108 protein-coding genes, 1 tRNA gene and 4 pseudogenes (2 of these 113 only partly in view) are annotated in these 112,247 nt (G+C 67.3%); 54 read left to right on the forward strand and 59 right to left on the reverse strand.

Going from position 1 to position 112,247, the window contains the following annotated elements; translation table 11 throughout:
- Positions 1-305: the start of a TRAP transporter small permease subunit gene (locus BMX96_RS00835; RefSeq protein WP_091843192.1), read on the reverse strand. It extends 1,057 nt beyond the left edge of the window; the window shows 305 of its 1,362 coding nt (coding positions 1-305); its start codon is at positions 303-305; its stop codon lies off the left edge, out of view.
- Positions 306-387: 82 nt separating this feature from the next.
- Complete coding sequence (gene dctP, locus BMX96_RS00840) at positions 388-1,485, reverse strand: TRAP transporter substrate-binding protein DctP (RefSeq protein WP_091843194.1); 1,098 nt, start codon at positions 1,483-1,485, stop codon at positions 388-390.
- Positions 1,486-1,686: 201 nt separating this feature from the next.
- Between dctP (BMX96_RS00840) and BMX96_RS19820 the strand changes: the two are divergent.
- Positions 1,687-1,914, forward strand: a pseudogene (locus tag BMX96_RS19820) (IS6 family transposase); the annotation flags it as partial.
- 52 nt (positions 1,915-1,966) lie between these two features.
- Here the strand turns inward: BMX96_RS19820 and BMX96_RS00845 are convergent.
- Complete coding sequence (locus BMX96_RS00845; RefSeq protein WP_091843197.1) at positions 1,967-2,623, reverse strand: GntR family transcriptional regulator; 657 nt, start codon at positions 2,621-2,623, stop codon at positions 1,967-1,969.
- Between the two features lie 159 nt (positions 2,624-2,782).
- Between BMX96_RS00845 and dctP (BMX96_RS00850) the strand changes: the two genes are divergently transcribed.
- From dctP (BMX96_RS00850) to BMX96_RS19495, 9 genes and pseudogenes are all read left to right on the forward strand, one after another.
- On the forward strand, positions 2,783-3,763 hold the full coding sequence (gene dctP / locus BMX96_RS00850) for a TRAP transporter substrate-binding protein DctP (protein WP_091843199.1): 981 nt from the start codon (positions 2,783-2,785) through the stop codon (positions 3,761-3,763).
- Between the two features lie 75 nt (positions 3,764-3,838).
- Complete coding sequence (locus tag BMX96_RS00855) at positions 3,839-4,426, forward strand: TRAP transporter small permease subunit (RefSeq protein WP_091843202.1); 588 nt, start codon at positions 3,839-3,841, stop codon at positions 4,424-4,426.
- Positions 4,426-5,742, forward strand: a complete 1,317-nt coding sequence (locus tag BMX96_RS00860; RefSeq protein ID WP_091843205.1) for a TRAP transporter large permease — start codon at positions 4,426-4,428, stop codon at positions 5,740-5,742. The genes BMX96_RS00855 and BMX96_RS00860 overlap by 1 nt, the downstream gene beginning before the upstream one ends.
- Positions 5,739-6,986: a malonyl-CoA decarboxylase gene (locus tag BMX96_RS00865; protein WP_091843207.1), complete on the forward strand. Its 1,248-nt coding sequence runs from the start codon at positions 5,739-5,741 to the stop codon at positions 6,984-6,986. The genes BMX96_RS00860 and BMX96_RS00865 overlap by 4 nt, the downstream gene beginning before the upstream one ends.
- An 11-nt stretch (positions 6,987-6,997) precedes the next feature.
- A complete protein-coding gene (locus BMX96_RS00870; protein ID WP_091843210.1) occupies positions 6,998-8,506 on the forward strand; it encodes a malonate--CoA ligase in 1,509 nt (502 codons plus the stop codon).
- A 42-nt stretch (positions 8,507-8,548) separates the two neighbouring features.
- Positions 8,549-9,252: pseudogene (locus BMX96_RS00875) on the forward strand (IS6 family transposase).
- A 184-nt stretch (positions 9,253-9,436) separates the two neighbouring features.
- On the forward strand, positions 9,437-10,729 hold the full coding sequence (locus BMX96_RS00880) for a calcium-binding protein (RefSeq protein ID WP_091843212.1): 1,293 nt from the start codon (positions 9,437-9,439) through the stop codon (positions 10,727-10,729).
- 124 nt (positions 10,730-10,853) lie between these two features.
- Positions 10,854-10,930 (forward strand) — tRNA-Ile (locus BMX96_RS00885).
- Between the two features lie 13 nt (positions 10,931-10,943).
- Entirely contained in the window at positions 10,944-11,099 is a 156-nt protein-coding gene (locus BMX96_RS19495; protein WP_175481621.1) for a hypothetical protein, read from the forward strand.
- 183 nt (positions 11,100-11,282) lie between these two features.
- Here the strand turns inward: BMX96_RS19495 and BMX96_RS00890 are convergent.
- Together BMX96_RS00890 and BMX96_RS20210 are read right to left on the reverse strand one after the other, a co-directional pair.
- Positions 11,283-11,501, reverse strand: a pseudogene (locus tag BMX96_RS00890) (IS5/IS1182 family transposase); the annotation flags it as partial.
- A 169-nt stretch (positions 11,502-11,670) separates the two neighbouring features.
- Positions 11,671-11,813: pseudogene (locus BMX96_RS20210) on the reverse strand (IS5/IS1182 family transposase); the annotation flags it as partial.
- A 269-nt stretch (positions 11,814-12,082) separates the two neighbouring features.
- On the opposite strand from BMX96_RS20210, the gene BMX96_RS00895 reads away from it, so the two are divergent.
- From BMX96_RS00895 to BMX96_RS00930, 8 genes are all read left to right on the forward strand, one after another.
- The gene (locus BMX96_RS00895) at positions 12,083-13,252 is read left to right on the forward strand and encodes an efflux RND transporter periplasmic adaptor subunit (protein WP_091843215.1); all 1,170 of its coding nucleotides are present in this window, start codon (positions 12,083-12,085) and stop codon (positions 13,250-13,252) included.
- 12 nt (positions 13,253-13,264) lie between these two features.
- On the forward strand, positions 13,265-16,384 hold the full coding sequence (locus BMX96_RS00900; protein WP_091843218.1) for an efflux RND transporter permease subunit: 3,120 nt from the start codon (positions 13,265-13,267) through the stop codon (positions 16,382-16,384).
- 117 nt (positions 16,385-16,501) lie between these two features.
- Positions 16,502-17,854, forward strand: coding sequence for a glutamine synthetase family protein (locus BMX96_RS00905; RefSeq protein WP_091843221.1), 1,353 nt, complete (start codon positions 16,502-16,504; stop codon positions 17,852-17,854).
- Positions 17,854-19,164 (forward strand): NAD(P)/FAD-dependent oxidoreductase, encoded by a 1,311-nt coding sequence (locus BMX96_RS00910; protein ID WP_091843223.1) that lies wholly within the window; start codon positions 17,854-17,856, stop codon positions 19,162-19,164. Before BMX96_RS00905 ends, BMX96_RS00910 begins: the two co-directional genes overlap by 1 nt.
- A gap of 25 nt (positions 19,165-19,189) precedes the next feature.
- A complete protein-coding gene (locus BMX96_RS00915; protein WP_091843226.1) occupies positions 19,190-20,272 on the forward strand; it encodes a polyamine ABC transporter substrate-binding protein in 1,083 nt (360 codons plus the stop codon).
- 50 nt (positions 20,273-20,322) lie between these two features.
- Positions 20,323-21,414, forward strand: coding sequence for an ABC transporter ATP-binding protein (locus tag BMX96_RS00920; protein ID WP_091843228.1), 1,092 nt, complete (start codon positions 20,323-20,325; stop codon positions 21,412-21,414).
- Positions 21,411-22,280: an ABC transporter permease subunit gene (locus BMX96_RS00925; protein WP_214606820.1), complete on the forward strand. Its 870-nt coding sequence runs from the start codon at positions 21,411-21,413 to the stop codon at positions 22,278-22,280. The genes BMX96_RS00920 and BMX96_RS00925 overlap by 4 nt, the downstream gene beginning before the upstream one ends.
- Complete coding sequence (locus BMX96_RS00930; protein WP_091843234.1) at positions 22,277-23,089, forward strand: ABC transporter permease subunit; 813 nt, start codon at positions 22,277-22,279, stop codon at positions 23,087-23,089. Before BMX96_RS00925 ends, BMX96_RS00930 begins: the two co-directional genes overlap by 4 nt.
- 101 nt (positions 23,090-23,190) lie before the next feature.
- Here the strand turns inward: BMX96_RS00930 and BMX96_RS00935 are convergent, their stop codons facing one another.
- The 8 genes from BMX96_RS00935 to BMX96_RS00970 all read right to left on the reverse strand — a co-directional run bounded on the left by BMX96_RS00935 (position 23,191) and on the right by BMX96_RS00970 (position 31,037).
- Complete coding sequence (locus tag BMX96_RS00935; RefSeq protein WP_091843236.1) at positions 23,191-23,892, reverse strand: Crp/Fnr family transcriptional regulator; 702 nt, start codon at positions 23,890-23,892, stop codon at positions 23,191-23,193.
- Positions 23,889-25,730: a CHASE2 domain-containing protein gene (locus tag BMX96_RS00940; RefSeq protein WP_175481622.1), complete on the reverse strand. Its 1,842-nt coding sequence runs from the start codon at positions 25,728-25,730 to the stop codon at positions 23,889-23,891. The genes BMX96_RS00935 and BMX96_RS00940 overlap by 4 nt, the downstream gene beginning before the upstream one ends.
- Positions 25,727-26,344 carry a FecR domain-containing protein gene (locus tag BMX96_RS00945; protein ID WP_091843241.1) on the reverse strand — a complete coding sequence of 206 codons (618 nt, stop codon included), beginning with the start codon at positions 26,342-26,344 and terminating at the stop codon, positions 25,727-25,729. Before BMX96_RS00945 ends, BMX96_RS00940 begins: the two co-directional genes overlap by 4 nt.
- Before the next feature lie 158 nt (positions 26,345-26,502).
- Positions 26,503-26,748 carry a DUF4278 domain-containing protein gene (locus BMX96_RS00950; protein WP_175481623.1) on the reverse strand — a complete coding sequence of 82 codons (246 nt, stop codon included), beginning with the start codon at positions 26,746-26,748 and terminating at the stop codon, positions 26,503-26,505.
- A gap of 265 nt (positions 26,749-27,013) precedes the next feature.
- Positions 27,014-28,216, reverse strand: a complete 1,203-nt coding sequence (locus BMX96_RS00955) for an ROK family protein (RefSeq protein WP_091843248.1) — start codon at positions 28,214-28,216, stop codon at positions 27,014-27,016.
- Between the two features lie 9 nt (positions 28,217-28,225).
- Positions 28,226-29,518: a TRAP transporter large permease gene (locus BMX96_RS00960; protein ID WP_091843250.1), complete on the reverse strand. Its 1,293-nt coding sequence runs from the start codon at positions 29,516-29,518 to the stop codon at positions 28,226-28,228.
- Positions 29,508-30,035, reverse strand: a complete 528-nt coding sequence (locus BMX96_RS00965) for a TRAP transporter small permease (RefSeq protein WP_091843253.1) — start codon at positions 30,033-30,035, stop codon at positions 29,508-29,510. The genes BMX96_RS00960 and BMX96_RS00965 overlap by 11 nt, the downstream gene beginning before the upstream one ends.
- Positions 30,036-30,068: 33 nt before the next feature.
- Positions 30,069-31,037 carry a TRAP transporter substrate-binding protein gene (locus BMX96_RS00970; RefSeq protein ID WP_091843256.1) on the reverse strand — a complete coding sequence of 323 codons (969 nt, stop codon included), beginning with the start codon at positions 31,035-31,037 and terminating at the stop codon, positions 30,069-30,071.
- A gap of 174 nt (positions 31,038-31,211) precedes the next feature.
- On the opposite strand from BMX96_RS00970, the gene BMX96_RS00975 reads away from it, so the two are divergent.
- Genes BMX96_RS00975 through BMX96_RS00985 form a run of 3 tightly spaced genes read left to right on the forward strand, consistent with a single transcriptional unit; the run spans position 31,212 to position 34,055 of the window.
- The gene (locus BMX96_RS00975; RefSeq protein ID WP_091843259.1) at positions 31,212-31,955 is read left to right on the forward strand and encodes a glucosamine-6-phosphate deaminase; all 744 of its coding nucleotides are present in this window, start codon (positions 31,212-31,214) and stop codon (positions 31,953-31,955) included.
- Between the two features lie 10 nt (positions 31,956-31,965).
- Complete coding sequence (locus tag BMX96_RS00980) at positions 31,966-32,979, forward strand: N-acetylglucosamine-6-phosphate deacetylase (RefSeq protein ID WP_091843261.1); 1,014 nt, start codon at positions 31,966-31,968, stop codon at positions 32,977-32,979.
- Complete coding sequence (locus tag BMX96_RS00985; RefSeq protein WP_091843265.1) at positions 32,976-34,055, forward strand: Gfo/Idh/MocA family protein; 1,080 nt, start codon at positions 32,976-32,978, stop codon at positions 34,053-34,055. Before BMX96_RS00980 ends, BMX96_RS00985 begins: the two co-directional genes overlap by 4 nt.
- A 111-nt stretch (positions 34,056-34,166) precedes the next feature.
- Here the strand turns inward: BMX96_RS00985 and BMX96_RS00990 are convergent, their stop codons facing one another.
- From BMX96_RS00990 to BMX96_RS01025, 8 genes are all read right to left on the reverse strand, one after another.
- Positions 34,167-35,186, reverse strand: coding sequence for an ABC transporter permease (locus tag BMX96_RS00990; protein ID WP_091843268.1), 1,020 nt, complete (start codon positions 35,184-35,186; stop codon positions 34,167-34,169).
- On the reverse strand, positions 35,183-36,676 hold the full coding sequence (locus BMX96_RS00995) for a sugar ABC transporter ATP-binding protein (protein WP_091843271.1): 1,494 nt from the start codon (positions 36,674-36,676) through the stop codon (positions 35,183-35,185). The genes BMX96_RS00990 and BMX96_RS00995 overlap by 4 nt, the downstream gene beginning before the upstream one ends.
- 48 nt (positions 36,677-36,724) lie before the next feature.
- A complete protein-coding gene (gene torT / locus BMX96_RS01000; RefSeq protein ID WP_091843273.1) occupies positions 36,725-37,795 on the reverse strand; it encodes a TMAO reductase system periplasmic protein TorT in 1,071 nt (356 codons plus the stop codon).
- A gap of 71 nt (positions 37,796-37,866) precedes the next feature.
- Positions 37,867-38,838 carry a 5-oxoprolinase subunit C family protein gene (locus BMX96_RS01005; protein ID WP_091843276.1) on the reverse strand — a complete coding sequence of 324 codons (972 nt, stop codon included), beginning with the start codon at positions 38,836-38,838 and terminating at the stop codon, positions 37,867-37,869.
- Positions 38,828-39,703 carry a 5-oxoprolinase subunit B family protein gene (locus BMX96_RS01010; protein ID WP_091843279.1) on the reverse strand — a complete coding sequence of 292 codons (876 nt, stop codon included), beginning with the start codon at positions 39,701-39,703 and terminating at the stop codon, positions 38,828-38,830. Before BMX96_RS01010 ends, BMX96_RS01005 begins: the two co-directional genes overlap by 11 nt.
- A gap of 5 nt (positions 39,704-39,708) precedes the next feature.
- Entirely contained in the window at positions 39,709-41,085 is a 1,377-nt protein-coding gene (locus BMX96_RS01015) for an acetyl-CoA carboxylase biotin carboxylase subunit (protein WP_091843282.1), read from the reverse strand.
- A 2-nt stretch (positions 41,086-41,087) separates the two neighbouring features.
- Positions 41,088-41,324, reverse strand: coding sequence for an acetyl-CoA carboxylase (locus BMX96_RS01020; protein ID WP_091843284.1), 237 nt, complete (start codon positions 41,322-41,324; stop codon positions 41,088-41,090).
- 30 nt (positions 41,325-41,354) lie between these two features.
- Positions 41,355-42,137, reverse strand: coding sequence for a 5-oxoprolinase subunit PxpA (locus BMX96_RS01025; protein WP_091843287.1), 783 nt, complete (start codon positions 42,135-42,137; stop codon positions 41,355-41,357).
- 217 nt (positions 42,138-42,354) lie between these two features.
- On the opposite strand from BMX96_RS01025, the gene BMX96_RS01030 reads away from it, so the two are divergent.
- From BMX96_RS01030 to BMX96_RS01045, 4 genes are all read left to right on the forward strand, one after another.
- On the forward strand, positions 42,355-43,257 hold the full coding sequence (locus tag BMX96_RS01030) for a LysR family transcriptional regulator (protein ID WP_091843290.1): 903 nt from the start codon (positions 42,355-42,357) through the stop codon (positions 43,255-43,257).
- Positions 43,258-43,479: 222 nt separating this feature from the next.
- The gene (locus BMX96_RS01035; protein ID WP_091843292.1) at positions 43,480-45,585 is read left to right on the forward strand and encodes a calcium-binding protein; all 2,106 of its coding nucleotides are present in this window, start codon (positions 43,480-43,482) and stop codon (positions 45,583-45,585) included.
- On the forward strand, positions 45,582-45,821 hold the full coding sequence (locus BMX96_RS01040) for a hypothetical protein (protein WP_091843295.1): 240 nt from the start codon (positions 45,582-45,584) through the stop codon (positions 45,819-45,821). The genes BMX96_RS01035 and BMX96_RS01040 overlap by 4 nt, the downstream gene beginning before the upstream one ends.
- Before the next feature lie 92 nt (positions 45,822-45,913).
- A complete protein-coding gene (locus BMX96_RS01045; RefSeq protein WP_091843297.1) occupies positions 45,914-46,213 on the forward strand; it encodes a hypothetical protein in 300 nt (99 codons plus the stop codon).
- Between the two features lie 116 nt (positions 46,214-46,329).
- Here BMX96_RS01045 and BMX96_RS01050 read toward each other — a convergent pair whose 3' ends face one another.
- Together BMX96_RS01050 and BMX96_RS01055 are read right to left on the reverse strand one after the other, a co-directional pair.
- Positions 46,330-46,761, reverse strand: a complete 432-nt coding sequence (locus tag BMX96_RS01050; RefSeq protein ID WP_091843300.1) for a universal stress protein — start codon at positions 46,759-46,761, stop codon at positions 46,330-46,332.
- Positions 46,762-46,840: 79 nt separating this feature from the next.
- Positions 46,841-47,995: a lytic murein transglycosylase gene (locus BMX96_RS01055; protein ID WP_091843303.1), complete on the reverse strand. Its 1,155-nt coding sequence runs from the start codon at positions 47,993-47,995 to the stop codon at positions 46,841-46,843.
- Between the two features lie 135 nt (positions 47,996-48,130).
- On the opposite strand from BMX96_RS01055, the gene BMX96_RS01060 reads away from it, so the two are divergent.
- Together BMX96_RS01060 and parA are read left to right on the forward strand one after the other, a co-directional pair.
- Entirely contained in the window at positions 48,131-48,745 is a 615-nt protein-coding gene (locus tag BMX96_RS01060; RefSeq protein ID WP_236736912.1) for an exopolysaccharide biosynthesis protein, read from the forward strand.
- A 51-nt stretch (positions 48,746-48,796) separates the two neighbouring features.
- The gene (gene parA / locus BMX96_RS01065) at positions 48,797-49,438 is read left to right on the forward strand and encodes a ParA family partition ATPase (RefSeq protein WP_091843305.1); all 642 of its coding nucleotides are present in this window, start codon (positions 48,797-48,799) and stop codon (positions 49,436-49,438) included.
- Positions 49,439-49,496: 58 nt separating this feature from the next.
- Here the strand turns inward: parA and BMX96_RS01070 are convergent, their stop codons facing one another.
- Positions 49,497-49,703 (reverse strand): cold-shock protein, encoded by a 207-nt coding sequence (locus BMX96_RS01070; protein WP_073128641.1) that lies wholly within the window; start codon positions 49,701-49,703, stop codon positions 49,497-49,499.
- Positions 49,704-50,054: 351 nt separating this feature from the next.
- Here BMX96_RS01070 and BMX96_RS20035 point away from each other — a divergent pair, with 351 nt between their 5' ends.
- Positions 50,055-50,180, forward strand: a complete 126-nt coding sequence (locus BMX96_RS20035) for a hypothetical protein (protein WP_269085872.1) — start codon at positions 50,055-50,057, stop codon at positions 50,178-50,180.
- 529 nt (positions 50,181-50,709) lie between these two features.
- Here BMX96_RS20035 and ettA read toward each other — a convergent pair.
- Positions 50,710-52,365, reverse strand: a complete 1,656-nt coding sequence (gene ettA / locus BMX96_RS01075; RefSeq protein ID WP_091843308.1) for an energy-dependent translational throttle protein EttA — start codon at positions 52,363-52,365, stop codon at positions 50,710-50,712.
- Between the two features lie 155 nt (positions 52,366-52,520).
- Here ettA and BMX96_RS01080 point away from each other — a divergent pair, with 155 nt between their 5' ends.
- Entirely contained in the window at positions 52,521-52,976 is a 456-nt protein-coding gene (locus tag BMX96_RS01080) for a BLUF domain-containing protein (RefSeq protein WP_269085875.1), read from the forward strand.
- Here the strand turns inward: BMX96_RS01080 and BMX96_RS01085 are convergent.
- The 6 genes from BMX96_RS01085 to BMX96_RS01110 form a co-directional block, all read right to left on the reverse strand.
- The gene (locus BMX96_RS01085; RefSeq protein WP_073128644.1) at positions 52,924-53,958 is read right to left on the reverse strand and encodes a succinylglutamate desuccinylase/aspartoacylase family protein; all 1,035 of its coding nucleotides are present in this window, start codon (positions 53,956-53,958) and stop codon (positions 52,924-52,926) included. The two genes, BMX96_RS01080 and BMX96_RS01085, sit on opposite strands and share 53 nt — an antisense overlap.
- A 91-nt stretch (positions 53,959-54,049) precedes the next feature.
- Positions 54,050-54,955, reverse strand: coding sequence for a 30S ribosomal protein S6--L-glutamate ligase (gene rimK / locus BMX96_RS01090; protein WP_073128645.1), 906 nt, complete (start codon positions 54,953-54,955; stop codon positions 54,050-54,052).
- 76 nt (positions 54,956-55,031) lie between these two features.
- A complete protein-coding gene (ggt, locus tag BMX96_RS01095) occupies positions 55,032-56,855 on the reverse strand; it encodes a gamma-glutamyltransferase (RefSeq protein WP_091843313.1) in 1,824 nt (607 codons plus the stop codon).
- 285 nt (positions 56,856-57,140) lie between these two features.
- The gene (locus BMX96_RS01100) at positions 57,141-57,692 is read right to left on the reverse strand and encodes an inorganic diphosphatase (protein WP_091843316.1); all 552 of its coding nucleotides are present in this window, start codon (positions 57,690-57,692) and stop codon (positions 57,141-57,143) included.
- Between the two features lie 33 nt (positions 57,693-57,725).
- The gene (locus tag BMX96_RS01105; RefSeq protein ID WP_091843318.1) at positions 57,726-58,562 is read right to left on the reverse strand and encodes an MBL fold metallo-hydrolase; all 837 of its coding nucleotides are present in this window, start codon (positions 58,560-58,562) and stop codon (positions 57,726-57,728) included.
- A 99-nt stretch (positions 58,563-58,661) separates the two neighbouring features.
- The gene (locus BMX96_RS01110) at positions 58,662-59,618 is read right to left on the reverse strand and encodes an MBL fold metallo-hydrolase (protein ID WP_139209907.1); all 957 of its coding nucleotides are present in this window, start codon (positions 59,616-59,618) and stop codon (positions 58,662-58,664) included.
- 81 nt (positions 59,619-59,699) lie between these two features.
- On the opposite strand from BMX96_RS01110, the gene BMX96_RS01115 reads away from it, so the two are divergent.
- Positions 59,700-60,182, forward strand: a complete 483-nt coding sequence (locus BMX96_RS01115; protein ID WP_091843323.1) for an MOSC domain-containing protein — start codon at positions 59,700-59,702, stop codon at positions 60,180-60,182.
- A 15-nt stretch (positions 60,183-60,197) separates the two neighbouring features.
- On the opposite strand, the gene BMX96_RS01120 is transcribed toward BMX96_RS01115, so the two are convergent.
- The 4 genes from BMX96_RS01120 to trpS all read right to left on the reverse strand — a co-directional run bounded on the left by BMX96_RS01120 (position 60,198) and on the right by trpS (position 64,230).
- On the reverse strand, positions 60,198-61,067 hold the full coding sequence (locus tag BMX96_RS01120; protein ID WP_091843326.1) for a branched-chain amino acid aminotransferase: 870 nt from the start codon (positions 61,065-61,067) through the stop codon (positions 60,198-60,200).
- A gap of 72 nt (positions 61,068-61,139) precedes the next feature.
- On the reverse strand, positions 61,140-61,625 hold the full coding sequence (locus tag BMX96_RS01125) for a VOC family protein (protein WP_091843328.1): 486 nt from the start codon (positions 61,623-61,625) through the stop codon (positions 61,140-61,142).
- Positions 61,626-61,860: 235 nt separating this feature from the next.
- The gene (locus tag BMX96_RS01130; protein ID WP_091843331.1) at positions 61,861-62,958 is read right to left on the reverse strand and encodes a PAS domain-containing protein; all 1,098 of its coding nucleotides are present in this window, start codon (positions 62,956-62,958) and stop codon (positions 61,861-61,863) included.
- Positions 62,959-63,210: 252 nt separating this feature from the next.
- Positions 63,211-64,230, reverse strand: coding sequence for a tryptophan--tRNA ligase (gene trpS, locus BMX96_RS01135; RefSeq protein ID WP_073128654.1), 1,020 nt, complete (start codon positions 64,228-64,230; stop codon positions 63,211-63,213).
- Positions 64,231-64,308: 78 nt separating this feature from the next.
- On the opposite strand from trpS, the gene BMX96_RS01140 reads away from it, so the two are divergent.
- Positions 64,309-64,992, forward strand: coding sequence for a rhomboid family intramembrane serine protease (locus tag BMX96_RS01140; RefSeq protein ID WP_091843333.1), 684 nt, complete (start codon positions 64,309-64,311; stop codon positions 64,990-64,992).
- A gap of 126 nt (positions 64,993-65,118) precedes the next feature.
- Here BMX96_RS01140 and murJ read toward each other — a convergent pair whose 3' ends face one another.
- Positions 65,119-66,663, reverse strand: a complete 1,545-nt coding sequence (murJ, locus tag BMX96_RS01145; RefSeq protein WP_091843336.1) for a murein biosynthesis integral membrane protein MurJ — start codon at positions 66,661-66,663, stop codon at positions 65,119-65,121.
- A 253-nt stretch (positions 66,664-66,916) separates the two neighbouring features.
- Between murJ and BMX96_RS01150 the strand changes: the two genes are divergently transcribed.
- From BMX96_RS01150 to BMX96_RS01160, 4 genes are read left to right on the forward strand one after another with little or no spacing between them, the layout of a single operon-like run.
- Positions 66,917-68,188, forward strand: a complete 1,272-nt coding sequence (locus tag BMX96_RS01150) for a hypothetical protein (protein WP_091843340.1) — start codon at positions 66,917-66,919, stop codon at positions 68,186-68,188.
- A 3-nt stretch (positions 68,189-68,191) separates the two neighbouring features.
- Positions 68,192-68,530, forward strand: coding sequence for a hypothetical protein (locus BMX96_RS01155; RefSeq protein WP_091843343.1), 339 nt, complete (start codon positions 68,192-68,194; stop codon positions 68,528-68,530).
- Complete coding sequence (locus BMX96_RS19500) at positions 68,520-68,666, forward strand: hypothetical protein (RefSeq protein ID WP_175481625.1); 147 nt, start codon at positions 68,520-68,522, stop codon at positions 68,664-68,666. Before BMX96_RS01155 ends, BMX96_RS19500 begins: the two co-directional genes overlap by 11 nt.
- 1 nt (position 68,667) lies before the next feature.
- On the forward strand, positions 68,668-69,732 hold the full coding sequence (locus tag BMX96_RS01160; protein WP_091843346.1) for a tetratricopeptide repeat protein: 1,065 nt from the start codon (positions 68,668-68,670) through the stop codon (positions 69,730-69,732).
- Positions 69,733-69,750: 18 nt separating this feature from the next.
- On the opposite strand, the gene BMX96_RS01165 is transcribed toward BMX96_RS01160, so the two are convergent.
- Together BMX96_RS01165 and BMX96_RS01170 are read right to left on the reverse strand one after the other, a co-directional pair.
- Positions 69,751-72,543 carry a [protein-PII] uridylyltransferase gene (locus tag BMX96_RS01165; RefSeq protein WP_236736914.1) on the reverse strand — a complete coding sequence of 931 codons (2,793 nt, stop codon included), beginning with the start codon at positions 72,541-72,543 and terminating at the stop codon, positions 69,751-69,753.
- Positions 72,527-73,714 (reverse strand): penicillin-binding protein activator, encoded by a 1,188-nt coding sequence (locus BMX96_RS01170; protein ID WP_091843351.1) that lies wholly within the window; start codon positions 73,712-73,714, stop codon positions 72,527-72,529. The genes BMX96_RS01165 and BMX96_RS01170 overlap by 17 nt, the downstream gene beginning before the upstream one ends.
- Before the next feature lie 89 nt (positions 73,715-73,803).
- On the opposite strand from BMX96_RS01170, the gene rsmI reads away from it, so the two are divergent.
- The 3 genes from rsmI (at position 73,804) to gshB (ending at position 76,036) form a co-directional block, all read left to right on the forward strand.
- Complete coding sequence (gene rsmI, locus BMX96_RS01175) at positions 73,804-74,664, forward strand: 16S rRNA (cytidine(1402)-2'-O)-methyltransferase (RefSeq protein ID WP_091843354.1); 861 nt, start codon at positions 73,804-73,806, stop codon at positions 74,662-74,664.
- Between the two features lie 5 nt (positions 74,665-74,669).
- Positions 74,670-75,020, forward strand: coding sequence for a YraN family protein (locus BMX96_RS01180; protein WP_091843357.1), 351 nt, complete (start codon positions 74,670-74,672; stop codon positions 75,018-75,020).
- Positions 75,021-75,091: 71 nt separating this feature from the next.
- On the forward strand, positions 75,092-76,036 hold the full coding sequence (gshB, locus tag BMX96_RS01185; protein ID WP_091844368.1) for a glutathione synthase: 945 nt from the start codon (positions 75,092-75,094) through the stop codon (positions 76,034-76,036).
- A 77-nt stretch (positions 76,037-76,113) separates the two neighbouring features.
- On the opposite strand, the gene BMX96_RS01190 is transcribed toward gshB, so the two are convergent.
- Complete coding sequence (locus BMX96_RS01190; RefSeq protein WP_073128663.1) at positions 76,114-76,671, reverse strand: GcrA family cell cycle regulator; 558 nt, start codon at positions 76,669-76,671, stop codon at positions 76,114-76,116.
- Positions 76,672-76,801: 130 nt separating this feature from the next.
- Between BMX96_RS01190 and BMX96_RS01195 the strand changes: the two genes are divergently transcribed.
- The 3 genes from BMX96_RS01195 (at position 76,802) to argF (ending at position 79,979) form a co-directional block, all read left to right on the forward strand.
- On the forward strand, positions 76,802-77,605 hold the full coding sequence (locus BMX96_RS01195; protein ID WP_236736915.1) for an ABC transporter permease: 804 nt from the start codon (positions 76,802-76,804) through the stop codon (positions 77,603-77,605).
- 184 nt (positions 77,606-77,789) lie between these two features.
- Positions 77,790-78,959 carry an aspartate aminotransferase family protein gene (locus tag BMX96_RS01200; protein ID WP_091843360.1) on the forward strand — a complete coding sequence of 390 codons (1,170 nt, stop codon included), beginning with the start codon at positions 77,790-77,792 and terminating at the stop codon, positions 78,957-78,959.
- Between the two features lie 114 nt (positions 78,960-79,073).
- Entirely contained in the window at positions 79,074-79,979 is a 906-nt protein-coding gene (gene argF, locus BMX96_RS01205) for an ornithine carbamoyltransferase (RefSeq protein WP_073128666.1), read from the forward strand.
- A 102-nt stretch (positions 79,980-80,081) separates the two neighbouring features.
- On the opposite strand, the gene BMX96_RS01210 is transcribed toward argF, so the two are convergent.
- From BMX96_RS01210 to hrpB, 3 genes are all read right to left on the reverse strand, one after another.
- The gene (locus BMX96_RS01210; RefSeq protein ID WP_091843363.1) at positions 80,082-81,734 is read right to left on the reverse strand and encodes a BCCT family transporter; all 1,653 of its coding nucleotides are present in this window, start codon (positions 81,732-81,734) and stop codon (positions 80,082-80,084) included.
- A gap of 82 nt (positions 81,735-81,816) precedes the next feature.
- Entirely contained in the window at positions 81,817-82,035 is a 219-nt protein-coding gene (locus BMX96_RS01215) for a hypothetical protein (RefSeq protein ID WP_091843366.1), read from the reverse strand.
- Positions 82,036-82,045: 10 nt separating this feature from the next.
- Positions 82,046-84,430, reverse strand: coding sequence for an ATP-dependent helicase HrpB (gene hrpB, locus BMX96_RS01220; RefSeq protein WP_091843369.1), 2,385 nt, complete (start codon positions 84,428-84,430; stop codon positions 82,046-82,048).
- Between the two features lie 134 nt (positions 84,431-84,564).
- On the opposite strand from hrpB, the gene meaB reads away from it, so the two are divergent.
- Both meaB and rpmB read left to right on the forward strand, forming a co-directional pair.
- Positions 84,565-85,557 (forward strand): methylmalonyl Co-A mutase-associated GTPase MeaB, encoded by a 993-nt coding sequence (gene meaB / locus BMX96_RS01225; RefSeq protein WP_091843372.1) that lies wholly within the window; start codon positions 84,565-84,567, stop codon positions 85,555-85,557.
- 141 nt (positions 85,558-85,698) lie between these two features.
- Positions 85,699-85,986, forward strand: a complete 288-nt coding sequence (rpmB, locus tag BMX96_RS01230; protein WP_073128671.1) for a 50S ribosomal protein L28 — start codon at positions 85,699-85,701, stop codon at positions 85,984-85,986.
- 70 nt (positions 85,987-86,056) lie between these two features.
- On the opposite strand, the gene BMX96_RS01235 is transcribed toward rpmB, so the two are convergent.
- The 3 genes from BMX96_RS01235 to BMX96_RS01245 form a co-directional block, all read right to left on the reverse strand.
- Positions 86,057-86,578 (reverse strand): GNAT family N-acetyltransferase, encoded by a 522-nt coding sequence (locus tag BMX96_RS01235; protein ID WP_175481626.1) that lies wholly within the window; start codon positions 86,576-86,578, stop codon positions 86,057-86,059.
- A gap of 85 nt (positions 86,579-86,663) precedes the next feature.
- Positions 86,664-87,791, reverse strand: a complete 1,128-nt coding sequence (locus BMX96_RS01240) for a DcaP family trimeric outer membrane transporter (protein WP_091843378.1) — start codon at positions 87,789-87,791, stop codon at positions 86,664-86,666.
- 96 nt (positions 87,792-87,887) lie between these two features.
- Positions 87,888-88,577 (reverse strand): NAD-dependent deacylase, encoded by a 690-nt coding sequence (locus BMX96_RS01245; RefSeq protein ID WP_091843384.1) that lies wholly within the window; start codon positions 88,575-88,577, stop codon positions 87,888-87,890.
- 101 nt (positions 88,578-88,678) lie between these two features.
- On the opposite strand from BMX96_RS01245, the gene BMX96_RS01250 reads away from it, so the two are divergent.
- Positions 88,679-89,125: a low molecular weight protein-tyrosine-phosphatase gene (locus BMX96_RS01250; protein WP_091843387.1), complete on the forward strand. Its 447-nt coding sequence runs from the start codon at positions 88,679-88,681 to the stop codon at positions 89,123-89,125.
- Here the strand turns inward: BMX96_RS01250 and BMX96_RS01255 are convergent.
- Both BMX96_RS01255 and BMX96_RS01260 read right to left on the reverse strand, forming a co-directional pair.
- Positions 89,113-89,412 carry a hypothetical protein gene (locus BMX96_RS01255; RefSeq protein WP_091843390.1) on the reverse strand — a complete coding sequence of 100 codons (300 nt, stop codon included), beginning with the start codon at positions 89,410-89,412 and terminating at the stop codon, positions 89,113-89,115. The two genes, BMX96_RS01250 and BMX96_RS01255, sit on opposite strands and share 13 nt — an antisense overlap.
- Before the next feature lie 111 nt (positions 89,413-89,523).
- Entirely contained in the window at positions 89,524-89,823 is a 300-nt protein-coding gene (locus BMX96_RS01260; RefSeq protein WP_236736916.1) for an acylphosphatase, read from the reverse strand.
- Positions 89,824-89,903: 80 nt separating this feature from the next.
- On the opposite strand from BMX96_RS01260, the gene BMX96_RS01265 reads away from it, so the two are divergent.
- Positions 89,904-90,098, forward strand: coding sequence for a hypothetical protein (locus BMX96_RS01265; protein ID WP_073128677.1), 195 nt, complete (start codon positions 89,904-89,906; stop codon positions 90,096-90,098).
- 11 nt (positions 90,099-90,109) lie between these two features.
- Here the strand turns inward: BMX96_RS01265 and BMX96_RS01270 are convergent, their stop codons facing one another.
- From BMX96_RS01270 to BMX96_RS19505, 3 genes are all read right to left on the reverse strand, one after another.
- Positions 90,110-90,763 (reverse strand): Fe2+-dependent dioxygenase, encoded by a 654-nt coding sequence (locus BMX96_RS01270; protein ID WP_214606822.1) that lies wholly within the window; start codon positions 90,761-90,763, stop codon positions 90,110-90,112.
- The gene (locus tag BMX96_RS01275) at positions 90,763-91,536 is read right to left on the reverse strand and encodes a hypothetical protein (protein ID WP_139209909.1); all 774 of its coding nucleotides are present in this window, start codon (positions 91,534-91,536) and stop codon (positions 90,763-90,765) included. Before BMX96_RS01275 ends, BMX96_RS01270 begins: the two co-directional genes overlap by 1 nt.
- A gap of 362 nt (positions 91,537-91,898) precedes the next feature.
- Entirely contained in the window at positions 91,899-93,035 is a 1,137-nt protein-coding gene (locus BMX96_RS19505; RefSeq protein ID WP_091843398.1) for a hypothetical protein, read from the reverse strand.
- An 81-nt stretch (positions 93,036-93,116) separates the two neighbouring features.
- Here BMX96_RS19505 and lepA point away from each other — a divergent pair, with 81 nt between their 5' ends.
- Entirely contained in the window at positions 93,117-94,919 is a 1,803-nt protein-coding gene (gene lepA, locus BMX96_RS01285; protein WP_091843401.1) for a translation elongation factor 4, read from the forward strand.
- 331 nt (positions 94,920-95,250) lie between these two features.
- Positions 95,251-95,859: a hypothetical protein gene (locus BMX96_RS01290; RefSeq protein WP_091843404.1), complete on the forward strand. Its 609-nt coding sequence runs from the start codon at positions 95,251-95,253 to the stop codon at positions 95,857-95,859.
- On the opposite strand, the gene BMX96_RS19095 is transcribed toward BMX96_RS01290, so the two are convergent.
- The 5 genes from BMX96_RS19095 to glyA all read right to left on the reverse strand — a co-directional run bounded on the left by BMX96_RS19095 (position 95,841) and on the right by glyA (position 99,273).
- Positions 95,841-96,143 (reverse strand): hypothetical protein, encoded by a 303-nt coding sequence (locus BMX96_RS19095; protein WP_139209913.1) that lies wholly within the window; start codon positions 96,141-96,143, stop codon positions 95,841-95,843. The two genes, BMX96_RS01290 and BMX96_RS19095, sit on opposite strands and share 19 nt — an antisense overlap.
- 151 nt (positions 96,144-96,294) lie before the next feature.
- Positions 96,295-96,645, reverse strand: coding sequence for a hypothetical protein (locus BMX96_RS01295; protein WP_091843407.1), 351 nt, complete (start codon positions 96,643-96,645; stop codon positions 96,295-96,297).
- Between the two features lie 86 nt (positions 96,646-96,731).
- Entirely contained in the window at positions 96,732-97,004 is a 273-nt protein-coding gene (locus BMX96_RS01300; protein WP_073128685.1) for a BrnA antitoxin family protein, read from the reverse strand.
- Between the two features lie 227 nt (positions 97,005-97,231).
- Entirely contained in the window at positions 97,232-97,981 is a 750-nt protein-coding gene (locus tag BMX96_RS01305) for an alpha/beta fold hydrolase (protein WP_091843410.1), read from the reverse strand.
- Complete coding sequence (gene glyA / locus BMX96_RS01310) at positions 97,978-99,273, reverse strand: serine hydroxymethyltransferase (RefSeq protein WP_091843413.1); 1,296 nt, start codon at positions 99,271-99,273, stop codon at positions 97,978-97,980. The genes BMX96_RS01305 and glyA overlap by 4 nt, the downstream gene beginning before the upstream one ends.
- 169 nt (positions 99,274-99,442) lie before the next feature.
- On the opposite strand from glyA, the gene BMX96_RS01315 reads away from it, so the two are divergent.
- Positions 99,443-100,204 (forward strand): NAD kinase, encoded by a 762-nt coding sequence (locus BMX96_RS01315; RefSeq protein WP_091843415.1) that lies wholly within the window; start codon positions 99,443-99,445, stop codon positions 100,202-100,204.
- Between the two features lie 36 nt (positions 100,205-100,240).
- Here the strand turns inward: BMX96_RS01315 and BMX96_RS01320 are convergent, their stop codons facing one another.
- Positions 100,241-101,233, reverse strand: a complete 993-nt coding sequence (locus BMX96_RS01320) for a DUF2125 domain-containing protein (protein WP_175481627.1) — start codon at positions 101,231-101,233, stop codon at positions 100,241-100,243.
- Between the two features lie 69 nt (positions 101,234-101,302).
- On the opposite strand from BMX96_RS01320, the gene BMX96_RS01325 reads away from it, so the two are divergent.
- From BMX96_RS01325 to BMX96_RS01335, 3 genes are read left to right on the forward strand one after another with little or no spacing between them, the layout of a single operon-like run.
- Complete coding sequence (locus BMX96_RS01325; protein WP_236736917.1) at positions 101,303-101,854, forward strand: gamma-glutamylcyclotransferase; 552 nt, start codon at positions 101,303-101,305, stop codon at positions 101,852-101,854.
- A gap of 59 nt (positions 101,855-101,913) precedes the next feature.
- Positions 101,914-103,113 (forward strand): biopolymer transporter ExbB, encoded by a 1,200-nt coding sequence (locus BMX96_RS01330; RefSeq protein WP_091843423.1) that lies wholly within the window; start codon positions 101,914-101,916, stop codon positions 103,111-103,113.
- Between the two features lie 3 nt (positions 103,114-103,116).
- On the forward strand, positions 103,117-105,240 hold the full coding sequence (locus BMX96_RS01335) for a peptidoglycan -binding protein (RefSeq protein WP_091843426.1): 2,124 nt from the start codon (positions 103,117-103,119) through the stop codon (positions 105,238-105,240).
- A 73-nt stretch (positions 105,241-105,313) separates the two neighbouring features.
- Here BMX96_RS01335 and BMX96_RS01340 read toward each other — a convergent pair whose 3' ends face one another.
- The 3 genes from BMX96_RS01340 to gloB all read right to left on the reverse strand — a co-directional run bounded on the left by BMX96_RS01340 (position 105,314) and on the right by gloB (position 109,539).
- Positions 105,314-106,273, reverse strand: coding sequence for a M23 family metallopeptidase (locus BMX96_RS01340; protein WP_091843428.1), 960 nt, complete (start codon positions 106,271-106,273; stop codon positions 105,314-105,316).
- Between the two features lies 1 nt (position 106,274).
- Positions 106,275-108,599: an ATP-dependent Clp protease ATP-binding subunit ClpA gene (clpA, locus tag BMX96_RS01345; RefSeq protein WP_091843431.1), complete on the reverse strand. Its 2,325-nt coding sequence runs from the start codon at positions 108,597-108,599 to the stop codon at positions 106,275-106,277.
- A 175-nt stretch (positions 108,600-108,774) separates the two neighbouring features.
- A complete protein-coding gene (gene gloB, locus BMX96_RS01350) occupies positions 108,775-109,539 on the reverse strand; it encodes a hydroxyacylglutathione hydrolase (protein ID WP_091843434.1) in 765 nt (254 codons plus the stop codon).
- Between the two features lie 66 nt (positions 109,540-109,605).
- Here gloB and BMX96_RS01355 point away from each other — a divergent pair, with 66 nt between their 5' ends.
- From BMX96_RS01355 to atpA, 3 genes are all read left to right on the forward strand, one after another.
- Positions 109,606-110,370: a class I SAM-dependent methyltransferase gene (locus BMX96_RS01355; RefSeq protein WP_091843437.1), complete on the forward strand. Its 765-nt coding sequence runs from the start codon at positions 109,606-109,608 to the stop codon at positions 110,368-110,370.
- A gap of 250 nt (positions 110,371-110,620) precedes the next feature.
- On the forward strand, positions 110,621-111,181 hold the full coding sequence (locus BMX96_RS01360; RefSeq protein WP_091843440.1) for a F0F1 ATP synthase subunit delta: 561 nt from the start codon (positions 110,621-110,623) through the stop codon (positions 111,179-111,181).
- Positions 111,182-112,247 carry the 5' portion of a F0F1 ATP synthase subunit alpha gene (atpA, locus tag BMX96_RS01365; protein WP_091843442.1) on the forward strand. Its footprint extends 473 nt past the window's final position, so the window shows 1,066 of its 1,539 coding nt (coding positions 1-1,066); the start codon lies at positions 111,182-111,184; its stop codon lies off the right edge, out of view.

A 112,247-nucleotide genomic window follows, 5' to 3' on the forward strand; every position in this document is an offset into this window, starting at 1 on the left:
GTGCGCTCGGCCATGCGAACCTCGTTGGCAAGGTTGGACACGACCGAGCGCGCGTCCTGCCCCTGGCTGTTGGCGATCAGGATCGCAAAGAACACCGGCAGGAAGAGGAGGCCCAACAGATTCTTGAGATAAAAGCGGTGCAGCCCGAGAATCCCGCCGGTGACGAGGATCATGTAGCCCAGAGCAACAGAATAGCGGCGCGGGCCACGTTGAGTGCGGCGGGCCATGACCATGGCGATCAGGGGAAAGACGATCAGGCCGATCCAGTAGAGCCAGTGCGGCAGTGTGAAGCTGAGGCCGGGCATAAGCGGGCACCTTTGGTCACGGGAAAGGACGCCGCCCGAAGCTTTTGCTCCGGGCGGTAGGGCTATTTCAGGTCGTCTGGGATCAAAGGTTCAGCGTCAGACCTTCGGTCAGCGCCGGATCGACGTAGCCGAGCGAACCCGACTGCATGTAGTCGAGCTGGATCTTGAAGACCCGCGCCGCGTTCGGGTCGCGGTTGGCGTAGTCGAACCAGATCGGTACTGCGATCTCTGTCATCAGGTCTACGTCATCCTGGCTCAGCCGCGTGACCTCGGTGCCGTCGGCCTCGAACTTGCCCCAGGCTTCCTGGTCGGCGGCCTGGATCGCGGCGTAATGCATATCGGAATAGACATGCGTCTCCATCTCGACGAACTGCTTCATCTGCGGCGAGAGCGCATCCCAGGCGGCCTGGCCCACGGTGATGTCCATGATGTCGACCGGCTGGTAGAGCGACATGAAGCCCGGAGGGCCCATGACGATGTAGTCCGTGACCTGACTGAAGCCGAGCGCGTAGTTGACCGCGGGCCCGACATAATCGGCGACGTCGATCGTCCCTTTCTCGAGAGCCGGGAAAATCTCAGAGCCCGGAAGGACGGTCGTCTCTGCCCCGATCTCGGTGAAGACCTCGGCCACCATGCCACCGGGCAGGCGCATCTTGCGGCCCGCGAAGTCGTCGATGGACCGGATCGGCACCTTGGAATGGATGATGTTGGCGTCGTGGTGGACGGGGCCGACGAAATACATCCCCTGCGCGGCGTAGAGCTCGCGGGCGATGTCGATGCCGCCGAGGCCGTAGTAGAACGTGTCGAACTCGGACGGCTGACGCAGACCCAGCGGGATCGAGGTCAGGAACGTCGCCGCCGGGATGATGCCCTGCGCGTAGATAGTGAAGGGGTTCACCGCCTCAAGCACGCCATTTTTGACCGCGTCGTAGAGCTGGAAGTCGCCCACGACATCGTTGGCGCCAAAGGGCTGGAACGTCAGCTCGCCGCCCGTCTTTTCCTGTATCGAGCCGCACCAGTCGCGAAAGATCTGCAGACCAGCGCCGCCCGGCCAGGACGTCTGGATACGCCAGGTCGTGCCATTGGCCTGTGCGCCCGCGATATGCGGCGCAGCCAGTGCGCCGACTCCGCCCATGCCGATGGTCTTCAAGGCCGCGCGGCGGCTTTTCAAAACGGTCATAGTTATCCTCCCTATCCGTCTCCGAAATTCGCGCGGACAATTATTGCTAAGAAATGGCCCATGCAGACCGATACTTGCGCCGCGCGCCCGGAGTGCGATGTAGTATGCATGTGGTGCGGGCTCTGAATAGCCCCGATGGAATATTCTTCTTTGGTATTTCTGCGGGACGCCTCCCTCGGGAAAGCGATGGGCAAGCACTTCGCAGCGCGCTGGCTGAACAACAGGGCGGAGAATTTGTACCTGACGTTTCGACGAAGAGAGTGTGCCATGCTCCGGTTCCGGCGGATATGAAGTCGTCAGAAATCCGCCTCCGCCCACGCTTCGGTATCGAACCACTTCGACTACGAACGCAGTCTCTCGCGCCGACAGCAATTCAAACTGACCGGTACCGCCGCGCTCGCCCAGTGGTGTGGTTGCTGCGTGGGATAATGGACAGCACTGCTGTCCTGCCAGAGAGCACTTCGTATTCGTCTGACGATATCTAGACGGCGTCGGATTTGAGGCTGCTGATAAGGTGGTGGAACTTCTCGCCCTGCACGGCGACGTGCGCACGGGTCGCGTTCTCGGCTGCGCGGGCATCGCCTTCGCGCAAGGCCGCAACAATGGTTTCGTGTTCGGACATGGATTGCCGCATGCGTCCGCGCAGCCGCAACTGCAGGCGTCGGAAGGGCGTCAGGCGGCGATGCAGCGCTTGGCACTCCTTTTCCAGAAATGCGTTGCCGGATTGACGGTATAGGATCGCGTGAAAGCGCTCGTTCTCGGTGAAATACCCATCGGGATCTTCGGACCGCACTGCGCTCAGGCATCGCGCGTTCGCCGCTTCGAGCGCCGCAAGGGCGTCGTCGGTGATGCGCGATGCGGCCAGACGTGCGCAGACCGCTTCGAGCTCGGCCATCACTTCGAACATCTCGACCAATTCGGCCAGTCCCGGTTGGCGCACAAAGACGCCGCGTCGCGGGATCTGCCTGACAAGGCCGGACAGGGCGAGGCGCTGGAAGGCTTCCCGCAGCGGCGTCCGTGAAACCGCGAATCGCTCGGCCAGCTGAACCTCGTCCAAGCGCTCTCCATCCGCCAGGGTGCCATCCAGTATCATGCCTTCAAGCGTCTCCGCGATCCGGTCCGCAAGCCTGAGTTCCATGGGATAACACCCCCTTGCTTGACCCGTGGTCAGCGAATTCGTCGACACCTTGCCGACAAGATACAAGTTCTTGTATACAAGATGAATGACCCGAGCGACAAGGTCCGTGAAAAGAGCGGTCGCCAGTCCGGAGGCGGGTCTTCAAAGGGAGGAAGACACATGAAATTCACTGCGACACTTGGCGCCGCAGCTGTGGCCGCCACGACATTCGCTGCGCAGGCGGCAGAGCTGCGCGTCTCGCATCAATGGTCGGAAGGCGATGTGCGCCACAAGGTGGTACAGATGGTCGCCGACGAGGTTGCCGCGGCAGACGTGGATCTGGAACTGACGATCTTTCCCAGCCAGTCCCTGTTCAAGGCGCGCGAGCAATACAAGCCGCTGGCGCGCGGGCAAGTAGACGCGATCGTCCTGCCGCTGTCCTACGCGGGGGGCCTTCGCAACGCCTACAACCTGACCTTGATGCCGGGCCTGGTGAAGAACCATGACCACGCCGCGCGGCTGAACGACTCGGAGTTCATGGAAGAAATCGAGGCCATCCTGGCCGAGGACGACATCATGGTCCTCGTTCACGGCTATCTGGCAGGCGGTTTCGCCGGCAAGGAAGAGTGCGTCGTTGCCCCCGAGGATGTCGAGGGAAAGCAGATGCGCGCGGCCGGCAAGGCGTTCGAGCAGATGCTGGCGGGCGCGGGCGCGTCCATCGCCTCGATGTCGTCGGCCGAGATCTACAACGCGATGCAGACCGGCGTTCTTGACGCCGCGAACACGTCGTCGTCTTCCTTCGTGTCCTACCGCATCTACGAGCAGGTCGCCTGCTTCACACCCGCTGGCGACTACGCGCTGTGGTTCATGTATCAGCCCGTGCTGATGAACAAGTCGGTCTTCGAAGGTCTGACCGAAGAGCAGCAGCAGGCTCTGATGGCCGCCGCCGAAAAGGCGCAGGCGTTCTATCTGGAGCAGGCCAAGGCCGAGGATGGCGAGGCCCGCCAGGTCTTTGCCGATAATGGCGTCGAGATTGCCGAGATGACGGAAGAGCAGTTCAACGCCTGGCGCGAGATCGCGCAGGAGACCGCCTACAAGGCTTTCCTGGAAGGCTCGCCCGACGGCCAGCGCCTTCTGGATCTGGCCCTGTCGGTCGAGTGACCCTTCGAGGGGCCGGGGGCGTCGCGCCCTCGGCTCCTCTTCGTTGAGGCCCTCGTCCAGGTCATCGGAGGCAGTATGTCCGGTTCATCCCCCGCCCAAACCCGCGCAAGCCATGGCGGCAACCCGCTTCTGAAGGCCATCGGGCTGCTCAGCCAGTTGTCCGGCATCATCGCCGCGCTGCTGATCGTCGCGTCCATCGCCATCACCTGCCAGATGATCTTCATCCGGTTCGTCCTGAACGGGTCGACGATCTGGCAGACCGAGGGCGTCACCTACATGATGGTGGGCGCCACCATGCTTGGCTTGCCCTACGTGCAATATCTGCGGGGCCACGTGAACGTGGACCTGCTGCCGCTGATGCTGCCCGAGGCCATGCGCAAGGGGCTCGCGCTGCTGGTGCTGCTCGTGACCATCGCTGTCGTGGCCGTCATGGCATGGCACGGCTACCATTTTTGGCACGAGGCCTGGGATTGGGGCGAGACGTCGAACACGCCGTGGAACCCGAAGCTGTGGGTGCCATATCTGGCGCTGCCGCTGGGCTTCGGGCTTTACCTTATGCAACTGGTCGCGGACCTCATCGCCGTCGTCTTCCGGGTCGAGGATCCGTTCGGTCTGCCGCCCGATGCGAGCCTGAGCGACAGCGTAGCAAAGGCGGCGGAATAATGGATCCCTTGTCGCTGGGCGCCATCGTCGCGCTTGCCACCATCGTCGTGCTGTTCTCGGGCATCTCGGTCGCCGCCGGTCTGCTGGTCGTATCGGGTGGTTTCCTGATCGTCTTCGACGGCATGTCATCGCTGAGCCTCATGCCCGAAGTGTTCTTCGGCAAACTCGACAACTTCGCGCTGCTGTCGATCCCCATGTTCATCATCATGGGTGCGGCCATCGCGTCGACCCGGGCCGGCGCCGATCTCTACGAGGCGCTTGAGCGATGGCTGACCCGCGTGCCGGGCGGCCTTGTCATCTCTAATCTCGGCGCCTGCGCGCTTTTCTCGGCCATGTCCGGATCGTCGCCCGCCACCTGTGCGGCGATCGGCAAGATGGGTATCCCCGAGATGCGCAAGCGCGGCTATCCCGACAGCGTGGCCTCGGGCTCGATCGCGGCGGGCGGTACGTTGGGCATCCTGATCCCGCCGTCGGTGACCATGATCGTCTACGGCATCGCCACCGAGACCTCGATCGGGCGGCTGTTCCTCGCGGGCGTGATTCCCGGCTTCCTGCTGGTCGCCCTCTTCATGGCGTGGTCGCTCTATTCCACGGCGCGGTCGGGCAACATGGATGTGCTGCGGGCCAGCACCTATAGCTGGCGCCAGCGGATCGAGATCCTGCCGCGGGTGCTGCCGTTCCTCGCGATCATCCTCGGCGTGCTCTATGCCATGTATGGCGGCATCGCGACGCCGTCCGAGACCGCCGCGGTGGGCGCGCTCCTGTGCCTGGTGATCGCCATGGTGATCTACAGCCTGTGGAGCCCGCGCGCCATCTGGGGCATCCTTCGCGACAGCACGCGCGAGAGCGTGATGATCCTGTTCATCATCGGTGCGGCTGGGGTCTTCAGCTACATGCTGTCGTCGCTCTTCATCACGCAATCCATCGCCGAGTGGATCGGCGGGCTCGACGTGAACCGCTGGGTGCTGATGGGCATGATCAACCTGTTCCTTCTGGTGGCCGGGTTCTTCCTGCCGCCCGTGGCGGTGATCCTGATGGCGGCGCCCATCCTTCTGCCGATCATCACCACCGCGGGGTTCGACCCGATCTGGTTCGCCGTGGTGCTGACCATCAACATGGAGATCGGGCTGATCTCGCCGCCGGTGGGGCTGAACCTTTACGTCATCAACTCCATCGCGCCCGACATCAAGCTGAAGACGATCCTCCTGGGATCGCTGCCCTACGTTGCCTGCATGGTCGTCGCCATCGTCCTTCTGTGCCTCTTCCCGGGGCTGGCGCTGTGGCTGCCAGACACGGTGATGGGGGACGCGCTGTGACGCTGCTGGCCGACCTTCTGGCCACCGTGTTCGAGCGGCGGCTGACCGCACGCGGCGCGGACCGCAACGATACGCGTCCCGTGCCCGAGCTGCTGGCCGACCTGGTCGGCGCGCGCGGCGAGGTGTCGGGGATGATCGTCGCCCAGACCATCCTCGCGCGGTACGCGGGGTTCGACGACGCCCGGAAGCTTGAGTTCTTCCGGCACATGGCGCACGAGATGACGATCGATCCCAGCAGCGTCCGCGAGGCTCTGGCGCGCTACGAGGCGGGGCAGACCAAGTCCAGCTACCGCGCGGTGATGCAGGCTGCCGAGCCGCCGCGGCAGGAGCTTATCCGACGCCTGAACCAGGTGCCGAACGCCACGGCCCAGCTGGTCGCGATGCGCGCCGATCTGCTGCGGCTGGGCCGGGACGAGGACGCGCTGATGGCGCTGGATCTCGATTTCCGGCACCTCTTTTCCAGCTGGTTCAACCGCGGCTTTCTGGTCCTGCGGCCGATCAACTGGGAAACACCGGCGCGGCTTCTGGAAAAGATCATCGCCTACGAAGCGGTGCACGCCATTCACAGCTGGGACGATCTGCGCCGGCGGGTCGATCCGGGCGACCGTCGCTGCTTCGCGCTGTTCCATCCGGCGATGCCGGACGAGCCGTTGATCTTTGTCGAGGTCGCCCTGTCGCGCGGCATCCCCGGATCGGTACAGGCGCTTCTGGCCGAAAAGCGGACCATCCTGCCCGAGGCGCAGGCCGACACGGCCGTGTTCTACTCGATCTCGAATTGCCAGGCAGGTCTGGCCGGGGTCTCGTTCGGCAATTCGCTCATCAAGCAGGTGGTGACGGATCTCTCGCTCGAACTGCCAGGGCTCAAGACTTTCGTCACCCTGTCGCCCATTCCGGGCCTGTGCGACTGGATGGCGTCCGAAGGCCTGGACCATGGCGGCGACGATCCCGAGCGGCTGCGCGCGCTGGCCGCGCGCTACTTGACCGAGGCGAAGCACAGAAGCGGACGGCCGCTGGATCAGGTCGGGCGGTTCCACCTCGGCAACGGGGCGTCGGTGCACCGGGTCCACGCGGGCGCCGATACGTCTGCCAAGGGGCAGGCCCAGTCGGCGGGCGTGATGGTGAATTACCTCTACGATCCCCATAAGATCGCGCAGAACCACGAACGCTATGCGGCCTTGAGCGAAGTCGCGGCCTCGGCCGAGATCCGCACGCTGGCCGCCGCGGCGGACAAGACAAACGCCTGAAGGAAAACCGCATGTCGAACACGCTTTACGACGCCCTTTTCGCACCCCACGCAGACCGCTCCGATCCCTTCCTGTACCTCGCCGACGGCCGCATCATCAGCCACGCTGACTTCGCCGCGGTCGCGGCCCAGTTTGCCCATGTGCTGACGGGCGCGGGGCTCAATCCCGGTGACCGATTGGCCGTGCAGGTGGAAAAGTCGCCCGAAGCCCTGGCGATCTACGCGGGAGCGGTGCAGGCCGGCGTCATCTTCCTGCCACTCAACACCGCCTACACGACGGACGAGCTCGAGTACTTCATCGAGAACAGCGGCGCGCGGATGCTGATCTGCGATCCGGCGAAAGCCGACGCACTGGGCCCGCTCGCCCGTGCGCAGGGTGCCGATCTGCACACGCTGGGCGCCGACGGAACCGGCAGCCTGACCGACGCGGCCAAGGCGCAGCCCACCGCTTTCGATACCGTCGCGCGCGCCGACGACGACCTTGCCGCCTTCCTCTACACGTCCGGCACCACGGGGCGGTCCAAGGGCGCGATGCTCAGCCACGCGAACCTGCTGTCGAACGCGCAGGCACTGCGGGACCTTTGGCGCTTCACCAAGGACGACGTGCTGCTGCACGCGCTGCCGATCTTCCATACCCACGGTCTGTTCGTGGCGTCGAACGTGACGCTGCTGGCGGGCGGAGCGATGATCTTCCTGCCGAAATTCGATCTGGACCGGATCATCGCCGAGTTGCCGCGCGCCACGTCGATGATGGGCGTACCCACCTTTTATACCCGTTTGCTGGATGACGACCGCTTCGACCGGAATCTCGTCGCCAACATGCGGCTCTTCACTTCGGGATCCGCGCCACTCCTGGCCGAAACGCACCATCGGTTCGAGAACCGCACCGGACATCGCATCCTCGAGCGCTACGGCATGACCGAGACCAACATGAACACCTCGAACCCCTACGATGGCGAACGCCGCGCGGGTACCGTGGGCTTCCCTTTGCCCGGGGTCGAACTGAAGATCACCGATCCCGAAACCGGCAAGACACTGCCGCAGGGCGAGGTGGGGCTGATCGAGGTGCGCGGTCCGAACGTTTTTCAGGGCTACTGGCAGATGCCCGAGAAGACGGCGGCCGAGCTGCGCGAAGACGGCTTCTTCATCACCGGCGATCTGGGCCAGATCGACGCCGGCGGCTATGTCAGCATCGTCGGCCGCGACAAGGACCTCATCATCTCGGGCGGCTACAACATCTATCCCAAGGAGATCGAGGTCGTCCTGGACCAGCAGCCCGGCGTGCTGGAATCCGCCGTCATCGGTGTGCCGCACGACGATTTTGGCGAGACGCCCCTCGCCGTGCTGGTCCCGTCGGGCGGGGCGCCCCCCGACACTGACGCGATTGCCGACACGGTGAAAGAGAAGCTGGCGCGCTATAAACATCCCAGCGGTTACCGCGTCATCGACGAACTGCCGCGCAACACCATGGGCAAGGTGCAGAAAAACATCCTGCGAGACCGCTTCGCCGACCCAGGCTGACCATACGGGACAATGGGGCAGGGCGATGACTAGCCTTCTGGGATGACCAAGCGCCCGCCCTTTCGCTACTTCAAGACCAGCCCGGAGATCATCCGCTTGGCGGTGATGCTTTACGTCCGGTCCCTCTGTCTCTTCGCAACGTCGAGGATCTGCTGCACGAACGCGGCATCGATGTCAGCCATGAGACCGTCCGCTACTGGCGACTCAGGTTCGGGCCGATGTTCGCCGCGGAGATTCGCAAGCGTCGTATCGAGGGCATGAAGTCCAGCCGCTGGCGCTGGCACCTCGACGAGATCTTCGTGAAGATCAACGGCGAGCGGCACTATCTCTGGCGCGCCGTCGATCACGAGGGCGAGGTGCTGGAAAGCTACGTGACGAAGACCCGGGACCGGATGGCGGCTCTGAAATTCCTCAAGAAAGCGATGCGGCAGCACGGTCGCCCCGAGGCGATCGTCACGGACAGGCTACGCTCCTACGGTGCCGCGCCCAAAGAACTCGGGGCTGCAGGACGCCGGGGCACTGGGCGATGGCTCAACAATCGAGCCGAGAATTCGCACCTGCCGTTCCGGAGAAGAGAGCGTGCGATGCTCCGGTTCCGACGGATGCGAAGTCTTCAGAAATTCGCCGCCGTTCACGCTTCGGCATCGAACCACTTCAATCAGGAACGCAGCCTCTCAAGCCGACGCCATTTCAAGCTGAACCGTACCGCCGCTCTCGCCGAGTGGCGCGGTCTCTGTGCGCGATAAAGGACAGCACCTCTTTCCTGGCAGAGACCAGTCCGCATTCGTCTGGCAGCACCCCGCGTGGCGCTGATCCACGCGACCGGTCGCATCGGTCGCGAGTGGCCTCTCAAGGAATCTTCAGCTCTTTCGAAACTCCGCCGGCCCGTCGCCCGTGACTCTTCGCGTACCAAGCAACAAGAGGGCTATCATGGCACATCTGGGAACTTCCTATACATCCTTCGAGACCTTCCTGTCTGGCGCTCAGGCGTTCTACGTTGCGGACCTGTCCGCGCTGAACTCGTCCGGTGTCGCATCCCGCGCAGTGTTGGCCGTCCGCACCGACGCTGACGGCAGTCGCTACATCAATGTCTCGATCGATGCCGAGGGACTGACGCCCGACGTCGCCCACGTCCAGCACGTCCACGGGCTGTTCGACGACGACGGCAACCCGGCCGACAGCAACGCGCCCACTATCGCGAACGACACGGATCGTGACGGCATGGTCGAGGTGCTGGAAGGCGTATCCGCCTACGGCGACGTCATCCTCAGCCTTCCCGGGTCTGACGGTTTCCCCGTCGCTGACAGTGAAGGCCGGATGGCATTCATCCAGAACTATGACCTGGATGTGGACGCGAATTTCGTCAGCCCTGTCACGATGACACAGTACGATGCCGACGACCTGATGCCGCTTGAGATGCGCGAAATCGTCCTTCACGGGGTCGAGATCCCCGACGGAATTGGCGCCGGCACCGATGGCGAGGTGGATGGCGACAACGGGTACATCCCCATTCTTCCCGCCGCCGCGGGCGACATCGAGGTCGCGACGCTGGATGATGCGCTCGCCGTTCTGGCCGAGCAACGGGCTGACGCCAGCCTGAATACCATACTGGATGAGACGGCCGACCTGTTTGACGGTGGCGTCGGAGACGATACCATCCGCGGGAACGACGGCGACGACACCCTGCTTGGTGGGGGAGATCGCGACTTCATCGACGGTGGCACCGGCAATGACATGCTCTCCGGCGGATCCGAGACCGACACGGTCTATGGTGGGGCGGGTGACGACATGATCTCTGGCGGTACGGCCGGCGATTTCCTGGTCGGTCAAGCTGGCAATGATGTATTGGCGGGGAATGCCGGAAGCGACGTCCTGTTCGGCGGTGACGGCGATGATTTCATCAACGGCGGCTTCGGCAATGACCGCATCAATACCGGTGCGGGCAGCGACAAGGTCTATCACAGCGGTGATGCGGGCCATGGAACCGACTGGATCCAAGATTTCGACGGCGACGCCGACACGCTGGTCTTCGGTGGCGCAGCCGATGCCGACGATTTCGTCGTGAGCAATGGTGTCACCGGCTCTGCAGGTTCGGCAGACATCGCCGAAACCTTCATCACCCACCAATCCACGGGTCAGGTGCTCTGGGCGCTGGTGGATGGTGCCGACCTCGACTCGTTGTCCATTCAGACCGACTCTGGGGTTTTCGACCTCCTGGGTTGATCGACAACAGGGGTGGGGGCACAAATCGCCCCCACCACCCGAGGTGAAGATTCTGACTGGAGGGCATTCCGGGTCCTCCATTGGTGTCGAAGCCCATTTTCCCGAGGTATCGCCCGCGACTTTCCGCGGGATGCAGCAGTCCGGTAGCTCGTCAGGCTAATAACCTGAAGGTCGTAGGTTCAAATCCTACTCCTGCAACCACTTTTACCGAACCATGATCGACTCACCCAAGCGCACCTGGCTGCGCTTCCTCTATCATCGCGGCAATCGCCCCCTCAAGCTGCAGAACAGGCTGCCCGGCCTCAGCCGAGTGGATCGTCACGCGGTCGATAAGGCCCAGCAGGATATCCATCGCGCGGCCGCGGATTGAGGAATCCTGCAAGGTCTCGGAGAGTGCCGCGACCTTCTTGCGGTAGAGATCGGACAGGCCGGGATGCAGGCGGACCGGTGTGGACTTCGGTCCATTCAGCTGCGCTTCCAGATGCGTCTTCCGAGCCTCCTGATCTTCCAGCTGCTATAACAGCCCCGGCGTTCTGAACCGTCGGCAATGGCATCATATGCCGAGCGCGGTGTAGCCGTTGCGGACGGCCATGCGGACCTGAAGGTCGGCGACCTGACGGTCGAAGTTCGTGCCACGCGCCGCTGGCCCAGCAGTTTCATGCAATACCTCTTCGTCTCGTCTTGGTTCGGCTCGGCTTCGGCGGTGGTCTCCGCTCCATCATCGCCAGAGCGCTCTGCCGCGGTATTTGGTCGTGTGCAGGACCTTGTTTCGCCGTGAGCTTTGTCTCGCCACTGGTCCGACCGACAGTGACGAACCCGCTTGGGGTCCCCGTCCTTGCCGGTGTGCGGTTCGGCGCTGACATCGATCCCGTGGATCGATATCAGCGCCCCTCACCCTTCATCGAGAGCCAGGTCGAGAAAGTCGCATCGCAGTGGGCTCACTGGCGGCCACCCCTGCCTGTCTCTGCGGCATCGCATGTCACAACGGAATCGAACCAAAGGGTCAGCGAACCCCGGCGTCGCGCGACTGATGGTAGGTTGGCCAGTTCATGGTCCTGTAGGTCGGGGGCGTGGGTCTGCCGATGCGTCGCAGCTACCACGCTGGATTCGCGAGATGAATCACTCTGGAGACATGTGCAACAGACCCATTCCGACGCAACCGGTTGGTCAACGGTCGGCTTTGCCCACCTGTTGGGCGAAGCCGGACCCCGGGCTCAACCGCTGGCGCCTTTGCGTTCACAAACCGGTGTATTCGCCAGTATCCATCCTCTAAGTGCTATTTCGCATTATTGTCGCGAAGTGGCAGGGTGGAGTCTGTGTCACCGAGCAGTTCGTGGCGCTACGGGGACACGCATGACTTTCATCCGGCAAACAATTCTTTCGCTCATCGCAGTGGCAGCGGCCGTGTTCCTTTGGATCACCTACGTTCCGGCGGCTATGCCGTGGCTGGAGCGTGTTGGTCTGGCCGATTTGCTGGGCATCGAGGCGACCGCCGAGCTTCAGGACGGCGGGCAGGGGGGCTTTCGCCGGGGCGGTGCCACCAGCGTCGTTGTCGCCGAGGTCACCGAGGGCCGCATCGGCGACCGGATCGAGGCTATCGGGGATGGCCGTGCGGTTCGTGCCGTGACGTTGCGATCCGAGGTCGCGGGCCAGGTGACAGAGGTCATCCACAGCGAGAATGGCTACGTCGAGTCCGGCGACACCATCCTGCGGCTCGACAGCGCCGCCGAGAGGATCGCGCTCGAACGGGCCGAGATCCTGCTGGAGGACGCGCAGGACGAGGCCGACCGCCTGGCCCAGCTCGGCGATACCGGGGCCGTGACCGAGGTGCGGCTGCGCGAGGCGCAACTCGGGCTCAGAACCGCCGAACTGGCCGTGGAACAGGCGCAATACGACCTGGGTCAACGCGAGATCGCATCGCCCATCGCCGGATGGCTCGGGGTCATCGACGTGGCGGTCGGCGACCGGGTCTCGCCGCAGGAAACCATCGCGACCATCACCGATCGGTCCGAGATCCTGATCGATTTCCAGGTGCCCGAGCGGGTTGTGAGCATGGTGACCGTCGGCAAGCCGATCGAGGCGCGGCCCCTGGGGCTGTCCGGGCTGGCCCTGGAGGGTGAGGTCGCGGCCGTCGACAACGTGGTCGACCGGGGCAGCCGAACCCTGCGGGTCCAGGGCCGCATTCCGAACGATGATGACCGCCTTCGCGCCGGCATGGCCTTCTCCGTCGCGATGGAATTCCCGGGCGAAACCCTGCTGGCCGTCGATCCGCTCTCGGTGCAATGGTCGAGCGACGGCTCGTATGTCTGGGCCGTGCGGGATGACAAGGCCGTCCGCGTCGGCGTCACGATCCGCCAGCGCAACAGTGAAAGCGTTGTCGTCGAATCCGCGGACCTGACGCTGGACGACGCCGTGGTGATCGAAGGCGTCCAGAACCTTCGTCCGGGCGCCGATGTCTCGGTCTCGGCAGGCACCCGGACGGATGGCGCCGAGGCGCAGATGACCAACCGTGCGCGGCTTTGAGGAGACCCCTTGATGGCATCTGAAGACACCGCCGCGGCAACCATGGGCTCGGGGGTCTCGCTGTTCGTGCGGCGTCCCATCCTGGCCTTCGTGCTGAGCGCGCTGATCGTGATCTCGGGGATCGCGGCCCTTTTCGGTGTCGAGATCCGCGAGTTGCCGAATGTCGACAGCCCGGTCATCACGGTGACGACCGAGTTTCCCGGCGCATCACCGGAAAGCGTCGACCAGGACGTCACGGGCCGGATCGAGGGTGCGGTGGGCCGGGTTGCGGGTGTGCGCACGATCTCGTCCAATTCGCGCTTCGGGCGCAGCCGCGTGACGCTGGAATTCAACGAAGGGGCGGACCTTGACGTGGCGGCCACGGATACCCGCGACGCCGTCGCCCGCATCGCCAACCAGTTGCCCGACGGCGCCGAGGAGCCCCGGATCGTCAAGGCCGACGCCAACGCACAGCCGGTCATCCGGATCGCCGTCACATCGCCGGGACGGTCCCCGCAGGACCTGACGCGCATCGTTCAGGAGCGGGTCGAGGATCGCCTGATCTCGGTCGAGGGCGTGGCCGACCTGCAGATCTACGGCGACCGCGAACCGATCTTCCGCGTGGATATCGAGATGGCCGAGCTGGCCAGCCGGGGGCTGACGCTGGCCGATCTGCGGCAGACCCTGGCCGATGTGGCCTACGACGCGCCGGCGGGCGACCTGTCGGGCACGAGCCAGTCGATCAGCGTCCGCACCACCGCCGCGGTCTCCTCGCCGCAGGCCTTCGAGGATCTGGTCATCGCCGACAATGTGCGCGTGGGCGACGTGGCGTCGGTGTCGCTGGGCCCCGCGGGGGACGAGACGATCCTTCGGGCCAACGGCGAGACGGGCCTGGGCATCGGCGTGATCCGGCAGGCCACGTCGAACACGCTGGAGATTTCCGCGGCGGTCCGCGACGTGGTGGCCGAACTCGACCGGACCTTGCCGGGCGACGTGAGCATCTTCGTCACCTCCGACGACGCTGTCTTCATCAACGGGTCGATCAGCGAGGTCGTCAAGACGCTGGCCCTTGCCGTGGCGATCGTGGTCGCCGTGATCTTCCTGTTCCTGCGAAACATCAGGGCAACGGCGATCCCGGCGCTGACCATGCCCGTGGCGCTGATCGGCACCCTGGCGGCGATCTACCTGATCGGGTTCTCGGTCAATATCCTGACCCTGCTCGCGCTGGTGCTGGCGACGGGCATGGTGGTCGACGATGCCATCGTCGTGCTGGAAAACATCGTGCGGCGTCGGGCCGAGGGCATGGGCCCACGTGCCGCCGCCGTGCTGGGCACGCGCCAGGTCTTCTTCGCGGTCGTGACGACGACAGCGACCCTCGCCGCCGTGTTCATCCCGCTGTCGTTCCTGCCCGGACAAGCGGGGGGGCTTTTCCGGGAATTCGGCTTCACGCTGGCGATCGCGGTCATGCTGTCCTCGGTGGTGGCGCTCACGCTGTGTCCGACACTTGCCAGCAGGCTTTTGACCAAGGATCCGGACCCGTCGCCGCGCGGGCCGTTCGTGTGGCTGGGAAACCGACTGGCCGCGCTCTACGAGCGGACGCTGGACTGGTCGCTGTCTTCGCCCTTCGTGGTGGTGGTCGTGGCCGTGCTGTTCGCGCTGACAGCCGTGATGGTCTTCGGCGGGATCCGGCAGGAGCTGACCCCGCGCGAGGATCGCGCCGTCGCGCTTCTGTCGGTTACGGCGCAACAGGGTGTCTCGCTCGACTACACGACCCGCAAGATGGGCGAGATCGAGCAGGCCGTGGAGCCGCTGCGCGAAAGCGGCGAAATCGCCAACGTCTTCTCGATTACCGGCTTCGGGGCAGACAACCGCGGCTTCATGGTCTTCACGCTTGCCCCGTGGGACGCACGGACACGCAGCCAGGATGAGATCGTCGGCGACATCAACGGCCGGCTTCGGGGGATCATCGGCGTGCGCGCCTTCGCGATCCAGCCCAATTCCCTTGGAATTCGCGGGGCAGGGCGCGGCCTGACCTTCGCGGTGACCGGCAACAGCTACGAACAGCTGGCGGACGTGTCCGAAGCGCTGGTCGCGCGGATGCAGGAGAACCCGGCCTTCGGACAGGTGCGGCTGGAATACGAGACGACCCAGCCGCAGCTTTTCGTCGAGGTCGACCGCACGCGGGCCTCGGACCTGGGGATCGAGATCACCGGCCTTGGCGAAGCGCTTCAGGCGGTGCTGGACGGGCGCACCGTCGGGTCTGTTTTCATCGACGACACCAGTTACGACATCCAGATGCTGTCGACCTCGGACCCGGTGGACGACCCGGGCGACCTGCAGAACGTTTTCGTGCAGGCGGGCGACGGGCAGATGGTCCCGATGTCGAGCTTCGTGACGCTGGAGGAACGCGCCATCGCGCCCGAGCTGGAACGCGAGGGGCAGAACCGCTCGGTCGAGATCTCGGCGGGGCTTACGCCGGAGATGTCGCTGGGCGACGCGCTTGCACAGGTCACCGCATTGTCGGACGAGATTCTGGCCGAGGAGAACCGCATCGTGCCCCTGGCCGAGGCCGCGACGCTGGACGAGACCTCGTCGGGTCTTCTGGTGACGTTCGGCTTCGCCATCGTCGTGGTGCTTCTGGTGCTCGCGGCGCAGTTTGAAAGCTTCATCTCGGCCGTGGTGGTGATGGCGACCGTGCCGCTGGGTCTTGCCTGCGCAATCTTCGCGCTGGTCTTCACCGGGCTCAGCCTGAACGTTTACAGCCAGATCGGGCTGGTCATGCTGATCGGTATCATGGCCAAGAACGGCATCCTGATTGTCGAGTTCGCGAACCAGTTGCGCGATGACGGCCAGGATGTCCGCAGCGCGATCCGCGATGCATCGACCATCCGCCTGCGCCCGGTGATGATGACGATGACCTCGACCGTGCTGGGCGGCATTCCCCTGATCCTGTCGAGCGGCGCGGGGGCCGAGGCGCGCGAGGCGCTCGGATGGGTGATCGTCGGTGGGCTGGGCCTTGCGACACTGTCGACGTTGTTTCTCACGCCGGTCGCCTACCTTCTGCTTGCGCGGTTCTCCAAGCCGCGTGCGGAGGAGGAGCGGCGCCTGGCAGAAGAGTTGAAGATGGCGCTTTCGGCTGCGCCGACGCGATGAGCCTGGGGCTGCCGCCCGCCTTTTCGCTCCTTGGTGTCGTCGCCAACGCACGATCCAGATTGACAGGCGATAGGAAGGGATCCAAAGCGTTCCGGAACAACATCTCTGGAATCGGTGATGGAGAAGACCGCGCCTGTCTCGCATCTCGAGGACGACCATCCCGAGCTTGACGCCATTTTCGCGTGCATCTGCGACCTGAACGGCGTGATGCGCGGGAAAAGACTTCCCGCCGACCAGATCCAGAAAGTCCGCGACGGTGGCCTGCGCATGCCCTTGTCGCTTCTGGGGATGGATATCTGGGGCGAAGACGTCGAAGGCTCGGATCTGGTCTTCGATACCGGCGACGCCGACGGCATTTGCGAACATACCGACCGCCCCGCGAGCCTTCTGGGCTGGACCGAAAGACCCACCGCGTTCATCCAGCTCTGGACCCGGACCGAGGACGGAACGCCCTTCGCGGGCGATCCCCGCCGGGCACTGGCCGATGTGGTGGCCCGCCTGGATCGGCGCGGCCTTCGGCCCGTCGTCGCGACCGAGCTCGAATTCTACATCGTCGACCCCACCAAGGCCGCCCCGCAACCGCCGCGCTCGCCCGTCACCGGCAAGCGGCTGGACACCGACGGCGCGCTCAGCCTGGACGAGCTTCAGCATTTCGACGCCCTTCTGAACGAGATCTACGACGGCTGCCGGGCGCAGGGGATCCCCGCCGACAGCGCGATCTCGGAAAACGGCGCGGGCCAGTTCGAGATCAATTTCGTCCATCAGTCCGACCCGCTGAAGGCCGCCGACGATGCCGTCCTGTTCAAGCGACTGGTCCGGGGCCTTGCCCGCAAACACGGCTTCGCGGCGACCTTCATGGCCAAACCCTATGGCGAGCGGGCGGGGTCGGGCATGCATGCCCACGTGTCGCTCGTGGACGCGGAGGGCATGAACCTGTTCGACGATGGCGGACCTGAGGGCACGCCCCTGATGCGCCAGGCCGTCGCCGGCCTGATCGCCACGATGCAGGAAAACGGGCTGGTCTTCGCCCCGCACGAGAATTCGTATCGCCGCCTTCTGCCCGGGGCCCACGCGCCGGCGGCGGTCGCCTGGGGATACGAGAACCGGACGGTGGCCATCCGCATTCCCGGCGGCGACAACCGCGCGCGCCGGATCGAGCATCGCGTGGCCGGCGCCGATGCCAATCCGTACCTCGTGCTGGCCGCCATCCTTGGCGGCATGCTGCTGGGCATCGAAAAGGGCATGGAGCCGCCCCCGCCCGTGACCGGCGACGCGTATTCCATGCGGCTGGACCGGCTGCCGCCGGACTGGGCCTCGGCGATCGACGCCTTCGCCCGCGGCGCGGCCCAGACCGGGATCTTCGCGCCCCGGCTGGTGCGCATGTTCGAACAGATGAAGCGCCAGGAGCTCGGTCGTTTCACCCGGCACGTCACCGACTTCGAATACCATTCCTACCTCGAGGCGGTGTAGTGGACGGCACGTCGCCCCCGGCCGCGCAGGCCGCCCCGTATCCCGACAGCTACTACGCGGCCAGCAGGAACCCCGCACCGCCGCGCCCCCGTCTTGAGGGGCGGCATACCGTCGATGTCTGTGTCGTCGGCGGCGGGTATTCGGGCCTGTCGACCGCCATCACCCTGCTGGAACGGGGCCACTCGGTCACTCTGCTGGAAGGCGCGAAGATCGGCTGGGGCGCCTCGGGCCGCAACGGCGGCCAGATCGTCAACGGCCTGAACGCCGGGCTGGACGTGTTCGAACGCCGCTTCGGCCGCGATGTGGCGGCGCGCGTGGCGAAGCTGGTGCTGGAGGGCGGCGACCTGATCCGCGAGCGGGTCGCGCGTTATGACATCCGGTGCGACCTGAAGGATGGCAACGTGTTCGCCGCCTTCAACGCGCGCCACATGCGCGGTCTGGAGGCCAAGCGCGACCTGTGGGCATCGCACGGGCTGACCAACCTGGAGATGCTGGACCGCGCCGGCATGCGCGCCCATGCCGACACCGATCTTTACTGCGGTGGCATGATCGATACGCGTGGCGGCCACATGCACCCCCTGAACCTGGCCCTGGGAGAAGCCGACGCGGTCGAGCGTCTGGGCGGCACGATCCACGAGGATTCGCCCGTGATCCACGCCGAACCCGAGCGCGCCCGCCCCCTGGTGCGCACGGCCAACGGAGAGATCGAGGCGCGCACCCTCGTGCTGTGTGGCAACGCCTACCTGAAGGGCGTCGTGCCGGGGCTGGAATGGCGGGTGATGCCGGTCTCGACCCAGGTGATGGCGACGGCCCCGCTGGGAACGGACCTCGCCCGCGCCCTGATGCCTTCGGACACCTGCGTGGAAGACGTCCGCTACATCCTGGATTACTATCGCATGTCCGCCGACCACAGGCTGCTGTTCGGGGGCGGAACGGTCTACGGCGGCACCGACCCGCGCGACATCAAGCGCAAGCTGGTCGCCTCGATGCGCAAGGTCTTCCCCGCGCTCGCGGGGACCGCGATCGACCACGCGTGGTCGGGCAATTTCGCCCTGTCCTTCCTGCGGGTGCCGCAGATGGGGCGATTGGGCGCCTCGACCTATTTCGCGCACGGCTACTCGGGGCACGGCGTCACCGGATCGCATCTCTTCGGCCGCATCCTGGGCGAGGCGATCAGCGGCGACCTGGGCCGTTTCGACATGTTCGCCGGTCTTCCCTGGCTTCCTTTCCCCGGCGGGCGGACGTTCCGCGTGCCGTACTCGGTTCTCGGATCGTGGTGGTACGCCACCCGCGATCGCCTTGGCGTCTGACTTAACCCCCTCCATGGAGCATCCCATGACCCGCACGACTCTGACGGCCCTTCTCCTGACCATGCCCCTCGCGGCGCAGGCGCAGGAAACGCTGAACTTCTACAACTGGTCCGACTACATCGCCGAGGACACGATCCCCAACTTCGAGGCCGAGACCGGCATCGACGTGAGCTACGACGTGTTCGACTCCAACGAGGTGGTCGAGGCCCGGATGCTCACCGGCTCGACCGGCTACGACCTGGTCGTGCCCTCGCTGGAATTCATGGCCCGGCAGGCGCAGGCCGGTGTGTTCCAGCCGATCGACACCTCGAAGATCAGCAACTACGGGAACCTCGACCCCGAGATCATGCGCATCATCGCCACCAACGACGCGAACAACACCTACGGCGTGCCGTGGATGATGTATTCGGTCGGGCCGGGCTACAACACCGCCATGGTGACCGAGAGGCTGGGCGCGGAGGCCGATCTCGACACCTGGGACATGGTGTTCGATCCCGCCAATGCCGAGCGGCTTGCAGATTGCGGCATCGCCCTTCTGGACAGCCCGTCCGAAATCGTGGGCGCCGCGCTCAACTATCTCGGGCTCGACCCCAATTCCGAGGACACCGCCGACCTGGAGCAGGCCATCGAGCTGCTGAACGGTATCCGTCCGCACATCCGCTATTTCCACTCGTCGCAATACATCAACGACCTGGCGAACGGTGATATCTGCGTTTCGGTCGGCTATTCCGGCGACATCCTGCAGGCACAGGACCGTGCCGTCGAGGCCGGGAACGGGGTCGAGATCACCTATACGATCCCGCGCGAAGGCGCGCTTCTGGGCTTCGACATGATGGCCATTCCGGCCGACGCGCCCAATCCCGATGCCGCCCACGCCTTCATCGACTACTTCCTGCGCCCCGAGGTGACCGCGGCGGTGTCCGACGCGGTCTTCTACGCCAACGCCAACAAGGCGGCGACACCGCTGGTTTCGGACGAGGTGCGCAACGATCCCGGCATCTACCCGCCCGAGGAAACCGTCGCCAAGATGTACACGCCCACGCCGAAATCGGCGCGGTTCGATCGGGCCCTGACGCGGGCCTGGACCACGTTGAAAACCGGTCGCTGACACGTCGGGACCGCCCCGGACCGGGGCGGTCCTTCTTTCGGGATCGAGCGATGTCCAACCCCTTCATCCGCATCGACGGCGTCACCCGCACCTTCGGTGAGGTCTATGCCGTCGATGACGTTTCCCTCGATATTCAGCAGGGCGAGCTGTTCTGCCTGCTGGGCGGATCGGGTTCGGGCAAGTCCACGCTGCTCAGGATGCTGGCCGGGTTCGAACGGCCCACGGCGGGCCGCATCATCATCGACGGGCGCGACATGACGGATGTGCCGCCTCATGCGCGCGACGTGAACATGATGTTCCAGTCCTACGCGCTGTTTCCGCACATGAGCGTCGAGCGCAACATCGCCTACGGGCTGCACCGCATGGGCATGCCCAAGGCCCAGATCGCCACGCGCGTGACCGATATGCTGTCCCTTGTGCAGATGGAAAAGCTGGCCCGCCGCAAACCTGACCAGTTGTCGGGCGGCCAGCGCCAGCGGGTGGCGCTGGCCCGGGCGCTGGCACGGCGGCCGAAACTTCTTCTGCTTGATGAACCGCTGGGCGCGCTGGATCGCAAGCTGCGCGAGGAGACTCAGCTTGAGCTGAAGAAGATCCAGTCGAGCCTCGGCATCACCTTCATCGTCGTCACGCACGACCAGGAGGAGGCCATGACGCTTGGCGACCGGCTGGGCGTCATGAACGAGGGACGCATCGTCCAGGTGGGCGCGCCACACGAGGTATACGAGTTTCCGCAAAGCCGGTTCGTGGCCGATTTCATCGGCACGGTGAACCTGTTCGAGGGCACCATCGCCGAGGATCGCGACACCGATGCCGTCATCGCGAGCCCGGAGGCCGGCATCGACATCCGCATTCCGCACGCCGTGACCGGAACCGCGGGACAACCTGTCGCCGTGGCCCTGCGACCCGAGAAGATCGTCATCTCGCGCACTTTGCCGGATCCCTACGACAACGTTCTGACAGGGCAGGTCACCGACATCGTCTACAGCGGCAACCTGTCGGTGTTCCACGTCACGCTGGCCTCGGGCAAACGCGTGCGCGTCAGCCGCACCAACCGCCTGCGCGCCGAAAGCGAAGGCATCGGCGCCGGGGATGCCGTGCAGCTCGGCTTCACCGGACAATCCGCCGTGGTGCTGGCCTCGTGAAACGTCTGGTCGCTCTCGTCCCGGTGGCCTGGCTGGGGCTGTTCTTCCTCGTGCCGTTCCTGGTGCTTCTGAAGATCTCGTTCTCCGAGCCGGCCATCGCCCAGCCGCCCTACCTGCCGCTTCTCGACTGGGCCGACGGGATCCTGACCATCGCGCTGAACCTCGGAAACTACATCTTCCTGACCGAGGACCCGCTCTACCTGCTGTCGTACCTGTCTTCGGTGAAGATCGCCGCGATCTCCACCGTCCTGACCCTGCTGCTGGGCTATCCCATGGCCTATGTGATCGCGCGTGCGCCCGAACACCGGCGCGGGCTGCTTCTGATGCTGGTGATCCTGCCCTTCTGGACGTCGTTCCTGCTGCGGGTCTACGCTTGGATCGGACTGCTGAAGGCGAACGGGATCGTCAACAACGCCCTGCTGGCGGTCGGGGTCATCGACCAGCCGCTGGTCATGTTGCAAACTGATTTCGCCGTCTATCTCGGGATCGTCTATACCTACCTGCCATTCATGATCCTGCCGCTCTACGCCACGCTGTCGAAGCTCGATGCCGACCTGCTGGATGCCTCCGCCGATCTGGGCGCACGGCCCGGGACCACCTTCCTGACCGTGACCTTGCCGTTGTCTCTGCCGGGGGTCGTGGCGGGGTCGATGCTGGTCTTCATTCCGGCGGTGGGCGAGTACATCATTCCCGCGCTGCTGGGGGGGCCTGGGACCCTCATGATCGGCTCGGTCCTGTGGAACGAGTTCTTCCTGAACCGCGACTGGCCGGTCGCCGCGGCCGTGGCGATCGTCATGGTTCTGGTCCTGGCGCTGCCCATCGCCCTTCTGCGGCGGGTTCAGGCCCGCGAAGGCGAACGGCCATGAGCCACACCGTCCTGCGCCTTGTCGTGATTGCGGGCTTCGTGTTCCTCTACGCCCCGATCGTGAGCCTGGTGATCTACAGTTTCAACGAGAGCCGCCTCGTCACGGTCTGGAGCGGTTTTTCCACCAAGTGGTACGGCGAGCTTCTACGCGACCCGCAAATCCTGGGCGCGGCCTGGATCAGCCTGAAGGTCGCCTTCCTGGCCGCGTGCCTGGCCACGGTCCTCGGCACGCTGGCGGCGACGGCCCTTGTGCGCCACGGGCGGTTTCGCGGGCAGACCCTTCTGGGCGGGCTGGTGACCGCCCCTCTGGTGATGCCCGAGGTCATTATCGGGCTGTCGCTGCTGCTGCTGTTCGTGGCCCTGGACAATGCCCTCGGCTGGCCAGGCGGTCGCGGTCTGAGCACGATCGTCATCGCCCATGCCACCTTCGGCACGGCCTTTGCTGTGGTAGTCATCCAGGCGCGCATGGTCGCGCTCGACCGTTCGGTCGAAGAGGCCGCGCAGGATCTTGGCGCTCGCCCCCTGCGGGTGTTCTTCGACGTGACGCTGCCGGGGCTCGCGCCCGCGCTGGTGGCGGCGTGGCTGCTGGCTTTCACCCTCAGCCTCGACGACGTGGTCATCGCCAGCTTCGTGGCGAGCCCGGGCTCGACCACCCTGCCGATGGTGATCTTTTCCAAGGTCCGTCTTGGCGTCTCGCCCGAGGTCAATGCCCTGGCGACACTGGTCATCGCAACCGTCTCGATCTTGGCGCTCTTTTCGGCATGGCTTTCGGCGCGCCGTCGTGGCGCGGGCAGCGGTCTTTCAGGGTAAACGCAGCTTTGCCCGGGACAGTGTGCTGGCGCGCCCGCCCCGGTGAGAGGCATTCCAAGACCGAGAAACCGCAACCAAGTGACCCGAAGGGCGGCGCGAACTCAGTCCGAAGAACTGCGCAGGCGCAACGCTGCGAGAGACCGGATCGTGATCTTCCCATCCTCCATCGACAGGATCCCGTCACATGACATCGCGGCCAAACGCTTGTTCACCGCCTCGCGCGTGACGCCGAGCATGTTGGCAAGCTCCGTCTGCGAGAACTTGGCGGTAAAGCGCGCCTCGTCGCCGTCGATTTCGGCGTGTCCCATGGCAAGATCGTGAAGCTTCGCGGCAAGCCGTGCGCCCATGTCCTGAAATGCGAAACCCCGCAGATCCGAAGTATTGCGTCTCAGCCGGTCGCATAAGAGCACGATCAGGTGCCGCGCCAGCCTTGGATCGGTCTCGAGCACCGCGTCGAAGGCGGCCTGCTTTACGAGAAGCATCCGCGCGGTCTCCAGAACGCTCGCGTTGGCCGTGCGCGACGCGCCGTCGAGCATGGCGATCTCGCCGAAGGCTTCACCCGGTTCGATCAGAGCCAGAGTCAGCTCGCGCCCTTGCACATCGTTGATCCAGATGCGGACAGTGCCCGAGATCAGGATGCGCATTCCGTCCGAGGCATCGCCGGCGTAAAAGACATCCATGCGCCGGTCCCGCGTCTCGAGCGTGCTGGTCTCGGCCAATCGCGCGATGGTCTCGGGCTTGGCGCCCTCGAAAAGATAGCATTGCCGGATCAGATCGGCCCGGCCCCCCGTCGCTTCGTTCATCGCAAGCTCCCGACGCGTTTCTCCACGGGCCGCACCCAGACCGAGACGGGGGCCGCCCGACCGCGCAAGTTCAATTCGCCCGCCGGTTCCAATCCGGCTGCCGGACGGTCGTCCAGCGCGGCGACGAAATCGGCGGACGCCGCGAAGCTCGCGCCCATGCGCTTTGCCGCATCCTGAAGCCGGCTTGCGATATTTACCACATCGCCACTGATCGCGACCGTCCGGTGACGCAACCCCCCCAGGATACCCAACTCCACCGGGCCGAAATGGGCGCCGGAGCGCAGGACCAGGCCCTGCCGGTTCGCATCGTCGAGAAGGCGGTCGATGAATCGCAGCGCCCGGGTGGCCTCGTCGCTGGTGGGGGTCGGCACGCCAAAGACGACTAGCACACCATCGCCGGCGAAATCCATGATCGCACCGCCCTGCGGTTCGGCGGCGGCTTCCACGAGTTCATGGAACCGGCGCAGGAATTGCGCGGTCTCGGTCGGCCCGACACGCTCCGCGATAGACGTGAAGCCGGCCACGTCGACGAAGACGACGACAGCCTCACGCGGAAGCGGATTGCCCAGGGAATCCGCTTGCGAGGCAATGGCCTCGACCAGGCGCGGCGACTGGAACCGGGCGAGCGTCGCCGCGCGACGTCGTGTCTCGAGCACGCGCCGGGTGCCGCCGATGGCCAGACCGCAAAGAAGCGCGGACAGGACGGTCGTCGCATCCAGCCACCACCCGCGGGCGAAGGCCACCTGAAGCACCAATAGCGCCAAGACGATGATCGATACACTTGCGATGATGAACAGGGCCGGGCGCCGTCGGCCGCCTGCCCAGTATCCTGCAAGGGCGAGGGAGATGGCGAGCCCCCCGCCAAGGCACCAGGCGACCAGGTCGCGGCGCAGGGTCTCGCCGGCAAGAAGGTTCGCGGCGAGGGTGGCATGCGCTTCGACGCCGGGCAGCACCGGATCAAAGCTGGTGGCGTGCCGGTCGCCGAAGCCGGTCGCGGTGGCGCCGAGGAACACGACCCTGCCGACGAGATCGGCGCCCTCGAGATCCCCTGCGGAATGCGTCGGGATCGCCCCGCCCGGTCCGTAGAAGTTGAGCGGCAGCGCGCCGGTGGTGTCGAGCCAGGCAACCGGCCAGTCGCCGCTGAGCCGCCCCGCGATGTCGTCGCCCGGCAGGACGATCTCAGGCCGGCGTCCCACCGCGGACGCCGCGGCGACCCCCAGGCCCGGAAGTGTCTGGGTCCCGTCGGGCGTGAGCAGCGTCAGCGCCGGGCGCATCCGGCGCAGCGCGCCGTCCGTGTCGTGCTTGACCGTCACATGACCCAGAGCGGCATGACCCTGCAATTCGGCCGTCGGTCCCAACGAAGGAAGTGGCCTGATCGGGTCGGCTCCGATGACAAGGCCGAAACCGGCGGGATCGATCAATCCTGTCATCTCATGTCCCGCCGGAGCTTCGGCAACGCCCAGGACCGTTTCGCCGCGATCCAGTGCTTGGGCGAGGGTGGCGTCGTCGGGCCTCGGATCGACGAGCAGTAGGTCGAGCGCAACGACGGCCGCGCCGCCGTCGAACAGCGCGTGCACGGTTCTGGCGATGTCCGATCGGCTGGGCGGGAAGGTCTCCAGTCCCGCGACCGCCCTGTCGTCGAACACGACGATGGCCGTACTGTCGGGGGACGGTCGGTGCCCGCGCACCTGGAACCGCAGGTCGAGAAGACGTCCCTCCAGGCCCGCACCGATCTCGGTCCGCGCGCCCGGATGCCAAAGAGACAGCGCCAGGGCGGTGAGGAGAGCCAGCAGCCCGCCGACAGCGGGCCCGCGCCACCGCCTCCAGCGACGCCTCACCAAGCGGGTCCCAGGAGTTCCGAAAAGAGGTCGATCCTTGGTTGCCCCCATTGCACGACTGCACCCACGGTTCCATCCGCGGACACGTCGACCCCGTCGCCCGGCCCCAATCGCGCGGTACCGGTTTCGCCGAACACGAAGACGTCACCTTCGCGCGCGAAGATAGCGCTGGCACCGCTTGCGACCTGCATGGCCCACTCGGTCGAGCGTACTGCGGCGACAGCCGAGGGGGTGCGCACCTGCACCTCTTCCCCCGCATCGCCATTGCCGAAGATGAACCCCGCGATACCCTGCATGATCCCGAGCCGGAAGGTCCGGGGCGCCTGCTCCAATATGCGCAGGACCGTGACCTCCGACCCGGGCCCCACCACCACGCGGAGTCCGCCGTTGCATTGCAGCGTCGCGCGGGCGCCATCCGCGGTCCGCAGCGTAGCGTTGCGGCCCACCCCCAGACCCACCTCCGCGGGACGGCCGCCGGCGCCCAGTGCGGAGACGCGAGCGGTTCCGTCTAGGCCAAGGATGACGCAGATGTTCCCGAGCGGCGTCTGCGCCCCTGCCTGGTGCAAAGGCACGCTTGAGAGAGTCGCGATCAGGAACAGTGCCCGCAGCTTCATGTACCGGAACCTCGTGGGTGTCAGGGTCACGCTGGCCGAATACTCTGATCGAGTCAAAGTTTCAGAACAGTCCCTTAACCCCTGGCGGCAGGCCTTCCTTAATGAGAAAGGCCTATCGCCCGGTCGCGCGAAGCCGGTTTGAACACCTCGCGGATCTTTCAGGCCGCGAGCGCACCGAGTGTCCGGGCCTCGCGCGGCTCGGAAAGGGGCGTGATTTGGCCGGCCACGCGAAGGACGTAGCGCACGCCACGGTAGCACATGACGGAGGCTGTCTGGCGCATAGACGTGGTCGCTGCGGACAGCCCGTCATGGGGCACGCCACGATAGATCAGGTTCATCGGTTTGCGGGGGCTGTTCGTCCGCGCCCCATCGTGAGCGATACCGCGATAGATCAAAGTGGTCATTGGAATTTCCTTTCCTGCGCTTTGGCTGTTTGGCCAACCTCGTGTCTGGCCATGACCTGAACATGCCATCCCGCCTTGGGGCGCGCTGTGAACGTGGTCACACCTCGTTCCAGCGCCGTCCTTGGACTTCCCGGCGCGAGCGCGAAGTCGCGTGCCTGTTCCGGCCCGCGCTCTTCATCGAAAGGGTTGGAGTCTCAAGGACGGGCGCGGCGCCAACAGGCCATTCGGGTCGTGCGCTAAGACGCCCGGCCCAAAGGCGACCGAGTCATTTCACGGGGGCCTGAGCCCGTCGGGCAGGGCGGGTCGGCACCGTGTCGCCTTGTTCCAGCAAGGTGCGAAGGGCGACGGCGAAGGGTTCGCGCAGCGCGCCTGCCAGTTCCGGCGCGTGGCTGCAGTCGCTCACCGAGACGCGGACCTTGTCGTGCGAGCGCAGCATTGGCGCCTTTTCGAGGCTCTGCACGAAACGACTGAAGACCTCGGGGTTCTGCACGAAGGGACCGGTCAGGATGACGCGGTCGGGAAACAGCAGACGGCAGAGATTGGCGGTCAGGCGTAGCACCTCGACCAGCGCGTCTTCGACCACGGCCGAATCCCGAAGGTCCATCCGCGCAAGATGCGCGGCGATGGCGCCCTCGCTATAGGGCAGTTCCGGAAACTCGGTCAGCAGGGCGGGCCGGATCGACCAGAGCGCCGCGACGGTTTCGAGACAATCGGTGTTGCCGCAGGTGCAGCGCACGTCGCGGCCATTCCCCAGACGCCAGTGACCGATCTCGCAGAACCGGCCGCGGTCACGGTTCACCACGTCGCCGCCCGCCGCGTAGGCGGCCCCGATGCCGTGGCCCCAGTGCAGCAGCAGCGCGGTTTCACCGGGTCCATGGTTCTCCGAAATGCGGCGGCCGGCGAGCTCGGCGTCGAGATTGCGGACAAGCCAGACCGGGCAGTCGAATTCGTCCAGCGCATCGCCGAGGTCCAGGTCCCGCATCTCGGGCCAGCGGGCCGAGACGCACCAGGTCAGGCGCCCCACGTCGAGAAGGCCCGACAGCGAACAGACCACGGCGCAAAGCTCGACCTGCGGGGCAAAGAGCGCGGCGGTGTCTGCAACCAGCCGCCGCAGCACTTCGGTCATCGCCTCGGTGCTCGTGTCCTGCGGCGGCGCCGCGGTCTGCTGGCCCAGCACGCGGAGGTCCAGGTCGACGGCGCTGGCCACCAGGGTCTGGTCGGTCACGGTCACGAAGACCGCCCCGAGGCGAAGCTGGTTCAGCGAGAGGACGGCGGCGGGCCGTCCCTTGCCGCGGCCACGGGCCGTGTTCTCGTGCAGCACGCCGCACGAGATCAGCTGCCCCACCAGGTCCGACACGGTGGTCGAGCGTAGGCCAAGCTGGCGCGAGATCTCGCCCCTGTTCGTGGCCTGTCCGCTGCGCACCAGGGTCGTGACGGCGATCAGGTCATCGATGCGGCTGTTTTCCATGGCGATCGTTCAACGCATCATTTCTGGCAGGGTCATCGTGAGCGCCGGGACATACGTCACCAGCAGCAGGACCACAATCATCGCCAGGTAGAAGGGCCACATCTGCCGGACGGCTGCGCCCATTCGGATCCGCGCGATTCCGCAGCCGACGATCAGGGATGTACCCACCGGCGGCGTGCACAGCCCGATTCCGAGATTGAGGATCATCATCACCCCGAAATGGATCGGGTCTACGCCGACCTTCGTGACGATGGGCAGCAGGATCGGCGTCAGCAACAGGATCAGCACGCCCATGTCCATGAGCATTCCCAGCACCAGCAGAAGCAGGTTGATCGCCAGCAGCACGAAGAGCTTGTTGTCCGAGATGAAGAAGATCCCCTCGGCCAGCAGGGCAGGTATGCGAAGGTAGGACAGCAGGAAGCCGAAGACCGACGAGGTCATGATGATCGCGGTCACCATTGCAAGGGTTGTCAGCGTGCCCGCGAAGATGCGCGACACCGCCGCACGATCGAGGCTGCGATACCAGAAGGTCGTCACGATCAGCGCGTAGACCACCGCGACGGCGGCGGATTCCGTCGCGGTGAAGATCCCGGTCAGGATGCCGCCGATGATGATGACGATGGTGAAAAGGCCGATTGCCGCGTCGGCCAGCGTCGCCAGACCGCTTCGCCACGTATAGCGGCGGCCGAGCGGGTGACCGTGGCGCTTGGCCATCACCGCGCAGATGGCCATCAGCGACGCGCCCAGCAGGAATCCCGGGACGTAGCCTGCGAGAAACAGGGTCGAAATCGGCAGCCCACCGGCGGCCAGCGCGTAGAAGATCATGTTCTGGCTCGGCGGGATCAGGACGCCCTGCACCGACGAGGTGATCGTCACCGAGACCGAATAGCCGGGCGGATACCCCGCCTTGCCCATGGCGGGGATCAGGAAGGACCCGATCGAGGCGACATCCGCGACGGACGAGCCCGAGATGCCGCCGAACAGGGTGCTCGCCACCACATTGCCGTGGGCGAGGCCGCCGCGCAGCCGCCCCACCAGGACATCGGCGAGCTTGACCAGTTTGTCCGATATCCCGCCTTCGGTCATGATGTTGCCGACGAGGATGAAGAACGGCACGGCCAGGAAGGTGAAGGAGTTCAGGCCGTTGATCATCCGCTGGGCCACCAGCAGAAGCGGCAGTCCCAGATACGTGGCCGTCGCCAGCGACGCGAGGCCGAGGGCGAAGGCGATCGGCACCCGGATCAGCATCAGCCCGAGAAATCCGCCCAGAAGCAACGCGATCCCGGCCCAGTCAGCGGACATTCGACGCCTCCGCGCGCGAGATCTCGCGATTGTCGGGGATCGAGACGTCGCGCAGCACGATGTTGCCGAGCGCGTTCACGATGCCAAGAAGCCCGCCGACGAGGGCGGGGATGTAAAGCAGCGCCTTCGGCAGGCCCGAGGCCGGCAGGACCTGCACCCCGGCGAGATCGACCAGGTCCTGTCCGTAGTACATGACCGTGAACATGAACCCCGCCATGGAAAGCTGCGCCAGGTAGTCGAGCGCAAGGGCCACGCGATGCGGCAGCAGATCGCGCAGGAAGGTGATGGCCACGTGTTCGTGGCGCCGGATGCCCACGGCCACGGCCAAGAGGCCGAACCATATGAGAAACAGCAGTGCGATCTCCTCCGACCAGCTGGTCGGGCTATTCATCACGAAGCGCAGGAAGACCTGTGCCACCGTGACGGTCGTGATCGCCACCAAAAGAAGGTGGCAGGCCAGCGCGGCCAACCGGTTGGTTGCGTCGAGTGCTTGGGCCAGTCGGCCGCGCCGGGTCATCGGTTTCAAAGCGTTCTGTTTCGCCGCGGCCGCTTACTTCGCGGCCTGGATCCGCTCGAGCAGGGGCATGAGGTCCGGGAACTCCTCGTAGATCGGCTGCACCGCCTCCTGGAAGGGGCCGTTATCGATCTCGTTCACGGTGGCGCCGCCCTCGACGACGGTTTCCCGCGCCTCTTCGTTGGCCTCGCGCATGATCTCGCGCTCGTACATCGATGCCTCGACCGCGGCCTGCGTCACCGCCTCCTGGTGCTCGGGCGACAGGCTGTCGAACCGCGCCTTGTTCATCAGCAGCAGGGCCGGGGGGCTGAGGTGGGCGTCGATGACATAGTTCGGCGCGACCTCGTAATGCGCCGAGGTGTGGTACGAGACGAAATCATTCTCGGCACCGTCGATCACGCCGGTCTGGAGCGCCGAGTAGACCTCGCCATAGTTCATCGGGGTCGGCACCGCGCCCAGCAGTTCCATCATGCGGATCGAGATCGGGGCGGGCTGCACCCGGATCTTCAGGCCTTCGAGATCCTCGATGCTGGAGATGGTCACGCCCTCGACGGTGTAGAATGACCGCGCGCCGGCATCCATGTAGGCGAAGCCCTTCAGGCCCACATCCTCGAGATCGGCTAGCACCTCCTGACCGATGTCGCCGTCCAGGACCCTGTACTTGTGGTCCCAGTCCGCGAACACGTAGGGCAGGGTGAAGGCGCCCATGGAGGGGCTCACATTGGCCAGCCCGACCGAGTTCACGCGGGTGAAATCGATGATGCCGGCCTGCGCCTGCTCGATCGTTTCCGGCTCCTGGCCCAGCTGGGCGCCCGAGAAGACCTGAACCTCGATCTCACCGTCGGTGTATTCCGAGACAAGCTCGGCAAAACGGTACATCGCGACGGTGACCGGGTTGCTGTCGGGCTGGTTCTCGGCCAGCCGCAAGACGGTCTGGGCCGAGGCCGCTGTCGGGATGATGGCGGCGCTGGCCAGCAGTCCCAGCAAGGTGTGACGCAGTTTCATCGAATAGACTCCCTGATTGGTTGTTGTCTTTACGCCACCAAACCCATCGCGTGCCGGCGCGTCAATATATTTGAACACATTCGTTCCAAAAAAAGTGATCGATGCTTGTCGGGTTGACAAAATTGCTGAAAGGGCATCCATATATAAAAACATTAACGTTCAAAAGGCGGGCGCATGAAGACCACGGTTCACATAGACAAGGAAACGATGGGCCGTGCCGCGGCCGAGGAGGGGGCCGCGCTGATCCGCGAGGCCATCAACCGCGACGGTCGCGCCGCGATCATCGTGGCGACCGGCGCAAGCCAGTTCGAGATGCTCGAACATCTCGTGCGCGAGGATGTCGACTGGTCCAAAGTCACCGCCTTCCACCTGGATGAATATGTCGGCCTGCCGGACGATCACCCTGCCAGCTTCCGGGGGTACCTGCGCGAACGCTTCGTGCGCCCGGTCGGCAACCTGGGCGAATTCGTCGAGGTCGACGGGAATGCCGCCGACCTGGACGCCGAGATCGCCCGCCTGAACGCGCGCATCGCCGCCGAGACCATCGTGGTCTGCTTCGCGGGCATCGGCGAGAACTGCCACCTGGCCTTCAACGATCCGCCCGCGGATTTCGAGACGGAGGATCCCTATATCGTGGTCGACCTGGATGCGGCCTGTCGCCAGCAGCAATACGGCGAGGGCTGGTTTCCGACGCTCGAGGACGTGCCCGCGCAGGCCGTCTCGATGTCCATCCGTCAGATCCTCAAATCGGACCACATCATCCTGACCGTTCCCGATGTGCGCAAGGCGAAGGCCGTGAAAGCCGCCTTGCAGGGCCCGGTGAGCAACATGGCCCCGGCATCGATCCTGCAAACCCATGACAGCGTCAGCGCGCACATGGACCCCGAGGCATCGCAACTGCTGACCGGCAAGATCTGAGGGGCGGGGCGTGCAGACCGACGGACTGTTCGACCTTCAGGTCAATGGCTACGCGGGGGTCGATTTTAACGACATCTCCGTCACGCCCGCCGCCATGGACCGCGCATTGGAGGCCATGCTGGCCGACGGAGTGACCGGCTGCCTGCCGACGCTGATCACCGCCACAGCGGAGGATCTGCGCGCGCGGTTCGACGCGCTTGACGCAGCGGTGCGCGCCAGCCGTCTGGGTCCGCTTATGGTGCCGGGCTATCACCTTGAAGGCCCGTTCCTGAACGCGGGCGAGGGGTATCACGGCTGCCATCCGGCCGCCGCCATGTGCGATCCGTCGGTCGTACTGGTCTCCGAGCTCGAGGCACGGCTCTCCCGCCCGATCCTGCTGGTGACGCTGGCCCCCGAACGGGCGGGCGCGGCCGAGGCGGTCCGAAAGCTGGCCGCGTCGGGCAAGATCGTGGCCATGGCGCATTCCGCTGCCGGGTTCGCCGACGTGCGCGCGGCCGCCGACGCGGGGCTGTCGGTTTCGACACACCTGGGCAACGGACTGCCACAACTTCTGCCGAAGCTCGACAACACGCTGCTCGCGCAACTGGCCGAGCCGCGCCTTGCCGCGTGCCTGATCGCCGATGGCCATCACATCCCGCCGGATGCCCTGCGCGCCCTCGTCAGCCTCAAGGGTCCGGAAAACTGCGTTCTGGTCAGCGACGCGGTCGTCGCCGCCGCAATGTCCCCGGGCGACTATCGCTTCGCGGGCATGGAGGTGCGGTTGACCGAGGACGGGCGCGTGGTGCAGCCGTCAGGTGTCGGTCTCGCCGGGTCGGCCTTGCGCCTGGATCAGGCCGTCCGGAACCTGGCGGACTGGTCCATCGCCGATCCCGAGGCCGCCGCCGCAATGGCGGGACCCGCTGCACGCAAGATCCTGCGGCGCGCGCTCGTCCATCACCGCATCACCCTGGGCCCCGGCCGACTGGCGTGGGACGACGCGCTCCGGCCCCGGGTGGTCGAAATGCCGACCGTTCAAACGGCATGAGCCCTGTCCCGAGGCTCGGCGTCGCGGGGTGCGGCACCTATGGCACCATGATTCTCAAATGCTTCGCCGCCGAGCAGCGTCGCGGCAGGGTCACGCTTGCCGCAGTGGCTGATCCCGATCCCGACCGGCGGCAATGCGCGGCAACGACGTTTCATCTGCCCGCCTATGCCGATGCCGATGCGATGATCGAAAGCGGCGAGATCGACGTCCTCGCGGTGGCAACGCCCGACCACCTGCACGCGCCCATTCTTTTCAATGCCTTCCGCCACGATCTTCACGTCATGTGTGAAAAGCCTCTGGACATCCAGTCCGCCCGTGCGGCCCGGCTGGCCGAGGCTTTTGCGGAGGCCGGACGGGTGCTCTACGTCGATCAGCACAAGCGTTTCGATCCCGCCCATATCCGGCTGCGCGAAGACATTGCGCGCGGAGTTCTGGGCCGGCCGCTGTACGGCAGCGTTCACATGGAAGACCGGATCGAGGTGCCCGAGCGCTGGTTGCGTGATTGGGTGGCCGAGACCTCGCCCTCGTGGTTTCTGGGGGTGAACTTTTACGATCTCGTGACATGGCTTACGACTCTCGAACCCGAGCGGGTCTGGGCCACGGGCCAGAAGGGTGCGCTGTCGGCTCGTGGGCTCGGCGATGTCTGGGACAGCATTCAGGCCATGGTCTCCTATCGCGGCGGTTTCCAGATGCACTACGATCTGAGCTGGGTCCTGCCCCGGTCCTTCCCCTCGATCGTCAACCAGGGCATCCGTGTCGTGGGCGATGGGGGGCTGGCCGAGGTCGACAGCCAGCAGCGCGGCTATTTCACCGCAAGCGCCGGGGCGCCGGGGGCGGCAGAGGTCAATCCGTTCGGCGCTTTGGAATACGATCATCCGCTGCATGGCCCGGTGACCGAAGGGTACGTCTTCGACGCGATCCGCCAGTTTCTCGACGTGCTGGCCGCGGTCGACGCCGGAACGCCCGCGGCGGATCTGGCCGGGCGCTATCCCGACGGCGCTTCGTCGGTGACGGCGATCAGGCTGGCCGAAGCGGTGGACCGCAGCCTCGCCAGCGGCGGGATCGAGCCGGTCTGAGCGGAACGGCGATGTGGCGGATGCCTCCGGGCGGTCGGCGTCAACAGATTTTCAATGGCAAGCCGCCGCCGGAAGGATTCTCCGAGAACCCTCGGCCGGACACTCGCTTTCCTACCGGGCCTGCATCATCATCCGGTACCGCACCTGGTCGAAGATCACGGCAAGGATCAGCAGCGACCCCAGAAGCACCATCTGCATGTACGAGCTGACCTGCGCCAGGTTCATGCCGTTCTGGACCAGCACGATGAAGAAGGCGCCAAGCACCACGTTTTCCACCCGGCCGATGCCGCCGCGCAGGGATACGCCGGCGATCACGCAGGCTGCGATGGATTCCAGCGCGATCGAGCCGCCAAGATTGGCCTCGCCCGACTCGACCCGCGCGGTCAGCAGAACCCCGGTCAGCGACGCCAGCAGCGCGCAGAGCGCGTAGGCGATCATCAGCGTCCGCCGCGTGTTGATCGCCGACAGCTCGGCGGCGCGGATGTTGCCGCCCACCGCGTAGATCTGCGTGCCCAGCCGCGTGCGGGACATGAAGATCCACATCAGCACGATACACACGATCGCCACCAGGACCGGCACAGGGACACCGAAGAGCCGCCCGAACCCGAAGACGTTGCCGAAGTCGAAAGGCAGGCCCGACACCGGAACGCCGCCGGTCATGAACAGCGCCAGTCCCCCGCCGACCGACGACACGCCCAGCGTCATGATGAAGGGCGAGACCTGGAAGTAGGAGACACCGATGCCGTTGACGATGCCGATCAGCAGGGCGGCACCGAAGCCTGCGAGGATGCCGATGGTGATGGCGAACCAAAGCATCTCGGGGAACACGCCCGATGCCCAGACCATGGTCAGGGCCGACACGACCGAGGTCACGGCGATCGCGGTGCCGACCGAAAGATCGAACCCGCCAGAGATCAGCGCCAGCATCTGCCCCAGCGCGACAAGCACCAGGTAAACTGACTGGCGCGCCACGTTGATCAGGTTCTGGCCGGTCAGGAACTTTGACGACAGCAGGCTGAAGACGACCACCGCCACGATTAGGAACACGGGCAGCACACCCAGCCGGATGAAGGTGCGGCGCGCGAAGTCCTGCAGGCCGCCGCTGGCTTGATTGGTGGTGGTCCTTGTCATGATGCCTGTTCCCGGTCTTCGAAAAATTTGCGCAGGACGCGATCCTCCGAGATCTCGTCCTTCTCCAGTTCGTCGACGATCCGCCCCTGCGCCATGACCAGCAGGCGGTGCGAAAGGTTCAGGACCTCCGGCAGGTCCGACGAGACGACGATGACGGCGTTCCCGTTTTCGGCCAGGTCGCGGATCATCCGGTAAAGGGCCGCTCGGGTGCCCACGTCGACGCCCACGGTCGGCTCGTCGAGGATGAAGATCTCCGAGGGCTGGGCGAAGCACTTGCCGAACAGCACCTTCTGCTGGTTGCCGCCCGACACCTGGCTGACCAGCCGCTTGCGGTAGCCGGGGTCGAGCTCCACCCGGTCAGAAATCGCGTCCGTCTCGGCCCGGACGCTGGACCAGCGCACGAAGCTGCGGCCGCGCCCCTCGATCACATTCGTGGCGAGGTTGTCGTGCGAGGTCCGGGCCAGGTCCAGCCCCTCGGCCTTGCGGTCGGGCGAGAGATAGTAGAATCCGCGCGCGATCATGTCCCGGACCGGCAGGCCGGACACGTCCTCGCCGCGGTGGCGGATGGTCCCGCCCGAGCGCGGCACGACGCCCATCAGCGCGCGTACAAGCCGCGACTTGCCGCACCCGACCAGTCCGGCGATGCCCAGCACCTCGCCCTTCATGATCTCGAAATTGGCGGGTTCGACACCCGGGGTGGACAGGCCGTCGACGCTGACCACCGTCTTGGGGTCCGTGCGCTGGATCCGCGGGTAGATCTCGGTCACCTCGCGGCCGGTCATCATCTCGACCAGCGTGTCGTCGTCGGCATCCGCCATCTCGAGCGTGCCGATCAGCGCGCCGTCGCGCAGTACCGTCACCCGGTCCGCGATGCGGGCGAATTCCTGGATGCGGTGCGAGATGTAGATGACGCCGACACCCTTGGACTTCAACTCGGCGATCTGTTCGAACAGGTGATCAACCTCCCGATCCGTCAGCGACGCCGTCGGCTCATCCAGGATCAGGACCGACAGCTCGCCGTGATGGGCCTTGGCGATCTCGACCATCTGCTGCGCGGCGCGCGACAGCGTCGCCACCATCGCGCCGGGATCGATCGGGAAATCGAGTTGTTGGAAGATCTCGCGCGTCATGCGCTTCATCGCGCGATGATCCACGAAGGGACCGCGCCGCGGTTCGCGTCCAAGGAAGATGTTCTCGGCAACGCTCAGCGTCGGGATCAGCGAGAATTCCTGGAACACCGTGAAGATGCCCGCCTCCTGCGCCGCGCCCACATCGGCGAAGGACACCTCGCGGCCGTTCAGGCGGATGGTGCCCGACGTGGGGCGGTTGGCCCCCGCCAGCATCGAGATCAGCGTCGACTTGCCTGCGCCGTTCTCGCCGAACAGCACGTGGACCTCGCCGGGACGCAGCGCGAAATCGACATCGTCGAGCGCGCGCACGCCGGGATAGAGCTTGGTCAGCCCCGTGGCTTCGAGAACATGTTCTGTCATTGGAATATTGTGTGGCGCCATCCCCAGGGCGGGGATGGCGCGCGTTCCTTACTCGACCGAGAAGACCGGACGGAAGCTGCGCGGCGGCAGGATGTCGTCGCGGTTGACGTCGCCAACGTTGTCCTCGCTCACCACGAAGATCTTCGGACCCACGTGCTGGATGTAGTCCTTGTCCTCGAGGATGCGGACGGCCTGGTCCACCGCCATGCGGCCCTGGATCACCATCGAGTCCGCCGGCGCCGCCTCGATGAAGCCCCGCTCGATCCCGTCGTAGACGCCGGGGGTCATGTAGAAGGCGAGGATGCCGATATCTTCGGTCAGCCCCTGCGAGCGCAGAAGCCCCTGCGCCGCCTCGGCCGTCACCGCTGTGCCGGCGAGGTAGTCGACCTCGGGATTGGCCTGGAGCACGTCCTCGACCAGGCTCAGCTGGGTTTCCTTGCCGGTGTCGCCGTAGCGCGGTTCGAGCACCTCGATGGACGAGCCTTCGACCGCGTCCATGAAGCCCTGGTGCGCGGCCTCGACCCAGCCGGCGCCCGCGGGGCCGGGGAACCAGCCGACCTGCACCGGCTCGCTGTCGCCCGAATGCTTGTCGACCAGGTACTGTCCGGTCTCGTTGCCCATGGTGTAGAAGGACACCAGCGCCTTGGCCGCGATCTGGTCGGACGACACGCCGTTGATGACGTCGATCACGGGGATGCCCTGGCCGGCGATCTCGCCGATCACGCTGTTCAGGCCATCGTAGGAGATCGCGCCGACGATCACGGCATCGGCGCCCGAGGCCACGCAGTCTTCCATCTGGCTGATCTGGTTCGCCAGCTCGGTATAGCCGCCGGCCTCGACCACGTTCAGCGCGACGCCCAGGCGCTTGGCCTCCTCGACAACGCCGTAGTCCACGCCCAGCCAGTAGGCGTCCTTCATGTGCGGGAACGAAACGCAGATGTTCCACTTCTCCGACGCGCTTTCCAGGGCCTCGTAGGTGACGGCGGACGTTTCACCGTCGGTCGAGAACGGGGGCGTGACCTGCTCGGCCTCGTAGGGGAACCAGGCGTCCTGTGCCATGGCGCCTGCGGGCAGCAAGGCAATCGATGCGGCAAGGGCCGTATTCAGTCGATACTTCATCTTTCGGTCTCCGGGTTGGTGTCAAAACTCAGTCGTCCGCCGACGCCCCGGCGGGGCACCGGCGGCCGGGGTCATCCCAAGTGGCTGCGGATCTTCTCGAGGACCGCTGATTGTTCCTTGCGGGCGGCCAGCGCCTCGTCCATGTCGACGCGCTTGAACCGGACGGTGGTGTTGGGCTGGAGCTGGCCGATCAGGTCCATGTCGGCCGAGATGATCGCCCCCAGCGTGAAATACCCCCCGCCGGACACCGCATCGCGGTGCAGAACGATGGGCTCGGTCCCGCCGGGCACCTGGATGGAGCCGTAGGAATAGCAGCCATCCACGATGTTCGACGGATCGGCCCCGGCCCCGAACGGCGCCTCGCGCTCGACGAAATCCAGGGCGCGGCCGCCCTTGAAGCGATAGCCCATCCGGTCGGCCTCGGACGCGACCATCCATTCGTCCTCGAAGAACGATGCCTTGGCGGCGTCGGTCAGACGATCCCAGTAAAGTCCGGGGAGGACCCGCAATTCTTCCGGGTCCGACGGATGGCGGCGCAACTCTTCGGGGATGGATCGACCAGCGGCGGCGCCCGACGCGGATCCGACTGGCAGGCTGTCGCCTTCCTGCACGGCGCGGCCTTCGATACCGCCCAGCGCCCCGATCGGGTAGGTCGAGCGGCTGCCCAGGTCGGCGGGCGTGTCGATGCCGCCGGAGATGGCGATATACAGCCGCGCGCCGGTGGTCAGGAAGCCGAATTTCAGGGTCTGACCGGCCTTCACCTCGAACGACGTCCACGCCTCGCGCGGCTCGCCATCCAGGGTCATCGGCATCTCGGCCCCGGTCACGGCGACCACGCCGTCCGCCCCGAACTTGATCTCGGGTCCCATGAACACGGCCTCGAGACAGGCGGCGTCCTCGGGGTTGCCGACCAGCAGGTTCGCGCTGCGCAGGGCGAGGCGATCCATGGCGCCACCCTCGGGAATGCCGAGGTGGAAATAGCCGGGACGGCCCAGGTCCTGGATCGTCGTCGAGATGCCGGGCTTGATGATCTCAAGCGTCATTGAGCGCCTCCATCAGCTTGGCGTTGGTGCCCGCGATGTCGGCCTCGTAGGCGTCCAGGTCGAACGTCACGTTGGCGATACGCGGGGTATAGGTGTTGTCTTCGACGGCCTTGAGGATCCTGTCGTATTCCTCGCGGTCGATCGGCTTCCACTTCACGATGTCGCCGGGCTTGAAGAAGACCATGAAATCCTTGAGGTAACTGGTCTCCTGCCGCGGATCGAAGATCGTCATGGGCGTGATGCCGAACATCTGGTAGCCGCCCGCACCGCGAACCGAGTAGACGCAGGAGAAACAGCCGCCGTAGCCCACGGTCTGCTTGGGTGTGTCGGTGCGGGGCCGGACGTATTTCGGCACCTCGATCTGCTTCTCGCGCTCGACCAGCTGGTAGAGGAAGGGAAGGCCGGAAACGAAGCCGACCATCGACACGAACCAGGGCGCGGAATGGTGCGCCTCGATGAAATCCTCGACCGTGTCGAACCCGTTGATCCGCGCGGCATAGGTCAGGTCGGTGCCCTCGGGGTCCTGGTGCCGCTCGCGAAAGCGCATCAGCGTCTCGTGCGTCCAGGGATCCTGGTAGTAGACCGGCACCTCGACGATGCGGGTGTCGATGCGGTTCTCGGACTTCTCGGCCTTGCTTTCCAGTTCCTTGATCCGCGACATCATCTCGTCGGGATGGATCTTGTCGGGGTCGAAACGCACCTGGAACGACGCGTTGGCCGGGCAGATCTCGGTCACGCCGGGAATGTCGGCGTCGCGTACGGCGTTGCTCATCGAGAGGGATTTGAAGAAGGCGGCGAGCGACATCTCCTCGTCCATCTCGACGAAAACATGCTCGTCGCCGCCGAATGTGTATCGTGTCTTCACGGGGGTCAGCCTCCGGTCTGTTGCGATTTGAGCCCGCCATCGGCCAGCCACGGCTCGAGCCAGCGGGTATGGAATGCGCCCTTGCGCACGTCCGGGTCGGCCGCCAACGCCATGTGCAGCGCAGCCGTCGTCGGGACGCCCTCGATCGTCAGGGTCTTCAGCGCGGACGCCATCTTGTCGATCGCCGCATCGCGGTCCGGCGCGTGGACGATCAGCTTGCCGAGCAGGGAGTCGTAGAAGGGCGGAATCTCGTACCCTTCGTAGAGGAAGTGATCGAAACGCACGCCATCGGTCTCGGGCAGATCCAGCGCGGCGATCTCCCCGGGCATGGGCAGGAAGTCGAGCTCGGGGTTCTCGGCGTTCAGCCGCACCTCGATCGCGTGGCCGGACATGGTGATGTCGGCCTGCGTCAAAGACAGGGCCGCGCCGCCTGCCACCCGGATCATCTCCTGCACCAAGTCGAAGCCGGTGATCATCTCGGTCACGGGATGCTCGACCTGGATCCGGGTGTTCATCTCGATGAAGAAGAACGCGCCCGTCGACTCCTCGAACAGGTATTCGACGGTGCCCGCGCCGCGATATCCCACCGACCGCGCCAGGTCGGCGGCGGACTGGCACAGCTTCGCGCGTGTCTCGTCCGTCAGGCACATCGCGGGGGCTTCTTCCCAGACCTTTTGGCGGCGGCGTTGCAGCGAGCATTCGCGCTCGAAGAAATGCACCGCGTCGGTGCCGTCACCCATGATCTGCACCTCGACATGGCGCGGGTTCATTACCGCCCGCTCGACGTAGAGCCCGCCGTCGCCGAACGCGGCCTCGGCCTCCTGCTTCGCCTGCGGCGCGAGCTTGCGCAGTTCCGCCTCGTCCTCGGCGATGCGGATGCCCTTGCCACCGCCACCGGCGGCGGCCTTCAGCATGACGGGGTATCCGACCTCGGCGGCGACGGCGACGGCGGCATCGACGCCGTCGACGCGTCCGTCCGAGCCGGGAACGACCGGCACGCCGGCGGTCTCGGCGGCCTGGCGCGCGGCGACCTTGTCGCCCATGCGCTCGATCGTGCCCGAGGCGGGGCCGACGAAGATCAGACCGGCGTCATCGACGGCCTTGGCGAAGGCCGCGCTTTCGGACAGGAAGCCATAGCCGGGATGCACCGCATCCGCACCAACGGATTTGGCTGCGGCGACCAGCGCGTCGATGTCCAGGTAGGATTTCTTCGCGGGGGGCGGTCCGATCTCGACGCCTTCATCGGCCAGCCGCACGGCCAGCATGTCGGCATCTGCCTCGGAATGGGCCTGGATCGTGTGGATGCCAAGGGACTTGGCGGCCCTGACGATCCGGACGGCGATCTCTCCGCGGTTTGCGATGAACAGGCGTTCGATGGGCACGATCAGCTCTCGACCGTCGCCAGGACCGCGCCGGCCTTCACGGCGGATTCGTTGTCGGCCACGTAGCCGCCGAAGGTGCCGGCGGTCTCGGCCTTGACCTCGACGAAGGTCTTCATCACCTCGACCAGCCCGATCACGTCGCCTTCGGCGACGGTGTCGCCCTTGGCCTTGAACGGATCTTCCTCGGGCGAGGGGCGGTGGTAGAACGTGCCGGGTGCCGGCGCTTGGATGTCAGCCATGGGCGTTTCCTTTCCTGTGTTCGTTTGGTCTCAGCCGGCCCGTTCGAGGACCGTGGCGGCCGGAGCGATCCGGATGCCGTTTTCGGTGAGGGTCTTGCGGATCGTGGCGCCGAGTTCGACGGCGCCGGGCGTGTCCGAGTGGAAGCAGATCGACTCGAACTCGATCTCGACGGTGTTGCCGGTATCGGTCTCGACCGTCCCCTCCTTGCAGGCTCGCAGGCATTTCTGGGCGATCTGGTCGGGATCCATCCGCCCGACCTTGCGGGTGAACACGATCGAACCGTCGTCCGCGTATCCACGGTCGGCGTAGAATTCGCGCACGACCGGCAGGCCCAGCCGCTTGGCCACGGCAAAGGTCTTGGACATGCCCATGCAGAACAGGATCGTGTCGCCGCCGGTCTTCAGCAGCGTCTCGACCATGTGGACCGACAGCTCTTCGTTGCGGGCCGCTTCCATGTAAAGCGCGCCATGCGGCTTCACGTGCTGGAGCGAGACGCCGTGTCGGCGACCGAATTCGCGGATGGCGCCGACCTGGTAGACGATGTCGTTCACCAGCTCGTCGGTGGCCATGTCCATGTAGCGCCGGCCGAAGCCCTGCAGATCGCGGTAGGCCGGGTGCGCGCCCAGCCCGACGCCGTGGCTCTTGGCCAGCGACACCACGCGGTCCATCTTGTTGGGATCCCCGGCATGGAAGCCGGTGGCGACGTTTGCCGAGGTGATGATCTCCATCAAGGCTTCGGCGGGCGCCTCGCTCAGCTCCCAGGGACCGAAGTCCTCGCCCATGTCGCAATTCAGGTCGACCGTATCCCGCATGTTCGCTCCCGCTGTTGTTCCGCAAAGCGTCGGAGCAAGTTGACGAACAGTAAAGTTCAAAGACTTGAAGGTGCATCATCGGCAAATCCGATAATGAAACAGGCGGCAGGCCCAGGCTGTACGTTGTCTGGTCAGTGTTTGAACGATATCGCTGGCCCTCGTGTTTGGATTTTCGTCAAATGCGATAATCGGATTATCGAATTTCATGGGGGTTGGGATGGATGTTCGTCAGCTGAAGTACTTCGTGGCCACGGCCGAGTCGGGACAGGTCAGCCGGGCCGCGACCCAGCTGTCGATCTCGCAGTCGTCGGTCACCACCGCGATCCGCAGCCTCGAGACCGAACTGAACGCCCAGCTGTTTCACCGGGTGCGCGGAGGGATGGAGCTGAGCGATCCGGGCCGCGAATTGCTGGCGTCTGCGCGGTCGATCCTGCGCAAGATCGAAGAGGCGAAGCGCGTCTCGCAGCGGCCGACCGAGATCGCGGGCACCATCTCCGTCGCCGCGACCTATACGGTGATGGGATATTTCCTGCCCGGCCACCTGGACCGGCTGGCCCAACTGTTTCCCAAGCTCGACATCCGCCTGAGCGAGCTGACCCGCGAAAGCATCGAGGAGGGGCTGCTGTCGAACCGGTTCGACCTGGCGGTCCTGCTGACCTCGAACCTGTCGAACCCCGATATCGAGTCCGAGACCCTGTTCCGGTCCGAGCGGCGGCTGTGGATCTCGAACGACCATCCCCTCTATCGCCAGGGACGCGCCACCTTCGAGGAGATCGCCAAGGAAGATTTCATCATGCTGACGGTGGACGAGGCCGCCAGCACGTCGATGAAATACTGGGGCCTTTCGGGCCATACGCCCAGGATCAAGCTTCGCACGTCATCGACCGAGGCCGTACGCTCGCTGGTGGCGAACGGGCGAGGCGTGACGATCCTGTCGGACATGGTATATCGCCCCTGGTCGCTGGAAGGGCGCCGGATCAGCACCCTGTCCACCGATTTCATGGTCCCGTCGATGGATGTGGGGCTGGCCTGGCGCAAGGGGCAGTCCATGTCGCCCGAGGCGCAGGTGCTCTACGAGTATTTCCGCCAGATATACCTCCAGCCGCGCGGATCCCAGTAGCGGACAGCCGGCACGGGTGGTCCCGTGCCGCGCGACCGCCGCACCGGGGAGAAGGAAGTCGCACCGGGCGCAGCGATTCCGCACTCCGCTTCGGCGAACTTCGGGCGGCCGGGCGGGCCATCCGTCCGGTGGATCAGCGCGGGACCCGGCCGCGCGCCACCTTGACAGCTTTGCCGTCCCCGTGACCATCTGGAGAAAATCCCTTTTCTCAGAGGCATTTTCATGACCCTCCCGATTTTTTTCGACCCGATCGCGCCGTCGCGCGAGACCCCCGGCCACCGGACCGCGACCATCCTGCCCGACGGGCGGGTGGCGCTGCTGTGGTCCGAGGCGATCGATCCAGGCAACCGCGACGATGACCGGCTGATGCTGCAGCTTGACGCCGCGGGGGATCCGCCGCCCACGCCGGTGACGCTGGATACCGGCGACCTGCTCTATTCCGACGCCGTGATCGCCGCGCTTCCCGACGGGCGGCTGGTTGCCAGCTGGCGGGCCTATGACCGGGTTGCGGGGGTCGAGGACGACCGGGTCGTCGTCCAGGTGCTGGACGCAAACGGCGCGGCGCAGGGCCAACCGACGTCGTTCGACCGGCCCGACGGCTATAACTCCACCCCGCTTCTGGTGGCCGATGGCGCGGGCTTCGCGCTGATCTGGGAGGACCAGTCCTACGATGCCGCCACCGGCAGCTTCCGCGACGTTGTGATCCGCCGGCTGGCCTTCGATGCGCAGGGCGCCCCCGCGGGCCCGGCGACCGAGATCGCGCGCCTGGCCCCCGAAGATTCGGCGCGCATCGCCGAGATGGTGACATTGGCGAACGGAGATCTGGCCGTGATCTGGACCACCACCACCCAGGACGCGGTGGTAGGGGGCTATGATCAGGTCCAGGCCGACACGGTATTCGCCCGGGTCTTCACCCAGGGCGGCGCGGCGGTGTCGGACGTGATCGCGCTGAGCGCGCCCGACGCCACGTCCTTTGCCCGCGCGCAGTTGGTGGCGCTCGAGGGCGGCGGTTTCGCGGCGCTGTGGCAGGAAGGGTTCAGCTTTCAGGTCGGGCAGAGCGTCGCCGCACGCGTTTTCGACCCAGACGGACAGCCCTCGGGGCCCGTGCAGCGTTTCGGCACCACCGAATACGGCCTCATCGACGCGGTTGCCCTGCCGGGCGGCCGGGTGGTCGTCGCCATGGACGACCGCACCTACGATTTCGGAGATGACGGTGCCGGGACGACTTTCAACGTGGCCTTGCGCGAGCTGGGGCCCGACATGCTGCCCTTCGGCCCGGCCGAGCGGGTGCTGCGCGACGTGGGCAGTCCGGGCGATATCTCGCTGTTTGCAGACGGGGACTCTCGCCTTGCGATTTCCTGGGAAGAGGACAACGGCCCTTACGTGGGGCAGAGCCGGCTCGACCTCATCGACGCCACCGCCTTCGTGCGGCTGGGCGACGGCGACGACAGCGCCGCCATGGACGGCAGCGAGGCTGGGCTTGGCGCGGGCGCGGGCGACGACACGATCACCGGCTCGGGGCAGGGCGACGCGATCCTGGGCGAGGCGGGCGACGACAGCCTGTCGGGCGGTGCTGGCGATGATGGCCTCGCCGGCGGCGCAGGCGCCGACACGCTTCAGGGCGAGGACGGCGACGACATCCTGCGAGGGGAGGACGGGCACGACAGGCTGCTGGGCGCCGAGGGGGCGGACACCCTGTCGGGCGGCGACGGGCGCGATGTGCTGAACGGCGGAATGGGCGACGACCTGATCTTCGGCTGGCAGCCCGATGGGCAACTCCGGGGCGCCTATCTCGACCTCAGTGACACGATCCTCGGCATGGAGGGCCGTGACACCATCGACGCGGGCGCGGGCAATGACCGTATCTGGGCAGGCACCGAGGATGATTTCGTCTTCGGCGGCACAGGGGCCGACCTGATTGTGGGGCAGGCGGGCGCCGACACGCTTCTGGGGGGCGCCGGGGCTGACCAGATCTTCGGCGGGTCGGGCGACGATCTCATCGACGGCGGGCAGGGCTTCGACCGGATTGCGGGCGGCGAAGGCGCGGACACGTTCTATCACGTCTCCCGCTTCTCGGGCGGATCCGACTGGATACAGGACTACGACGCGGCCGCGGGCGATCTGCTGGCGACCGACCGCGACGGCGCGCTGGCCGAATGGTATCAGGTGAACCTGGCGGCCACGCCGGGGGCCGGTGCGGCGGACGTGGCCGAAGCCTTCGTCATCTTCCGGCCCACAGGCCAGATCGTCTGGGCCCTGGTCGATGGCGCGGGGCAGGATGCCATCAATCTGGATCTTGGCGGAGCGGTGATCGACCTGCTGATGTGAGCCGGAACGCCGTCGCCACCGCGCGCATGAAGACGCGGCCCGATGGCGACGTCGCCGTGACCCGGACCACCTCGGACATCGCCTTCGTTCGCATTTTCGCCCGGGATGGCGATCGGTTGGCCGTGACGCTGGACGTCCTGCTTCCGGGCACGCCGATCGCGCAAGATGCATCGAGGCGCGCTGTCGCCTGTCACCTCGTGCTCTCAGCCGCAGCGTCCAACGCCACGCGATCCTGAAGGGGCCTGCTTTCCGACCCGGCCCGCGCACCTTGCCGCAACGATCGACCGTAGGGCGTGAGAGCGGTTCGATTTGGGAAGCAACGACCTCCATGCTCGAAATTCTTGGCACGCCCGACGATGACAACGGGTCCGACGCCCCTGCACTGACCGGAACCGGCGATGCCGACGTCATCAACGGATTTACCGGCGACGACCTGATCGAAGGCCTTGGCGACAGCGCGACGGCGGACTGGTTCCAGCTGAACGTGACGCATACCGCGGGCGCCGGAGCGGATGGCGTCGACGAAGCCTTCGTTGTCTATCGGCCCACCGGTCAGATCCTGTGGGTCCTGGTCGACGGGGACACGGTGCCATCAGTCCAAGTATCGGCGGTCGAATGTTCGACTTGACGACCTGGGGGACGATGCCCCCGTAGCGAGCCGGGTCCGAGTGCCCGGCACCCAATTCCCCAGCCAGGTGGCTCGGGGCCCGGAAGGGCGGGCCGTCTGGATCGAGTGTTGGCTGTTCAGCCCACGGCCATGACCGGGACCTTCGCGACCCCGATCAGCTTGTGCGACAGGCTGCCCATGAGCAGGCCGGTGAGCGTGCCCATGCCGCGCCGCCCGACCACGATCAGGTCGGCGCCCAGCTTGTCGGCATGGGCAAGGATCGCGTCGGCGGGGCGGCCGTTCAGAACATCCGGCTCGACATCGCAGCCGCGCGCGGCCGCTGCGGTCTTCGCACGATCGACCACTTCCTTGGTGTGGCGCTCCAACTCTTCGGTGTTGACCGGGATCTCGACCGCGCCGGCCCCCACGGCCAGCGCCGTGGTTTCCGGTTCGGGCACGAAGGCCACATGAAGCGTCGCGTCCTGGGATTTGGCCAGGTTGGCGGCGACTGTCAGCGCGTGTTCGGCAGGGTCGGAGCCGTCGAAGGGGACGAGGATCTTCTTGAACATTTGGATCTCCTTGTCGTGTGTGGCGCCTTGTTAACCGGTGTCGCCGGGCCCCTCCTTGATCGAGGTCAAGTGGCTGGGGTCAGCCTCCCAGCGATCGCAGCAGCGCCACCGAAGGATCACCGGTGGCAGCCTGTCCACGGCTGCGCTGGTACTCGGCGATGGCGGCGCGGCTGTTGGGGCCGAGGACGCCGTCGGCCCCGCCGGTGTCATATCCGAAACGCGTCAGTCGACGCTGCAGGTCCACGCGCATGTCCTTCGTCAGGCCATAGCGGTCGGGCGGGAACGCGCCCTGGATCGCCGGGCCGCCCGCGATCCGGTCCGACAGGTGGCCCACCCCGATCGCGTAGCTGTCGGAGTTGTTGTAGCGCTTGATCGCGTCGAAATTTCCCGTGACGCGGAAGCTGGGGCCGCCCGGCTGGGGCGTGATGACCCGCCCGCCCGAGGGCGCCGAGACGCCCACTTCGCCGCCCCAGGGCACCCCGCGCTGCCAGCCCGACCGCGAGAGATACGCGGCGGTCGAGGCCAGCGCGTCGGTTGGATCCTCGCCCCAGATGTCACGGCGTCCGTCGGCGGTGAAATCCACCGCGTAGGCCTGGTAGGACGTGGGGATGAACTGCGTGTGCCCCATGGCGCCGGCCCAGCTGCCCACCATGCGGTCGGGCGTGGTATCGCCGTTCTGGACGATCCTCAGGGCGGCGATCAGCTGCCGCTCGAAGAACGCGCCGCGCCGCCCGTCATAGGCCAGCGTCGAGGTCGACGACACGATCGGGATATTGCCCCGGCGCGACCCGTAGTTCGACTCCAGCCCCCAGACCGCCGCGACCACCTGCGCCGGCACGCCGTAGCGCGCCTCGATCGCGTTCAGCGTGCCGCGATACTGGGCGAACTTCGCGCGGCCCGTGGCGACCTTCTCGTCCGAGGCGGCGATGGCCAGGTAGTCTTCCAGCGTCCGCGTGAACTCGGTCTGGTTGCGGTCGCGGTCGATGACGCCCGGCAGGAAGCCCGCACCCTGGAAACTGCGCGACACGACGCCCGAATCGATCCCGGCGGCCACGGCACGGCCGCGGAACGCGTCGACCCAGGCCGACCAGCCGGGATTGGGCTGAGGCCGCATCTCGGGCGGCAGGCCCGCGCGCCCGACGGGGACGCCCGCGCCACCGGCGCCGCCGACCTGGCAGGCCGACAGGCCCAGGGCCGCCGCACCTAAGGAAAAGGTTCTGCGTGAAATCTGCATGTGAAGGGTCCGCTCGCTTGGTTTTTTGCCAGTCTAGCAAGGCCGTGCTAAACGTCGAGGGCAAGCACGCGACACTCGGCCGGGAACCGCGTGCGGGGCGGGGAACCGAGCCGCCTTGGCCCGTGTTCGGAGCAGATGACGGGACAAAACGACATGGCCGACGGGGGACATTACGTCCGTGACATTCTCGACCAGCTGGACGAGCTGAGCGGTCGCGACAAGATCTCGGTCGGCGACGTGGTCGAGGCGTTCGGCCCCACGGCCTTCCTGCCGCTGCTGCTGGTGCCCGCGCTGCTGGTCACCTCGCCGCTCAGCGGCATTCCGCTGTTTTCCAGCCTGTGCGGCATCACCATCGGCCTGATCTCGTCGCAGCTGTTCATCCAGCGCCAGTCGCTGTGGCTGCCCGGTTTCCTGTGGAAGCGCACGGTTCGCGGCCAGCGCCTGCACGAGGGGATCGTGAAAAGCCGGTCGCTGGCCGACTGGGTCGACCGGCACCTGGGCGACCGGCTGCACGCCTTCACCTCGGCGCCCGGACGGGCCATGGCCTACCTCGCCTGCATGGTCGCGGGTTTTGCCATGCCGTTTCTGGAACTGGTGCCGTTCTCGTCCTCGCTGCTGGGCCTGTCGGTGGTGTTCATCGTCACGGGTCTGCTGGCGGTGGACGGGCTGTTCGTGCTGCTGGGCTACTGCATCATCGCGCTGGCCTCGATGATCCCGGTTTTCGTGTTCACGGGCCTGCTCTCGGCTTGACTCTGCGGCAAATGGCGTGTCGCCTGCTGCCGTCTATTCTGCACTGCGGCAATGACGGGGGGACGCGGTTTGGCGCATGTAATCACGGTGGCCCAGCAAAAGGGCGGGTCGGGCAAGACGACGCTGGCGGTGAACCTGGCGGTGGCGCTGGTCCGCGCGGGCCACTCGGTGGCCGTGCTCGACACCGACCCGCAGGGATCGCTGGGTCGGTGGTTCATGGCCCGGCGCGAGGCGGGGATCGAGGACCTGGATTTCGCCACGGCCAGCGCCTGGGGCGTCAGCTATGAATGCGACAAGCTGAAGAAGACCAACGATTTCGTCATCATAGACACGCCGCCCAAGGTCGATTCCGATCTGCGCCCTGCCTTGCGGGCGACCGACCTGGTTCTGGTCCCGGTGGCCACCAGCCAGGTGGATCTCTGGGCGGTGGACTCGATCCTCGACCTGGCCGAGCGCATCCGCAAACCCGCCATGGTGGTGCTGAACCGGTTCAAGTCGGGCACGCGCGTGTCGGACGAGATCGACGGCCTGCTGGGCGAGCGCGAGCTGACCCGCGCCAAGACGGTGCTGGGCAACCGCGTGGTCTATGTCGAGACGCTGGGGCAGGGGCGTGGCGTGCTGGAGCGCGGCAAGGGCGCCTGGAGCACCGAGGTCGAATCCCTGCGCGACGAGATCATCGCCGCCCTGGGCTGATCGCCAACGAAAAAAGGCGCGGGGATACCGCGCCTTCCTCCATCGTATCGGTCTTGGCTTACGCCAGGGCCAGGTTCGTCGCCGACTGGCGGCCGTCACGGCCGGTTTCCATGTCGAAGGTGACCTTCTGGTCGTCCTTCAGGCCGGTCAGGCCGGCACGCTCGACGGCGGAAATGTGGACGAAAACGTCCTTGCCGCCGGTCTCGGGCGCGATGAAGCCGAAGCCTTTGGTGGTGTTGAACCATTTCACAGTGCCGTTGGCCATGTGATGTCTCCTGTCGTTTGGTCGTCTGTTCGCGGAATTGCAACAGCGTGGCAAAAGGTGCCTTGATCGAGTTCGCTGATGCCCGCGTTGACGGGACAGGGGATCGATAGAGGTCGTCTAAGCACGTGCCTCATGACACCGGGCCTCGGGCTTTGCAAGAAAAAATCGCCGCGCACCGGGGGGCTTGCCTGGCTGCGCCGCCGAACCCCGATCAGCGGGCCGATCCGGCGGGCTGGTATCGGGTGCGGCGGATATGCGCCGACATGGGACGCGACCGCGAAACGTGATCGGGCGCGCCGGAACAGCGGCTGCAACCACCCGTTGACCCGCCAGTGAAACGGAGGAAACGTCATGTTGAAACGCCTTTTGAGATCCCTTCTCGGCGGTCGCGGCCGTCGCCGCACCGTGCAGCGTCGCCGCGACCCGAAGGTGGCCGCGGCCAAGACGGTGGCCCGCGAAGCCAGCCGCAAACTGTAAGCGAAAGGCCGCGCCGATGGGCGCGGCCTTTCCCGTATCCGGGGCCGGTCCAGGGCCCTGCATTTTCTCGCGCAGATTGCCGTTGCGGCACCGCCCCCGGCGATCCTGCGATCGGGAATTCCCAAGTCATTCCACGTGCCGAGGGGCCGCAAGCGCCACCCCGGAAATTTACGTTGCGGCAAGCCGCCGCAGCGCAGCATATTTCCTGCGCGGGATGGACCCAACGTGATATGTTGACCGTTAGACGAGGTATCGCGCAAAAGCCCGGTGCCGTCTCATTTCCCCACCCAAGGCCGTCTTTCCCGCGGCCATTGTCAGAAAGCCAAGATGACCGACAAGAAGATCTCTTCCAAACCCGTGGTGCTGGGCCAGACGCCGGTATCGGACAAGGATCCGAACCGCTTCGACACGGCCCCCAGCACCGTGAAGCCCAAGGTCTGAGCCTCCGGTTCGGCTGAAACGAAAACGCCCGCGCCATCCCGGCGCGGGCGTTTCTGGTTCCGGTCGGGGCCCAAAGACGGCCCGCCGCCTACCGCGCGAATTTCTTGAACTTCACGCGCTTGGGCTCGAGCGAATCCACGCCCAGCCGCTTCTTCTTGTCTTCCTCGTAATCCTCGAAGTTGCCCTGGAACCACTCCACGTGGCCCTCGCCCTCGAAGGCCAGGATGTGGGTGCAGAGCCGGTCGAGGAAGAAGCGGTCGTGGCTGATGATGACGGCGCAGCCCGCGAAATCCTCCAGCGCGTCTTCCAGCGCGCGCAGGGTCTCGACGTCCAGGTCGTTGGTCGGCTCGTCGAGCAGCAGAACGTTGCCGCCGGATTTCAGCAGCTTGGCCATGTGCACGCGGTTGCGCTCGCCGCCCGACAGGCTGCCGACCTTCTTCTGCTGGTCGCCGCCCTTGAAATTGAACGCCCCGCAATAGGCGCGCGAATTCATCTGCGCGTCGCCCAGGTCAATGATCTCGCCGCCGCCCGAGATCTCCTCCCAGACGGTGGCGTTGGGGTCGAGCGCGTCGCGCGACTGATCCACATAGGCCAGGTCCACGGTGTCGCCGAACTCGATGCTGCCCTCGTCGGGCTGTTCCTGCCCGGTCAACATCCGGAACAGCGTGGTCTTGCCCGCGCCGTTGGGGCCGATCACGCCCACGATGCCGCCCGGCGGCAGCGAGAAGCTCAGATCCTCGATCAGAAGCTTGTCGCCCATGCCCTTCTTCAGGTTCTCGACCTCGATCACCTTGCCGCCCAGCCGCTCGCCGTTGGGGATGATGATCTGCGCCTTGCCCAGACGCTCGCGCTCGGACTGGTTGGCCATTTCCTCGTAGGCGCTGATCCGGGCCTTCGATTTCGCCTGCCGCGCCTTCTGGCCCTGGCGCATCCATTCCAGCTCGCGCTGAAGGGTCTTCTGCTTGGACTTGTCCTCGCGCGCTTCCTGCTCCAGCCGCTTGGCCTTCTGTTCCAGCCACGAGGAATAGTTGCCCTCGTAGGGGATGCCGCGGCCGCGGTCGAGCTCGAGGATCCAGCCGGTGATGTCGTCCAGGAAATACCGGTCGTGGGTGACGATCAGGATGGTGCCCTTGTACTCGATCAGGTGGTTCTGCAGCCAGGCGATGGTCTCGGCGTCCAGGTGGTTGGTCGGCTCGTCCAGCAGCAGCATGTCGGGCTGTTCCAGCAGCAGCCGGCACAGCGCCACGCGGCGCGCCTCGCCGCCCGACAGGGTCGCGGGATCGGCATCGTCGGGGGGGCAGCGCAGCGCCTCCATGCTGATGTCGATCTGCGCGTCGAGATCCCACAGGTTCTGCGCGTCGATCTCGTCCTGGAGCTTGGCCATCTCCTCGGCCGTCTCGTCGGAATAGTTCATCGCCAGCTCGTTGTAGCGTTCGAGCACGGCCTGCTTTTCCTTCACGCCCAGCATGACGTTCTCGCGCACCGTCAGCGACGGGTCGAGCTGCGGCTCCTGCGGAAGGTAGCCGACCCTGGCGCCCTCGGCCGCCCAGGCCTCGCCGGTGAAATCCTTGTCCATCCCGGCCATGATCTTCAGCAGGGTGGACTTACCGGCGCCGTTCACGCCGACGACGCCGATCTTCACGCCGGGCAGGAAGTTCAGGCGAATGTTCTCGAACAGCTTCTTGCCGCCGGGGATCGTCTTGGACACGCCGTCCATGTGGTAGACGAATTGATAGGCTGCCATGGGGCCTCCGCAATGCATGCATGGGAATGTTGCGCGGGGGTGTAGGCGATATCGCGCCCGGCTGGAAGGGGGCGCGGAACGCCTTAAGTTGACGCAACGGGAATTACGTCACGCCGAAGGAGGCCGATCCGATCGACGGGGATCTGCGATACCTGATCTACCGCTCGCGCGCCTTGTTCGCGCAGGGCAGCGCCACGGCGCACGACATGGCGCGGGGTGCCCGCCGCCGCAACGCCCGGCACGGCCTCACGGGCTATCTTCACATCGAAGGGACGACGATCGTCCAGTATCTCGAAGGACCCGTTGCGCCGCTGGCCCGGCTCTTCGGCAATATCGCCCGCGACCCGCTGCATACGGACCTGTCGCTTCTGGCCAACGGCATCCTGCCGGGCCGCCGGTTCTCGGGCTGGGCCATGGCCTTCTCGGGGGGCGGGCCGGTGTCGTTCGCGGCCACCCGTGCGGATCAGGATGACTGGGATATCGACCGGGCCAGTGTCGATGCATTGCTCGATTTCATGCTGCTCTGCGTGCCGGGCCTTCCCGCGGACGACCCTGCGCCTACAGGATTTCATCCTCGTCGAACATCGGATCGGCCTCGATCTCGGCCGTGAGCCGGGCCATGCGCGCCTCGGGGTCGGCCTTGACGGGCGCCAGGTGGTAGACCGCGTCGCCCTCGTTCACCACGGGCATTGTGGCGCGGCCCAGCACGATGGCGGCGGTGTCGGCCTCGATCTCGATCTCGTGCTCGCCGAACGGGTCCGACACGACGGCCAGCAGGGTTCCGGGCTCGACCCCTTCGCCCACCTCCTTGAACATCCGCAGAAGGCCGCCCGCCGGCGCGCGCAGCCAGTGCGAGCTGGCGCAGGCCAGCGACGGCGCCCGTCGACGGCCCAGCCCCTTGGAGCCGATCATGCCCATCCGGTGCATCACCCGCAGGATGCCCGACGCCCCCACGCGCGCCGCGAATTCGTCGAAGCGCAGCGCCTCGCCCGCCTCGTACAGCAGGATGTCGCAGCCCTCGGCGCGGGCGGCGGCGCGCAGGCTGCCTTCGCGCAGCTTGGCGCGCACGATCACCGGTGCGCCGAAGGCCTCGGCCCGGGCCAGCGTCTCGTCCGACGAGGCCGAGACGCGGATCTGCGGCATGTTGGTGCGGTGGATCGCGGCCGAATGCAGGTCGATCCCGAAATCGCTGCGCGCCACCACCTCGGTCATGAAGAGATGCGCGAGCCGCGCGGCCAGCGACCCGGTCTCGAACCCCGGGAAGGACCGGTTCAGGTCGCGCCGGTCGGGCATGTAGCGCGAGTTGTTGAGAAACCCGAAGGTGTTGACGATGGGCACCACCAGAAGCGTGCCGGCCAGGCTGCCCAGTTGCGGCTGGCGCAGCAGCCGGCGCGCGATCTCGACCCCGATCACCTCGTCCCCGTGCACGGCCGCGCTGACGAACAGGGTGGGGCCGGGGCGGCGGCCATGGACCACGTGCACCGACATGGTGACCGGCGTGTGGTCCGACAGGCGGCTGACCGGCAGGTCCACCGTGCGCGACGTGCCCGGTGCGACCTCGGTATCACCGATCCGGAAGGGCTCACGGGGCATGGGGCATCTCCTGCGCTCGGGCGCGATTTTCGCAGCAAAATCGACACCCTACAGGTGCCGAATTTCCGCGCGCCTCACAAGCGCCGTGCGATCATCCCTTGCCCCGGGTGGCCGTCTTGCCCGGTTTCGCGGTCTTTTGGAGGAAATCGATGATCTGTCCGGCAATGTCGATGCCGGTGGCCTTTTCCACGCCCTCGAGCCCCGGCGAGGAATTCACTTCCATCACCACCGGGCCGTGATTAGCGCGCAGCATGTCCACGCCGCAGACGTTCAGCCCCATGGCCTTCGCCGCGCGCACCGCCGTGGCGCGCTCCTCGGGGGTCAGCTTCACGACCTCGGCCCTTCCGCCGCGATGCAGGTTCGACCGGAATTCGCCCTCGGCGCCCGTGCGCTTCATGGCCGCCACCACGCGGCCCCCGACGACCAGCGCCCGGATGTCGGTGCCGCCCGCTTCCTTGATGAACTCTTGCACCAGGATGTTCACGTTGGCGCCCCGGAACGCTTCGATCACCGATTTCGCGCTGCGGTCGGTATCGGCCAGCACGACGCCGATGCCCTGCGTGCCTTCCAGCAGCTTGATGACCGTGGGCGCGCCGCCCGCGACCCGCAGGACCTCCTCGGTCTGGCGCGGGTCATGGGCGAAGGTCGTCACGGGCAGGCCGATCCCGTCGCGCGCCATCAGCTGCATCGCGCGCAGCTTATCGCGCGACCGCCCGATGGCCACGGACTCGTTCAGAGGCCAGGTGCCCATGACCTCGAACTGTCGCAGCACGGCCAAACCGTAGAAGGTGATCGACGCGCCGATGCGGGGGATCACGGCGTCGAATTTCGGAAGCTCGGCGCCGTTGTAATAGATCGTGGGCCGGCGCGACGCGATGTTCATGTAGCAGCCCAGCGTCTTGATGATGGTAAGCTCGTGGCCACGCGCCTCGGCGGCCTCCTTCAGCCGCCTGTGGGAATAGAGCTCGGCGTTCTGTGCCATCATGGCGATCTGCATGGGTGGGCCTTTCGAAAGGAAACGGGACGGCGCGCCCGCCCGGGCGCGCCGCGACATGTGCTCGCGGATCTCCGGCTTACTTGCCCAGGGCGATCCCCTCGCGGCGCGGATCGGCGCCGCCCAGCAGGCCGTCCCCGGTGATGCGGATGGCGTGCAGCCCCGAGGTCAGGTCGCGGATATTGGTCTCGTACCCGATCTCCTGCAGCGCGCCCTCCATCGCCTCGGCCGCGGTGCCCGCCTCGATGTCGAAGGTCCCGAAGCGGTTCACCAGGTGCGGGGCGACCAGCGCCTGCTGCACGTTCATGCCCCAGTCCACGTGGTTGATGATCGCCTGCGCGACGTAGCCGATGATGCGCGACCCGCCGGGCGAGCCGACGACCAGCATCGGCGCGCCGTCCTGCATGACGATGGTGGGCGCCATAGACGACCGTGGCCGCTTGCCCGGCTCCACCCGGTTGGCGATGGGATAGCCGTTCTCGTGGGTCGAGAAGCTGAAATCGGTCAGCTCGTTGTTCAGAAGGAACCCGCCCGGCGTGAACAGCCGCGAGCCGAAGCCGTTCTCGATGGTCGTCGTCATGCTCAGCGCGTTGCCGTCGGCATCGACGATCGAGATATGCGAGGTCGAAGGGAGCTCGATCGCGTCGTCGTCGCCCCAAAGCTGCGCGTGCGACCACTCGGGCGCGCCGGGCGAGACCTCGTCCAGCGCCTCGGACCCGCCCAGCTGCGCCGCGCGGCCGGTCAGGTAGTCGGGACCCAGCAGACCCTCGGTAGGCATGGGCACGAAATCGCTGTCGGCCATGTAGCGGCCCCGGTCCGCAAAGGCGAGCCGCGAGGCATCGCCGATCAGCCGCCAGGCCTGCGGGTCGTCCGCCGCCATTCCGGGCAGATCGTACTGGTCGAGCATCCCCAGGATCTGTCCCACGGTCAGACCGCCCGAGCTGGGCGGCCCCATGCCGCAGACCTCCAGCCCCCGGTAGGGGCCGCAGACGGCGGGCCGTTCGACCACGTCGTAGATCGCCAGGTCGGTCATCGACAGGGTGCCGGGGTTCGACGCGGCCTCGGTCACGGTGGCGACGATCCCTTCGGCGATCTCGCCGGTATAGAACGCGTCGGCCCCGCCCTCGGCGATGGCGCGCAGGGTGGCGGCGTAGGCAGGGTTGCTCAGCGTGTCGCCCTCGGCGATGGGCTCGCCGCCGGGGTAGAAATAGTCCTGCGTCGCCTGGAACGTGCCCAGCCGGTCCGTGTCACCGGCGACGAGGCTCGCCAGCCGCGGCGACACGGTGAACCCATCCTCGGCCAGCGCGATGGCCTCGGCGAACAGGTCCGCCCAGGCCGCGCGGCCCCACATCTCGTGCGCGCGCTCCATCAGGCGCGGGGTGCCGGGGGTGCCCACCGACCGGCCGCCCACGACCGCGTCCCAGAATCCCATGGTCTCGCCCGCGTCGTCCTGGAACAGGGTCGGCGAGACCGACAGCGGCGCCGTCTCGCGCCCGTCCAGCGTGGTCAGCGTGCCCGACGCGGCGTCGTAGTAGACAAGGAACGCCCCGCCGCCGAGGCCCGAGCTCTGCGGCTCGACCAGGCCCAGGACGGTCTGCACGGCGATCATGGCATCGGCGGCGCTGCCGCCCGCCTCCAGGATCGCGGCGCCGGCCTCGACCGCCAGCGGGTTGGCGGCGGCCACCATCCAGTTCTGGGCCTCGACCGGGCGTCCCGCTTCCTTGGCGTCCATGGCATCGCGCGCCAGCGGCGCCAGCGGGGTGGCCGAAACCTCGGGACCCGATGCGCCACTGCCGTCGGCGCTGGCGGCCTCGGGGTCGACCGCGTCGGCCGCCTGCTGGGCGTGAAGCGGGGCGGCGAGCGCCATGAGGGTGGCGACGGTCAGGCTCAGGGGACGGCGCATGGGGATCTCCTCCGGAAAGATGGGCGGCGTCCTGTTGAGTGTGGCGCAAATCCGGTCCGCGGCAAGGCGCAGCACGGCCGTCGCACGGGCCCGACAGGCACCCACATGGGAATTTCAGGACCAGTGATGGAAGGGCCGGGCGCACGGTCCCGCGCGCCGGGCGTCAGGACCGGATCCGCACGCAATGAACGCCACGGCCCCGGTCTCGCGCGGCCCCCGCATCACTGGTCCGGAAATACTCGATGGTGCGACGCCGTGGGCCCGCGACCGGGCGGTGTGACGCGCCTAGGGATCCGGCACGTCCGGGTCGCGGCGGGCGGCGTTCTCGGCCTCTTCCAGCATCCTCATGGCCTCGTCGCGCTCGCCGCGGCCGACCACGTTGAAGGGCCGGTCGATCATGTCGTTGTAGCTGCGGAAGAACAGCTCCATGTCCCAGGCGAAGCCCTCGCGCATGTCCGACAGCGTCTGAACGTGGGCAAACATCCGCGACAGGTTGGCCACGGCCACGACGCGGTCGTTGCGCGCCATGCTGCCGTCCTCGTCGTTCTCCATCTTCAGGATGCCGATCAGCCGCGCTTCGATCAGCGCACCGGCCGGCACCTCGCCATCGGTCACCAGCACGATGTCCAGCGCGTCGCCGTCGGGCGCCTTGGTGTTCGGCACGTAGCCGAAGCTGAACGGGAAGGTCTGGCCCTCGGGCAGCTCCAGCGCGATGCGGAAGAGCCCGCTGGCATCCACGTCGTACTTGTGGCGCGAGCCCTTCGGGGTCTCGACGAAGACGTTGACGGCCTCGCCTTCGGTGCGGGACGTCACGTGGTCGAGCGCTTGCAGGAACATGGGGGAAACCTTTCCGAGGGGCGGGGCGCCCGCTCAGCTGTCGTGGCTGTAGTAGGCGGGGATCATGCGAAAGCCCTCGGTGGCCCGCTCGATCACGCCCGCGCCGGGGAAGGTGATGTGGCTGCCCAGGATCGGGGTGGCGTCCGCCGACACGCGGTCGAGCATCGCCTTGCGGGTCTCGCGCGCCGCGTCGATATCCACGTCGAAGCCGGTGCCGATCTCGGGATTGGCCAGCTGCACCGGCGCCACGTGGACGATGTCGGTCAGCAGCAGCATGGTCGCGTCGCCCGACATGATCTCGAGCCCCGAATGTCCCGGCGTGTGACCGGGCAGGTGCAGCGCGCGCAGGCCGGGGGCGATGTCGTCGGCGTCGCTATAGGTCTCCAGCCGGTCGCCATAGGCCGACAGCAGCGCGCGGGTGCTGTCCTGGGCGTTGGCGTCATCGGTGAAATGGGCGTGATCGTCGCCGTGGATGCGCAGCGCGGCGTTGCCGAAGGCCGCGCCGCCGTCGCCGTCCATCAGCCCGGCGATGTGGTCGGCATGCATGTGGGTAACGTAGACCGTGTCGATATCCCCGGGCGCGAAGCCGGCGGCCTTCAGGTTCGACATCACGCGCCCCGTCTCGGGGCCCATATTGCCCGCCACGCCGCCATCGACCAGCACCAGCCTGTCGCCCGTCCGGATCACGAAGGCGTTCAGCCCCGACCGCCAGGCGGCCGGGTCGGCGTGGTGCATGTGCAGCAGCCGCGCGTATTCGGGTGCGTCGATACCCTTCAGGTGATCGAGGCCCAAGGGCAGGGGCCCGTCGCTGAGCGCTGTGACGGTGATGTCGCCCACGTGCAGGCGCTGGGCATCGGGAAGGCGGGTCATCGGGGACTCCTCGTTGGCACGGTCTCATCGCGTCCCGGAAAGAACACAGGAAGGCAACGCGGAGCGCCCGGGCGATGGTTCCGCCCGGGCGCGTGGCCGTCAGGCCGGGTAGGGATAGCGCGCGTCGATCATGGCGTAGCCTTCGCCCGCCTGCATGATGTGGCCCAGGCCGGGGAAGTTGATGTGGCTGCCCGCGATCAACATCCGGTCGGCCACCACGCGGTCGAGGATGTCCGCCCGCGTCGCCGCCGCCTGGTCGGGGTCCACGTCGAAGCCGATGGTCACCTCGGGGTGGCGCAGCTGCACCGGCGCCACGTGCAGAATGTCGGCCCAGATCAGCAGGCTGTCGTCGCCCGAGCTGATGGCGAACCCCGTGTGCCCGGGCGTATGGCCGGGAAGCGGCATGGCAGTGATGCCGGGCGCGACCTCGCCCTCGCCCGAGAACGGGCGCAGCCGGTCGCCGTAGACGTCCAGCACGCTGCGCGCGAGGTTGAAGAACATCGCGTTGCTCTCGCCCGCCTGCTGCATGATCGCGTCGTCGGTCCAGAAGGCGCGCTCGGCCTCGTGGAACGCCAGCTCGGCATTGGGGAAGATCGCGCTGCCGCCATCGACCGCCCCGCCCACGTGGTCGGGGTGCAGGTGGCTGGCCAGGATCATGGTGATGTCCTCGGGCGCCGTGCCGGTGGCCTCGAGATTGCCCATCAGCCGGCCCAGGTCCGGGCCCATGGCGCCGCCGGTGCCGGCGTCCACCAGCATCTTGGTGTCGCCCGCCTCGATCAGGAAGGCGTTGACCGCGGCGCGGAACGCGTCGGGCTCGATGAACTGGTCGGTCATGGCCTGGGCATAGCCCTCGGCATCAATGCCCTGCAGCGCCTCGGGCCCGATCCTCAGCGCGCCGTCCGACAGCGCGGTGACGGCCATGTCGCCGATGGTGAAGCGCTGGGCGGCGGGCAGGACGGGCGCGGCGGAATGCGCGGCGGCGCGCGCGGCGCGGGGCAGGAAGGGCAGGGCGGTCGCGGCGGCGGCGCTGCCCATCAGGTGACGGCGGGTGATCATGGTATCCTCCTTGCGGGACATGCTGTACCGAACAAGCCGGACATAGCGCGCCGCGGCGCAAATCAATCGGAAGGGGCAGTCATGACCGACCTTGCGGCGATGATGGCGCGCCACGCGCGGGCAGGCCGGGTGGACTGGATCGGCCTGCGCCCGGCCCGCCGCGCGGGGGTGCAGCCGGTCGACCGGGCCGAGATCGCCGAAGATGGGCTGGGCGGCGACCACGGCCGCCCGGGCAAGCGGGCGGTGACACTGCTCCAGGCCGAGCATCTTGCGGTGATCGCCGCGCTGCTGGGCCGGGACGACCTGCCGCCCGAGATCCTGCGCCGCAATATCGTGGTCTCGGGGATCAACCTGCTGGCGCTGCGGCACGCCGAGATCGCGCTGGGCGGCGCGCGGCTGCGGGTCGAGGGGCCGTGCCCGCCCTGTTCGCGGATGGAGGAATACCTCGGCCCCGGCGGCTACTCGGCGGTGCGCGGCCATGGCGGGGTCTACGCCAGCGTCGTCGCGCCGGGCCCGGTCGCGCCGGGCGATGCGGTCACGCGCGTCGAGACGTCCGCCGATTGAGCCCGCGGGCCCGTTTCAGGCTGCGCCGTCCGCGCTTGCGGCCCAGTCCCAGTACATCTCGCGCACCCGCTTGGTGACCGGCCCCACCTGGTAGTGGCGGTCGTCGAAGGCCGTGACCGCCTGCACCTTTGACATGTTGCCCGACAGAAAGACCTCGTCCGCGTCGCGCACGTCGTCGAAGCTCAGGACCGTCTCGACCACCGGCGTGCCGTCGGCCGCGAGGTTCGCCATGTGCCGTGCGCGGGTGATGCCCGCCAGGAAGGTGCCGTTGGCGATGGGGGTCATTACCGTGCCATCCTTGACGATGAACACGTTCGCCGTGGCGCTTTCGGCAACGTTGCCCATGGCGTCGGCGGCCAGGGCGTTGCCGAAGCCCTTCGCCTGCGCCTCGCGCAGCATCCGGGCGTTGTTGGGATAGAGGCAGCCCGCCTTGGCGTTCACCACCGCCGATTCCAGCACCGGGCGGCGGAACTGCGTGGTGGTGAGCGTCGTGGTCGCCTCGGCGGTGAAGGGGATCGCCTCGAGGCAGACGGCGAAGCCCGTGGTCTCGGCGGCGGGGGCAATGGCGCCCGGCCCGCCATCTATGCCCCAGTACATGGGCCGGATGTAGACGGCCGCGTCTTCGGGATAGGGGCCCAGCCCCTCGTGGATCAGCGCGACCATGTCGTCGGTGGCCACTGTGGGGGTCAGCATCAGCGCCCGGGCCGAGCGGTTCACCCGCTCGCAATGGGCGCGCAGGTCGGGGGTCAGACCATTGACCGCCCGCGCGCCGTCGAAGACCGACGAGCCCAGCCAAGCGCCGTGATCGGCCGCGCGCATGACGGGCACGTCGCCGTCATGCCATGCGCCGTTGAAATAGGTCCGGATGTCGGTGCCGACTGCCATGCGCGTGTCCCCTCGTGTCCGGCCCGTTCGTAGCCGCAGCCGGCCCCCGGGGACAAGGCCTGTCGCCCCCGCTCAGCCGGCGTCGGCCAACAGCGCGTCCAGGTCCAGCCGCCGGGTCACCATGGCCAGCCCGCCCTCGGCGTCGCGCGGCCATTCGTCCTGCGGGCGGTCCCAGTAGATCTCGACCCCGTTGCCGTCCGGGTCGTCGAGATACAGCGCCTCGCTCACCCCGTGGTCCGACGCGCCGGTCAGGGGCCAGCCCGCCTCCTGCAACCGGCGCAGGATCGTCCCCAGCGCCGCGCGGTTGGGCAGCAGCAGGGCCACGTGGAACAGGCCGGTGTGGCCCGGCGGGGGCGGAGTGGCGCCCGCGCTCTGCCAGGTGTTCAGGGCGATATGGTGGTGGTAGCCGTCCACACTCAGGAACACCGCGCCGTCACCGTAGCGCTGGGTCTCCTCGAAGCCGAGGATGTCCCGCCAGAAGGCAAGGCTGCGGTCGAGATCGGCCACCTTCAGGTGTACGTGTCCGATGCGGGTGGCGGCGGGAAGGGTCGTGGTCATGGGTGGCTCCTGTGGATGCGCCAACCAGGATAAGCGCCCCGGCCTTCTGTGCACAGGTCCACGGATGCAGGGTAAGCGCGCGTACGCGCACAGATGCCGTCCCGAATGCTCCATCCGTGCGGCTGGCCGCGTAAGTTCCCTGCGCACGCGCCGCTGGACCGTTTCCGCGCTGAAGGCGCCCCTTGTTGCCCGGAAGACCGGGCGGCACCGGCGCGGCGCGCCTGCCCGCCGGACATCAGCCCTGCGGCACCTCCAGGTCCACCGTGACCACCGTCCCGCGCAGACCGTTGGAGACGTCGATCTTTGCGCCCATCGAGTCCACCAGCGTCAAGACCAGGTTGCCCCCCATGCCCGACGCGCGCTTGGTGCCCTGGGCGACCACCGCGCCGCCATTGGTCGCGTCCGGGCGGGACTCGGTGGGGGCGGCCGGGGGCGCGGGCCAGTCACTGCCCTCGGGCATGCCCACGCCATCATCCTCCACCACCAGCCGCGCACGGCCCCCAGACTGCCGTTGGAACCGCACGTTGATGACGCCTTCGCGCCCGTCGGGGAAGGCATGCTCCAGCGCGTTGGTCAGGAACTCGGTCACCAAGAGGCCCAGCCGTGCCGCCTGGTCGACGGGCAGGGTCATTTCCTCGCATTGCACGTTCATGCGGATCGACGGGCGGCCGTCCAGCGCGCCCAGCGTGTTGACCACGCGGCTCATGTAGGCGCCCGCCGGCACGCTCTTGGTGTCGCCGTTTCCCACGCCCACGGGCGACAATTCCTCGTAGAGCATGGCAAGGCTCTGCACCCGGTGGCTCAGCGCCTCGAAGGTCTCGCGGCTGACCTCTTGCCGGGCCTGCATCCGGATCATGCCGACGATCATCGACAGGTGGTTCTTCACGCGGTGCTGCAATTCGCGCAGCATCACATCCTGCGCATCCACCGGATCGGTGAGCGGCGTGTCCGCGTCGATCTGTTTCTGGATGCCGATGAAAGCCTCGATCTCGCCGTCGGGATCGTGGACCGGCGCGATCATCAGGTGGTTGCGGAAGGCCGAGCCATCCGCCCGGTAATTGGTCAGTTCCAGGCTCAGGTCCTCGCCCGCGGCGATTGCCGCCCGCAGGCGCGCCACGTCGGCCGGGTCGGTCTCGGGGCCCTGCAGGAACCGGCAGTTCCGCCCGATCGCGTAGTCGCGGGAATAGTAGGTCTCGCGCTCGAAGGTGCGGTTGACGAAGACGATGGGGTTGTCGGGCAGACGCGGGTTGGTCACGACCATCGATACAGGCAGGCGAGACACGGCGTTGTGCAGCTCTTCCTGTCGCCTTTTGTCCGGATCTTCGGTGCGCATCACTCATGCTCCTCGGGCCACCCGTTCAATCGAACGGTCGACCCAATTGATTTCATCCTTCTCCACAAGCTGGACTAGTAGATGGGTCGGACGCGCGGATTTCAATGATGGCGCGCGGACGGCCGGCGCTCCATGCGGCGCCGCCCGTAAGATCCCAGCTTGATAGAAAAGGGAAACTCGGACGTCTGGGGCATCGCGTCAAGCCGGAACGCTGCCCCTGCCGGCGCCGCCTCTCCAAATCGCGACGCCCGCTCAGCGCACCATGCCGACGATTCGGTAGGTCTCGTCCAGGATCGGCGCGGCGATGGCGCGGGCACGCTCGGCCCCGCGGGCGAGGATCCGGTCGATCTCGGCCTGGTCCTGCATCAGGCGCGCCATCTCGTCGGTGATGGGCGCCAGCTTGGCGACCGCGAGATCGGCCAGAGCGGGCTTGAAGGTGCCGAACTGCGCGCCCCCATATTCCGCCATGACCTCGTCCACGTTGCGGTCCGACAGGGCCGCGCAGATGTTCACCAGGTTGCGCGCCTCGGGCCGCTCGGCCAGTCCGGCATAGTCCTCGGGCAGCGGCTCGGGGTCGGTCTTGGCCTTTCGGATCTTCTTGGCGATGGTGTCGGCATCGTCGGTCAGGTTGATGCGGCTGGCGTCGGACGGATCGCTCTTCGACATCTTCTTGGTGCCGTCGCGCAGCGACATGACGCGGGTGGCCGCGCCCTCGATCACGGGCTCGGTCAGGGGGAAGAAGTCGACGCCGTAATCGTGGTTGAACTTGGCCGCGATGTCGCGCGTCAGCTCCAGGTGTTGCTTCTGGTCCTCGCCCACGGGCACGTGGGTGGCGTGGTAGATCAGGATGTCGGCGGCCATGAGCGCAGGATAGGCGAACAGGCCCAGAGACGCGTTCTCGGCGTTCTTGCCGGCCTTGTCCTTCCACTGGGTCATGCGGCCCATCCAGCCCATGCGCGCCACGCAGTTGAAGATCCAGCCCAGCTGCGCGTGCTCGGGCACCTGGCTCTGGTTGATGAGGATCGAGCGCTCGGGGTCGATCCCGCTGGCGATGAAGCCCGCGGCCAGCTCGCGCGTGTTGCGCGCCAGGTCCGCGGGGTCCTGCCACACGGTGATCGCGTGCATGTCCACCATGCAGTAGATCGTCTCGTGCGAGCCCGCTTCCTGCATGTCGACGAAGCGGCGGATGGCGCCCAGGTAATTGCCCAGCGTCAGCCCGCCCGAGGGCTGGATGCCGGAAAAGACACGGGGGGTGAAACGCGTATCGGACATGGGGCGAGGGCCTTGCTGGATAATCGGTGCGGCCTCGCTTACCCATGGGGCCGGAACCCGTCAAGGAAACGCCGAGCGATGCACGACGACACGAACCAGAACCCGTTCAACACCCTGCCGCCGGTGGTGGTGATCCTGACCCTCGCGCTGGTGGGGATCGAGCTCGCCTTCCAGGCGGGCGCGCGCGGTTTCGGCGGCGCGGGGGCCGTGGGCTGGAGGCTCGAGGCGCTGAACGCCTTCGCCTTCCCGCCGCAGCTGTGGGACCGGATGGTCGAGACGGGCCAGTTCCCGCCGCGCGCGCTGCTGCGGCTTCTCAGCTATTCCTTCGTCCACCTGGGCTTCGTGCACATGCTGTTCGTGGTCGTGTTCCTGCTGGCGCTGGGCAAGATGGTGGGCGAGGCGTTCTCGCAATGGGCGGTGGTCGCCACGCTGGCGGTGTCGTCGGTGGCCGGTGCCGTGGTCTACGGCACGCTGCTCGATCCGCAGATCGCGCTGGTGGGCGGCTACCCGGCCGTCTACGGGCTGATCGGCGCCTATACCTTCATCCTCTGGACCGGTCTCGGCGCCATGGGCGAACAGCGCATGCGAGCCTTCACGCTGATCGCGTTCCTCATGGGAATCCAGCTGGCCTTCGGGCTGTTCTTCGGCGGCGGGCCGGAATGGGTGGCCGATCTCGCGGGCTTCTTCGCGGGCTTCGCGCTGTCCTTCGTCGTCTCGCCCGGCGGCGTGGGTCGCGTGCTGGACCGGCTGCGCCGGAGATAGCCCCCGCGCCCCTTTGCGAGGGGCGCGACATGAGTATTTGAAGACCAGTGATGCAGCAGGGCGCGGCGCCCCCCATCACTGGTCCGGAAATACTCATGTCGGTTCGGCCGAAGCGGGTGTCGCGCTTCAGCGGCGCAGCGACCGGCGGATCTGGCCCAGCGACAGCGCCCCGATCAGGTGACCGATGCCGAAATAGCTGACCGCGCCGATCGCCACCAGCGCGGCGACCCCGGCGGCGGCGTAGGGGCCGTCCAGAACCGGCGCCAGCGGCCAGAGCGACAGCCACAGGCACACTCCCATGAGCGCCGAGGCCAGCGCGATGCGGGGCAGGCGGCGCAGGAACCGGTCGTCGGGGCTGGCCGCGTCGCCCATGCCGCGCGCGCCCCGGATCAGCAGGAACGCCATGGCCCAGCCGGCCACCGTGGTCCCGATGGCCGCCGCGATGAAGCCCACCACGGGCGCCAGCCCGATGGCCACCGCCGCGTTCACGCCCAGCGACACGATGGCATAGCGCAGCGGCGTGCGCGTGTCCTCGCGCGCGTAGTAGAGCGGTTGCCACACCTTCTGCAGCACGAAGGCCGGCAGCCCGAGGCCGTAGACCGCGACGGCCAGCGCCGTGGCGCGCGCGTCGGCGGCATCGAAGGCACCGCGCTGGAACAGCACCTCGACCAGCGGGCCCGGCACCACGAGGAAGGCCACCGTGGCGGGCACCGTCAGCATCAGCGCGAACTCGGCCGCGCGGCTCAGCGCGTCGCGCCCGCCGGGCCCATCCTCGGCGCGCAGGCGGCGCGACAGCTCGGGCAGCAGCACCACGCCGATGGCGATGCCGACCACGCCCAGCGGCAGTTGGTACAGCCGGTCCGCGTAGCTGAGCCAGGCGATCGCCCCGTCGAAGAAACTCGCCACCTGGCGGCCCACCAGCAGGTTCACCTGCAGCACACCGCCCGCCAGCGCGGCGGGGGCGGCGATGACCGCCAGCCGCCGCAGCTCGGGCGTCAGGCGGGGGCGGCGCGGCACCATGGCGAAGCCCGCGCGCTTGGCCGCGATCCAGACCAGCACCAGCTGCGCCACACCGCCCAGCGGCACCGTCCAGGCCAGCGTGAGGCCCGGCGGCCAGCCCATCCGGTCGCCCAGCCACAACGCCCCCACCAGAGCCAAGTTCAGCAGGACGGGCGCCGCCGCCGCCGCGCTGAACCGCCCCAGCGAGTTCAGCACCCCCGACAGCAGCGCCGCGAGCGAGATCAGCAGGATGTAGGGAAAGCAGATCCGCCCGAAGAGGACCGCAAGCTCGAAGCGCTCGTCCGCGACGAAGCCCGACGCCATGAGGAAGACCAGCGCCGGCATGGCGACCTGCGCGATCAAGGTGAGGACGATGAGGATCGTCGCCAGCGCCGTGAACGCGTCGCGGGCGAATTCGCGCGCGCCTTCGCCCGCCTCGACCAGCTTGGCGAACATCGGCACGAACGCCATGTTCATCGCGCCCTCGGCGAAGAAGCGGCGGAACATGTTGGGCAGGGAAAAGGCCACCAGGAACGCCTCGGCCACCGGACCGGCGCCCAGGAAGGCCGCGATCATCACGTCGCGGACGAACCCCATGATGCGGCTGGCGAAGGTCCAGCCGCCCACCGTCAGGAAACTCCGTATCAGCCGTGGCGGCCCCTTGGCACTCATGTCCCTTCCTTGGCCGGGTTTGCGGGCCGGCGCAAGCCGGAGCGCGGGCGACCCGAGGCTGTCAGGCGCCAAGCGGCCGAAGCCGCGCGGCACATGCACTCACAGCGGTTCCCGTCATCTTGATATTCCCGCAATAATGGAAACGTTGATCGGCGAGGTATCTCGTGCTAATCTACCTGCGATTGCGTATTTTTACGATTTTCTCTTTTGGGCTCATTTTCCAAGGCCCCGACGCTGATTTTATGAAGATACCATGTCGCAGCTTTTCGACCACGGACCTCGCACGCCTTCGATCCGTCACGTCCTGGGGACGCTGGCGATCCTCTCGTCGCTGGGCGCCACCGCCACGGACGCGACCGCCGACGAACGCAAGACCCTGATCTCGGGCGCCATCCACTTCTACGACGGGCAGGGCAACCTGGTCCGGCCCTATCCGTGGAGCGCGGATGCCGTGATCGAGGGGCTGAAGGCCCGGGCGGTCAATTCCTTCCAGCAAAGCGAAATCCAGAGACCGCTCGCCCTGACCAGCCGCGAGCGTCAGGACGAACTTCTGGGCATGGCGGTCGCCGAATATACCGTCGATACGTCGGACACGCTGGAATTGCCGACCATCGTGCGCGTCTCGTTCGCCGCCGATGTCTGGAGCGGCACGCTCGAATACCCCCTGATCGAGCATCTGGGCCGGGTCGACAAGGAACACCTGCGGGTGACACGGATGTTCGACTCGAACCGCTCGCAGGTCCGGCGGATCCGTGCCGTGATCGACGCCGATCCCCAGCCGCTCGACAGCTATCGCGACGCCTATGACTGGACGGTCGCTCTGACGAACACGCCTCAGGGCGATGCTGGATCGGACAATGCCGAGGATTTCATGCTGCTGGTCGAGCTTGTGGCGCGGATGGTCGAGCATCCGGGCGCCATGGACCAGCGCATCGCGGAAGACATCGCCAGCATCGACCTCAATCGCGAGTTCGAGGCACTGGGGGGCATCGACCGTTATCGGGTCTTGTCCGAGCTTGGCTTCGTGCTGGCACGGGCGCCCAATCTCGACCAGCCGATCTACACCGACTACACGTTCTACGATCTCGCCCGTGCCTCCTTCGACCGGGCCATCGACCTCGCCCTGAGCGAAGGTCTGCTGACCCGGCGGCTCGCCAGCATCCACCAGGAACGCTACAAGATGTCGTGCGAATACGGCCTGATCGACCAGGCCAAGTTCCTCGATTGCATCAGCGACATCTACGACTTCATGACGTTCGAGCCGGACCTGTCGATCCTGTCCAAGCGCGTCGGTCTCTCCGATTTCGAGAAGTATCTCTACCAGGTGTCCCGGGCACCGGCGGGGCAGGGGCTCGGCCCGGCCACCCGCGAACGGATCATCTGCGATCCGAACCTCAATTTCTTCTGGTCGATGTTCGCCGAGACGGTGAACGCAAGCGGCTCGCAGCCGCTGGTGCGAACGTCTCACCTGGGCAGCGCCTATGACTTCTCGTCCCAGCTGGGGCAATGCCAGGTGGAGGGGTAAGACATGGAAGATCGCTGGCTGCGCAGGTTCGTCGTCGTCGTCATCATCGTGGTGTCTTCGATGATCGCCCTCTTCACCATCGGGGCCGCCATTCTGCACCCCTATATCAGCACCGACACCACGCCCACGATCCTTGAAAACTGGGGCGGGCTGATCATCGGTTTCTATTTCGGCACCTTCGTGGGCCTTCTGAAAGACTGGTTCGGCTCGCGGCCCGACGATGGCGCGCCCGCGCCGGCCCCCGCCGCGGCGCTGCCCCCCGCGGGTCAGCCGACCCCGGCGGCCCCCGCCGGTACCTCTCCCGGCACAGGAAAACAGGATGGAGGAAAGAATGTTGGATGATCGCAAGGCGGCATCGGTCCGCGCCGTCGCCATCGGGCTTGCCCTGGTGATCGCGCTGGCATCGCTTGCCACGGTAAACACGGCGCAGGCCGGTCCGCCCCCCGCGCCGTGCCCGCCGAACCTGAAAGACTGCTAGCATGACGCGCTGGCCGATCCTTGCCGCGGGCTGGGCGCTCGGCCTTCTGCTGGGCGCGTCGGCCCATGCCGGCGCCCTGCAGGAACAGATCGATGCGCGGCTCGACCAGACCGTCGACCTGCTGGGCGAGCGCGATTTCGACAGCGTGGTGGGCGCTGTCGACGCGCTTCTGGGCGACGCGACCCTGTCCGATCAGGATCTGGCGCGGGCCCTACGCTACAAGGGAACGGCCTATCTCTACGACGGGCTTTTCGGAAAGGCGCTGGCCACGCTGTCCTCGGCGCTCGAGATCAGCCCGCGCGACCCGTGGCTGCTGTGGCGCCGCTGCGAGGTGAACACGCAGATCGGCCTTCTCGCCTCGGCCCGGCGCGACTGTCACGACGCCAGCCGGCTGCTGGACAGCCGCTGGGCCAACACGCTGGAGACGGGGTTGGCGGAGTATCTGGACTACTCCATTTCGTTGACCGAGGCCGAGGTGCACCGCAAGCTCGGGGCCCACGACCGCGCCATCAAGATGCTCGAAGGGATCGAGGTCAGCGCGGACCTGGAGGCCATCGACTGGCGCCGCAGCGAGGCGCTGGCAACCCTGAATTTCGATATCGAATCCTTCGACGAGGCGATCCGTCACCTCGACACCGCGATCGACGGCAGCGCCAGTGCCCCAGCCGTCAATCGTGCCTTCCTGTATTTCGTTCGGGCCGCCAGCAAGGCCCGGCTCGACCAGCCCGAAGCCTCGGCCGCCGATTACGCCATGGCCACCAATCTCGACCCCGACAGCGAGCTCTACCTCTTCCGCGCCTGCGACTTCGCTCTCGACACGGAGCAACGGGCGCTGGCCGAAGACGCCTGCACCCGGCTGGTCGATCTCTATCCCGACAAGGACATCTATCAGCGGGTGGCGTCGATCAACGACGCGCAGGCCGGCAGGGTAGACCAGGCGGTCGAGCGTGCTTCGGCCATCGCCACCGTGGAAGAGGACGACACGGGTCTCTTCGAGGCGATCGAAGCGGCGGCCGAAGTCGCCGAAGCCTGCGACCCCGCCTCCTGCGACGCGGACGATCCGTGACGCCGAGGCCCCTTCGCCCTAGGACCGGGCGCGTTTCGACCCGTTCTCGATGGCCTCGCGCAGCTTGGACTCCAGTGCGCGCTGCTTCGAGTCCGAGTAGATCTTCAGCCCGAACATGTCCTTCACGTAGAAGGTATCGACCACCTGCGCGCCGTAGGTCGCGATCACGGCCGAGGCGATCGAGATGTTGGCGCCGGCCAGCACCCGCGTCAGGTCGTGCAGCAGGCCCGGGCGGTCGCGGGTATCGACCTCGATGATCGTGTAGATCTCGGACCCCTCGTTGTCGAAGGCGATGTTGGTGGGCACGCGGAAATCGCGCTCGCGCTTCTTGATCTTGTCGCGGTCGTCCAGGCCCTTGCGGGCGATGACCTCGCCTTTCAGCGTCTTGTCGATGGTCGATTTCAGGCGCGGGATGCGCGCGGCCTCGTAGGGCGACCCCTCGTGGTCCTGCACCCAGAACACCGCCGTGGCGAACCCGTCGCGCGAGGTATAGGTGCGCGCGTCCACCACGTTCGCGCCAACCAGCGCCAGCGCCCCGGCGAGGCGCGAGAAGATGCCGGGATGGTCGGCCATGGCGAAACAGATGCGGGTGGCGTCGCGATCCTCGTCGTCGGTAATGTCGATCTTGATCTGGTCCGGTGCGATGTTGCGCAGCATCCGCGCGAAGGCGGTGTGAGCCAGCACACCCAGCCCTTGCCAGTAGGGCGGGTAATGGCGCTGCGTCTCGGCGCGGATGTCCTTCTTGTCCCAGTCCGACAGGGCCTCGCGCAAAGCGGCCTTGGCCTCGTTCCCGCGGTTCTCGCGGTTCAGCGCCTCCAGCCCGTTCTCCAGCGCGTTCGCCGTCTCGCGGTACAGGTTGCGCAGAAGCTGCGCCTTCCAATTGTTCCAGGTGCCCGGGCCGACGCCGCGGATGTCGCACACCGTCAGCAGCAGCAGCAGGTCCAGCCGCTTCTTGGTGCGGACGGCCTTGGCGAAATCGCGCACCGTCCGCGGGTCCGACAGGTCGCGCTTCTGGGCCATGTCGCTCATCAGCAGGTGATAGCGCACCAGCCATTCGACGGTGTCCACGTCGGCGCGGCTCAGCCCCAGCCGCGGCGCGACCTTGCGGGCGATCCGCGCGCCAAGGACCGAATGATCCTCGGGCCGGCCCTTGCCGATATCATGCAGCAGCAGCGCCACGTACAGCACCTTGCGGGCATAGCCTTCCTCGATGATCGAGGTGGCGACCGGCAGCTCGTCCACCAGCTTGTGCTCCTCGATCTCGTTCAGGTGCCGCACGCATTGGATGGTGTGCTCGTCCACCGTGTAGTGGTGGTACATGTTGAACTGCATCATCGCCACGATGGGCTCGAACTCGGGGATGAAGGCGCCCAGCACGCCCAGCTCGTTCATCCGACGGAGCGCCCGGTCGGGATTGGCGTGCTTCAGCAGCAGGTCCAGGAAGATGCGCACCGCTTCGGGGTCGCGGCGCATCTCGTCGTCGATCATGTCGAGGTTGGCCGCGATCAGCCGCATGGCGTCGGGATGCAGAAGGTATCCGGTGCGCAGCGCCTCGTCAAAGATGCGCAGGATCTGCTTGGGGTCGTCCGCGAACGGGTCGGAGCCGGCGAAGGTCAGACGGTTCTGCTTCAGCGCGAAGCCCGGCTTCACCCGGCGGCGGCGGCGGAAGAAGCCGACGAGGCTGGGCGGGGCCTTCTTGAAATCGGCCTCGAGCGCGGTGAGCAGGATGCGCGTCAGCTCGCCCACGCGGGTGGCGTGGCGGAAATAGGCCTGCATGAAATGTTCGACCGCGCGGCGCCCGGCCTTGTCGGTGAAGCCCATGCGCTCGGCGACCTCGACCTGCAAATCGAAGGTCAGCTGGTCCATGGCGCGCCCGGTGATCAGGTGCAGGTGGCAGCGCACGGCCAGCAGGAACGTCTCGGCCCGGACGAAGCCGTCGAACTCCTCGGCGGTGAAGGTGCCCTTTTCCACCAGGTCCGCGGCGTCCTGCACGTGGTTCACGTATTTCGCGATCCAGAACAGGGTCTGCAGGTCCCGCAGTCCGCCCTTGCCCTCTTTCACGTTGGGCTCGACCATGTAGCGCTGGCCGCCCTGGCGGCGGTGCCGCTCGGCCCGTTCCTCCAGCTTGGCGGCCACGTAGTCGCTGCCCGTGCCCTCGAAGAGGTCGGTCCACAGCGCCTCCTGCAACCGGTCGGCCAGCGCGTGGTGTCCGGTCAGGAACCGATGCTCGAGAAGCGCGGTGCGGATGGTGTAGTCGCCCCGGCCCAGGCGGATGCATTCCTCGACCGTGCGCGAGGCGTGGCCCACCTTCAGCCGCAGGTCCCACAGGATATACAGCATCGATTCGATGACGCTCTCGGCCCAGCCGCTCAGCTTCCAGGGGCTGAGGAACAGCAGGTCGACGTCCGAAAACGGGCACATCTCGGCCCGCCCGTATCCGCCCACCGCGAAGACCGCCAGCCGCTGGCCCTCGGTGGGGTTGGGGCAGGGGTGCAGGCGGGTGGTGACCAGTTGGAAGGTGGTCCGCACCAGGCAGTCAGTCAGGTGCGAATAGGCCGACACGCATTCCCGCGCGGCGCCCGGCTGCTTGGCGAAGGCCTCCGCGATGGCGTCGCGGCCGCGTGCCTGCGCGTCCTTCAGCCGCTCGACGGTGATGCGCCGGATCTGCGCGGCATCGGTCACACCCTCGAGCGCGGCATTCAGCGCGCCCAACTCGGCCGGCCGGTCGAAGATGTCGCCGGCCGGACAGATCAGGCCATCGGGGTCGCGATGGGTGTCGTCGGGGCCGTCCGGCTCAGAAGCCGGAGCCACCGAAGCGTTTGGGTGCGGGGTCAAGGATCACGACCTGGTTGTTTTGTACTTGTGCCACGGCCAGCGCCCGCTGGTTGGTGCCGTTGGGCAGCAGCCGGAAGATGCCGCTGGCCCCCGAGAAGCCCGAGCCTTGCGTCAGGGCCCTTGCGCTCAGCGCGTCGGACCGGCCCTGCGCCAGCAGTGCGCCCACCGCCTGCACGGCGTCATAGCCGAGACCCGCCAGTGGATGCGGCGCCGACCCATAGGCCGCCTGGTAGCGCGATTCGAACTGCGCCTGCACCGAACGGTCGGGCAGGGTGAACAGGCCGCCCTGCAGTCCCGGCAGCGACAGCGCCTGGGGTGCGGCATTCCAGCGGGTGAGACCGAGATACCGCGTCTCGGCCGGGTTCACGCCGTTTTCCGGCAGGGCTGTGACGACCAGCGGCAGGTCGCTGTCCACGTTGGCGGTCAGGAACACGGTGTCGGCGCCCGTCTGCTCGATCGCGGTGGCGATGCGGGGGCCGGCCTGGGTGATGCCGTCCTGGCTCAGCGGGTAGGACTGCACGGTGGCCACGCTCATCCCGCCGCGCTGGGCGGCCGAGACGATGGCGTCTCGCCCGGCCTGGCCGGCGGTGTCGGCGGCGTGCACCACCGCGAGGCTCGACCGGCCCTCCCGGCGGGCGTAGCTTACCAGCCGGTTGGCCACGCTGTCGAAGGTCTGGCCCAGGATGAAGATGTTGCCGCCCGCCACGGCGGTGTTGTTCGAGAAGGACAGCACGTTGATGTTGCGGTCCGCGACCACCGGCACCATGGCGCTGGTCGACTGGGTGTATAGGGGCCCGAGGATGATCTGCGCGCCCGTGGCGATCGCCGCGTTGGCGGCGGCGGTGGCGCCCGCTGCGGTGCCCTGGGTGTCGTAGACCTCAAGGTCGATCTGCGCGCCCTGGACGTCGGCCACGGCCAGCCGCGCGGCGTTCTCCAGCGACCGGCCCACGACGCCGCCGCCGCCGCCCGCGCCCTTCGGCACCAGAAGCGCCACGCGCACCGGTTGCGACGTGTCCACGCGCGGCCCCGAGCTGCCACCGCCCGCGCCGATGGCGACCGGTTCGCAGGCGGCAAGAAGGACGGCGGCGGCGCAGACCAGCGCGCCGCGGCCCACGGGCTTCAGCATGGCGCCGAGCGGTGCAAGCATGTTAGGGACCCCTTGGATTTTTCGAGGAAGCGACAGGATATGGCTCACGTTATGCGAGCGGGCTCGGGGTGTAAATCGAAGGATCGGCAATGAGCGGCCTGCCTCCGGGCCCGCCGCCCGAGCCCGGCCTGCACCTGGTCGCGACCCCGATCGGCACGGCACGCGACATCACGCTGCGCGCGCTCGACACCCTGCGCGCGGCCGACCTGCTTTTGGCCGAGGACACGCGCACCCTGCGCAAGCTCATGGAAATCCACGGCATTCCCCTCGCGGGCCGGCCGCTCTGGTCCTACCACGACCACAACGGCGCGCGGGTGCGGCCGAAGGTGCTCGAGGCGCTGGCCGAGGGGCGGTCGGTGGCCTTCGCTTCGGACGCGGGCACGCCCATGGTGGCCGATCCCGGTTTCGACCTGGCCCGCGCGGCGACCGAGGCCGGCCACAAGGTGACCGCCGTCCCGGGCCCCTCGGCGCCGCTGGTCGCGCTCAGCCTCGCCGGACTGCCCACCGACCGGTTTCTCTTCGCCGGCTTCCTGCCGCCCGCGCAGGGCGCGCGCGACACCGCCCTGCGCGAACTGGCCGGTGTGCCCGCGACGCTGGTGTTTTTCGAGACGGCCAAGCGGTCTTTACCGATGCTTAATCATTGTGTCGCAATCTTGGGGGACCGGGACGCGGCAATCTGCCGGGAACTGACCAAGAAATTCGAAGAGGTGCGCCGCGGGCGGCTGTCCGACCTCATCGCCGGCTGCGAGGACGATCCGCTGCGCGGCGAAGTGGTGGTCGTCATCGACCGAGCGCGCGACACCGCGGATGCGGAGGATGTGGAAGACGCCATGCGCCGCGCGCTGGAAACCATGCGGGTGAAGGAGGCGGCCAACACCGTGGCCGAGGCCTTCGCCCTGAAAAAGCGCGACGCCTACCAACTGGCGCTGCGGCTTTCGAACGAGGAGTGACGCCCATGGACGGCGCGACAAATCACGCGGCGGGAATGGCGGCCGAAGGCCAGGTGGCCCGCCACTACGAGGATGCGGGCCTCAGCATCGCCAGCCGTCGCTGGCGCGGGCAGGGCGGCGAGATCGACCTGGTCTGCCGCGACGGCGACTCGGTCGTCTTCGTCGAGGTGAAGCGCGCCCGCGACCTGGCCCGCGCGGCGCATCGCGTCTCGCGCCGCCAGGTCGAGCGTCTGCTGACGGCGGCGGCCGAGTTTCTCGGCGGCGAGCCGCGGGGCGGCCTGACCGAAACGCGGTTCGACGTGGCGCTGGTGGACGGGCAGGGGCGCATCGAGATCCTCGAAAACGCCTTCATGTAACCGCCGGGCACCATTGCCGCGGGCGGTGCCCTGCGCCATGTATCGGCGGACCCATGCAGGAGACCGCCATCATGTCGCTTCGCGTTGCCATCCAGATGGATCCCATCGCGCCCATCAATATCGACGCCGACAGTACCTTCCGCATCGCGGAAGAGGCGCAGGCCCGCGGCCACAGCCTGTTCTACTACACGCCCGACAGGCTCAGCTGGCGCGACGGCCGCGTGATCGCGCGCGGCGCCGACCTGACCGTCCGGCGCGAGCGGGGCGATCATTTTTCCCTGGGCGAGATGCGCGACCAGGACCTCTCCGAGATGGACGTGGTCTGGCTGCGGCAAGATCCGCCCTTCGACATGGGCTATATCACCTCGACCCACATCCTCGACCTGCTGCCCGACAGCACGCTTGTGGTGAACGACCCAAGCTGGGTGCGCAACTGGCCCGAGAAGCTGCTGGTTCTGCAATTCCCCGAGCTGATCCCGTCGACCACCATCGCCTGGGATCTCGAGGTCCTGCGCGAATTCAAGGCCCGCCACGGCGACATCATCGTCAAGCCGCTCTACGGCAATGGCGGTGCCGGGGTGTTCCGCCTGCGCCGCGACGACGGCAACCTCGACTCCCTGCACGAGCTCTTTCGCGGCATGAACAACGAGCCGCTGATCGCGCAGCAATTCCTTCCCGACGTCTCGGCGGGCGACAAGCGCGTGATCCTCGTCGACGGCGACCCCGTGGGTGCTATCAACCGCGTCCCGGCCGAGGGGCAGACCCGATCGAACATGCATGTGGGCGGCCGCCCCGAGAAGATCGACCTCACCGACCGCGACCGCGAGATCTGCGCCGCCATCGGCCCGCTTTTGCGCGAGAAGGGCCAGATCTTCGTCGGCATCGACGTGATCGGCCCCTACCTGACCGAGATCAACCTGACCTCGCCCACCGGTCTGCAGGAGATGGAGCGCTTCAACGGCGACAACGTCACCGCCCGGATCTGGGAGGCGATCGAAAGCCGCAAGGCCGGCTGAGTCCCCTTCGCGCAGGACATGAAAAAGGCCCGGCAACATCTTGCCGGGCCTCTGTTTTCTTGCGACTGCCGGGTGCGTTACCGCTTGCGGTCCCGCCGCGACGACATGGGCTGGAACGCCACGCCCACATGCGCCTCGCAATAGGGCTTGCCCGACTGGACCGGCAGGCCGCAGAACCAGAAATTCGTCGTCGCCGGATCGCCCACGGGCCATTTGCAGGTCCGCTCGGTCAGCTCCATCAGGCTGATCTTCTTGGCGTTCTTCTCGACCTCGCGCACCGAGGCAAGCGCCTCGGGCGAGATCTCGTTGGCCGAGGGTTGCGGCGGCAGCGGCTGACCGGCGGGGATGATCGCGCGGCGGTTCGTGGCCGGCGGGCTGGCCGACTGGGTCGACGGCCCTTCCTCGGCCTCCGCCGGCTCGGGCGCGGCGGTGGCGGCCGCGGGTTCGGGCGCCGCCTCGGCCTCGGCTTCGGGCTTGTCGGCGCCGGGTCCGCGGTTCGACAGCCCCAGCCGGTGCACCTTGCCGATCACCGCGTTGCGGGTCACGCCGCCCAGCTCTTTCGCGATCTGGCTGGCGGACTGGCCTTCGGTCCACATCTTCTTGAGCGTCTCAACGCGTTCGTCGGTCCAGGACATGGGCTTCCTTCAAAGCAAAACAAAGGCGGGCGCCGGTTGCGCATCCGCCTTGAGATTTCTCGCACGCCCCTATTCTAATCACCGCGCGCCCGGTTACAAGCGGCGCCACCGAGACAGCAGGGGACAGGTCATGGCGAATATCGACGAAATGGGCGTGCGCCGCTTCGGGCGCTGGAACCGCACGGGCATGTTCACCCTGGCCGAGCGGGAATGCCGCCGCTTCATGGCGATCTGGAGCCAGACGGTCATGGGCCCGCTGATCAACGCGGGCCTGCTGCTGGCGGTCTTCGCCATCGCCATCGGCCCCGCGCGGGGACAGATCATGGGCGTGGATTACGTGATGTTCATCGCGCCGGGGCTGCTGATGATGACGGTGATCCAGAACAGCTTCGCCAATACCTCGTCCTCGATCCTCGCCGCCAAGGTCCAGGGCAACATTGTCGACACGCTGATGCCGCCGCTCTCGCCGCTGGAGCTTCTGTTCGGCTACCTCGCCGGCGGTCTCGCCCGCGGCGCGCTGGTGGGTCTCGTCATCGGCGCGGTGATGATCGTGGTGCTGGGCACGGGGCTCGCCCACCCGCTGTGGTTCCTGACCTTCCTGCTCCTGGGCGGGCTGATGATGGGCGCGCTCGGGATCCTGGGCGGGATCGTGGCCAACAAGTTCGACCAGATGTCGGCCATCACCAACTTCATCATCACGCCGCTCAGCTTCCTGTCGGGCACGTTCTATTCCATCGACGACCTGCCGCCCGCGCTGACCACCGCGGCGCATTTCGACCCGTTCTTCTACCTCATCGACGGGGCGCGCTACGGTACGCTGGGGGTGTCGGATTCCTCGCCCTGGCTGGGGCTCGCGGTCTGCGCGGGCGTCACGGCGGCGCTGTGCCTGCTGGCACTGCGGTGGTTCCAGAAGGGCTATCGCCTGAAATCCTGAACGCCGCCACTGGACAGGCGCGCCGCGTCCGGGCTATGCCCCGCCCATGGACCTGACGCGCCTCTCCTTGCGACGACGCACCCGCTGACACCGGCCCAAGCCGCCGGGCCCGCGCGCACGCGCGATTGACAGCCCATCCTCCCTTTGCCACCAATCGGGCCTCGCGCCCCGCAAGGACACGTCCATGATCCCGTCTATCCTGCCCACCTACAATCGGGCCCCCTTCGCCTTCGCCAAGGGCGAGAACGCCTGGCTCACCACCGAAGACGGCGCGCGCGTGCTGGATTTCGGCGCCGGCATCGCCGTGAACGCGCTGGGCCACGCCAACCCCGATCTCGTCGCCGCGCTGACCGACCAGGCGCAGCGGCTCTGGCACGTCTCGAACCTCTACCAGGTGCCGCAGCAGCAGCGGCTGGCCGACCTGCTGGTCGCCCACACCTTCGCCGACACGGTCTTCTTCACCAATTCCGGGACCGAGTCCTGCGAGCTGGCCGTGAAGATGGCGCGCAAGTACTGGTTCGACAAAGGCACGCCGCGCAGCACAATCGTGACCTTCACCGGCAGCTTCCACGGCCGCTCTTCGGCGGGCATCGCCGCGGCCGGGTCGGAAAAGATGACGCGCGGCTTCGGCCCGCTGCTGCCGGGTTTCACCAATCTCGCATGGGGCGACCACGACGCGCTCGAGGCGACGCTCGACGACAGCATCGCCGCCGTCCTGATCGAGCCGGTGCAGGGCGAGGGCGGCATCCGCCCGCTGCCCGATCAGTGTCTCAAGGGCCTGCGCGAGGCCTGCGACCGCCACGGCATCCTGCTGATCGCGGACGAGGTGCAGTGCGGCATGGGCCGGACGGGCAAGCTCTTCGCCCATGAATGGGCCGGCGTCGCGCCGGATATAATGATGGTCGCCAAGGGCATCGGCGGCGGCTTCCCGCTGGGCGCGGTGCTCGCGACCGAGGATGCCGCCTCGGGCATGACGGCGGGCACCCATGGCTCGACCTATGGCGGCAACCCGCTGGCCTGCGCGGTGGGCGCGCGGGTTATGGAGATCATGACCGCGGACGGGTTCCTCGACGACGTGAACCGCAAGGCCGCGCGCCTGCGCCAGGGGCTCGAGGGGCTCATCGCCGCGCATCCGGGCGTTTTCGATCACGTGCGGGGGCAGGGCCTGATGCTGGGCCTGAAATGCAAGGTTCCGGCGGTCGAGCTGGTCAAGGCCGGCTACGCGCAGCACATCCTCACGGTGCCCGCCGCCGACGAGGTCGTGCGCCTGCTGCCGCCGCTCACCATCACCGACGACGACCTGACCGAGGGGCTCGCCCGGCTCGACGCCGCCGCGGCGTCGCTCGCGCCGTGATCTTCATCTTTCCATAAATACCTCTGCGGGGGCGTCCCTCTATGCGCCATGGGTGCGAACATGATGGACCACGGGTGCAAAACCCACAGCCCCCCGCCAGCAAAGGGCGATCCGATGCCGCATTTCCTCGATATCCATAAAACCGACAAGTCCGACCTGCGGGCCATCGTCGACCACGCCCGCGCCATGAAGCAAAGCCGCGACGGCCAGCCGAAAGGGCAGCCCGACGCCGACCAGCCGCTGAAGAACCGCATGGTGGCGCTGATCTTCGAAAAGCCGTCCACGCGGACGCGGGTCAGCTTCGACGTGGGCGTGCGGCAGATGGGCGGGCAGACCATGGTGCTTTCGGGGGCCGACATGCAGCTGGGCCATGGCGAGACCATCGCCGACACCGCCCGGGTCATGTCGCGCTACGTGGATCTCATCATGATCCGCACCTTCGAGGAGGCGACGCTGCTGGAAATGGCCGAACACGCCACGGTGCCGGTCATCAACGGGCTGACCAACCGCACCCATCCCTGCCAGATCATGGCCGACGTGATGACCTACGAGGAACATCGCGGCCCCATCGCCGGGCGCAAGGTGGTGTGGTCGGGCGACGGCAACAACGTCTTCGCCAGCTTCGCCCACGCCGCGCGGCAGTTCGATTTCGACCTGACCTTCACCGGCCCCGAGCCGCTGGACCCCGAACGCGCGTGGGACGGGATGTACGTGACCGAGCGGGACCCCCACAAGGCGGTCGAGGGCGCGGACCTCGTCGTCACCGACACCTGGGTGTCCATGCATGACCCGCAATCGGCCCGCGAGCGGCGCCACAACCAGCTGCGCGGCTACCAGGTGAACGCCGCGCTGATGGCCAGGGCCAAGCCCGACGCGCTGTTCATGCACTGCCTGCCGGCCCACCGTGACGACGAGGCCACGTCCGAGGTCATGGACGGCCCCCATTCGGTGATCTTCGACGAGGCCGAGAACCGTCTGCACGCGCAGAAGGCCATCATGCGCCACTGCCTGGGCGTCTAGGCCCTTCGCACGGGCCGACAGCAAAACGCCCCCGCGCGGCGCTCGCAAGGGGGCGTTCTCCCATCCGGTGATCCGGTCGGCGGTCGACAGTCGGCGCCCGCCTCATTCGGCAGGCGCGCGCTCGCCTTTCATCGAAGGTTCGGCCTTGCCGATGTCGTCCAGCTCGGCGGAATGGGGCTGGTCTGGCATGTTGTGATCGGCCTCGCGGTCGTTGCGATAGCGCTGCTTGTGGCGATGCACCATCAGGCTGTCCCATCGCAGCGCCCGCCACAGCCCCACCGCGACGATCGCGATCACCACGGCGAAGGGGAACCCCGCGATGACGGCCGCCGCCTGCAACGCGTCGAGCCCGCCCATGACCAGCAGCACCGACGCCACCGCGCCCTCGCTCACGGCCCAGAACACACGCTGGATCTTGGGCGGGTCGGGATCCCCGCCCGCCGTCAGCATGTCGATCACGAAGGACCCCGAGTCCGACGAGGTGACGAACCACAGCACGATCAGCACCACCGCGAAGACCGACATGAAGCCCGAGAACGGGAAGAACGTCAGCAGCTCGAACATGGTCTGCGCGTAGTTCTCCTGCGTGGCCTCGACCAGCCGTGTCTCGCCCGCCAGCGACATGCGGATCGCCGTGCCGCCGAAGGCGGTGAACCAGAAGAACATGATCGAGCAGGGGATCAGCATGATGCCCAGCAGGAATTCGCGGATCGTCCGGCCGCGGCTGATCCGCGCGATGAACACCCCCACGAAGGGGGCCCAGCTGACCCACCACGCCCAATAGAAGATCGTCCAGCTGTTCTGCCAGGTTCCATCGCCCCAGCCCTCGGCCCAGGTGCCCAGGTCGATCAGCGAATTCACGTAGTTGCCGTAGTTCTCGACGAAGCTGTCGAAGATGAATAGCGTCGGCCCCACCACCACCATGAAGGCCAGCATCAGGAAGCTCAGGAAGATGTTCAGGTTCGACAGCCGCTTGATCCCGCCATCCAGCCCCGCCAGCACCGATGCCGTCGCCGCCGCGGTGATGAAGGTAATGATGATGACCTGCACGAAGGCGGATTCGGGCAGGCCGAAGACCCGCTCCAGCCCCGAATTGATCTGGATCGCGCCAAGGCCCAGCGACGTGACGATCCCGAACATGGTGCCGAACACCGCCAAGACATCCACGAGATCGCCCCAGCGGCCGTAGATGCGCTCGCCCAGCAACGGGTAAAGCGACGACCGGATCGTCAGGGGCAGCCCCTGACGATAGTGGAAATAGGCCAGCGCCAGCGCGATGACGGCATAGATCGCCCAGGCGTGAAAGCCCCAGTGCATGAAGCTCAGGGTCATGGCCTGCTTGGCGCTTTCCACCGTCTCGGCCTCGCCCATGGGCGGCGAGAAGTAGTGGAACATGGGCTCGGCCACGCCCCAGTAGATCAGGCCGATGCCGATCCCGGCCGAGAACAGCATCGCCGTCCACGACAGCAGCCCGTATTCCGGCGCCTCGTCCATCTTGCCCAGCCGGATGTCACCGAAGGGCCCCAGCGCCAGAAAGATCACGAAGATCAGCAGCAGGTTGACCTCGATGATCAGCAGCCATCCCAGGTTGCTTGCCAGCACCGTCTGCGCGCCGGTGAAGATCGACTTCGCAAGGTCGTTGAACAGGGCGCCGAAGACGATGAAACCCAGGATCAGGACGGCCGAGGCCACGAAGACCGACCGGTTCACCCTCGGGAAGATCCAAAGCGAGTCCTGCTTGATCCTGCTGTCCATCCGCCGTCCTCCGTGGCAACCGGGGGGTGTCCCCATCGGTCCTTGACCGGGGGGCCGCCAGGAGGTTCACCGGAATCGTGAATTACTGTCCGGCGTCGTGTTTCAGCTCGGCCAGCAGGGCCCGTGCCCGCGCTTCGGCGCGCCGCACGCGCACCGCGGTCAGGTAGGCCTCTTCCATGGTGGTCGAAGATGCGCCGATCGCTTCGGCCACGCGGTCGATCGCGGTCTCGTCGCCGGTCGTCTCGGCCACGTGCAGGGCCTCCTGCGCCAGCTTGTCGGCCAGGTCTTCCAACAGGCTCATGGTGTCTCCTTCACTTGGCCCGACGCTTGGCGCGCAGGGTCGGGTCGGCGGCGCGCGGGTCCTCGGGCCAGGGGTGCTTGGGATAGCGCGCGCGCATGTCCTTGCGAACATCCTCATAGCTGCCGTCCCAGAAGCCCGGCAAGTCGTCCGTCACCTGCACCGGCCGGCCCGCGGGCGATAGCAGCGTCAGCTTCAGCGGCTGGCCCGCCACGGTGGGATGGGTGGTCATGCCGAACAGCTCCTGCACCCGCACCGCGACCTCGGGCGCGTCGCCGCCGTAATCCACGGCCAGCTTGCGGCCCAGCGGCGTGACGATATGGCCCGGCGCCTCGGCGTCCAGGCGTTGCTGCGCGTCCCAGTCCAGCCGCGCGCGCAGGGCGGGCAGAAGGTCGAACCGCTTCCACTCCTCGGCGCTGCGCACCCCTTGCAGGTAGGGCAGCAGCCATTCTTCGGCGCTTTCCAGCAGCGCGTCCTCGCCCGTGTCGAACAATGCCAGCAGCCGCACCCGCGCCAGGAACCGCCGCGCGGCGGGCGAGGGGGCCAGCCCCAGCTGGCGCACCCCGTCCAGCATCGCCCGGGCCACCGCGTCGGGCGGCGCATCGGGCCAGGTCCGGTCGTCCAGCGCGATGGCGCCCAGCCGCTCCTGCCGGCGCGCCACCACGCGCCCCTCGCGACGGGACCATTCGCAGATATCGACCCACCGGATGCGGTCGCCCAGCACCCCGCGCAGCTCGGCCTCGCTGATCGCGATCGCCTGGCGCACCATCGCCTCGCGCGGGTGGCCGTCCGTGTCGGTGACCACCAGCAGGCGCGAAGCGGCCAGCGGGTCGCCCTCGGCCATCTTCACCCCCTTGCCGCCCGACAACAGCCAGCGTGGCGCGTCGCCCGGGCGGCGCAGCCCCACGCGGTCGGGATAGGCCAGCGCGGCCCGCTGCGCGACGCCCAGATCGGCCCGGGGCCCCGCCAGCCGCCGCAACCGCTTGGCCTCGTCCCGGATCCGCGCCACCGGCCCGCGCGCGACCCCGAAGGCGCCGGGGTCGGCCAGCGCCCGCGGCCGCAAGGACAGGTCCACCCCGCGATCCCGCAGGATGTCGCGTTCGGACAAGAGCGCGGCCAGCTCCGCCGCCTCGGGCCCCGCCAATTGCAGCATATGTGCAAGCCGCGGATGCAGCGGCATGGCGGCCAGCGCGCGGCCGTGGTCGGTGATTTGCCCGTCCGCCAGCGCACCCAGGTCGGCCAGCAGCGCCCGCGCCTCGGCCATGGCGCCCTCGGGCGGCGGGGTGAGGAAGGGCAGTTCGCCCGCCTCCCGCGCGCCCCACAAGGCCAGCTCCAGCGCCAGGGGCGCCAGGTCCGCGGTCTCGATCTCGGGCGGGGCGAAGGCGGGCAGGGCGCCGTCCTCGCCCCGGGTCCACAGCCGGTAGGCCACGCCCGGCGCCACGCGGCCCGCGCGGCCGGCCCGCTGGGTCGCCTCGGCGCGGCTCACCCGCTCGGTCACCAGCCGCGACATGCCCGAGCCCGGATCGAACCGTGCGCGCCGGGCCAGCCCACCGTCCACCACCACGCGGATATCCTCGATGGTCAGCGACGTCTCGGCGATGGCGGTGGCCAGCACGACCTTGCGCCCCGGCGACGGCGCGATGGCCGCGCGCTGCTCGGCGAAGGGCAGGGCGCCGTACAGGGGGCGCAGCGCCACGCCCGGCAGGTCCAGCTGCGCCATGACGCGCCGGATCTCGCCCTCGCCCGGCAGAAAACACAGCACGCCGCCCTCGCTCTCGTCGACGGCCCGCGCGATCAGTGCCGCCATCGCGGTCTCGAAGCGCTGCTCCTTCGGACGCGGCCGGTCCAGCCAGACGGTGTCGACCGGGTACGCGCGCCCCGCGCTGGTCACCACCGGCGCGTCCAGCAACGCGGCCACCGGCCCCGCATCCAGCGTCGCCGACATCACCACGATGGCCAGGTCGTCGCGCAGCGCCTGCGCCACCTCCCAAGTCAGGGCCAGCCCCAGGTCGGCGTTCAGGGATCGCTCGTGGAATTCGTCGAAGATCACGCACCCGACGCCGTCGAGGCCCGGATCATTCTGCAACCGGCGGGTCAGGATGCCCTCGGTCACCACCTCGATGCGCGTCGCGTCCGAAACCCTCGCCTCGCCCCGGATACGGAAGCCTACGGTCTGGCCCACCGGCTCGCCCAGGGTCTCGGCCATCCGCTCCGCCGCCGCGCGGGCGGCCAGCCGTCGCGGCTCGAGCATGACGATGCGCCCCGCGACCCGGTCCAGCAACGCCAGCGGCACCCGGGTGGTCTTGCCCGCGCCGGGCGGGGCCTGAAGCACGACCCGGCCCCGCGCGTCCAGCGCGGCCCGCACCTCGTCCAGCACCTCGTCGATGGGCAGTTCCATGGCTCCCCATAGCGCGGCCCGGCCCCCCCGCGCCACGCCCCCGGCTTCATCTTTCCAAAAATACCTGTATCGCGACGCCGACGGCCCGCGCCCCCGTCTGGACATCGCGACCCCCTTCGGTCCAGATCGCGGCCATGGATCTCGACAGGCTCATCACCGGCATCAGGGACGGCGACCGCCGCGCGCTCGCCCGCGCGATCACGCTGGTGGAAAGCGGCCGCGCCGACCACCGTGCGCAGGCCACGCAGCTTCTGGACGCCGTGACCGACCCCGAGAGGCAGGCCATCCGCATCGGGCTGTCGGGCACGCCCGGGGTGGGCAAGTCCACCTTCACCGAGGCGTTCGGCCTCATGCTCACGGGGCAGGGGCTGCGGGTCGCGGTGCTGGCCGTCGATCCCAGCTCGGCCCGCTCGGGCGGTTCGATCCTGGGCGACAAGACCCGGATGGAGCAGCTCAGCCGCGACCCCAACGCCTTCATCCGCCCCAGCCCCAGCCAGACCGAGCTGGGCGGCGTCGCCCGCCGCACGCGCGAGGTCATCGCGCTGGCCGAGGCTGCGGGCTTCGACGTGGTCATCGTGGAAACCGTGGGCGTGGGGCAGTCCGAAACTCTGGTCGCGCAGATGACCGACATCTTCACGCTGCTGTTGGCGCCCGGCGGCGGGGACGAGCTGCAGGGCGTGAAGCGCGGGATCATGGAGATCGCGGACCTGATCCTGGTCAACAAGGCCGATGGCGAGATGAAGGCCCAGGCCGGCCGCACCTGCGCCGATTACGCGGGCGCGCTGCGGCTTTTCCGCAAGCGCCCCGGCGACCCCGAGGATTTTCCCAAGGCGCTGACCGTGTCGGCGGTCACCGGCGACGGGATCGCCACCGCCTGGGACGAGATGCGCACGCTCGTCGCGCATCGCCGCGCCAGCGGGCAGTTCGACAAGACCCGCGCGCGGCAGAACCGCCACTGGTTCGACGACGCGGTGCGCCACGGCATCCTGCGCCACCTGGGGTCCGACCCCGAGACGCGCGCGCGCATGGAAGAGCTGGGCGCGGCGGTGGCGGCGGGCGACGCGGCGCCCTCGGCGGCGGCGGACCGGATGCTGTCGCTGCTCTTTGGTGGCGACCGGCCCGACTGACGCGGCGCCGCGCGGAGCGTATTGCCCTTTGCCGCTTGACGCGCGCGGCGCGATTGCTTATCCGCGCCTGACTTCACAGATTCCGTCCGCCGGCCGGCCCCTCGTGGCCCGGCTCGGACACGACCAGACGAGGATAAGATCATGTCGCGCGTGTGCGAACTGACCGGCAAAGGTCCCATGGTTGGCAACAATGTCAGCCACGCCAACAACAAGACGAAGCGCCGCTTCCTGCCCAACCTGAACGACGTGTCGCTCATGTCCGAAACGCTGGGCCGCACCTTCAAGCTGCGCATCTCGGCCTCGGCGCTGCGCACCGTGGATCACCGCGGCGGGCTCGACGGCTTCATGGCCAAGGCGAAGGAAACGGACCTGTCGCCCAACGCCCTGAAGATCAAGAAAGAGATCGCGAAGGCCCAGGCCACCGCCTGATCGCCCGCGTCCCGATCTGCAGGAAGGCCCCGTCGCTTGCGGCGGGGTCTTTTCGCGTGTTCCGGTATTCTCAGTCCATCCCGACGGCGGGTGACCGGCGCTCCAGCATCATCACGTCGCACCAATGCCCCGCGCGGGGTCCGTAGCTCATCCGCCCCAACCGTCGGCGCAGTCCCAGACGGACGAAGCCCGCGCGTTCCAGCGCGGCGATGGACGCGGCGTTCTCGGGGAAACACTGCGCCACGAGGGTCCAGAACCCCGCCGCCTCGCTCGCCCCCACGGTGTCCGCGATCAGGCGTGCGCCAAGGCCCGCGCCGCGAAAGCCCGCCTCCACGTAGACCGAGATTTCGCCCACGCCGGCATAGACCGCGCGCGGCGAAGTCCGGGACACGCCCGCCCAGCCGCGCGCCTCGTCGCCCATCAGGCCCATAAGGGCCAGGCCTGCGGGCGGGTCGAAGGCGGCGAAACTCCGGGCGTCATGGGGGGTGTCGCGGAAGCTGGCCAGCCCGGTGGACAGGCCGCTTCGGTCGATCCGCGCGATCGCGTCGATGTCGGAGCGCTGCGCGGAGCGCGTTGTGATCGTGTTGGGCATGACGCGCGGCCTAGCACGAGGCCGCGACCACGCGCCATACCAGGCGGGACAAAGGGACATCAAAGCCCCGCCTGTCTCTCGGCCGCTAGAAGCTGAACTGGATCGAGGTCTGGATCCGGTCAACGTCGTAGCTGCCCCCGCCGAAGGTGTCGCGGGTGCCGTGGAAATACTCCACGCCCAGCGTGGTGCTTTCGGCGACCTGGTACTGCGCGTTCAGGTGAATTGACTCTAGGTTCTCGGTGTCGCCCGCGGCGCCGCTGTCGATGTCGCGCCAGCCATAGATGCCGCGAAAGGTCCAGTTCTCGCCGACCTCCTGCGCCAGACCGATATAGGCTGCCTGGGTGTCGATGGCGTCACCCGCGCCGTCCACGGAATCGCCCAGGAACACCAGATAGGGCGCCAGCGCCGAGCCGGTGGTGTAGGACGCGTCCAGCGTGGCGCCTTCCCACAGCTGTGCGGTGGTCGACAGGTTCACGCCCCACATGTCCTCGTCGCCGCCGAGCCCGTCATTGACGGTGCCGCCGATGGCCGACATGCGCAGAAGCAGCGGGTCGGTGTCGTAGGCCAGCGCCGCGATCAGCACGGGGTCGTCGCTGTCGCCGTTATTTTCCTCCAGCGCGACCTGGCCCACGATGTTGTTGCCGAATTCGTGGGTGTACTGGATCATCTCCTGCCGGGCGAAGGGGATGCCCGCGACGCCCTGGAAGTCCAGCGTGATCGGGTAGGACGACAGCGGCATGAAGGTCGTCCAGTATTTGCCGATCCGCCAGCCGTTCAGCGTGATGTTGGCGTGGCGCAGCCGGGGCTCGGCCCCGCCGGTGCTGAACGCGTTCGCGGCGCCGTAGAAGTCGATCTCGACCTGGGTGCCCAGCTCGCCGAAGGACGTGGGCGTCGTGCTGCGGAAGCCCAGGCGCGTCTGGTTCACGGTGGCGTTGAAGAAATCGCCGCTCTGCGTGCCGTCGAGCCCCACCAGCCCGAAGGTGGTGTTGCCCAGCTCGGCCCCGAAATCATAGATGAAATCGGCCTTGATGTAGCCATAGACGTCGACGGTGGTGTTCGAGCTGCCGAAACTCAGCGGCTCGTCCCGGTTTTCCAGCTCGGCCACGCGGTTTTCCAGTGCGGCGATACGCTGGGCGTCGCTCTGTGCAAGGGCGGGCAGGGTGCCTCCCATGATCAGCGCAGGGGCGATCAGCAACGGGGAGAGATTTTTCATGGACTGTCCTTCCTGTCGGTCCTCGTTGGGACAACCGGATCGGCCTTGATCCACACGTCCCCGAGGCTGCGACAGGCCATTCGCCGGCGCGGGTGTTCAGCGCGCGGCGTTCAGCAGTTCATCAACCCATGCGGGAACGACTTCGGTGGCTTTTCCGTATTGTCCTGTGTCGAAAACCCCGCCCGACGGGGCGAGGTTCAGCTCATGCGTCGGAATGTCGCGGGAACGTGCGGCATCGACGAAACCGGCAGCGGGATAGACGGTGCCCGACGTGCCGATCGCGACGAACAGGTCGGCCTGCGAAAGCGCGTCCTCGATCCGGTCAAGACCGTGGGGCATCTCGCCGAACCAGACCACGTCGGGCCGGGTCGCCTGCTTGCCGCATTCGGCGCAATGATCCAGCATGTCCATGACCTTGGGCGCGTCCCAGGTCGCCCCGCAGGCGTTGCACCGTGCGCGGTCCAGCCGGCCGTGCATGTGCAGCACATCCGCCGCGCCCGCCCGGTCCAGCAAGCTGTCCACGTTCTGCGTCACGAGCAACGTGTCCGGCCGCTCGGCCTTCAGCCGCGCCAGCGCGTGATGCGCCGCGTTGGGCTCGGCCCCCGCCGCGTTGGCGCGCCGCGCGTTGTAGAAGGCGTGGACCCTGGCGGGATCCCGCGCGAACCCCTCGGGTGTCGCGACGTCATTCAGGTCGTACTGCGTCCAGACACCCCCCTCGTCGCGGAAGGTGCCAAGGCCGCTTTCGGCGGACAGTCCCGCGCCGCTCAGAACCACGATCTTTTCCATGGCCGCTCCTCCGCTAGTCTCCTCTGCATGCGTGGTAGCGAAAGGACGATCCGGATGAAAACAGCTTCGATCCCGAGCGGAACAGCCCCGGGGGCTCACCGATGACCAGGATCCTGATTGTCTGTCTCGGCAATATCTGCCGCTCGCCCACGGCCGAGGCGGTGCTGCGCGCCAAGCTCGACGCCGCGGGCATCAGCGGTGTGGTGGACAGCGCGGGCACCGGCGACTGGCACGTGGGCGACCCGCCGCACCCGCCGATGATCCGCGCGGCGGCGAGGGCGGGCTATGACCTGTCGCCGCTGCGCGCGCGGCAGTTCACGCCGGCCGATTTCGACGAATTCGACCTGATCCTGGCGGCCGACCCCAACAACCTGCGCGATATCGAGGCGCAGCGCCCGGCGGGCCATGAGACGCCCGTGCGCCTGCTGGCCCCTTTCGCGGAAACGGGCACCGAAGAGGTGCCCGATCCCTATTATACCAAGGATTTCGACGGCGCGCTCAGGCTGATCGAGCGGGCCTGCGACGGCGTCGTCGATCAGCTGCAGTAGGTCTCGGCGCTTGCGCCGAAGGACTTGTAGCGCTTCCAGAACGTCTCGTGCCGCGGGTTGTCCGACTGCCGGACCACCTGCGCCTGGTGCGGATCCTTGAAGAACCGCGCGGCCATGCGCTGGTCGCGGCGGTCGAGCGTGACGTTGGCCACCTGCTGGATGCAGCCGCACAGGGCGCGGTTCGCGGCCTGCCGGTCCGATTGCAGGCAGGCCCGTTCGATGGGGCCGGCCTGCGCCATGCCGCCGGCGAATGCGGCTGCCGCCGCGAGGAATACGATTTTCTTCATGATCTCTGCCCTAGTTACGCGGTCGCCCTGGTTGGTCCCGGGTCGTCCGACTTTTTGCCATGTGGATAACCTAGCAGAAAACCGCGCGGGCCTGAATGGAATTCTTGCGGCTCAGCGCCGGATTTCGAAGCCCGTTGCACCGGTGTCATCCACGTCCTCGGTCTCGACCGACGAGACGGATCCGAAGGTGGGGCCGCGCCCCAATTCGGTCAGCAGCGACTCGATCTCGCGGTCTGGGCCTTCCACATGGGCCTCGACCGTGCCGTCGTCGCGGTTTCGCACCCAGCCGCGCAGGTCGCGCGACCGCGCCGCGTCACGGGTGAAGGCGCGGAACCCCACGCCCTGGACCCGTCCGCTGATGATCGTCCGTACCGCCATGGGCCACAGCATGGCGAATGGCGCGCCGGGCATCAAGCCGTGTGCGGATCCGACGCTGGCCGCGCGGTCGGGCGGCCTTATGTGATGGGTTACGCAACCCCGGACCATGCATCATGCAGACAGACGACATGACCCGCCTCATGGCCTTCGCGCGCCACGTGGGGCGGCCCGACACGGATCCCCGCGATACCGCGATGCGCCGTGGCTGGCTGACCCGCGACGGCGCGCTGACCGAGGACGGTCGCGCCACGCTGAAAAGCCTGGCCGAGCAGGACCACACCCGCACGGTGTTCCGCGGCAATTTCTGAGGCGCGCGGGCCTACTCGGCCCACAGGCGCAACAGGTTCGACCGTGTGCGCGCCAGCCGGGACAGCTGTTCGCGGTCGCCCGCACCCGCCTCTTCGGCGGCGATGGCCGTGTCGAGGTCGAACAGGATGTCGCGGTGCTGGGGCGAGCGAATCCAGCTCGTGACCCAGCCGACGATGGCCATCCGTTCGCCCGTCGTGACCGGCTGCACCTCGTGCAGGGTGTCCGACGGATAGAGCACCAGTTCCCCGGCGTTCAGCCGGAACCCGCGCGATTCCACGCGGTCCTGGATCACCAGCGCGCCGCCCTCGTAGTCCTCGGGCGGGGTCAGGGCCAGCGTGAAGGACAGGTCCGTCCGCGCCCCCTGCATCAGCGCGTCGTCCACGTGGGCGCCGTAGGCCTGCCCCGGCCCGTAGCGCGAGATCAGAATGCGCGCGAAGGCCTTGGGCCGCGCGGCGGCGGCGAAGACCGGGTGGCGCAGCAGCGCCGCCTCGACCTGCGCCACGACCGCGTCGCGCGCCGGGCCGGGGCCCGCCTGGGCATTGCGCTTGACCTGTCGCGCCAAGCGGCCCGCGCTCGCCGCCCCGTCCTCGAAGGGCAGGGCGGCGGCGGCCTCGCGCAGCGCGGCAAGGCCGTGGCGGTCGAAGATATCTTCGATCAGGATCATCAGGCGGCCGGGATTGCGAAATCGATCCGTGCCGCCGCGCCGTAGAGGACGTCGGCGCTGCCCTCGACCGTGCCCTCGGGCAGGATGGCCGGGAACACGTCCGCGGTGGGGGCCAGCGCCGCCACGACCTTGTCGCGAGTCTCGCCCGGCTCCAGCCGTTCGGCCATGCGGTTCGCCACCTGGATGAAGCCCCAGGCGTCCTGGTACTCGTGCAGGTTCGAGATCGACCCGTCAGCGGCGATGCCGATATCGTATTCGTCGGCGGCCACGCGGGTCAGCGCGGCGATGGCGCGCACGCGGTCGGCCTGGGTGGCGTCGGCGGCGTCGCGCGCGGCCTCGATCTTGGCGTGCACCGCGTCGCGGGCGGCATCGACGTCACCACCGTCCTGCACGGCGGCGGTCAGCGCCTGCAATTCCGCGGCGAAGCCCTCGGCGCCCGCGGCCTCGAGCTGCGGGTCCAGGTCGGAATAGATCTCGTCCTCGGGGTGCTTCATGTGGGTCATGGCGATCTCGGTCTCGCCCTCGGCCCGGACGGCGGCGCCCGCGGTCAGGTGCCCCTCGATCAGCCCCAGGGCCAGCAGCAGCTGCGCCGCGTCGCTGGGTCCGGGCATGGCGCCGCGCTCGCCGCCTTCGCCACCCTCGCCGCCTTCGCCGCTGCCCTGGGCAAAGCCCGGCCGCGCGGCCAGCATCGCCACGCCGCCAAGCCCCGCGCCCGCCAGAAGGCTGCGCCGTCCAATCACCATGCGAACCCCGCCGCGTTCCCCGTCACTCATGTCGCTCTCCGATTCCTGACAAATTTAGTCGGTAAATCGCTGCTACGCCCGCCGCGCCGGGGAGTCAAAGTAATTTTGTCAGGTATTCGGACGGGCGGGATGGCTTTGCCTGCGGAGGACGCTTCGCTCCGAGGGAAAACGACATGCGGCCATGGGCTGCGCTGGCCCCTGAGCCGGGCGGTCGGCGGGCCGGTGGCGACGATCCACCCTGCCGCGCGGGCGCTTCATGCTTACCAAGCACATGGCCCGGACCCGCTGCGCGCTTGGCGCGTAACATCGCCGGCCCAGGGCGCCGGTCCGATGTTCGCACGGCGCCTGTTGTGGGGGGCGGGGGGGGCTTCGTGGACAGAGGCCGCTTGGATCTAAATCAGCGGAAGCCAATTCCGTATGGCTTCAATCAGTGCTGAGACCTTCTCGGGTTCGAGCACGGCATAGCCTACGCTGCCCGGCACACCCGCCTTGATACTCACGTCGATGGCAAGATCCGCCTTTCGTCCGGCATATTGCAAACAGGCCCTCAGCACATCGGTCAGACCTGAAAGTACCGCTTCGACACGGGATCGTTCAGGTTTCGCCTTCTCGAGTTCTTCACCAAGGACCTGCAAGGGCGCCCAGATCATCTCGTATTTCTTGTCTATCTGCGGAGCGTCATCCAGTGGCTCAGGAGGAAGATTGCCGCCGATCCCGAGCCTGTCGATCGAGGCGTGCCGGAGTTCTTCTTCGAGCGCCTCTTTCTTCTGGCGGACATCAAACCGCGCCTCGATCCCCGCGATCTTCCCCGCGATCCGTTCGGCCACCTGCTGCCACGTCTCGCCCTCGGCCTTGTGCCACGCCTCGTCCGGGATCAGCGCGATCTGCGTCTGCAACTCCCAGTCCAGCGGCGCGCCCTTCAGGAACCCGTCATGCCACCGCGCCCAGAAGGACCAGACCGGGTTCGCCTCGGCCGCGCGATCAATCAGGTCCGGCGCGATCCCGTCGAAGCGCAGATCCCGCGGCCAGAGTGGTCGCGCCAGAACGGAAATTGCATCCGAAGCGTACAAGCTGTCATCGGAAACGGCTGAGCGGGCGGCGGAGACGCCGGAGCGGCCGGAGTGGGCGGCAGAGTCGGCGGAGCGTGCGGCGAAGCGGGCGGCGTCGGTGGAGCGGGCGGCGAAGTAGGCGAAGTTGGGTCCGTAGCGGACGGCGTCGGTGGCGGAAAAGGCGGCGGATCGGGCGGCGGAGAAGGCGAAGTCAGCGGAGTCGGTGGCGGAGAAGGCGGCGGATCGGGCGGCTGAGTATGCAGCCTCTCTGATCTCGGCGGTCGGTCCCACCGCTGCGACACCCGAGATCAGCATTGCCCGAAAACCCAGCAAGACAAGCCCGACATCGGTCGGCCCGTCTCCCGCGAGAAGCGCGGGTGCCGACCGCAACGCGCTCCGCGCGGCCATCGCAACCACCACCTCGCGCGGCTGCCCCTGCAACCACGCATCGTAGGCGTCCCAGTCTTCGAACTCCGGCATCCACCACCCTCCGCGCACCCGCACCGTGCCGCAGCCGCGGGCCATGGACAACCGCCCGAAATCGCCCCATATCCTCAGCCCATGACCGAGCTCAAATATATCCGCAATTTCTCCATCGTGGCCCATATCGACCACGGCAAGTCGACGCTCGCCGACCGGCTGATCCAGCTGACCGGCACCGTGGCCGAGCGCGACATGAAGGACCAGCTGCTCGACGCCATGGATATCGAGCGTGAGCGCGGCATCACCATCAAGGCCAACACCGTGCGGATCGAGTATCCCGCCAAGGACGGCCACACCTACGTCCTGAACCTCATCGACACGCCCGGCCACGTGGACTTCGCCTACGAGGTCTCGCGCTCGATGAAGGCGGTCGAGGGCTCGCTGCTGGTCGTCGACGCCTCGCAAGGGGTCGAGGCGCAGACGCTCGCCAATGTCTATACCGCCATCGAGGCCGACCACGAGATCGTGCCGGTCCTCAACAAGGTCGACCTGCCCGCCGCCGAGCCCGACCGCGTGCGCGAGCAGATCGAGGACGTGATCGGGATCGAGGCCCATGACGCGGTCGAGATCTCGGCCAAGACCGGCGTCGGCATTCCCGATGTCCTGGAAGCCATCGTCACCCGCCTGCCGCCGCCCCACGGGGGCGACCGCGACAAGCCGCTCAAGGCCATGCTGGTGGACAGCAAGTACGACCAGTACCTGGGCGTCATCTGTATCGTCCGCATCATCGACGGCGTCCTGAAGAAGGGCGACCGCATCCGAATGATGAAGACCGGCGGCACCTACGACGTGGACGACGTGGGCATCTACCGCCCCGCCATGACCGCCGTGAAGGAGCTGGGCCCGGGCGAGATCGGCTATCTCAACGCCTCGATCAAGCAGGTCAGCGACACCCGCGTCGGCGACACCATCACGACCGAGAAGCACCCCACGCCCGAGGCGCTGCCGGGCTTCAAGCCGTCGGTCCCGGTGGTCTTCTGCGGGCTCTTCCCCGTGGACACCAACGATTTCGACGACATGCGCGACGCGATCGAGAAGCTCGCGCTCAACGACGCCTCCTTCACCTACGAGATGGAGACCTCGGCCGCGCTGGGCTTCGGCTTCCGCTGCGGCTTCCTGGGGCTTCTCCACCTCGAGGTGATCCGCGACCGGCTCGAGCGCGAATACGATATCGACCTCATCACCACCGCGCCGTCGGTGATCTACAACATCTACACCCGAGACGGTGAGATGACCGAGCTGCACAACCCCGCCGACTTCCCCGATCCCGGCACCATCGATCGGGTGGAAGAGCCGCGCATCAAGGCCACCGTCCTGGTCCCGGACGAGTACCTGGGCGACGTGCTGAAGCTCTGCCAGGACCGGCGCGGCATCCAGCTGGACCTGACCTACGCGGGCACCCGCGCCATGGTGGTCTATGACCTGCCCCTGAACGAGGTGGTGTTCGATTTCTACGATCGCCTGAAATCGGTAACGAAAGGGTACGCCAGCTTCGATTACCAGATGATCGGCTACCGCGCCGACAAGCTGGTGAAGATGCAGATCCTGGTGAACGACGAGCCGGTGGACGCCCTGTCGATGATGGTCCACCAGGAACGGGCCGAGGGCCGCGGCCGCGCCATGTGCGAGAAGCTGAAAGAGCTCATCCCCCGCCACATGTTCAAGATCCCGATCCAGGCGGCCATCGGCGGCCGCGTCATCGCGCGCGAGACCCTGTCGGCCATGCGCAAGGACGTGACCGCCAAGTGCTATGGCGGCGACGCGACCCGGAAGAAGAAGCTGCTGGAGAAGCAGAAGGCCGGCAAGAAGAAGATGCGCCAGTTCGGGAAGGTCGAGATCCCGCAGGAAGCGTTTATCAACGCCTTGAAAATGGACGGCTGAAGCCGGCCATTTTCACGGCGCGTGCGCGAAAGAGTCTTGCGCAGCAAGGCGCGCAGCGGCACCCGGTTGCAGTTCGGGCGAGGACGCCTCCGAAACTGCCAGCCGCGCGTCCCTCAGAACACCCAATCACTCCATCCCAACCCATCCGCCCGGCGGGCACCGCCGGGCAGCGCCCGACCCGCCCCCCAGGGCGGGCGCTTCACGCCCACCCTCGGGCCGGGCGCTGCCCTATCTGCATCTCTTGCCAAGGATAACCAAAGAAGATTCACGTCTGTTCTTGATGAAAAAGGAAAGACGTGCGAGTCTTCGGCAAATACAGTGAGGCAGCGGCATGAACGATCGGTTTGTTTTGGCACCCCAGCCAACTCTTAAAAGGGTCGCGGATCTTGACGGTCCTGACTTTTACCCAACTCCCGAGTGGGCAACACTGGCTCTCCTTGAGAATGAAACTTTTGGATCCGATATCTGGGAAAGCGCGTGTGGCGATGGCGCAATGTCTCGGGTCATCCAAGAGTTTTATCCCGGTTGCGAAAGCTCAGATTTATACGACCGTGGTTTTGGTGAACCGGGAGTCGACTACATCACGGCTCATCGCAAACATGACCACATCGTCACAAATCCGCCATTTCATAGCGCAGAACCGTTCGTAGCGGCGGGCTTGCGAAATGCAAAAAAGAAGTTTGCGCTCCTGCTTAGACTGGCCTTCTTGGAAGGCGCTGGCCGACAAAAAACGATTTTTGATGGAGCTGCGCCAAGTAGAGTTTGGATCTTCAGCGAGAGGATCACATTCTATCCGCGCGGTGCGCAAAAAAAAGGCTCAGGCACCACAGCTTATGCTTGGTTCGTTTGGGACAGAAGCCACTCAGGCCCAACCGAGCTCAAATGGCTTCCAGTGGGGGTCAAGAAGCGTAGACCTGATATTTATGAAGCACCTAGGTGAGCACGACCTTCATCGGTGATGGTCCAACTTTCTTCTCCACCGTCATATTCTGCGAGACCACGCGCTTCTAGGCCGGTTCCGCTTTTTCGGTGGCTTACAAGGTTTCGAACCTTTTGAGAAAAATATGTATCGCCGCGCCCGTCAGCCAGCTCAGCGTCCTTGCCCGTCGGCTTCATCTTTTCGGTCAGCACGTCGATCAGCTCTGTCGTGGTCAACCTACCGTTCGGCGAGTTATCTAGTTCTGCGAGAGCGGCCGCTCGTATTTCAGCTTCTCTTATCGGCATCCAAAATCTCCATGTTGTCGGTGACTAAGATATAAGCGTAATTAAGAGCAATCCACTAGAAGCAAAATGAAACTCTTGGTCTTGCTTGACAGCAGTTCACGCATTTTGTTCGGGATTCCTTTTTAGCGAATGTGTGGGGTAGGGGGCGATGCTAGTTTTCCCGCCCCACCGCATACACCCCGACAGCCACAACCGCATACGCCCCATTCACCGTCAGCACGAAGCTCCACGGCGCGCCCGCGCCCCAGATGAGCTTCGCCGACAGCGACGCCAGCGCCTCCAGCACCACGAATCCGGTGATCCACGCCGCCGCGCCGCTCAGCCGTGCGAAGATGGGGATCAGCGCCAGGGCGAAGACCACCGACCAGAACGCGCGCCCTGCCGACAGGATCAGCGGCATCAGCGCGGCCTCGGCGTTCAGCGCCACGATGGCCAGCGCGTTGGCGATGCAGCCCAGCACCCCGGAAAGGGCGGCGATCAGGATGTTGCGGGGGGTGAACATGGGCGGGCCTCCGGTTGCGTCGGGCGCTCAACGGCCGGGCCGCGGCAGGGGTCCCGCGGCGGATCGCCCCGCCCGGTCGGCCCCCGTCACTTCGGGCGGCGCGAGCGATAGTCGTAGAACATCCGCAGCACCGCGTTCAGCCGCGTCTGCCAGCCCGGCCCCATGTCGCGGAACCAGCGGGCCACGTCGCTGTCCAGGCGGATGGTGACGCGGGTCTTGCCGGGGCGGTTGTCGGTGGCGATCTCGACCCAGCCCGGCGGCTCGGCGGGCAGGCGCTTGGGCTCGATGATCTCCTCGCGGATATCCTTCAGGTCGGCCATCAGCGCCTCGAAGGTCGACGTGGGATCGTAGTTCTTCATGGGCGGGCCTCCGGTTGCGGACAGCCTGCCGCGCCGTGCTTGCCACCGGGTGAGCGCTGCGTGCGCAGGCCGGGGTGGTCCGACGCCCGGTGTACGCGCGGTGCCGTCCGGTGCACGCCATGTGCCCCCTGGCCGACACGGGGCCGACGGGGCAGGCCCCGCGGCGCACGGCCGGTGCACGCGGGCTGCACGGGCCGGGGACGCGCGGTGCACGCCGGTCCGACGGATCAGGCGTCGAGGAAGGCCCGCACGCTCGCCTCGACCTCGCGCGGCTTCTCCGCGTGCAGCCAGTGCCCGGTCCCGGGGATCTTGGCGAACCGCGCCTTGGGGAAAAACGCCCTGATATCAGCGCGATGGGCGTCCTGAACATAGTCGCTGTCGCCGCCCGACAGGAACAGCACCGGCCGCTCGAACCTGCCCTGAAGGTCGTCGGGCCAGCCCACGATCTTCGGCATCTCGGCCTCCAGCACGTCCAGGTTCAGCCGCCATTTTTTCTCAGCGATATCAATTGATTGCAGCAGGAACGCGCGGATCCCGTCCTCGGGCACCAGCGCCCGGAACCGCTGATCCGCGTCTCGCCGGCTCTCGACTCCGCTCAAATCCAGCGCCCGCATCGCGTCGATATACTGCTGCTGGCTATGCGCGTACCCCACCGGCGCGATGTCCGCCACGACCAGCCGCCGCACCTTCTCGGGGTGCCGCAGCGCCAGCGCCATCGCCGCCTTGCCGCCCATGGAGTGACCCAGCACATCCCATTGATCTTCAATGGTTTCCGCCAGGTCGTCGGCCAGCGCGGGGTAGGAATGATCCGCGTCCCAGCCCGACCCGCCGTGGTTGCGCATGTCCACCGCGGTGACCTGTCCCCGGTCCGAAAGCCGCTTGGCGATCACGCCCCAGTTCCGCGCCGAGCCGTAAAGCCCGTGCGCGATCAGCAGCGGCGTGCCGCCCGCGCCTTCCGTCCGGGTCTCGAGCTTCACAGGTCGGGATAGATCGGGAAGCGCTGGCACAGCGCCTCGACTTCGTCCTTCACCGCCGCCTCGACCGCGCCATTGCCGTCCTCGCCATTGGCGGCCAGCCCGTCCACGACCCGCACGATCCAGTCGGCGATCTGGCGGAATTCCGGCTCGCCGAAGCCGCGGGTGGTCCCGGCGGGCGAGCCCAGGCGAATGCCGCTGGTGATGGTCGGCTTCTCGTCGTCGAAGGGGATGCCGTTCTTGTTGCAGGTGATATGCGCGCGGCCGAGCGCCTTTTCGGTGGCGTTGCCCTTCACGCCCTTGGGGCGCAGGTCGACCAGCATGACATGCGTGTCGGTGCCGCCGGTCACGATGTCCAGGCCGCCCTTGATCAACTGGTCGGCCATGGCCTGCGCGTTCCGGATCACCTGGCCCTGGTAGGTCTTGAACCCGGGTTGGAGCGCTTCGCCGAAGGCGGCGGCCTTGCCGGCGATCACGTGCATCAGCGGACCGCCCTGGATCCCGGGGAAGATGGCCGAGTTGAACTTCTTCGCCAGCGCCTCGTCATCGGTCAGGATCATGCCGCCGCGCGGGCCGCGCAGGGTCTTGTGGGTGGTGGTGGTCGCGACATGCGCGTGGGGGAAGGGCGAGGGATAGTCGCCCGAGGCCACCAGTCCCGCGAAATGCGCCATGTCCACCAGCAGGTAGGCGCCCACGCTGTCGGCGATCTCCCGCATCCGGGCGAAGTCGATGATCCGCGGAATGGCCGAGCCGCCGGCGATGATCATCTTGGGCTGGTGCTCGGTCGCTAGTTGCTGGACCTGGTCGTAGTCCAGCGTCAGGTCCTCGCGGCGTACGCCGTATTGCACGGCGTTGAACCACTTGCCCGACTGGTTGGGGCGTGCGCCGTGAGTCAGGTGCCCACCCGCGTCGAGGCTCATCCCCAGGATCGTGTCGCCGGGCTGCAGCAGCGCGGTGAAGACACCCTGGTTGGCCTGGCTGCCCGAGTTGGGCTGGACGTTGGCGAAGCCGCAGCTGAACAGCTTGCAGGCCCGGTCGATCGCCAGGTTCTCGGCGATGTCCACGAATTGGCACCCGCCATAGTAGCGGCGGCCGGGATAGCCTTCGGCGTACTTGTTGGTCAGGACGCTGCCCTGCGCCTCCATCACCGCGCGGCTGACGATATTCTCGGACGCGATCAGCTCGATCTCGTGGCGCTGGCGGCCCAGTTCCTTGTCCATGGCGCGGGCGAGCTCGGGATCGGTCTCGCCGATGGACTTGGTGAAGAAGCCTTCGTCGCGGTGGGGGGCGTTCATGGCGGCAATCCTTTCGGCGCGATTGACGGGGTTGGGCGCGGTTTAGCCCATCGCAGCCCCCCGCAAAAGACCGTTTGCGACGATGGCGCGATCCGTCGCGGCATCGCGCTTGTCAATCGGGGCCGTCCCCGGCAGGTTGCCGCGGGATGCAGCGGCGAAAGGGCCGGCCATGTTCGACAAGATCGCCTTCGTCGCCAGCAGTGTCGCGCAGGCGCAGGACGCGCTGGCGCGGCTGACCGACCGGTATGGCCAGTGCGAGATCCACGAGGCCGACGTGATCGTCGCGTTGGGCGGGGACGGGCACATGCTGCGCACCCTGCACGAGACCGAGAAGCTGTCGGCGCCGACCTATGGCATGAACTGCGGCACCATCGGCTTCCTGATGAACGAGTTCGGCGAGGACGATCTGCCCGCGCGCCTTGCCGCCGCCGAGGTCGAAACGATCAACCCGCTATCCATGCATGCAACCTGTCATGGCGGCACCATGCACGAAGCGCTGGCCATCAACGAGGTCTCGCTGCTCCGGGCGGGACCGCAGGCGGCCAAGCTGCGCATCAGCGTCGACGACAAGGTGCGCATGTCCGAGCTGGTGTGCGACGGCGCCATGGTGGCGACCCCCGCCGGGTCCACCGCGTATAATTACAGCGCGAACGGCCCGATACTGCCCATCGGTGCGGACGTGCTGGCGCTGACCGCGATGGCCGCGTTCCGGCCGCGTCGCTGGCGCGGGGCGCTCTTGCCCAAGAACGCGACCGTGCGCTTCGACGTGCTGGAAGAAGAAAAGCGTCCCGTGATGGCCGATGCCGACGGCCGGTCGGTGCGCGACGTGCTGTCGGTGACGGTCCGGTCCGAGCCCAGCGTGGTCCACACGATCCTGTTCGACCCGGGTCACGGGCTGGAGGAGCGTCTGCTTCAGGAGCAGTTCACCTGAGGTCGAAGCGGACCTCGATCAATCGGACCGAAGCGGTCACCCCCCGAAGGTGATGACCGGCGCGGGCCCCAGCGGGATGGGACCCAGCGACATGCGGCCCGCGTCGAAGACCAGCGGCAGCGACAGCTCGCCGCTGCCCGACAGGCCCGACAGCAGCGTCAGACCCTGCTGCACGGCGCTGCGCTGTGCTTCTGGCACCAGCCCCAGCGCCACGGCGACCCGCAGGGCATCACGCCAGTCGTTCACCGTCAGCAGCAATTCGCCCTCGGGCTGGTTGGCGGCGTTCACGTCGACCGCGCCATCGGCCTCGACCGTCACGTCGCCCCAGTCGAGCGACAGGTCGTGCAGCTCGATCCGCTGCGGCGCGGGCGGGGTTTCCAGTGCGCTGCGGTCAAGCGGCGCGTCGAGCTCGATGGTCGCATCCAGCCGCAGGGCCTCGATCGCCCCCAGGCCGGCCGCGCCCAGCTGCTCCATGAGCGTGTCGGGCAGGACAACGTTCTCGACCGCGAGGCCGATATTCTGGTGGCTGGGGTCGGGCGCACCTTCGGGCAGGCGGGTCGCGAACCGCAGCTGACCGATCCGAAGGGTGCGGCCCGCGCTTTCCACGGCCAGGCCGTCGACCACCAGCGACGAGTGGTCCAGTGGCAGGCGCGGGCTGGGCTGCACCGTCATCGAGGCGCGGGCCTTGTCGTTGGTGATGATCGCGGTGCCCAGCACCGACTCGAGCCCGATCTGCGGCGGCAGTGCGGCAATCACCTGGTTCGGGCGATAGCTGAGCGCCAGCAGCTGGAAGAACGGCGCGACCAGCGTCAGGCCGCCCGGCGTCGTCACCTGGACCTCGTCGAAGGTGGTGTCGAAGCGGTTCGGAAAGCCCCGCGTCGCGCGTGACCGCACGTCGATCTGCCATCCCGCGGCGCGCATGGTGTTCAGTTGTTCGGTGATCGCCCGCTCCGTGGTCCGGGCGCCCCAGAACCAGTAGCCCGACCAGACCAGCGCGGCGGCAAGCACAAGAATGACCAGTTTACCCATGACGACCGCTCCTTGCCTGTTGGCGCGGCGGACCTTTTCACCGCCTGCCGCATCGTGTCTATAGGCGCCATGACGCATGTTCCAGAGTTTCAAAGGGGCGGCATGTGGGTCTTCGGCTATGGCTCGCTTGTCTGGAACCCCGAGTTCCCGGTCGCCGAGCGGGTGGTCGCCTCGCTCCATGGCTACGCGCGCACCTTCTGCATGCGCTCGGTCCACCATCGCGGCACCCACGAGGACCCGGGCCTTGTGCTGGCGCTGGACGCGCAGCCGGCGGCGCGCTGCTCCGGCGTGGCGCTGCGGGTCGAGGACGGGCACGAGGCGGCGACGCTGACCGCCCTGCGCGCGCGCGAATTGATCTCGTCGGCCTACCTGGAACGGATGGTCACGCTGGACCTGACCGACGGCCGGGTGGTCGACGCCGTGGCCTACGTCATCGACGCCGACCACGAACAATACTGCCGGCTGAGCCTCGAGGAGCAGGCCCAGATCATCGCACGTGCCCACGGCGGGCGGGGCCCGAACGACGAGTACCTGATGAACACCGCCGCGCACCTGCGCGAGCTGGGCATCGGCGACGATGATCTGGAGTGGCTGTGCAACAGGGTCGCGGCAATTGGCTAGCCCGCTTCCGCAGCCCCTGACCATGGCCTATGCTGCCGCTGCGAAATAAGGACCGCCAGATGTCGCTGACCGACCGCCCCGGATCCGAGGGCCAGCCGCTTTTCACCCAGCCCGTGCGCCAGATCACCACGATGGTGCTGGTGCTCGTGCTGGTGGCCGTGGGCATCTACGTGGCTTACCCGAACGTCGCGCCGGTTTTCCTGGCCAACCCGCTTCTGAACGGCTTCATCGCCTTCGTCTTCGTGGTGGGGGTATTGGCATGCTTCTGGCAGGAATGGCAGTTGATCCAGTCGGTCAACTGGATCGAGGGCTTCGCCGACGACACGCCCGGCCACGACATGACCCGCGCGCCGCGGCTGCTGGCGCCCCTTGCGGCGCTGCTGCGCTCGCGGCGGAACCTGCAGATTTCGCCCACCTCGGCGCGCTCGATCCTCGATTCGGTCGCCACCCGGATCGACGAGGCGCGGGATATCACCCGCTATATCGTCAGCCTGCTGATCTTCCTGGGTCTCCTGGGGACGTTCTACGGCCTCGCCACCACCGTTCCTGCGATTGTCGAGACCATTCGCGCGCTCGCCCCCACCGAGGGCGAGGATGGCATGGCCGTGTTCGGCCGCCTGATGGCCGGGCTGGAAAGCCAGCTGGGCGGCATGGGCGTGGCCTTCGCCTCGTCCCTTCTGGGCCTGGCCGGATCGCTGGTCGTCGGGCTGCTGGAGCTGTTTGCCAGCCACGGCCAGAACCGCTTCTACCGCGAGCTCGAGGAATGGCTGAGCTCGATCACCAAGCTGGGCTTCGCCGGTCCCGATCTCGACGGCGGAACGGGCAGCGACGCGGGCATCGTCGCCGCCGCGATGGAGGCGATGGCCGGCCAGATGGACCGGATGGAGGATATGTTCGCCCGGGCCGACGCGACCCGGTCCGACCTGGACGAGAAGCTGGGACAGATGGTCGATCACATGGTGCGCCTGTCCGATCGCGACGACGCGGCCGCCCGGCTGGCGCCGGCGATGGAGCGGATGATCGACGGTCAGGCCAAGCTGGCCGAGGCCCTGGAAGGCGCCAGGGAGGCGGGGGGTGGCAGCGGGCTCGACGCCGAAAGCCGGATGCGCCTGCGCTCGATCGACGTGCAACTGCTGCGCATCTCCGAGGAACTCGCCGCGGGCCGACAGGAAAGCACCTCCGAGCTGCGGCAGGAGCTGCACCGGATCGGCCGCCTGCTCAGCCGCGGGGCGCGCGCCGACGGCGAAGGCCGGGGCTAGGCCATGGCGCTGACGCGACGCTCCACCCGCGCGGTCAACAGCTCGATCTGGCCCGGGTTCGTGGACGCGATGACCGCGCTTCTGCTGGTGATGATGTTCGTGCTGACCATCTTCATGGTGGTCCAGTTCGTGCTGCGCGAAGAGATTTCGGGGCAGGCGAACGAGCTCGACAATCTCACGGCGCAGGTCGCCGGCCTCACGCAGGCGCTGGGGCTGGCCGAGGGGCGCGCCGACCGGCTGGAAGGCGAACGCGACGACCTGCTGTCGCAGACCGCCAGCCAATCCGACCTGATCGCCGACCTCCAGGCGCAGGGCGCCCGGCAGGCCGATCTGATCTCAAGCCTCCAGGCGCAAAGCGCGGACCAGGCCGAGCGTATCGCCGGTTTCGAGGAGCGGGTCGCCGCCCTTCTGACCCAGCGGGACGACGCCCGCGCGCAGGTCGCCACGCTCGAGGATCGCGAGGCCGAGCTGGTGTCCGAGCGCGAGGCGCTGAACCTCGCGCTGGCCAGCGCACGGGACGAGATCGACGCCGCGGCCGAAGCCGCACGCCTGGCCGCCGCGCGGCGCGAGGCGCTCGAGGCACTGGCCGCCGAGCTGCGCGCCGACCTGGAGGAGGGGGCCGAGACAACCGCTGCGCTGACCGCCGAGATCGGCACCCTGGAAGACGCGCTGAGCGAGGAGGAGACCGCCCGGCTGGCCGAGGCGGCGGCGGCCGAGGCCCTGCGCGCCCGACTGGAAGATGCGGATGCCGAGCTGTCGGCCATGACCCTCGCGCTGGAAGAACAGCGGCGGGAGGCCGAGGACACCCTGAGCCTTCTGGCGGCCGCCCGCGCCGCCGAGGCCGAACTGGACGAACGGCTTCTGGCCGCCTTGCTCGAGCGCGACACGGCGGTCCAGCAGGCAGAAACCCTGAGCGACGAGCTGACCGAGGCGCAGGCCCGCAACGCCGACTTGCAATCCGCGGCGGCCGAGCTGGAGCAGGTGCAAGCGGACCGCGCCGCGGCCGAGGACCGGATCGACCGGACCGAGGCGGCGTTGCGCGCCGCGATCGCGCGCGAGTCCGACAGCCAGGCCGAGCTGGCGGCGATCACGGACGCGCTGGAGGCGGCGAAGGCCGCGCAGCAGACATTCCAGGGGGATCTCGAGTCCGCCCGCGCCCGGCTCGCCGCCGCCGAGGACGAGGTTGCCGAACTGCGCGCGGCCGCCGGTCGCGAGGCCGATGAACGAGACCGCCTGGCCGCCGCCCTGAGCGCCGCGCGCGCCGAGGCTGCCGCGCTTGAAGGGGCCGAGGCGGACCGTGCCGATCTACGCAGCCAACTGGAAGAGGCACTGGCCTTGCGGCTGGCCGCCGAGAACGAAGCTCAGTCCCAGATGAGCCGGGCCGAGCGGCAGTCGCGCCTGCTGGAAACGGCGCGGTCCGAGCTCGCCGATGCCGAGGCGGCGTCGACCGAGGCGCAGCGCCGGATGGAGGCCCTGACGCAGCAGGTCGCGCAACTGCGTCGCCAGATCGGCAGCCTGCAAAGCCTGTTGCAACTCGCGGAAGAGGAAGACGCGGCCCAGGAGGTGCAGATCGCCAACCTGGGCGCGCAGCTGAACCAGGCCCTGGCCCGCGAGGCGGTGGAACAGCGCCGCCGCGCCGAGCTGGAAGCCGCCGAGCGCGAACGTCTGGAGCGCTACCAGTCCGAATTCTTCGGCCGCCTGCGCGATCTTCTGGGCGACCGCGAGGGCGTGCAGATCGTGGGGGACCGGTTCGTTTTCGACAGCGAGGTCCTGTTCCCGTCGGGCTCGGCCGAGCTGTCGGGGGCGGGCCGTGCGCAGGTGGCACAGGTGGCCGCGCTTCTCGAAGAGATCTCGGACGAAATCCCCGACAGCATCGACTGGGTGATCCGGGTCGACGGCCATACCGACTCCGTCCCGATCGTCGGCAGCGCCGAGTTCGCCGACAACTGGGAACTGAGCCAGGCGCGCGCCCTGTCGGTCGTGCGCTTCATGTCCGAGACTCTGGGCTTTCCGGCGCGGCGTCTGGCGCCCACGGGCTTCGGCGAATACCGCCCGATCACCCCGGGCGACAGCCCCGAGGCGCGCGCGCTCAATCGCCGTATCGAGCTGAAGCTGACCGAGCGCTGACCCGAGATTATCCCGAACAATCTTCGGCAGATCATCGCGGATGACTTGTCTCTGCGTAAGCGGGGACCCCGCTCTAGTCCAACGCCGCGTCGACTTCCACCTGGTCCACGGGGCGCCCGTCGCGCAGCAATGTCGCCGTTCCGGTCACGCGGCCCCTGGGCCAGCCGCCTTGGGGCGCGCGCTTGCCCACCGCGCGGAACAGTTGTGCCTGCGTGCGATCCAGCGCCACGTCCTGCACCAGGATCGGCCCGTCCGCGGCGGCCAGCGATAGCTTCAGCACGTCACCCGCGCGCGCCCCGAAAAGGTAAGCCCAAAGCACCACCGGAGCATCGCGGCCGAGATCGCGGGTGGCGGTTCCCGCCTTGATCGAGTCGTAGTCCGGCACCGCGTCGCTGAAACCCGCGGCGATGATCCCGCCCGGGCGATAGGCGGGGGGATCGGACCAGAGCGTGGCGTCCGGGGTTTCGCCGCAGCGTGCCTCGCCGCCGGGCGCGAAGGGGTCCACGACCTCACTGTCGCGTCTGACCGACAGGTGAACATGGGGGAACGCCGTCTGACCGCTGAGCCCGACCTGACCCAGTCGCTGGCCGGCCGTTACGGTGGCGCCTTCGATGACGGCGATCGAGCCAAGTTTCAGGTGGCAGTACTGGGTTTCCCAGCCATCGCCGTGATCCAGCACGACGCCGTTGCCGCATTCGCGCCCGGTCACGTCCGAACCCGCGCCGCTGCCGGCCGTACGGTCTGCCATGCCATCGCGCGTCGCACGGACAAGGCCCGGCGCCGCCGCGACCACGTCGACCCCTTCCTCCATCATCGCGCGCGACGGGAGCGCGAAATCGGTGCCCTTATGGCCGTCATAGCTGAGCGAACCGCAGGTGAAATCGCGGGCACCGGGGCCCGGATCCGTGTCGACATATTGCTGAATGTAACACGCCGCCGCCGGATCGCAGTCCAGCGGCGGCGTCAATGTCAGCTCCTGCGCGTGGAGGGGCAGGGCGCAGGCCAGCGCGGCCGGAACGAGGCCGCGCCGCATGTCAGTCGGCGGTCAGAAGCGGCGGCTTCTTCGAGCCGAGGCGCCGGGTTTCGGGCGGATCGATCCGAAGATCGATCTCGCCGTCCTTGACGCCCACCTGCACGACGCCGCCCTTCGCGAGCTTGCCGAACAGCAGTTCCTCGGCCAGCGGCTTCTTGATGTGCTCCTGGATGACGCGGCCCAGCGGACGCGCGCCCATCTTGTCGTCGTAGCCACGATCGGCCAGCCACTCGGCGGCGGGCTTCGTCAGCTCTATGGACACGTTGCGGTCCATCAGCTGGGCTTCGAGCTGCAGCACGAATTTCTCGACGACTTGCAGAATGACCTCTTTCGGCAGGGCGCCGAAACTGATCACCGCGTCCAGGCGGTTCCGGAACTCGGGCGTGAAGGTCCGCTCGATCGCGGCGGTATCCTCGCCCTCGCGGCGGTCGCGGCCGAAGCCCATGGCGGATTTCGACATCTCCGCGGCGCCCGCGTTCGAGGTCATGATGAGGACCACGTTGCGGAAGTCGACCGCGCGGCCGTTGTGATCGGTCAGCTTGCCGTGGTCCATCACCTGCAGAAGGATGTTGAACACGTCCGGGTGCGCCTTCTCGATCTCGTCCAGCAGCAGCACGCAGTGCGGGTGCTGGTCGACGCCATCGGTCAGCATGCCGCCCTGGTCGAAGCCGACATAGCCCGGAGGCGCGCCGATCAGGCGGCTGACCGCGTGCTTCTCCATGTATTCCGACATGTCGAAGCGCAGCAGTTCCACGCCCAGCGTATCGGCCAGCTGCTTGGCGACCTCGGTCTTGCCGACGCCGGTGGGGCCCGCGAACAGGTAGTTGCCGATGGGCTTTTCCGGTTCGCGCAGGCCCGCGCGGCTGAGCTTGATCGCCGACGAAAGCGCCTCGATCGCAATGTCCTGGCCGAAGACCACGCGCTTCAGCGTGCCCTCGAGATCCTTCAGCACCGCCGCGTCATCCTTGCTGACGTTCTTCGGCGGAATACGGGCGATCTTGGCGACGACGGCCTCGATCTCCTTGGTGCCGATGGTCTTGCGCCGCTTCGATTCGGCCACGAGATGCTGGGCCGCGCCGGCCTCGTCGATCACGTCGATGGCCTTGTCCGGCAGCTTGCGGTCGTTGATGTAGCGCGACGACAGTTCCACCGCGGTCTTGATCGCGTCGTTGGTGTACTTGATGTCGTGGTGATCCTCGAAATACGGCTTGAGGCCGCGCAGGATCTTCACGCTGTCTTCGACCGAAGGCTCGGTCACGTCGATCTTCTGGAACCGCCGCGACAGGGCGCGGTCCTTCTCGAAGTGCTGTCGGAACTCCTTGTAGGTGGTCGAGCCCATGCAGCGCAGCTTGCCGCCCTGGAGCGCGGGCTTCAGCAGGTTCGAGGCGTCCATCGCCCCACCCGAGGTCGCGCCGGCGCCGATCACGGTGTGGATCTCGTCAATGAACAGCACGGCGTCGTCATGATCCTCCATCTCGGACATGACGGCTTTCAGCCGCTCTTCGAAATCGCCGCGATAGCGGGTGCCCGCCAGCAGCGCGCCCATGTCGAGCGAGTAGATGGTGGTCTTCGACAGGACTTCGGGGGTCTGCCCCTCGACGATCTTCTTGGCGAGACCCTCGGCAATGGCCGTCTTGCCCACGCCGGGATCGCCCACCAGAAGCGGGTTGTTCTTGCGGCGGCGGCACAGCACCTGGATGCAGCGCTCGACCTCGTGTTCGCGGCCGATCAGCGGGTCGACCTCGCCCTGCTGCGACTTCTCGTTCAGGTTCACGCAGTACTTTGCCAGCGCGGATTCCTTGCCGTCGCCGTCCTCGACCTGGGTGTTCATCTCCTCTTCCGATTCCGACGACCCGGTGATCGGGCGCGGTTCGGAATGGGCGGCGTCCTTCGCAACGCCGTGGGCGATGTAGTTCACCGCGTCGTAGCGGGTCATGTCCTGTTCCTGCAGGAAGTACGCGGCGTTGCTTTCCCGCTCGGCGAAGATGGCGACGAGCACGTTGGCACCGGTCACCTCGGTCCGGCCCGAGGACTGGACGTGGATCGCGGCGCGCTGGATCACGCGCTGGAAGGCGGCGGTCGGGACGGCCTCGGAGCCCTCGACCTCGGTCACGAGGGTCGACAGGTCGTCCTCGATGAATTCCACCAGGGTCTGGCGCAGTTCTTCCAGGTCGACCGAGCAGGCGGTCAGCACCTTCGCCGCGTCCGGCTCGTCGGTCAGCGCGAGGAGCAGATGCTCCAGCGTGGCGAGCTCGTGGCGGCGGGTGTTGGCTAGCGCCAGGGCTGCATGAATGGCTTGCTCGAGCGTGTTGGAGAATGACGGCACGAGGGTGCTCCTTTTATTGGGCGGGCGCTGCGAGCGGGCCACAACGCCACCGTGACCTCATAGGATTAAAGCTTGGTTGTTTGTGCCAAGGCTTCAAGGTTTTTCTTTGTCGCATCGGTCACAAAATCGGGGACTGCGCGGATGCGGCTCAGCGACGGCTTACGAATGCGGCAGTTCAGAAATCGTCCTTGCGGGACCGGATTTCCGCGAACACCGCCGCATCGTCTGACTGTTCCATAGATAGGGCCTGTTTCACCGCGTCCAAGTGGGCGCGCAGGAACGGATTGGTGGCCTTCTCGTCGCCGAGGTTCGAGGGCACGGTGGGCCGGTTCTCGGCGCGCGTGGCCTCGATCCGCAGCACCCTTTCGCGCAGCACGGTGTTCTCGGGTTCGATGGTCAGCGCGAAGCGGCCATTGGTCATCGTGTACTCGTGGCCGGAGTAGACCGTGGTGTCGTTCGGCAGCTCGAGGAACTTCTTCAGGCTGCCCCACATCTGCTCCATCGTGCCCTCGAACACCCGGCCGCATCCCAGCGCCATCAGGCTGTCGGCCGTGAAGGCGGCCTTCTGCGCGGGCATGATGAAGGCGACGTGGTTGATGGTGTGGCCCGACACGTCCCAGACCTGCACCTCGTCCGCACCGAAGGTGAAGCTGTCGCCGTCGTTCACCGCGCGGTCCAGCGGCGGCAGGCGGTCGGCATCCGCGCCGCAGCCCGTGACCGTGAGCCCCGGGAAGGCGTCGCGCAGGCCGGGCAGACCGTCGACATGGTCGAAATGGTGGTGGGTGATCCAGACCTCGTCCAGCCCCCAGCCACGGTCGTTCAGCGCGGCGACGATCGGCGCCGCCTCGGGGGCGTCGACCACGGCGGTGCGGTTTCCGTCGTGAATCGCGAAGGCGTAATTGTCTTCCCGGCAGGGAATTGTCAGGATTTCGGTGGGCATGGTGCAGGCTCCGGGATCTGGGTCTTGCGTCTGCCTTGGAGACTAAGGCGCGCGAAGGGGCCGACAATGCATCTGGACGTCCGCGATCTGCGCAGTTTCTACTATCGCACCGCGCTGGGGCGTGCCGCGCAGAAGGCGGTGCGCGACCAGGTGGTGCGCATGTGGCCCGTCGCGCGGGGCGAGTCGGTGGCCGGCTTCGGCTTCGCGGTGCCGGTGATGCGCCCCTACCTGGCGGGGGCGCGTCGGGTCATCGGGCTGATGCCGGGGCCGCAGGGGGTCATGCCCTGGCCCGCGGGCCAGCCCAACGTGTCGGTCCTGTGCGAAGAGACCCTGTGGCCGGTGCAGACCGGGCAGCTCGACAAGCTGATCCTGCTGCACGGGCTGGAGACGTCCGAGAACGCCCACGCCGTGCTGCGCGAATGCTACCGCACGCTGGGACCGGGGGGCAGGGCGCTGTTCATCGTGCCGAACCGGGCGGGCCTGTGGTCCAGCAACGACCGCACGCCCTTCGGCTATGGCCGGCCCTATTCGCTGGGCCAGCTCGAGGCGCAGCTGAAGGATTTCGATTTCATCCCCCTGCGCCACGCCGCCGCGCTGTTCCAGCCGGCCACGGATCAACGGTTCTGGATGCGCGCCGGCCCGCTGCTGGAACGGGCGGGGCGGTCGATCACCGGGCGCTTTGCCGGGGGGGTCCTGATGGTCGAGGCCAAGAAGCAGGTGCCCGCGCGGGCCGGGGGCACCGGCGTGGCCGTGCGCCGCAAGAGCAGGGTGCTGGAGGGTTTGGGCGGTCCCGCGCCCGAGCCCGCGCGCAGCGTGGGTGGCATGCCCTGAGCCCGGACGGCCCGCGGGTGCGAACAGGATCGGCACAGGCGGCTTTTCCTGCCCGGAAAGGATGCTAAAACCTTGACCAGACCCGTTCGTCGGCGATCACGATGGCGTGGATTGACCGGTTGCGGGGGGGCGGGGGCTCTGCTAGAGCAAGCCCGATTTTGATGCGCGCCGCGCCCTGGCGCCGGAAACCATCGCGTCTCGCAAGGCTCCGGCGGCTGGGTGAGGTGCGCAATACATCGAAAGGGTTGACGTGTCCGAACCAGCTTCGATCTCAACCGGCATTGCCGACCGCTATGCCACCGCCATCTTCGAGCTTGCGCGCGACGAAGGCGCGCTGCCCCAGATCAAGGCCGATTGCGATACGCTGGCCGGCGCCCTGGACAGCTCGGAAGATTTCCGCGACCTGATCCATTCGCCGCTCTACAGCCGCGAACAGCAGCAGTCCGCGATCGCCAAGCTCGCGGAGCAGATGGGTCTGCACCAGATCACCGGCAACACGCTGAAGCTTATGGCCTCCAAGCGCCGTCTGTTCGTGCTGCGGGCGCTGATCTCGCAGCTTCGCGACATGATCGCCGAGGAAAACGGCGAGGTGACCGCCGACGTGACCGCCGCCGCGCCGCTGAACGACGATCAGCGGGCCGCGCTGGCCGAGACCCTGAAGAAAAGCGTCGGCCGCGACGTGAACATCAATCTGAGCGTCGATGAAACTCTCATCGGCGGTCTTGTCGTCAAGGTAGGCTCGAAGATGATCGACACCTCGATCCGCTCGAAGCTCGCCGCTCTCCAGAACACCATGAAAGAGGTCGGATAAATGGGCATCCAAGCTTCCGAGATTTCTGCGATCCTGAAGGATCAGATCAAGAACTTCGGACAAGAGGCCGAGGTGGCCGAGGTCGGCCGCGTGCTGTCGGTGGGCGACGGTATCGCGCGGGTCTACGGCCTGGACAACGTCCAGGCGGGCGAGATGGTCGAATTCCCGGGCGGCATCCAGGGCATGGCGCTGAACCTCGAAACCGACAACGTCGGCGTCGTGATCTTTGGCTCGGACCGGGACATCAAGGAAGGCGATATCGTCAAGCGCACGAACTCGATCGTGGACGTGCCCTGCGGCGACGCGCTGCTGGGCCGCGTCGTGGACGGCCTGGGCAACCCCATCGACGGCAAGGGCCCCATCGAGGCGACCGAGCGTCGCGTGGCCGACCAGAAGGCTCCGGGCATCATGCCGCGGAAATCGGTGCACGAGCCCATGCCGACCGGTCTGAAGGCCATCGACGCCATGATCCCGATCGGCCGCGGCCAGCGCGAGCTGATCATCGGCGACCGCCAGACCGGCAAGACCGCCGTGGCGCTGGACGCCATCCTGAACCAGAAGAGCTACAACGACGCCGCCGGCGACGACGAGAGCAAGAAGCTCTACTGCGTCTACGTGGCCATCGGCCAGAAGCGTTCGACCGTGGCGCAGCTGGTCAAGAAGCTCGAGGAAACCGGCGCCATCGATTACTCGATCGTGGTGGCCGCCACCGCGTCCGAGCCCGCGCCGCTGCAGTTCCTGGCGCCCTACGCCGCGACCGCGATGGCCGAGTTTTACCGCGACAATGGCCGCCACGCGCTGATCGTCTACGATGACCTGTCGAAGCAGGCCGTGGCCTATCGCCAGATGTCGCTGCTGCTGCGTCGCCCGCCGGGCCGCGAAGCCTACCCGGGCGACGTGTTCTACCTGCACTCGCGCCTGCTGGAGCGTTCGGCCAAGCTGGGCGACGACTACGGCAACGGGTCGCTGACCGCGCTTCCGATCATCGAGACCCAGGGCGGCGACGTGTCGGCCTTCATCCCGACCAACGTGATCTCGATCACCGACGGCCAGATCTTCCTGGAAA

Source organism: Palleronia pelagia, from assembly GCF_900110115.1.
Taxonomy (GTDB): Bacteria; Pseudomonadota; Alphaproteobacteria; order Rhodobacterales; family Rhodobacteraceae; genus Palleronia; species Palleronia pelagia.

Bases quoted from the DNA above. Each gene is read 5' to 3' on its own strand.
- dctP (WP_091843194.1), bottom strand. From the start codon at position 1,485: ATGACCGTTTTGAAAAGCCGCCGCGCGGCCTTGAAGACCATCGGCATG.
- BMX96_RS00845 (WP_091843197.1), bottom strand. From the start codon at position 2,623: ATGGAACTCAGGCTTGCGGACCGGATCGCGGAGACGCTTGAAGGCATG.
- dctP (WP_091843199.1), top strand. From the start codon at position 2,783: ATGAAATTCACTGCGACACTTGGCGCCGCAGCTGTGGCCGCCACGACA.
- BMX96_RS00855 (WP_091843202.1), top strand. From the start codon at position 3,839: ATGTCCGGTTCATCCCCCGCCCAAACCCGCGCAAGCCATGGCGGCAAC.
- BMX96_RS00860 (WP_091843205.1), top strand. From the start codon at position 4,426: ATGGATCCCTTGTCGCTGGGCGCCATCGTCGCGCTTGCCACCATCGTC.
- BMX96_RS00870 (WP_091843210.1), top strand. From the start codon at position 6,998: ATGTCGAACACGCTTTACGACGCCCTTTTCGCACCCCACGCAGACCGC.
- BMX96_RS00880 (WP_091843212.1), top strand. From the start codon at position 9,437: ATGGCACATCTGGGAACTTCCTATACATCCTTCGAGACCTTCCTGTCT.
- BMX96_RS19495 (WP_175481621.1), top strand. From the start codon at position 10,944: ATGATCGACTCACCCAAGCGCACCTGGCTGCGCTTCCTCTATCATCGC.
- BMX96_RS00895 (WP_091843215.1), top strand. From the start codon at position 12,083: ATGACTTTCATCCGGCAAACAATTCTTTCGCTCATCGCAGTGGCAGCG.
- BMX96_RS00900 (WP_091843218.1), top strand. From the start codon at position 13,265: ATGGCATCTGAAGACACCGCCGCGGCAACCATGGGCTCGGGGGTCTCG.
- BMX96_RS00905 (WP_091843221.1), top strand. From the start codon at position 16,502: ATGGAGAAGACCGCGCCTGTCTCGCATCTCGAGGACGACCATCCCGAG.
- BMX96_RS00915 (WP_091843226.1), top strand. From the start codon at position 19,190: ATGACCCGCACGACTCTGACGGCCCTTCTCCTGACCATGCCCCTCGCG.
- BMX96_RS00920 (WP_091843228.1), top strand. From the start codon at position 20,323: ATGTCCAACCCCTTCATCCGCATCGACGGCGTCACCCGCACCTTCGGT.
- BMX96_RS00930 (WP_091843234.1), top strand. From the start codon at position 22,277: ATGAGCCACACCGTCCTGCGCCTTGTCGTGATTGCGGGCTTCGTGTTC.
- BMX96_RS00935 (WP_091843236.1), bottom strand. From the start codon at position 23,892: ATGAACGAAGCGACGGGGGGCCGGGCCGATCTGATCCGGCAATGCTAT.
- BMX96_RS00945 (WP_091843241.1), bottom strand. From the start codon at position 26,344: ATGAAGCTGCGGGCACTGTTCCTGATCGCGACTCTCTCAAGCGTGCCT.
- BMX96_RS00950 (WP_175481623.1), bottom strand. From the start codon at position 26,748: ATGACCACTTTGATCTATCGCGGTATCGCTCACGATGGGGCGCGGACG.
- BMX96_RS00955 (WP_091843248.1), bottom strand. From the start codon at position 28,216: ATGGAAAACAGCCGCATCGATGACCTGATCGCCGTCACGACCCTGGTG.
- BMX96_RS00960 (WP_091843250.1), bottom strand. From the start codon at position 29,518: ATGTCCGCTGACTGGGCCGGGATCGCGTTGCTTCTGGGCGGATTTCTC.
- BMX96_RS00965 (WP_091843253.1), bottom strand. From the start codon at position 30,035: ATGACCCGGCGCGGCCGACTGGCCCAAGCACTCGACGCAACCAACCGG.
- BMX96_RS00970 (WP_091843256.1), bottom strand. From the start codon at position 31,037: ATGAAACTGCGTCACACCTTGCTGGGACTGCTGGCCAGCGCCGCCATC.
- BMX96_RS00975 (WP_091843259.1), top strand. From the start codon at position 31,212: ATGAAGACCACGGTTCACATAGACAAGGAAACGATGGGCCGTGCCGCG.
- BMX96_RS00985 (WP_091843265.1), top strand. From the start codon at position 32,976: ATGAGCCCTGTCCCGAGGCTCGGCGTCGCGGGGTGCGGCACCTATGGC.
- BMX96_RS00990 (WP_091843268.1), bottom strand. From the start codon at position 35,186: ATGACAAGGACCACCACCAATCAAGCCAGCGGCGGCCTGCAGGACTTC.
- BMX96_RS00995 (WP_091843271.1), bottom strand. From the start codon at position 36,676: ATGACAGAACATGTTCTCGAAGCCACGGGGCTGACCAAGCTCTATCCC.
- torT (WP_091843273.1), bottom strand. From the start codon at position 37,795: ATGAAGTATCGACTGAATACGGCCCTTGCCGCATCGATTGCCTTGCTG.
- BMX96_RS01005 (WP_091843276.1), bottom strand. From the start codon at position 38,838: ATGACGCTTGAGATCATCAAGCCCGGCATCTCGACGACGATCCAGGAC.
- BMX96_RS01020 (WP_091843284.1), bottom strand. From the start codon at position 41,324: ATGGCTGACATCCAAGCGCCGGCACCCGGCACGTTCTACCACCGCCCC.
- BMX96_RS01025 (WP_091843287.1), bottom strand. From the start codon at position 42,137: ATGCGGGATACGGTCGACCTGAATTGCGACATGGGCGAGGACTTCGGT.
- BMX96_RS01030 (WP_091843290.1), top strand. From the start codon at position 42,355: ATGGATGTTCGTCAGCTGAAGTACTTCGTGGCCACGGCCGAGTCGGGA.
- BMX96_RS01035 (WP_091843292.1), top strand. From the start codon at position 43,480: ATGACCCTCCCGATTTTTTTCGACCCGATCGCGCCGTCGCGCGAGACC.
- BMX96_RS01045 (WP_091843297.1), top strand. From the start codon at position 45,914: ATGCTCGAAATTCTTGGCACGCCCGACGATGACAACGGGTCCGACGCC.
- BMX96_RS01050 (WP_091843300.1), bottom strand. From the start codon at position 46,761: ATGTTCAAGAAGATCCTCGTCCCCTTCGACGGCTCCGACCCTGCCGAA.
- BMX96_RS01055 (WP_091843303.1), bottom strand. From the start codon at position 47,995: ATGCAGATTTCACGCAGAACCTTTTCCTTAGGTGCGGCGGCCCTGGGC.
- BMX96_RS01060 (WP_236736912.1), top strand. From the start codon at position 48,131: ATGACGGGACAAAACGACATGGCCGACGGGGGACATTACGTCCGTGAC.
- parA (WP_091843305.1), top strand. From the start codon at position 48,797: ATGACGGGGGGACGCGGTTTGGCGCATGTAATCACGGTGGCCCAGCAA.
- BMX96_RS01070 (WP_073128641.1), bottom strand. From the start codon at position 49,703: ATGGCCAACGGCACTGTGAAATGGTTCAACACCACCAAAGGCTTCGGC.
- BMX96_RS20035 (WP_269085872.1), top strand. From the start codon at position 50,055: ATGTTGAAACGCCTTTTGAGATCCCTTCTCGGCGGTCGCGGCCGTCGC.
- ettA (WP_091843308.1), bottom strand. From the start codon at position 52,365: ATGGCAGCCTATCAATTCGTCTACCACATGGACGGCGTGTCCAAGACG.
- BMX96_RS01085 (WP_073128644.1), bottom strand. From the start codon at position 53,958: ATGCCCCGTGAGCCCTTCCGGATCGGTGATACCGAGGTCGCACCGGGC.
- rimK (WP_073128645.1), bottom strand. From the start codon at position 54,955: ATGCAGATCGCCATGATGGCACAGAACGCCGAGCTCTATTCCCACAGG.
- ggt (WP_091843313.1), bottom strand. From the start codon at position 56,855: ATGCGCCGTCCCCTGAGCCTGACCGTCGCCACCCTCATGGCGCTCGCC.
- BMX96_RS01100 (WP_091843316.1), bottom strand. From the start codon at position 57,692: ATGTTCCTGCAAGCGCTCGACCACGTGACGTCCCGCACCGAAGGCGAG.
- BMX96_RS01105 (WP_091843318.1), bottom strand. From the start codon at position 58,562: ATGACCCGCCTTCCCGATGCCCAGCGCCTGCACGTGGGCGACATCACC.
- BMX96_RS01110 (WP_139209907.1), bottom strand. From the start codon at position 59,618: ATGATCACCCGCCGTCACCTGATGGGCAGCGCCGCCGCCGCGACCGCC.
- BMX96_RS01115 (WP_091843323.1), top strand. From the start codon at position 59,700: ATGACCGACCTTGCGGCGATGATGGCGCGCCACGCGCGGGCAGGCCGG.
- BMX96_RS01120 (WP_091843326.1), bottom strand. From the start codon at position 61,067: ATGGCAGTCGGCACCGACATCCGGACCTATTTCAACGGCGCATGGCAT.
- BMX96_RS01125 (WP_091843328.1), bottom strand. From the start codon at position 61,625: ATGACCACGACCCTTCCCGCCGCCACCCGCATCGGACACGTACACCTG.
- BMX96_RS01130 (WP_091843331.1), bottom strand. From the start codon at position 62,958: ATGCGCACCGAAGATCCGGACAAAAGGCGACAGGAAGAGCTGCACAAC.
- trpS (WP_073128654.1), bottom strand. From the start codon at position 64,230: ATGTCCGATACGCGTTTCACCCCCCGTGTCTTTTCCGGCATCCAGCCC.
- BMX96_RS01140 (WP_091843333.1), top strand. From the start codon at position 64,309: ATGCACGACGACACGAACCAGAACCCGTTCAACACCCTGCCGCCGGTG.
- murJ (WP_091843336.1), bottom strand. From the start codon at position 66,663: ATGAGTGCCAAGGGGCCGCCACGGCTGATACGGAGTTTCCTGACGGTG.
- BMX96_RS01150 (WP_091843340.1), top strand. From the start codon at position 66,917: ATGTCGCAGCTTTTCGACCACGGACCTCGCACGCCTTCGATCCGTCAC.
- BMX96_RS01155 (WP_091843343.1), top strand. From the start codon at position 68,192: ATGGAAGATCGCTGGCTGCGCAGGTTCGTCGTCGTCGTCATCATCGTG.
- BMX96_RS19500 (WP_175481625.1), top strand. From the start codon at position 68,520: ATGTTGGATGATCGCAAGGCGGCATCGGTCCGCGCCGTCGCCATCGGG.
- BMX96_RS01160 (WP_091843346.1), top strand. From the start codon at position 68,668: ATGACGCGCTGGCCGATCCTTGCCGCGGGCTGGGCGCTCGGCCTTCTG.
- BMX96_RS01170 (WP_091843351.1), bottom strand. From the start codon at position 73,714: ATGCTTGCACCGCTCGGCGCCATGCTGAAGCCCGTGGGCCGCGGCGCG.
- rsmI (WP_091843354.1), top strand. From the start codon at position 73,804: ATGAGCGGCCTGCCTCCGGGCCCGCCGCCCGAGCCCGGCCTGCACCTG.
- BMX96_RS01180 (WP_091843357.1), top strand. From the start codon at position 74,670: ATGGACGGCGCGACAAATCACGCGGCGGGAATGGCGGCCGAAGGCCAG.
- gshB (WP_091844368.1), top strand. From the start codon at position 75,092: ATGTCGCTTCGCGTTGCCATCCAGATGGATCCCATCGCGCCCATCAAT.
- BMX96_RS01190 (WP_073128663.1), bottom strand. From the start codon at position 76,671: ATGTCCTGGACCGACGAACGCGTTGAGACGCTCAAGAAGATGTGGACC.
- BMX96_RS01195 (WP_236736915.1), top strand. From the start codon at position 76,802: ATGGCGAATATCGACGAAATGGGCGTGCGCCGCTTCGGGCGCTGGAAC.
- BMX96_RS01200 (WP_091843360.1), top strand. From the start codon at position 77,790: ATGATCCCGTCTATCCTGCCCACCTACAATCGGGCCCCCTTCGCCTTC.
- argF (WP_073128666.1), top strand. From the start codon at position 79,074: ATGCCGCATTTCCTCGATATCCATAAAACCGACAAGTCCGACCTGCGG.
- BMX96_RS01210 (WP_091843363.1), bottom strand. From the start codon at position 81,734: ATGGACAGCAGGATCAAGCAGGACTCGCTTTGGATCTTCCCGAGGGTG.
- BMX96_RS01215 (WP_091843366.1), bottom strand. From the start codon at position 82,035: ATGAGCCTGTTGGAAGACCTGGCCGACAAGCTGGCGCAGGAGGCCCTG.
- hrpB (WP_091843369.1), bottom strand. From the start codon at position 84,430: ATGGAACTGCCCATCGACGAGGTGCTGGACGAGGTGCGGGCCGCGCTG.
- meaB (WP_091843372.1), top strand. From the start codon at position 84,565: ATGGATCTCGACAGGCTCATCACCGGCATCAGGGACGGCGACCGCCGC.
- rpmB (WP_073128671.1), top strand. From the start codon at position 85,699: ATGTCGCGCGTGTGCGAACTGACCGGCAAAGGTCCCATGGTTGGCAAC.
- BMX96_RS01235 (WP_175481626.1), bottom strand. From the start codon at position 86,578: ATGCCCAACACGATCACAACGCGCTCCGCGCAGCGCTCCGACATCGAC.
- BMX96_RS01240 (WP_091843378.1), bottom strand. From the start codon at position 87,791: ATGAAAAATCTCTCCCCGTTGCTGATCGCCCCTGCGCTGATCATGGGA.
- BMX96_RS01245 (WP_091843384.1), bottom strand. From the start codon at position 88,577: ATGGAAAAGATCGTGGTTCTGAGCGGCGCGGGACTGTCCGCCGAAAGC.
- BMX96_RS01250 (WP_091843387.1), top strand. From the start codon at position 88,679: ATGACCAGGATCCTGATTGTCTGTCTCGGCAATATCTGCCGCTCGCCC.
- BMX96_RS01255 (WP_091843390.1), bottom strand. From the start codon at position 89,412: ATGAAGAAAATCGTATTCCTCGCGGCGGCAGCCGCATTCGCCGGCGGC.
- BMX96_RS01260 (WP_236736916.1), bottom strand. From the start codon at position 89,823: ATGCCCGGCGCGCCATTCGCCATGCTGTGGCCCATGGCGGTACGGACG.
- BMX96_RS01265 (WP_073128677.1), top strand. From the start codon at position 89,904: ATGCAGACAGACGACATGACCCGCCTCATGGCCTTCGCGCGCCACGTG.
- BMX96_RS01270 (WP_214606822.1), bottom strand. From the start codon at position 90,763: ATGATCCTGATCGAAGATATCTTCGACCGCCACGGCCTTGCCGCGCTG.
- BMX96_RS01275 (WP_139209909.1), bottom strand. From the start codon at position 91,536: ATGAGTGACGGGGAACGCGGCGGGGTTCGCATGGTGATTGGACGGCGC.
- BMX96_RS19505 (WP_091843398.1), bottom strand. From the start codon at position 93,035: ATGCCGGAGTTCGAAGACTGGGACGCCTACGATGCGTGGTTGCAGGGG.
- lepA (WP_091843401.1), top strand. From the start codon at position 93,117: ATGACCGAGCTCAAATATATCCGCAATTTCTCCATCGTGGCCCATATC.
- BMX96_RS01290 (WP_091843404.1), top strand. From the start codon at position 95,251: ATGAACGATCGGTTTGTTTTGGCACCCCAGCCAACTCTTAAAAGGGTC.
- BMX96_RS19095 (WP_139209913.1), bottom strand. From the start codon at position 96,143: ATGCCGATAAGAGAAGCTGAAATACGAGCGGCCGCTCTCGCAGAACTA.
- BMX96_RS01295 (WP_091843407.1), bottom strand. From the start codon at position 96,645: ATGTTCACCCCCCGCAACATCCTGATCGCCGCCCTTTCCGGGGTGCTG.
- BMX96_RS01300 (WP_073128685.1), bottom strand. From the start codon at position 97,004: ATGAAGAACTACGATCCCACGTCGACCTTCGAGGCGCTGATGGCCGAC.
- glyA (WP_091843413.1), bottom strand. From the start codon at position 99,273: ATGAACGCCCCCCACCGCGACGAAGGCTTCTTCACCAAGTCCATCGGC.
- BMX96_RS01315 (WP_091843415.1), top strand. From the start codon at position 99,443: ATGTTCGACAAGATCGCCTTCGTCGCCAGCAGTGTCGCGCAGGCGCAG.
- BMX96_RS01320 (WP_175481627.1), bottom strand. From the start codon at position 101,233: ATGGGTAAACTGGTCATTCTTGTGCTTGCCGCCGCGCTGGTCTGGTCG.
- BMX96_RS01325 (WP_236736917.1), top strand. From the start codon at position 101,303: ATGACGCATGTTCCAGAGTTTCAAAGGGGCGGCATGTGGGTCTTCGGC.
- BMX96_RS01330 (WP_091843423.1), top strand. From the start codon at position 101,914: ATGTCGCTGACCGACCGCCCCGGATCCGAGGGCCAGCCGCTTTTCACC.
- BMX96_RS01335 (WP_091843426.1), top strand. From the start codon at position 103,117: ATGGCGCTGACGCGACGCTCCACCCGCGCGGTCAACAGCTCGATCTGG.
- BMX96_RS01340 (WP_091843428.1), bottom strand. From the start codon at position 106,273: ATGCGGCGCGGCCTCGTTCCGGCCGCGCTGGCCTGCGCCCTGCCCCTC.
- gloB (WP_091843434.1), bottom strand. From the start codon at position 109,539: ATGCCCACCGAAATCCTGACAATTCCCTGCCGGGAAGACAATTACGCC.
- BMX96_RS01355 (WP_091843437.1), top strand. From the start codon at position 109,606: ATGCATCTGGACGTCCGCGATCTGCGCAGTTTCTACTATCGCACCGCG.